105 protein-coding genes, 1 tRNA gene and 1 pseudogene (2 of these 107 only partly in view) are annotated in these 115,343 nt (G+C 50.7%); 39 read left to right on the plus strand and 68 right to left on the minus strand.

Annotation, left to right across the window (positions count from 1 at the left end; all coding sequences use genetic code 11):
* From ugpB to livK, 6 genes are all read right to left on the minus strand, one after another.
* Positions 1–967, minus strand: partial view of a sn-glycerol-3-phosphate ABC transporter substrate-binding protein UgpB gene (ugpB, locus tag AC0IWZ_RS20390; protein WP_034499520.1) — the 5' portion only. It extends 353 nt beyond the left edge of the window; the window shows 967 of its 1,320 coding nt (coding positions 1–967); its start codon is at positions 965–967; its stop codon lies off the left edge, out of view.
* A gap of 201 nt (positions 968–1,168) precedes the next feature.
* Positions 1,169–1,882, minus strand: a complete 714-nt coding sequence (livF, locus tag AC0IWZ_RS20395) for a high-affinity branched-chain amino acid ABC transporter ATP-binding protein LivF (RefSeq protein WP_034499522.1) — start codon at positions 1,880–1,882, stop codon at positions 1,169–1,171.
* Positions 1,883–1,899: 17 nt separating this feature from the next.
* A complete protein-coding gene (livG, locus tag AC0IWZ_RS20400) occupies positions 1,900–2,667 on the minus strand; it encodes a high-affinity branched-chain amino acid ABC transporter ATP-binding protein LivG (protein WP_471678596.1) in 768 nt (255 codons plus the stop codon).
* Positions 2,664–3,950 (minus strand): high-affinity branched-chain amino acid ABC transporter permease LivM, encoded by a 1,287-nt coding sequence (locus tag AC0IWZ_RS20405; RefSeq protein ID WP_115626900.1) that lies wholly within the window; start codon positions 3,948–3,950, stop codon positions 2,664–2,666. Before AC0IWZ_RS20405 ends, livG begins: the two co-directional genes overlap by 4 nt.
* On the minus strand, positions 3,947–4,873 hold the full coding sequence (gene livH / locus AC0IWZ_RS20410) for a high-affinity branched-chain amino acid ABC transporter permease LivH (protein WP_064514637.1): 927 nt from the start codon (positions 4,871–4,873) through the stop codon (positions 3,947–3,949). The genes AC0IWZ_RS20405 and livH overlap by 4 nt, the downstream gene beginning before the upstream one ends.
* 73 nt (positions 4,874–4,946) lie before the next feature.
* On the minus strand, positions 4,947–6,059 hold the full coding sequence (gene livK, locus AC0IWZ_RS20415; RefSeq protein ID WP_471678595.1) for a high-affinity branched-chain amino acid ABC transporter substrate-binding protein LivK: 1,113 nt from the start codon (positions 6,057–6,059) through the stop codon (positions 4,947–4,949).
* 415 nt (positions 6,060–6,474) lie between these two features.
* On the opposite strand from livK, the gene panM reads away from it, so the two are divergent.
* Positions 6,475–6,855, plus strand: coding sequence for an aspartate 1-decarboxylase autocleavage activator PanM (gene panM / locus AC0IWZ_RS20420; protein WP_034499531.1), 381 nt, complete (start codon positions 6,475–6,477; stop codon positions 6,853–6,855).
* A 151-nt stretch (positions 6,856–7,006) separates the two neighbouring features.
* Here panM and AC0IWZ_RS20425 read toward each other — a convergent pair whose 3' ends face one another.
* The 5 genes from AC0IWZ_RS20425 to ftsY form a co-directional block, all read right to left on the minus strand.
* On the minus strand, positions 7,007–8,110 hold the full coding sequence (locus tag AC0IWZ_RS20425) for a branched-chain amino acid ABC transporter substrate-binding protein (protein ID WP_471678594.1): 1,104 nt from the start codon (positions 8,108–8,110) through the stop codon (positions 7,007–7,009).
* Between the two features lie 222 nt (positions 8,111–8,332).
* Positions 8,333–9,187 (minus strand): RNA polymerase sigma factor RpoH, encoded by an 855-nt coding sequence (gene rpoH / locus AC0IWZ_RS20430; protein WP_034499532.1) that lies wholly within the window; start codon positions 9,185–9,187, stop codon positions 8,333–8,335.
* 257 nt (positions 9,188–9,444) lie between these two features.
* Positions 9,445–10,500 (minus strand): permease-like cell division protein FtsX, encoded by a 1,056-nt coding sequence (ftsX, locus tag AC0IWZ_RS20435; protein WP_034499630.1) that lies wholly within the window; start codon positions 10,498–10,500, stop codon positions 9,445–9,447.
* Positions 10,493–11,161 (minus strand): cell division ATP-binding protein FtsE, encoded by a 669-nt coding sequence (ftsE, locus tag AC0IWZ_RS20440; RefSeq protein ID WP_034499534.1) that lies wholly within the window; start codon positions 11,159–11,161, stop codon positions 10,493–10,495. Before ftsE ends, ftsX begins: the two co-directional genes overlap by 8 nt.
* 2 nt (positions 11,162–11,163) lie before the next feature.
* On the minus strand, positions 11,164–12,705 hold the full coding sequence (gene ftsY / locus AC0IWZ_RS20445) for a signal recognition particle-docking protein FtsY (protein ID WP_471678593.1): 1,542 nt from the start codon (positions 12,703–12,705) through the stop codon (positions 11,164–11,166).
* A gap of 160 nt (positions 12,706–12,865) precedes the next feature.
* Between ftsY and rsmD the strand changes: the two genes are divergently transcribed.
* The gene (gene rsmD / locus AC0IWZ_RS20450) at positions 12,866–13,441 is read left to right on the plus strand and encodes a 16S rRNA (guanine(966)-N(2))-methyltransferase (protein ID WP_034499538.1); all 576 of its coding nucleotides are present in this window, start codon (positions 12,866–12,868) and stop codon (positions 13,439–13,441) included.
* An 11-nt stretch (positions 13,442–13,452) separates the two neighbouring features.
* A complete protein-coding gene (locus tag AC0IWZ_RS20455; RefSeq protein ID WP_034460527.1) occupies positions 13,453–13,722 on the plus strand; it encodes a DUF1145 family protein in 270 nt (89 codons plus the stop codon).
* On the opposite strand, the gene AC0IWZ_RS20460 is transcribed toward AC0IWZ_RS20455, so the two are convergent.
* On the minus strand, positions 13,723–14,079 hold the full coding sequence (locus AC0IWZ_RS20460; RefSeq protein ID WP_471678592.1) for a DUF2500 domain-containing protein: 357 nt from the start codon (positions 14,077–14,079) through the stop codon (positions 13,723–13,725). It abuts the gene before it with no gap.
* Between the two features lie 248 nt (positions 14,080–14,327).
* Here AC0IWZ_RS20460 and AC0IWZ_RS20465 point away from each other — a divergent pair, with 248 nt between their 5' ends.
* The 4 genes from AC0IWZ_RS20465 (at position 14,328) to AC0IWZ_RS20480 (ending at position 18,172) form a co-directional block, all read left to right on the plus strand.
* A complete protein-coding gene (locus AC0IWZ_RS20465; RefSeq protein WP_034499542.1) occupies positions 14,328–14,954 on the plus strand; it encodes a lysoplasmalogenase in 627 nt (208 codons plus the stop codon).
* A gap of 142 nt (positions 14,955–15,096) precedes the next feature.
* A complete protein-coding gene (zntA, locus tag AC0IWZ_RS20470; RefSeq protein WP_471678591.1) occupies positions 15,097–17,304 on the plus strand; it encodes a Zn(II)/Cd(II)/Pb(II) translocating P-type ATPase ZntA in 2,208 nt (735 codons plus the stop codon).
* A gap of 149 nt (positions 17,305–17,453) precedes the next feature.
* On the plus strand, positions 17,454–17,765 hold the full coding sequence (locus tag AC0IWZ_RS20475; RefSeq protein ID WP_034499546.1) for a type II toxin-antitoxin system HigB family toxin: 312 nt from the start codon (positions 17,454–17,456) through the stop codon (positions 17,763–17,765).
* On the plus strand, positions 17,762–18,172 hold the full coding sequence (locus tag AC0IWZ_RS20480) for a helix-turn-helix domain-containing protein (protein WP_471678590.1): 411 nt from the start codon (positions 17,762–17,764) through the stop codon (positions 18,170–18,172). The genes AC0IWZ_RS20475 and AC0IWZ_RS20480 overlap by 4 nt, the downstream gene beginning before the upstream one ends.
* A gap of 37 nt (positions 18,173–18,209) precedes the next feature.
* Here AC0IWZ_RS20480 and AC0IWZ_RS20485 read toward each other — a convergent pair whose 3' ends face one another.
* The 4 genes from AC0IWZ_RS20485 to tusA all read right to left on the minus strand — a co-directional run bounded on the left by AC0IWZ_RS20485 (position 18,210) and on the right by tusA (position 21,478).
* Positions 18,210–19,499, minus strand: coding sequence for a TRAP transporter large permease (locus AC0IWZ_RS20485; protein ID WP_034499550.1), 1,290 nt, complete (start codon positions 19,497–19,499; stop codon positions 18,210–18,212).
* A 14-nt stretch (positions 19,500–19,513) separates the two neighbouring features.
* Positions 19,514–20,023 carry a TRAP transporter small permease gene (locus AC0IWZ_RS20490; RefSeq protein WP_115626890.1) on the minus strand — a complete coding sequence of 170 codons (510 nt, stop codon included), beginning with the start codon at positions 20,021–20,023 and terminating at the stop codon, positions 19,514–19,516.
* A 26-nt stretch (positions 20,024–20,049) separates the two neighbouring features.
* On the minus strand, positions 20,050–21,033 hold the full coding sequence (locus AC0IWZ_RS20495) for a TRAP transporter substrate-binding protein (RefSeq protein WP_471678589.1): 984 nt from the start codon (positions 21,031–21,033) through the stop codon (positions 20,050–20,052).
* A 199-nt stretch (positions 21,034–21,232) separates the two neighbouring features.
* Positions 21,233–21,478: a sulfurtransferase TusA gene (gene tusA, locus AC0IWZ_RS20500; protein ID WP_471678588.1), complete on the minus strand. Its 246-nt coding sequence runs from the start codon at positions 21,476–21,478 to the stop codon at positions 21,233–21,235.
* Positions 21,479–21,653: 175 nt separating this feature from the next.
* On the opposite strand from tusA, the gene AC0IWZ_RS20505 reads away from it, so the two are divergent.
* Together AC0IWZ_RS20505 and AC0IWZ_RS20510 are read left to right on the plus strand one after the other, a co-directional pair.
* Positions 21,654–22,319 carry a 7-cyano-7-deazaguanine/7-aminomethyl-7-deazaguanine transporter gene (locus tag AC0IWZ_RS20505; RefSeq protein ID WP_034499558.1) on the plus strand — a complete coding sequence of 222 codons (666 nt, stop codon included), beginning with the start codon at positions 21,654–21,656 and terminating at the stop codon, positions 22,317–22,319.
* Positions 22,320–22,390: 71 nt separating this feature from the next.
* On the plus strand, positions 22,391–22,948 hold the full coding sequence (locus AC0IWZ_RS20510) for a DcrB family lipoprotein (RefSeq protein ID WP_034499559.1): 558 nt from the start codon (positions 22,391–22,393) through the stop codon (positions 22,946–22,948).
* Here AC0IWZ_RS20510 and AC0IWZ_RS20515 read toward each other — a convergent pair whose 3' ends face one another.
* Complete coding sequence (locus AC0IWZ_RS20515; protein ID WP_034499561.1) at positions 22,949–24,172, minus strand: MFS transporter; 1,224 nt, start codon at positions 24,170–24,172, stop codon at positions 22,949–22,951.
* 142 nt (positions 24,173–24,314) lie between these two features.
* On the opposite strand from AC0IWZ_RS20515, the gene AC0IWZ_RS20520 reads away from it, so the two are divergent.
* Positions 24,315–25,364 carry an AI-2E family transporter gene (locus AC0IWZ_RS20520; protein ID WP_034499563.1) on the plus strand — a complete coding sequence of 350 codons (1,050 nt, stop codon included), beginning with the start codon at positions 24,315–24,317 and terminating at the stop codon, positions 25,362–25,364.
* Between the two features lie 65 nt (positions 25,365–25,429).
* Complete coding sequence (locus AC0IWZ_RS20525; RefSeq protein ID WP_471678587.1) at positions 25,430–26,815, plus strand: M24 family metallopeptidase; 1,386 nt, start codon at positions 25,430–25,432, stop codon at positions 26,813–26,815.
* 2 nt (positions 26,816–26,817) lie between these two features.
* Here AC0IWZ_RS20525 and AC0IWZ_RS20530 read toward each other — a convergent pair whose 3' ends face one another.
* Entirely contained in the window at positions 26,818–28,065 is a 1,248-nt protein-coding gene (locus tag AC0IWZ_RS20530) for an MFS transporter (RefSeq protein WP_471678586.1), read from the minus strand.
* Entirely contained in the window at positions 28,065–29,258 is a 1,194-nt protein-coding gene (locus AC0IWZ_RS20535; RefSeq protein ID WP_471678585.1) for a BaiN/RdsA family NAD(P)/FAD-dependent oxidoreductase, read from the minus strand. The genes AC0IWZ_RS20530 and AC0IWZ_RS20535 overlap by 1 nt, the downstream gene beginning before the upstream one ends.
* 229 nt (positions 29,259–29,487) lie before the next feature.
* Here AC0IWZ_RS20535 and pitA point away from each other — a divergent pair, with 229 nt between their 5' ends.
* Complete coding sequence (pitA, locus tag AC0IWZ_RS20540; protein WP_034499572.1) at positions 29,488–30,990, plus strand: inorganic phosphate transporter PitA; 1,503 nt, start codon at positions 29,488–29,490, stop codon at positions 30,988–30,990.
* Between the two features lie 71 nt (positions 30,991–31,061).
* On the opposite strand, the gene uspB is transcribed toward pitA, so the two are convergent.
* Positions 31,062–31,397 carry a universal stress protein UspB gene (gene uspB / locus AC0IWZ_RS20545; RefSeq protein WP_034499574.1) on the minus strand — a complete coding sequence of 112 codons (336 nt, stop codon included), beginning with the start codon at positions 31,395–31,397 and terminating at the stop codon, positions 31,062–31,064.
* Positions 31,398–31,762: 365 nt separating this feature from the next.
* On the opposite strand from uspB, the gene uspA reads away from it, so the two are divergent.
* A complete protein-coding gene (uspA, locus tag AC0IWZ_RS20550; RefSeq protein WP_034499576.1) occupies positions 31,763–32,200 on the plus strand; it encodes a universal stress protein UspA in 438 nt (145 codons plus the stop codon).
* Positions 32,201–32,262: 62 nt separating this feature from the next.
* Here uspA and rsmJ read toward each other — a convergent pair whose 3' ends face one another.
* Both rsmJ and prlC read right to left on the minus strand, forming a co-directional pair.
* Complete coding sequence (gene rsmJ, locus AC0IWZ_RS20555) at positions 32,263–33,021, minus strand: 16S rRNA (guanine(1516)-N(2))-methyltransferase RsmJ (protein ID WP_034499578.1); 759 nt, start codon at positions 33,019–33,021, stop codon at positions 32,263–32,265.
* An 8-nt stretch (positions 33,022–33,029) separates the two neighbouring features.
* Positions 33,030–35,072: an oligopeptidase A gene (prlC, locus tag AC0IWZ_RS20560; RefSeq protein WP_471678584.1), complete on the minus strand. Its 2,043-nt coding sequence runs from the start codon at positions 35,070–35,072 to the stop codon at positions 33,030–33,032.
* A gap of 166 nt (positions 35,073–35,238) precedes the next feature.
* Here prlC and AC0IWZ_RS20565 point away from each other — a divergent pair, with 166 nt between their 5' ends.
* Positions 35,239–36,081 carry a 23S rRNA (adenine(2030)-N(6))-methyltransferase RlmJ gene (locus AC0IWZ_RS20565; RefSeq protein ID WP_034499631.1) on the plus strand — a complete coding sequence of 281 codons (843 nt, stop codon included), beginning with the start codon at positions 35,239–35,241 and terminating at the stop codon, positions 36,079–36,081.
* An 80-nt stretch (positions 36,082–36,161) separates the two neighbouring features.
* Positions 36,162–37,517, plus strand: a complete 1,356-nt coding sequence (gene gorA, locus AC0IWZ_RS20570) for a glutathione-disulfide reductase (protein ID WP_471678583.1) — start codon at positions 36,162–36,164, stop codon at positions 37,515–37,517.
* 521 nt (positions 37,518–38,038) lie between these two features.
* Here the strand turns inward: gorA and AC0IWZ_RS20575 are convergent.
* The 9 genes and pseudogenes from AC0IWZ_RS20575 to AC0IWZ_RS20615 all read right to left on the minus strand — a co-directional run bounded on the left by AC0IWZ_RS20575 (position 38,039) and on the right by AC0IWZ_RS20615 (position 46,537).
* Entirely contained in the window at positions 38,039–38,278 is a 240-nt protein-coding gene (locus AC0IWZ_RS20575) for a hypothetical protein (protein WP_471678582.1), read from the minus strand.
* Positions 38,279–38,523: 245 nt separating this feature from the next.
* The gene (locus tag AC0IWZ_RS20580) at positions 38,524–39,141 is read right to left on the minus strand and encodes a helix-turn-helix transcriptional regulator (protein WP_471678581.1); all 618 of its coding nucleotides are present in this window, start codon (positions 39,139–39,141) and stop codon (positions 38,524–38,526) included.
* Positions 39,142–39,469: 328 nt separating this feature from the next.
* Positions 39,470–40,006, minus strand: a complete 537-nt coding sequence (locus AC0IWZ_RS20585; RefSeq protein ID WP_471678580.1) for a fimbrial protein — start codon at positions 40,004–40,006, stop codon at positions 39,470–39,472.
* A 30-nt stretch (positions 40,007–40,036) separates the two neighbouring features.
* On the minus strand, positions 40,037–40,561 hold the full coding sequence (locus AC0IWZ_RS20590; protein WP_471678579.1) for a fimbrial protein: 525 nt from the start codon (positions 40,559–40,561) through the stop codon (positions 40,037–40,039).
* Positions 40,562–40,633: 72 nt separating this feature from the next.
* Positions 40,634–41,554: a fimbrial protein gene (locus tag AC0IWZ_RS20595; protein WP_471678578.1), complete on the minus strand. Its 921-nt coding sequence runs from the start codon at positions 41,552–41,554 to the stop codon at positions 40,634–40,636.
* Between the two features lie 104 nt (positions 41,555–41,658).
* Positions 41,659–44,250 (minus strand): annotated as a pseudogene (locus AC0IWZ_RS20600) (fimbria/pilus outer membrane usher protein).
* Between the two features lie 77 nt (positions 44,251–44,327).
* On the minus strand, positions 44,328–45,014 hold the full coding sequence (locus AC0IWZ_RS20605; protein ID WP_471678577.1) for a fimbrial biogenesis chaperone: 687 nt from the start codon (positions 45,012–45,014) through the stop codon (positions 44,328–44,330).
* Between the two features lie 93 nt (positions 45,015–45,107).
* Positions 45,108–45,623, minus strand: coding sequence for a fimbrial protein (locus tag AC0IWZ_RS20610; RefSeq protein WP_261281984.1), 516 nt, complete (start codon positions 45,621–45,623; stop codon positions 45,108–45,110).
* 491 nt (positions 45,624–46,114) lie between these two features.
* Positions 46,115–46,537 carry a winged helix-turn-helix domain-containing protein gene (locus tag AC0IWZ_RS20615; protein ID WP_471678576.1) on the minus strand — a complete coding sequence of 141 codons (423 nt, stop codon included), beginning with the start codon at positions 46,535–46,537 and terminating at the stop codon, positions 46,115–46,117.
* A gap of 723 nt (positions 46,538–47,260) precedes the next feature.
* On the opposite strand from AC0IWZ_RS20615, the gene AC0IWZ_RS20620 reads away from it, so the two are divergent.
* The 3 genes from AC0IWZ_RS20620 (at position 47,261) to AC0IWZ_RS20630 (ending at position 49,469) form a co-directional block, all read left to right on the plus strand.
* Positions 47,261–48,076: a winged helix-turn-helix domain-containing protein gene (locus AC0IWZ_RS20620; RefSeq protein WP_471678575.1), complete on the plus strand. Its 816-nt coding sequence runs from the start codon at positions 47,261–47,263 to the stop codon at positions 48,074–48,076.
* 12 nt (positions 48,077–48,088) lie between these two features.
* On the plus strand, positions 48,089–48,559 hold the full coding sequence (locus AC0IWZ_RS20625) for a hypothetical protein (protein ID WP_471678574.1): 471 nt from the start codon (positions 48,089–48,091) through the stop codon (positions 48,557–48,559).
* Between the two features lie 646 nt (positions 48,560–49,205).
* Positions 49,206–49,469 (plus strand): hypothetical protein, encoded by a 264-nt coding sequence (locus AC0IWZ_RS20630; protein WP_167333350.1) that lies wholly within the window; start codon positions 49,206–49,208, stop codon positions 49,467–49,469.
* Positions 49,470–49,504: 35 nt separating this feature from the next.
* Here AC0IWZ_RS20630 and AC0IWZ_RS20635 read toward each other — a convergent pair whose 3' ends face one another.
* Positions 49,505–50,461 (minus strand): LacI family DNA-binding transcriptional regulator, encoded by a 957-nt coding sequence (locus AC0IWZ_RS20635; RefSeq protein WP_471678572.1) that lies wholly within the window; start codon positions 50,459–50,461, stop codon positions 49,505–49,507.
* Positions 50,462–50,756: 295 nt separating this feature from the next.
* Between AC0IWZ_RS20635 and AC0IWZ_RS20640 the strand changes: the two genes are divergently transcribed.
* The 4 genes from AC0IWZ_RS20640 to AC0IWZ_RS20655 all read left to right on the plus strand — a co-directional run bounded on the left by AC0IWZ_RS20640 (position 50,757) and on the right by AC0IWZ_RS20655 (position 54,310).
* The gene (locus AC0IWZ_RS20640) at positions 50,757–51,071 is read left to right on the plus strand and encodes a PTS sugar transporter subunit IIB (RefSeq protein WP_034499586.1); all 315 of its coding nucleotides are present in this window, start codon (positions 50,757–50,759) and stop codon (positions 51,069–51,071) included.
* Positions 51,072–51,084: 13 nt separating this feature from the next.
* Positions 51,085–52,410, plus strand: coding sequence for a PTS sugar transporter subunit IIC (locus AC0IWZ_RS20645; protein ID WP_034499588.1), 1,326 nt, complete (start codon positions 51,085–51,087; stop codon positions 52,408–52,410).
* Between the two features lie 31 nt (positions 52,411–52,441).
* Positions 52,442–52,744: a PTS lactose/cellobiose transporter subunit IIA gene (locus tag AC0IWZ_RS20650; RefSeq protein WP_147295614.1), complete on the plus strand. Its 303-nt coding sequence runs from the start codon at positions 52,442–52,444 to the stop codon at positions 52,742–52,744.
* Positions 52,745–52,930: 186 nt separating this feature from the next.
* Entirely contained in the window at positions 52,931–54,310 is a 1,380-nt protein-coding gene (locus AC0IWZ_RS20655) for a carbohydrate porin (RefSeq protein WP_034499592.1), read from the plus strand.
* A 65-nt stretch (positions 54,311–54,375) separates the two neighbouring features.
* Here the strand turns inward: AC0IWZ_RS20655 and AC0IWZ_RS20660 are convergent, their stop codons facing one another.
* Positions 54,376–55,992 (minus strand): STY4199 family HEPN domain-containing protein, encoded by a 1,617-nt coding sequence (locus AC0IWZ_RS20660; RefSeq protein ID WP_471678571.1) that lies wholly within the window; start codon positions 55,990–55,992, stop codon positions 54,376–54,378.
* 96 nt (positions 55,993–56,088) lie between these two features.
* Positions 56,089–57,507: an aminotransferase-like domain-containing protein gene (locus tag AC0IWZ_RS20665; protein WP_410373203.1), complete on the minus strand. Its 1,419-nt coding sequence runs from the start codon at positions 57,505–57,507 to the stop codon at positions 56,089–56,091.
* A 177-nt stretch (positions 57,508–57,684) separates the two neighbouring features.
* Between AC0IWZ_RS20665 and AC0IWZ_RS20670 the strand changes: the two genes are divergently transcribed.
* The 3 genes from AC0IWZ_RS20670 to AC0IWZ_RS20680 all read left to right on the plus strand — a co-directional run bounded on the left by AC0IWZ_RS20670 (position 57,685) and on the right by AC0IWZ_RS20680 (position 58,807).
* Entirely contained in the window at positions 57,685–57,858 is a 174-nt protein-coding gene (locus AC0IWZ_RS20670; protein WP_172892890.1) for a DUF1127 domain-containing protein, read from the plus strand.
* Positions 57,859–57,944: 86 nt separating this feature from the next.
* Positions 57,945–58,274 carry a DHCW motif cupin fold protein gene (locus AC0IWZ_RS20675; RefSeq protein WP_410373202.1) on the plus strand — a complete coding sequence of 110 codons (330 nt, stop codon included), beginning with the start codon at positions 57,945–57,947 and terminating at the stop codon, positions 58,272–58,274.
* A gap of 5 nt (positions 58,275–58,279) precedes the next feature.
* Positions 58,280–58,807, plus strand: a complete 528-nt coding sequence (locus AC0IWZ_RS20680; RefSeq protein WP_471678570.1) for a GNAT family N-acetyltransferase — start codon at positions 58,280–58,282, stop codon at positions 58,805–58,807.
* Between the two features lie 95 nt (positions 58,808–58,902).
* Here the strand turns inward: AC0IWZ_RS20680 and AC0IWZ_RS20685 are convergent, their stop codons facing one another.
* The gene (locus tag AC0IWZ_RS20685; protein WP_471678569.1) at positions 58,903–59,661 is read right to left on the minus strand and encodes an SDR family NAD(P)-dependent oxidoreductase; all 759 of its coding nucleotides are present in this window, start codon (positions 59,659–59,661) and stop codon (positions 58,903–58,905) included.
* A gap of 119 nt (positions 59,662–59,780) precedes the next feature.
* Between AC0IWZ_RS20685 and AC0IWZ_RS20690 the strand changes: the two genes are divergently transcribed.
* The 3 genes from AC0IWZ_RS20690 to AC0IWZ_RS20700 all read left to right on the plus strand — a co-directional run bounded on the left by AC0IWZ_RS20690 (position 59,781) and on the right by AC0IWZ_RS20700 (position 63,451).
* Positions 59,781–60,680 (plus strand): LysR family transcriptional regulator, encoded by a 900-nt coding sequence (locus tag AC0IWZ_RS20690; protein ID WP_471678568.1) that lies wholly within the window; start codon positions 59,781–59,783, stop codon positions 60,678–60,680.
* A 55-nt stretch (positions 60,681–60,735) separates the two neighbouring features.
* The gene (gene yhjD, locus AC0IWZ_RS20695; RefSeq protein ID WP_471678567.1) at positions 60,736–61,803 is read left to right on the plus strand and encodes an inner membrane protein YhjD; all 1,068 of its coding nucleotides are present in this window, start codon (positions 60,736–60,738) and stop codon (positions 61,801–61,803) included.
* Positions 61,804–62,125: 322 nt separating this feature from the next.
* On the plus strand, positions 62,126–63,451 hold the full coding sequence (locus AC0IWZ_RS20700) for an MFS transporter (protein ID WP_034499607.1): 1,326 nt from the start codon (positions 62,126–62,128) through the stop codon (positions 63,449–63,451).
* A 92-nt stretch (positions 63,452–63,543) separates the two neighbouring features.
* Here the strand turns inward: AC0IWZ_RS20700 and AC0IWZ_RS20705 are convergent, their stop codons facing one another.
* Entirely contained in the window at positions 63,544–65,610 is a 2,067-nt protein-coding gene (locus AC0IWZ_RS20705) for an AsmA family protein (RefSeq protein WP_471678566.1), read from the minus strand.
* Between the two features lie 65 nt (positions 65,611–65,675).
* A complete protein-coding gene (gene pdeH, locus AC0IWZ_RS20710) occupies positions 65,676–66,449 on the minus strand; it encodes a cyclic-guanylate-specific phosphodiesterase (protein ID WP_034499611.1) in 774 nt (257 codons plus the stop codon).
* 232 nt (positions 66,450–66,681) lie between these two features.
* Here pdeH and kdgK point away from each other — a divergent pair, with 232 nt between their 5' ends.
* Positions 66,682–67,614, plus strand: a complete 933-nt coding sequence (gene kdgK, locus AC0IWZ_RS20715) for a 2-dehydro-3-deoxygluconokinase (protein WP_471678565.1) — start codon at positions 66,682–66,684, stop codon at positions 67,612–67,614.
* A gap of 94 nt (positions 67,615–67,708) precedes the next feature.
* Here kdgK and AC0IWZ_RS20720 read toward each other — a convergent pair whose 3' ends face one another.
* From AC0IWZ_RS20720 to AC0IWZ_RS20790, 15 genes are all read right to left on the minus strand, one after another.
* Complete coding sequence (locus AC0IWZ_RS20720; RefSeq protein WP_034499642.1) at positions 67,709–69,193, minus strand: M16 family metallopeptidase; 1,485 nt, start codon at positions 69,191–69,193, stop codon at positions 67,709–67,711.
* 217 nt (positions 69,194–69,410) lie between these two features.
* Positions 69,411–70,697 (minus strand): dicarboxylate/amino acid:cation symporter, encoded by a 1,287-nt coding sequence (locus AC0IWZ_RS20725; RefSeq protein ID WP_115626865.1) that lies wholly within the window; start codon positions 70,695–70,697, stop codon positions 69,411–69,413.
* Between the two features lie 163 nt (positions 70,698–70,860).
* Positions 70,861–72,855, minus strand: a complete 1,995-nt coding sequence (gene hmsP, locus AC0IWZ_RS20730) for a biofilm formation regulator HmsP (RefSeq protein WP_471679109.1) — start codon at positions 72,853–72,855, stop codon at positions 70,861–70,863.
* Between the two features lie 197 nt (positions 72,856–73,052).
* Positions 73,053–73,637, minus strand: coding sequence for a hypothetical protein (locus AC0IWZ_RS20735; protein ID WP_471678564.1), 585 nt, complete (start codon positions 73,635–73,637; stop codon positions 73,053–73,055).
* A gap of 12 nt (positions 73,638–73,649) precedes the next feature.
* Positions 73,650–74,411, minus strand: a complete 762-nt coding sequence (locus tag AC0IWZ_RS20740; RefSeq protein WP_471678563.1) for a DUF2778 domain-containing protein — start codon at positions 74,409–74,411, stop codon at positions 73,650–73,652.
* A 95-nt stretch (positions 74,412–74,506) separates the two neighbouring features.
* Positions 74,507–74,986, minus strand: coding sequence for an Hcp family type VI secretion system effector (locus AC0IWZ_RS20745; protein ID WP_471678562.1), 480 nt, complete (start codon positions 74,984–74,986; stop codon positions 74,507–74,509).
* 146 nt (positions 74,987–75,132) lie between these two features.
* A complete protein-coding gene (locus AC0IWZ_RS20750; RefSeq protein ID WP_471678561.1) occupies positions 75,133–76,128 on the minus strand; it encodes a glycosyl hydrolase family 8 in 996 nt (331 codons plus the stop codon).
* A gap of 9 nt (positions 76,129–76,137) precedes the next feature.
* On the minus strand, positions 76,138–76,605 hold the full coding sequence (gene bcsD / locus AC0IWZ_RS20755; protein WP_034499658.1) for a cellulose biosynthesis protein BcsD: 468 nt from the start codon (positions 76,603–76,605) through the stop codon (positions 76,138–76,140).
* A gap of 2 nt (positions 76,606–76,607) precedes the next feature.
* Positions 76,608–80,456: a cellulose biosynthesis protein BcsC gene (locus tag AC0IWZ_RS20760; RefSeq protein WP_471678560.1), complete on the minus strand. Its 3,849-nt coding sequence runs from the start codon at positions 80,454–80,456 to the stop codon at positions 76,608–76,610.
* 12 nt (positions 80,457–80,468) lie between these two features.
* Positions 80,469–82,874, minus strand: a complete 2,406-nt coding sequence (gene bcsB, locus AC0IWZ_RS20765; RefSeq protein ID WP_471678559.1) for a cellulose biosynthesis cyclic di-GMP-binding regulatory protein BcsB — start codon at positions 82,872–82,874, stop codon at positions 80,469–80,471.
* Positions 82,871–84,991, minus strand: coding sequence for a UDP-forming cellulose synthase catalytic subunit (bcsA, locus tag AC0IWZ_RS20770; protein WP_471678558.1), 2,121 nt, complete (start codon positions 84,989–84,991; stop codon positions 82,871–82,873). Before bcsA ends, bcsB begins: the two co-directional genes overlap by 4 nt.
* A 19-nt stretch (positions 84,992–85,010) precedes the next feature.
* Complete coding sequence (gene bcsQ / locus AC0IWZ_RS20775; protein WP_034499666.1) at positions 85,011–85,814, minus strand: cellulose biosynthesis protein BcsQ; 804 nt, start codon at positions 85,812–85,814, stop codon at positions 85,011–85,013.
* Positions 85,805–86,419, minus strand: a complete 615-nt coding sequence (gene bcsO, locus AC0IWZ_RS20780) for a cellulose biosynthesis protein BcsO (protein WP_471678557.1) — start codon at positions 86,417–86,419, stop codon at positions 85,805–85,807. Before bcsO ends, bcsQ begins: the two co-directional genes overlap by 10 nt.
* Positions 86,420–86,964: 545 nt before the next feature.
* On the minus strand, positions 86,965–87,708 hold the full coding sequence (locus tag AC0IWZ_RS20785; RefSeq protein WP_471678556.1) for a Fic family protein: 744 nt from the start codon (positions 87,706–87,708) through the stop codon (positions 86,965–86,967).
* 118 nt (positions 87,709–87,826) lie between these two features.
* Complete coding sequence (locus tag AC0IWZ_RS20790) at positions 87,827–88,336, minus strand: hypothetical protein (RefSeq protein WP_471678555.1); 510 nt, start codon at positions 88,334–88,336, stop codon at positions 87,827–87,829.
* 137 nt (positions 88,337–88,473) lie between these two features.
* Here AC0IWZ_RS20790 and AC0IWZ_RS20795 point away from each other — a divergent pair, with 137 nt between their 5' ends.
* Entirely contained in the window at positions 88,474–88,665 is a 192-nt protein-coding gene (locus AC0IWZ_RS20795) for a toxin-antitoxin system HicB family antitoxin (protein WP_410373192.1), read from the plus strand.
* Between the two features lie 375 nt (positions 88,666–89,040).
* Here AC0IWZ_RS20795 and AC0IWZ_RS20800 read toward each other — a convergent pair whose 3' ends face one another.
* The 8 genes from AC0IWZ_RS20800 to eptB all read right to left on the minus strand — a co-directional run bounded on the left by AC0IWZ_RS20800 (position 89,041) and on the right by eptB (position 98,310).
* On the minus strand, positions 89,041–89,832 hold the full coding sequence (locus AC0IWZ_RS20800; RefSeq protein WP_471678554.1) for a DUF4225 domain-containing protein: 792 nt from the start codon (positions 89,830–89,832) through the stop codon (positions 89,041–89,043).
* Positions 89,833–90,083: 251 nt separating this feature from the next.
* Entirely contained in the window at positions 90,084–91,088 is a 1,005-nt protein-coding gene (gene dppF / locus AC0IWZ_RS20805) for a dipeptide ABC transporter ATP-binding subunit DppF (protein WP_471678553.1), read from the minus strand.
* Positions 91,085–92,068: a dipeptide ABC transporter ATP-binding protein gene (dppD, locus tag AC0IWZ_RS20810; protein WP_034499682.1), complete on the minus strand. Its 984-nt coding sequence runs from the start codon at positions 92,066–92,068 to the stop codon at positions 91,085–91,087. The genes dppF and dppD overlap by 4 nt, the downstream gene beginning before the upstream one ends.
* Before the next feature lie 11 nt (positions 92,069–92,079).
* Positions 92,080–92,982 (minus strand): dipeptide ABC transporter permease DppC, encoded by a 903-nt coding sequence (dppC, locus tag AC0IWZ_RS20815; protein WP_034499686.1) that lies wholly within the window; start codon positions 92,980–92,982, stop codon positions 92,080–92,082.
* A gap of 9 nt (positions 92,983–92,991) precedes the next feature.
* Entirely contained in the window at positions 92,992–94,011 is a 1,020-nt protein-coding gene (gene dppB / locus AC0IWZ_RS20820) for a dipeptide ABC transporter permease DppB (protein ID WP_034499688.1), read from the minus strand.
* Between the two features lie 166 nt (positions 94,012–94,177).
* The gene (gene dppA, locus AC0IWZ_RS20825) at positions 94,178–95,785 is read right to left on the minus strand and encodes a dipeptide ABC transporter periplasmic-binding protein DppA (RefSeq protein WP_034499701.1); all 1,608 of its coding nucleotides are present in this window, start codon (positions 95,783–95,785) and stop codon (positions 94,178–94,180) included.
* 665 nt (positions 95,786–96,450) lie between these two features.
* Positions 96,451–96,527 (minus strand) — tRNA-Pro (locus AC0IWZ_RS20830).
* Between the two features lie 100 nt (positions 96,528–96,627).
* Entirely contained in the window at positions 96,628–98,310 is a 1,683-nt protein-coding gene (gene eptB / locus AC0IWZ_RS20835; protein ID WP_471678552.1) for a kdo(2)-lipid A phosphoethanolamine 7''-transferase, read from the minus strand.
* Between the two features lie 276 nt (positions 98,311–98,586).
* Here eptB and AC0IWZ_RS20840 point away from each other — a divergent pair, with 276 nt between their 5' ends.
* The gene (locus AC0IWZ_RS20840; protein WP_034499706.1) at positions 98,587–99,171 is read left to right on the plus strand and encodes an HD domain-containing protein; all 585 of its coding nucleotides are present in this window, start codon (positions 98,587–98,589) and stop codon (positions 99,169–99,171) included.
* On the opposite strand, the gene AC0IWZ_RS20845 is transcribed toward AC0IWZ_RS20840, so the two are convergent.
* Positions 99,162–100,370 carry an L-lactate MFS transporter gene (locus AC0IWZ_RS20845; protein ID WP_471678551.1) on the minus strand — a complete coding sequence of 403 codons (1,209 nt, stop codon included), beginning with the start codon at positions 100,368–100,370 and terminating at the stop codon, positions 99,162–99,164. The genes AC0IWZ_RS20840 and AC0IWZ_RS20845 overlap by 10 nt on opposite strands.
* A gap of 238 nt (positions 100,371–100,608) precedes the next feature.
* Complete coding sequence (locus tag AC0IWZ_RS20850; protein ID WP_034499715.1) at positions 100,609–101,325, minus strand: autotransporter domain-containing protein; 717 nt, start codon at positions 101,323–101,325, stop codon at positions 100,609–100,611.
* A 140-nt stretch (positions 101,326–101,465) separates the two neighbouring features.
* Here AC0IWZ_RS20850 and tag point away from each other — a divergent pair, with 140 nt between their 5' ends.
* Together tag and AC0IWZ_RS20860 are read left to right on the plus strand one after the other, a co-directional pair.
* Entirely contained in the window at positions 101,466–102,029 is a 564-nt protein-coding gene (gene tag / locus AC0IWZ_RS20855) for a DNA-3-methyladenine glycosylase I (RefSeq protein WP_034499717.1), read from the plus strand.
* A complete protein-coding gene (locus AC0IWZ_RS20860; protein ID WP_034499719.1) occupies positions 102,026–102,466 on the plus strand; it encodes an N-acetyltransferase in 441 nt (146 codons plus the stop codon). Before tag ends, AC0IWZ_RS20860 begins: the two co-directional genes overlap by 4 nt.
* Here the strand turns inward: AC0IWZ_RS20860 and AC0IWZ_RS20865 are convergent.
* Entirely contained in the window at positions 102,435–104,765 is a 2,331-nt protein-coding gene (locus AC0IWZ_RS20865; protein ID WP_471678550.1) for a molybdopterin guanine dinucleotide-containing S/N-oxide reductase, read from the minus strand. The two genes, AC0IWZ_RS20860 and AC0IWZ_RS20865, sit on opposite strands and share 32 nt — an antisense overlap.
* A 166-nt stretch (positions 104,766–104,931) precedes the next feature.
* Here AC0IWZ_RS20865 and AC0IWZ_RS20870 point away from each other — a divergent pair, with 166 nt between their 5' ends.
* The 4 genes from AC0IWZ_RS20870 to emrD all read left to right on the plus strand — a co-directional run bounded on the left by AC0IWZ_RS20870 (position 104,932) and on the right by emrD (position 108,011).
* Positions 104,932–105,594 (plus strand): OmpA family lipoprotein, encoded by a 663-nt coding sequence (locus AC0IWZ_RS20870; protein ID WP_034499724.1) that lies wholly within the window; start codon positions 104,932–104,934, stop codon positions 105,592–105,594.
* Positions 105,595–105,754: 160 nt separating this feature from the next.
* Positions 105,755–106,057 (plus strand): hypothetical protein, encoded by a 303-nt coding sequence (locus AC0IWZ_RS20875; protein ID WP_115626839.1) that lies wholly within the window; start codon positions 105,755–105,757, stop codon positions 106,055–106,057.
* 440 nt (positions 106,058–106,497) lie between these two features.
* Entirely contained in the window at positions 106,498–106,578 is an 81-nt protein-coding gene (locus AC0IWZ_RS20880) for a hypothetical protein (protein ID WP_471680528.1), read from the plus strand.
* Between the two features lie 248 nt (positions 106,579–106,826).
* Entirely contained in the window at positions 106,827–108,011 is a 1,185-nt protein-coding gene (emrD, locus tag AC0IWZ_RS20885; protein WP_034499735.1) for a multidrug efflux MFS transporter EmrD, read from the plus strand.
* Positions 108,012–108,029: 18 nt separating this feature from the next.
* On the opposite strand, the gene AC0IWZ_RS20890 is transcribed toward emrD, so the two are convergent.
* The 4 genes from AC0IWZ_RS20890 to dsdC all read right to left on the minus strand — a co-directional run bounded on the left by AC0IWZ_RS20890 (position 108,030) and on the right by dsdC (position 111,328).
* Positions 108,030–108,752 (minus strand): amino acid ABC transporter ATP-binding protein, encoded by a 723-nt coding sequence (locus AC0IWZ_RS20890; RefSeq protein ID WP_034499910.1) that lies wholly within the window; start codon positions 108,750–108,752, stop codon positions 108,030–108,032.
* On the minus strand, positions 108,739–109,503 hold the full coding sequence (locus tag AC0IWZ_RS20895) for an amino acid ABC transporter permease (RefSeq protein WP_034499738.1): 765 nt from the start codon (positions 109,501–109,503) through the stop codon (positions 108,739–108,741). The genes AC0IWZ_RS20890 and AC0IWZ_RS20895 overlap by 14 nt, the downstream gene beginning before the upstream one ends.
* A gap of 43 nt (positions 109,504–109,546) precedes the next feature.
* Positions 109,547–110,284, minus strand: a complete 738-nt coding sequence (locus tag AC0IWZ_RS20900; protein ID WP_370511342.1) for a basic amino acid ABC transporter substrate-binding protein — start codon at positions 110,282–110,284, stop codon at positions 109,547–109,549.
* Between the two features lie 120 nt (positions 110,285–110,404).
* Positions 110,405–111,328, minus strand: coding sequence for a DNA-binding transcriptional regulator DsdC (dsdC, locus tag AC0IWZ_RS20905; RefSeq protein WP_115626835.1), 924 nt, complete (start codon positions 111,326–111,328; stop codon positions 110,405–110,407).
* A gap of 225 nt (positions 111,329–111,553) precedes the next feature.
* Here dsdC and dsdX point away from each other — a divergent pair, with 225 nt between their 5' ends.
* Together dsdX and dsdA are read left to right on the plus strand one after the other, a co-directional pair.
* Positions 111,554–112,891: a D-serine transporter DsdX gene (gene dsdX / locus AC0IWZ_RS20910; RefSeq protein WP_471678549.1), complete on the plus strand. Its 1,338-nt coding sequence runs from the start codon at positions 111,554–111,556 to the stop codon at positions 112,889–112,891.
* 18 nt (positions 112,892–112,909) lie between these two features.
* Positions 112,910–114,238: a D-serine ammonia-lyase gene (dsdA, locus tag AC0IWZ_RS20915; protein WP_471678548.1), complete on the plus strand. Its 1,329-nt coding sequence runs from the start codon at positions 112,910–112,912 to the stop codon at positions 114,236–114,238.
* A 92-nt stretch (positions 114,239–114,330) separates the two neighbouring features.
* Here the strand turns inward: dsdA and AC0IWZ_RS20920 are convergent, their stop codons facing one another.
* Positions 114,331–115,343 carry the 3' portion of a 6-phospho-alpha-glucosidase gene (locus AC0IWZ_RS20920; protein ID WP_410373186.1) on the minus strand. 310 nt of this gene lie beyond the right edge of the window, so 1,013 of the gene's 1,323 nt are visible here — the last part of the coding sequence; the start codon falls outside the window, past its right edge; it ends in the stop codon at positions 114,331–114,333.

Raw genomic sequence — 115,343 nt, forward strand, 5'->3', positions numbered from 1 at the left:
TGTAAGTTGCCGCGTCTTTACCCTGCATTACCCACAAACTTGCCCCGCCGATAATGGCGTTTTGTGGCGCATTCGGGATGGTTGCGTCATAAGGCATCATGCCCACGCCGTAGTTGAATTTGGCGTAGTGGCGGATATCTGCCAGCGAACCGGAAGAGGCGGTAGTAATGGCGCAATCGCCGTTGTAGAACTTCTCGGTGGATTCGTCTTTACGGCCGAAATAGCTGAAATCGCCTTTCTTGTTCAACTCTTGCAACAGCGCAATGTGTTTCACTTGCTCGGGTTTATTGAATTCCAGAACCGCGTCAGTGCCATCAAAGCCGTTGTTTTTAGTCGCAACGGGCAGGCCGTTCCAGGCGCTGAAGTTTTCAATTTGAATCCAGCCCTGCCAGCCGCTGGCGTAGCCGCACTTCATGCCCGCTGCTTTCAGTTTGGCGGTGTAATCAGCCAGATCCTGCCAGGTTTTTGGCGGCTGATCCGGGTTCAGACCGGCTTTTTTAAAGGCGTCTTTGTTGTAATACAGCACTGGCGTGGAGCTGTTGAAAGGCTGGGAAAGCAGATGCCCGGTTTTCGCATCGGTGTAGTACCCGGAAACCGTCGGCACAAACTGGGATTCGTCGAACTTAATGCCTGCATCGTTGAACACTTCATACACCGGCTTGATCGCTTTCGAGGCCATCATGGTCGCCGTGCCCACTTCATAAACCTGCAAAATGGCTGGCGCATTGCCCGAACGGAAAGCCGCAATCCCTGCCGCCAGGTTTTGTTCGTAGTTGCCTTTATAAACCGGAACAATTTTGTAGTCAGGATGCGTCTGGTTAAAGCGTTGAGCCAGTGAATCAACTTCTTTGCCCAGTTCGCCTTCCATCGAGTGCCAGAAAGGAATGGAAGTGGCGGCGATAGCGCTACTGCTAAATACGCATCCAAGCGCCAGGCAAATTGCTGTGTGTCGTAACGATGCAGTCATGTCTTATGTCTCGAATTATTTTGAGGTGAATAAGTTGCGCGAAAATACGCGTTTTTGTTCGCATCAAAACATGACATGCGCGAATGACAGAAAAATAACCGTGAGGTGACAGGATCGTTACGATGAAGTGAAGGAATTATGACTAGTGGAAAAATGTCATAAAAAAAGGAGCCAAAGGCTCCTCGTGTTTGAAACGATAAACTAGCCGCCGAGGTAGGCGCTACGCACCGCTTCGTTAGCCAGAAGTGCATCACCTGTGTCTTCCAGTACCACGTGGCCGTTTTCCAGCACGTAGCCACGGTCAGCGAGTTTCAGCGCCTGGTTGGCGTTCTGCTCGACGAGGAAGATGGTCATGCCTTCGCTGCGCAGTTGTTCGATGGTATCGAAAATCTGCTGAATGATGATTGGCGCGAGGCCGAGCGATGGTTCATCTAACAGCAGCAGGCGCGGTTGGCTCATTAATGCACGGCCAATCGCCAGCATTTGTTGCTCACCACCGGACATCGTACCCGCACGCTGAATACGGCGCTCCAGCAAGCGTGGGAACAGTTCGTAAACGCGTTGGATGCGTTCATGATACTGGTCGCGTTCCGCGAAGAAGCCACCCATCGCCAGGTTCTCTTCTACCGTCATGCGTGAAAACACGCGGCGGCCTTCCGGCACAATCGCCACTGCTTCACGCATGATGCGCGCGGTATGCCAGTCGGTGATGTCTTTACCATCAAAGGTAATCTTGCCGCTTGAAGCACGCGGGTCACCACACAGTGTTCCCAACAGCGTCGTTTTACCGGCGCCGTTCGCGCCAATCAGGGTAACGATTTCGCCCTGTTTGATGTGCAGACTAACCTCATGAAGCGCCTGGATTTTTCCGTAGTGGGCGCTCACATGGTCAAATGACAACATGATATTTTCCATATTAAGCCTCACCCCCATTATGCTTCACCTAAGTAGGCGCGGATTACGTCAGGGTTATTCCGGATTTGCTCCGGCGTGCCGTTCGCAAGCGGCGTCCCCTGGTTTACCACGTAAATCCTGTCAGAAATGCCCATCACCAGTTTCATATCGTGCTCGATTAACAGCACGGTAGTGTTGTGATGGTTGCGTAACTCCATGATTAACTCATCGAGTTCATGCGTTTCTTTCGGGTTAAGGCCAGCCGCGGGTTCATCAAGCATCAGAATTTCTGGCTGAGTCACCATGCAGCGTGCAATCTCAAGGCGGCGCTGGTCGCCATATGCCAGGTTACTCGCCTGACGGTTAGCCTGCTCAAGCAGACCAATACGTTCAAGCCAGGTTGCAGCGCGGTCGAGCGCTTCGTTTTGTGAACGGCGAAAAGCAGGCGTTTTCAAAAGACCTGAGAACACACCGGTTTTCAGCTGCATATGCTGAGCAACCAGCAAGTTTTCAATCACGGTCATTTCGCGGAACAGACGAACGTGCTGGAAAGTACGCACCACGCCCATACGTGCAATTTGCTGGCCCGGCAGACCTTCAAGGTGTTGATCACGCAACAGAATCGTTCCGCCTGAAGGTTTGTAGAAACCCGTCAGGCAGTTAAACACCGTGGTTTTACCGGCACCGTTCGGGCCGATTAACGAAACAATTTCTTGTGGATGCAGTTCCAGAGAAACATTATTTACGGCGAGCAGGCCGCCGAAACGCATCATCAAGCCGTTTACGGATAACAATGGCTGACTCATGCCTGCTCTCCTTTCACTTGTTCCACTTGCTCTTTTTTAAGCTTCAATTGCGGACGCGACATTGGCAGCAAGCCTTGCGGACGCCAAATCATCATCAGCACCATCAAGCCACCAAGCACCAACATGCTGTATTCGTTCAGGTCACGCATCAGTTCGCGCGACACCACCAGCAGCACGGCGGCGAGGATAACGGCAAATTGCGAGCCCATACCGCCCAGCACGACAATCGCCAGCACGAAGGCAGATTCGGCAAAGGTGAAGGATTCCGGGCTGACAAAGCCCTGGCGTGCGGCAAACAGCGTACCAGCAAAGCCTGCAAACGCGGCGCTAATAGTAAACGCGGTCAGTTTGATGCGCGTTGGGTTCAGACCCAGTGAACGGCACGCGATTTCATCTTCACGCAACGCTTCCCACGCGCGGCCCAGCGGCATACGCAGCAAGCGGTTAATCACAAACAGAGACAGCACAACCAGCAACAGCGCAACGAGGTAGAGGAAGATAATCCTGTCACCTGGGTTGTACGCGATGTTAAAGAAGTTGCTGAACGTGTCCCACCCGCCTTCACGTGCGCTGCGGCTGAATTCCAGACCAAACAGCGTAGGTTTAGGGATCTGGCTGATGCCGTTCGGGCCACCGGTAATTTCGGTGTTGTTCAGCAGCAAAATACGGACAATTTCACCAAAGCCGAGCGTCACAATCGCGAGGTAGTCGCCGCGTAAACGCAACACCGGGAAGCCCAACAGGAAACCTGCCGCCGCAGACACCAGGCCCGCAATCGGCAAGCATGTCCAGAATCCCAGACCGTAGTAGTGGTTGAGCAGAGCAAAGGTATAAGCGCCGATGGCATAAAAACCGCCGTAGCCCAGAACCAACAAGCCAGACAAACCCACAACCACGTTCAGACCAAGGCCGAGAATGATATAAATCATGGTCAGCGTGGCGATATCCACCGTACCGCGTGACACCACAAACGGCCACGCAACGGCGAGTACCAACAGTGCCGCCAGGAACAGTTTTTGTTTCGGCGTAGAACCGTCTAACGCAGGCAGCACAAACTTCGGCCCGGAGACTTTTTTCATGCCTTTCTGGAATGCAGGGCGCAGCAACTGGAAGACGAAGACAATCGCCGTACCAATCAACACCCATTCCCAGCGCACCGTTTCGGCGCTGTGAACGACAAGCTTAGTGCCATCGAGACTCAACTGAACGCCCATAAAGACGCCCGCCAGCACGAAAAATATGGCCGCCGAAAGCAGCGCAAGAACAACATGCATCGGTTTCATACTTTTTCTACCTCCGGGCGACCCAGGATACCGGTAGGCATAACCAGCAGTACCACGATGAGCAGCGCAAAGGAGACAACATCTTTATATTCGGTGCTCAGATACGCGGAAGTCAGCGCTTCTGCAACACCCAAAATCAGGCCACCAATCATCGCGCCAGGGATACTACCGATACCGCCCAGAACTGCTGCGGTGAAGGCTTTCATCCCGGCCATAAAGCCGATGTATGGGTTGATAACGCCGTAGAACTGGCCGAGCAGTACACCTGCAACCGCAGCCATGGCTGCGCCAATCACGAAGGTCAGCGAGATAACACGGTCGGTGTTAATTCCAAGCAGGCTCGCCATTTTCAAATCTTCTGCACACGCACGGCACGCACGGCCCATGCGGGAGTAGCGAATGAACAGTGTCAAAGCCAGCATCGCAAGGAACGTTACCACCCAAATCACCAACTGCATGGTGGTAATGGTTGCGGTGAAGTTGTCGCTGGCACCGACGACCCACTGGCCGTTAAACAGGCTTGGCAGCGCGATGTCGCGCGAACCTTCAGTCAGGCTGACGTAGTTTTGCAGGAAGATAGACATCCCGATAGCAGAGATCAGTGCAATCAGACGCTTAGAGTTACGCACCGGCTTGTAGGCAACGCGTTCGATGCTCCAGCCGTAGGCGCTCGCAATGACAATTGCACCAATAAAACCTGCACCAACCAGCATCCAGCCCACATCAATGCCCATCATCATCAGTGCTGCGATGATCATAAACGAGACGTAGCTGCCGATCATATACACCTCGCCATGGGCGAAGTTGATCATGCCGATAATGCCGTAAACCATGGTGTAACCGATGGCGATCAACGCGTAAGTACTGCCCAACGTGACGCCGTTAAACATCTGTTGCAGGAAGTAGAGGAACTGCTCGGACATACAATAACCTTATTTATTCCTCCCCAACGCATAGCCGCCGGGGAGGTGGGATGACCCAGAGTTGCCGCTACTATTATTTCGTCGCTACAGAAGACGAACCGTCGGCATGCCACTGGAAGACACCAAAATCAAATCCCTTCAGATCGCCTTTCTCATCCCAGTTCAGCGGCCCAATCACGGTTTTCGCACCGTTTGCTTTCAAATCTTTTACTAAATCAGCAGGTTCTGCACTTCCGGTACGCTCAAGTGCTGTCGCCAAAGACTGCACCGCGGCGTAAGTGATCCAGACATATGGGCCACTTGGGTCTTTCTTCTCAGTTTTCAGTTCATCAACGATAGCTTTGTTCGCTGGGTCCTGGTCATAGCGTTTTGGCATGGTGACTAACATGCCTTCGCCCGCATTGCCCGCAATGTTGGACAGCGATGCGTTACCCACACCCTCTGGACCCATAAACTGAGTTTTCAGACCAACGGCACGTGCCTGACGCAGGATCTGGCCCATTTCTGGGTAGTAGCCGCCGTAATAAACAAAGTCGATGTTTTCTTTTTGCAGACGCGCCACCAGCGTGGAGAAGTCTTTATCGCCCGCAGTGATGCCGTCGAAGAAGACGATATTCGCGCCACCTTTCTTCAGGCCATCTTGTACAGAACGCGCCAGACCTTCGCCGTATTGCTGCTTGTCATGAATGATAGCGATACGCTTCGGTTTTACGGTTTCCAGGATGTATTTAGACGCCGTTGGACCCTGGGAAGAATCCAGGCCCGCGGTACGCATAATCATTTTGTAACCACGGGCCGTCAGCTCTGGGTTAGTCGCACCAGGGGTGATCATCAGGATGCCTTCGTCTTCGTAAATATCAGACGCTGGCTGAGTGGAAGAGGAGCAAAGGTGGCCAATGACATAGCGCACACCGTCGTTAACGATTTTGTTGGCAACCGCTACGGCTTGTTTCGGGTCACAAGCATCGTCGTATTCAACCGCGACTAGTTTGTCGCCTTTGATGCCGCCTTTTGCGTTGATGTCTTTGATTGCCTGGCGAGCACCGTTAAATTCCATGTCGCCCCACTGCGCAACCGGGCCAGACATAGCACCAACAACGGCAACTTTGATATCAGCTGCGGTTGCCGCGTGAGACACCGCCAGCGCAATAACCCCAGCGAGTAATGTCTTCGCGTTCATTTTCATAGATCCAATTCCTGTTCGTGATTTGTGGTTTTATTTTGGGCAAAAAACAAACTGAACGTTTTTTAGCCTTTAACCATTTTTATGAGTGCCTTTAAGGGCTTAGCATTAAAATTTACAATTTTTAAGGCTAAACTCTCTATTTTTCAGGCTATTAAGCAAAGATATTATTCTGTATTTGCTTAGAGTTAAACAAAAAAAAGCAGCTTTTTCAGCATAAAATAGCGATACAAAGAGCGGAATAAATCACTAGGTTTTAGGGTTTTATACTGACCATTTTTCAATCTGCCACTTATCGAACTGGCATATGTTTGACGCAAAAATTAATCGTCTGGTATATGACAGATAAAAGAGAAAGCGTCTGGCGCAAATAAATTGGTTACACTCGGGGTTTTCCCGCTTTTTGGTTAGCTCGCTTATGAAACTCACCATCATTCGTCTGTTTGAGTGTAGTGCCCAGGATGAGATCGATCTCGCTAAGATCTGGCCGGAATATTCCAGCGCCTCGCTTACGCTTAGTGATACTCACAGAATTTACGCGGCAAAATTTAATGAGCGACTGCTCGGCGCGGTGCGCGTTACGCTTGCGGGCCGTGAAGCCGCGCTGGATTCGCTGCGGGTACGCGAGATCACCCGTCGCCGTGGCGTGGGGCAGTATCTGGTTGAAGAAGTGATTCGTGATAATCCTGACATCACCGGTTGGTGGATGGCAGATGTTGGCGTGGAAGACCGTGATGTGATGACGGCGTTTATGCAGGCGGTTGGGTTTGAAGTTCAGAGTGGTGGCTGGAAGAAGTGATAACGGGTTGGTTATCACTTCCCCATTTATCGAAGCATTTCGTGCTGCGGAAAGGCGGCAAGTGGTGAAATCCCCGGGAGCTTACATCAGTAAGTGACCGGGGTTAAGCAACGCAGCCAACGCATCAGCGGCGCGAAAGGCGACCGATAAATTATTTAGCGTCGGTCGCAGTCCCGTTCGCATGCCAGGTAAACACGCCAAACTCAAAGCCTTTCAGATCGCCCTTCTCATCCCAGCTCAACGGACCCATTACGGTATCAACCGTTGCGCCTTTCAGGTACGTCGCGATTTCAGCCGGATCTTCTGACTTGTTCAGACCTGCAGCCAGAGATTGCAGTGCTGCGTATGTGGTCCATACGAACGCGCCACTTGGATCTTGTTTCTTCGCCTTGATTGCATCTACAACCGGTTTGTTCGCAGGAACCTGGTCGTAGTTCTTCGGTTTGGTGACTAACAGGCCTTCAGCAGATTCGCCAGCAATGTTAGACAATGAAACGTTCGCTACACCTTCTGGACCCATGAACTGAGTTTTCAGGCCTGCGGCACGAGACTGACGCAGGATCTGGCCCATTTCAGGGTGGTAGCCACCGTAGTAAACGAAGTCGATATTCTCTTTCTTCAGGCGTGCCACCAGCGTGGAGAAGTCTTTCTCACCTGCGGTGATGCCGTCAAAGAACACCACGTTAGCGCCGCCTTTTTTCAGGTTTTCCTGAACCGAGCGCGCCAGGCCTTCGCCATATTGTTGTTTGTCATGAATCACCGCGATGTTTTTCGGTTTCACGTGATCAAGGATGTATTTCGCCGCCGTTGGGCCCTGATCGGAGTCCAGTCCTGTGGTACGCATTGTTAATTTGTAACCGCGCGAAGTCAGCTCAGGCGCCGTTGCCGCAGGAGTGATCATCAGTACACCTTCGTCTTCGTAGATATCAGACGCAGGTTGAGTAGAAGAAGAACACAAGTGGCCGATTACATATTTGATGCCATCGTTAACCACTTTGTTGGCGACCGCCACGGCTTGTTTCGGGTCACAAGCATCGTCATATTTGGTGATAACAAGTTTGTCGCCTTTGATGCCGCCTTTGGCATTAATATCAGCAACCGCTTGTTCTGCACCGGTAAATTCCTGGTCGCCATATTGAGCAACCGGGCCAGACATCGCCCCAACTACCGCTACTTTGATATCCTTCGCAAATGCTGCGTTGCTCATCGCAAGTGCAATACAACCAGCCAATAACGCTTTGCCCTTCATGTTCATCCTGAGAATCCCCATTCTTGTTGTGATTGGTATTTGTTGTGTTGTTTTGGCACGGTTTTATTTTTGGTTTACGAATACCGCGTGTGCCTTCGCCGCACTCAGAGTTAAAAACATACCCGAATTTGCGGCTTTTGGAATAACAATTTTTTCACAATGGGGAAGGAAAGTGACGGGCATAAAAAAACCGCCCTGGAAGGCGGTTTTTTTGTCTTGCTGAATAACTTACGCTTCGATGGCCATGCGCAGTTTTTTCATCGCGTTCTTTTCAAGCTGACGCACACGCTCGGCGGAAACGCCATAACGGTCGGCCAGTTCTTGCAGCGTGCTTTTGTTGTCTTCATCGAGCCAACGGGCACGGATAATATCCTGGCTACGTTCGTCCAGGCCTAACATGGCATCGCTGAGTTTATCAGCCGCGTGCGATTCCCAGTTGTCGTCTTCAATGCCATCGGCAAAGTTAGAAGACTTATCCTGCAAGAACAGCACCGGAGCCATTGGCGCGCTGTCTGAATCGTCGTCGTTGCCCATGTCGAACGTCATGTCCTGCGCCGCCATGCGAGATTCCATCTCACGGACATCTTTGCTGGAAACACCCAGCTCGTTGGCGACCATTTCCACTTCGTCCTGGTTGAACCAACCCAGACGTTGTTTAGTTTTACGCAGGTTAAAGAACAACTTACGTTGTGCTTTAGTGGTTGCCACTTTCACAATACGCCAGTTACGCAGAACGTATTCGTGAATTTCAGCTTTGATCCAGTGCACAGCAAAGGACACTAAGCGGACACCCACTTCCGGGTTAAAGCGGCGCACCGCCTTCATCAGGCCAATGTTGCCTTCCTGAATCAAGTCAGCCTGCGGCAAGCCATAGCCCGAGTAATTACGAGCGATATGAACAACAAAGCGCAGGTGAGACAGGATCAGCCTTTTCGCTGCTTCCAGATCGCCCTGGTAATGCAGCTTTTCAGCAAGCTCCTTCTCTTCCTCAGCCGTCAACATCGGCCAGGAGTTAGCGGCCCGAATATAAGATTCCAGGTTACCAACAGGGGCTAAAGCTAAATTTTGCATTTCTTTGGTCATTCAAACCCTCTCTTAGAGACTAACGTACAGGTTGCTACACAGTGCCACACCTGACTCCACGTCAAGCGCCAAACCGTACCACCCACAGTAAACTCAGACAGTGATGCTATCCACAAGTTCCGTGTAAAGCTGTGCATAGATTGCACACAAAATGTGACAGAGCTATGAAACATGGCAGGAGAAACGCTTACCGAGGTGGGAACGAGTCCCCTGCTGATAGGTACTTCGTAGCAGGGGACTAGTATATCAAAAAATTTTTACTCTGGGGTAAAACGACGTAAATGTTGTACTGTTGCTATCCACGCAGCCAACCAACCGCTCATGGATGAAACCAGCAACAACAGCAGGCATTCGTCGAAACCCAGGCCCGTCAGATCGAATTTTGTGCCAAATACTTGCGCCACTTCGGTCACAGCCGATGACAAACGCCACACCAGAATTTCGGTCAAAATCAGCGACAAAAACGCACCGCTAAAGCCTAATAACGCACCGCCGTACAAGAACGGGCGCAGGATGAATCCATCCGTCGCACCAATCAGTTTCTGCACATTGATGGAGTCGCGGCGGGCAAAAATGCTCAGGCGCACGCTGTTACCAATCACCAGGAATACCGCGGCAACCATCAGCACGCCAATCATCGCAGCAACACGCCCTACCAGACCAGTCAGCGAGGCGAGACGTGCAAACCAGCTGTCATCCATGCGCACTTCATCGACACCGTTAATACGAGCGACACGGTCACGCAAAGTGTTCAGGTGGTCTGTGGTCTGGAAATCGAGTTTCGGGTTCACCACGGCAACGGCAGGCAGCGGGTTTTCTTCCAGCATATCCAGCGCGCCGCCAAAGCCCGACCAGTTGCGGAATTCGCCCAGCGCTTCGTCACGCGATAAATAGTTAACTTTATCGACGCCCTCTTCTGCCTGAATCGCACCCACCACTTGCTGCGCGGCGTTGTCATCCAGCGCTTTGTCGAGGTAAACGGTAATTTGCGGCGAAGGGTAATACTGTGTGGCGGCCTGATTTACGTTTTTGTAAACCATGTAGCACACGCTTGGCAGTGTAAGAGAAATGGCGATAACCATGACCGTCAGGAAAGTGGCTAAAGGCTTGCTGCGTAAATCCTGTACAGCCCCCTGCCAGGCGTAGCGGAACTGTTCGTTCACACCGCCCTTGAGGGATTTGCTTTTCGATTGAGGCCCTTTGCCGCGTTTTTTCACCGAGCGGCCTAAATCCCCTAACTTATTCAGCGAGTTGATTTTATCCAGCTTGTTGCTGAAGCGCTTTATGTGATTGAGCGCGCTGCGTTTATTCACCTGCCAGGCCTCCATGCAAATGGCCGTCACTTAACGTCAACATGCGATAATTACGGCGGGAAATCAGCCCCATATCGTGCGTTGCCATCAGAACCGTTACGCCCACGCGGTTAAATTCCTCGAACAGACGCAAAATACCTTCCGAGAGCGCATCATCAAGGTTACCGGTCGGTTCATCTGCCAGCAATACCGCAGGCTTATTCACCACCGCACGAGCAATGCCCACGCGCTGCTGTTCACCGCCAGAGAGTTGAATCGGGAAACTCTTCGCTTTATCGAGCAGGCCAACTTTATCCAGTGCCGCAGACACGCGGCGGCGAATGTCTTCACCGCTGGCACCCGCGATGATCAGCGGGATCGCCACGTTGTCGTAAACGGTTCTGTCCATCAACAAATGGTGATCCTGGAAGATCATACCAATCTGACGGCGCAGGAACGGCACTTCGCGGCTCTTGAGGCGGCTAATATCATGGCCGCTGAACGAAATCTTTCCGGCACTTGGCCGCTCAATACCGCAGATAAGCTTAAGCAGGGTACTTTTCCCGGCTCCAGAGTGACCGGTCAGAAAAGCCATCTCGCCAGGTTGCATATGGAAGGTGACTCCCTGCAACGCTTGTCTCCCACCGAGATAGGCCTTACTAACGTGTTCAAAGCGAATCATGGTTAATCCTCTCGGGCAAAAAGTGCCTCAATAAAATCGCCCGCATTAAACGGACGCAAGTCCTCAATACGCTCGCCGACGCCAATGTAGCGAATCGGAATACCAAACTGATCGGCAACGGAGAAAATCACGCCGCCTTTGGCTGTACCATCCAGTTTGGTGAGCGTAATGCCTGTCAATCCAACGGCTTCATGGAATAATTTAGCCTGGCTAATCGCATTTTGCCCGGTGCTGGCATCGAGGGTGAGCATAACCTCATGCGGTGCATCTTCGTCCAGCTTTTTCATTACGCGAACGATTTTCTTCAGCTCTTCCATCAGGTGCGCTTTGTTCTGCAAACGCCCGGCTGTATCGGCCAGAAGGACATCTACATTGCGCGCTTTTGCCGCCTGAATCGCATCAAAAATCACGGAAGCAGAATCGGCACCGGTGTGTTGAGCGATAACCGGAATATTGTTGCGCTGGCCCCAGACCTGCAATTGTTCTACTGCCGCCGCGCGGAAGGTATCGCCCGCCGCCAGCATTACAGATTTGCCTTCTTGCTGGAACTGACGCGCCAGTTTTCCGATAGTGGTGGTTTTACCCACGCCGTTGACACCAACCATCAGAATAACGAATGGCGTTTTGCCTTCAACATTCAGCGGCTCATCGACTTTCGCCAGAATCTCGCCCATCTCTTCTTTCAGCAGACCGTACAACGCTTCCGCGTCACGCAGGTCTTTACGGCTCGCGCCTTCTGTCAGATTGGTGATGATTTTGCGCGTTGTTTCAACGCCCACATCGGCGATAAGCAACTGCTCTTCAAGTTCTTCAAACAGATCATCGTCGATTTTCTTGCCACGGAACAGACTGATAAATCCGGAACCGAGGTTCTGTTTGGTTTTAACCAGGCTGCGTTTGAGGCGTGCGAAGAAACCTTCTTTGGTTGGACGTTCTTGTTCCTGCTGGATTTCTTCTGCTGGCTGCTCTTCCGCCACTTCTTCGGCGATAACGGCAGCAACCGGGAGTTCTTCAGCAAGCTCTTCTTCCAGTATTTCTTCTACGACAACATCTTCAATAACTTCAACTTCTTGCTCAACTACCGCAACAACAGACTCTTGTTCCGGTTGCCACTCTTCTGGCTCCAGTTCAGCTTCAGCAACCACGTCTTCAGGAACCGGCAGCTCTTCGTGTTCTACAGCAACTTGCGCGGTAACTTCTGGTTCTGGAATGATTTCCGGTTCAGCCGCCACCACTTCGCTCTCAACGAGCTTTTCGGTGACTTCGACAATTTCTTCTGCGAAGACTTCTGGTTCATCGCGCTTAGCAAACGCGACAGGCTCTTCTACAGTCAGAGTCTCTGGCTGGATTTCAGGCTTAGCTTCTTCTGGTTGTGCAGTTTCTTCAAGCGATTGTGGTTGTTCAGCTTCAATAACCTGCTCAACGACTTCTTCGGCAACCGGTTGTTCTTCTGCTACTTTTTGTTCTGTTTCTTGTTCAGAAGCCTGCTCTTTCTGGCCAAAGCCTAGCCATGAAAAAAAGCCACGTTTTTTCTCTTTCGCCATTTGCGAACACACTCCTCGCTGTTAATTCATGGCACAGGCCCGATTGAGCATGCCACGGGCACTGAAAATAATTATCTAATGAATGCCTTAGTCTATCACTTTCCCCGCCTTACACACACCGTTACACTAGACGGCAAGAAATTGCATCGCAGTGAGTCTCATGAAAAAACCGCAATCTACTGGCACCGGCCAGATTCGTATTATTGGCGGCCAGTGGCGCGGCCGTAAACTGCCTGTACCAGACAGCCCAGGCTTGCGTCCTACAACGGACAGAGTTCGTGAAACCCTGTTTAACTGGCTGGCTCCCTCAATGGTCGATGCCACCGTATTAGACTGCTTTGCCGGGAGCGGTGCATTAGGGCTGGAAGCGTTATCGCGTTACGCCAGCCGCGCCACGTTGCTCGAGATGGATCGCAACGTTTCACAGCAATTGCAAAAAAATCTCGTCACGCTAAAAGCGGCTAACGCCAAGGTCGTGAACACTAACACGCTCAATTTCCTGGCGCAGCCTGGCGAGCCACACACCATTGTGTTTGTTGACCCTCCGTTCAGAAAAGGCTTGCTGGACGAGACGTTAGCGTTACTTGAGAGCAATGGCTGGCTGGCAGATGAAGCGCTGATTTACGTTGAAAGCGAAGTAGAAAACGGGATGCCTGCGCTACCGGCAAGCTGGTCACTGCACCGTGAAAAAGTCGCAGGCCAGGTCGCTTACCGTTTATTTAGCCGCGAAATTTAAGGAACAGCATCATGTTGATCAATATCGGCCGCTTGCTCATGCTCGGCGTCTGGGCATTTTTGTTACTGAATATTTTCCACCCGTTCCCGCGCCCACTTAATATCTTCGTTAACGTCGCGCTGATCTTCACCGTGTTGATGCACGGCATGCAGTTGGCGCTGCTAAAATCGACTCAGCCAAAAGGCAGCCCACCGCTCAGTCGCGCTCAACAGATTAAGATTTTCATCTTTGGCGTATTTGAACTGCTGGTCTGGCAGAAGAAACTCCGCCAGGGCAAATAATCAATGGGGGACGAACCCTACAAACCGCGTCCCCTTATACTGCAAAGTCCCCGCGTCGCCGACACTCATCGAGTGGTACTGTTCAGCCGTCACACGCATTTTCAGATCCAGCCCGCCACTTTGTGGGCGAAACCAAATCTCATAACGCATCGTATCTTCCACTGGCGTAACCTGGCGTTGCCGCGAGCGCCGATCGTTGGTGGGCGTTTCACGTTTTGTCGCCACCAGTACGCTTCGTTGCATCAGAGGTGCTGCATCATTTTCCGCATTCTGGCGGCGCTGCTGCACAAAGCGGAACGACGCTGCCACGATGATAATCGCAACAACGGCGATGAAGAAAAGGGGCATTTTACTCATGGATTTATCTCGAATTGTCAGGCACTTTTAAGAATACCCTGCCGCTCTGGACGTTGTCATCCGTCGCAATTGACCACTAGACTTAAGAAAAACGGCAGATTAACTCATATTTACCCAAAATAATTCGAGTTGCAGGAAGGCGGCGACACAGTGAATCCCCAGGAGCTTACTTGAGTAAGTGGCTGGGGTGAGCGAGGAAAGCCAACACACATGCAACTTGAAGTATGAAGGGTACAAAAGGACACGCCATGCTCTGGTCATTCATCGCAGTATTCTTCTCAGGCTGGCTGTACGTTGACGCCTCCTACCGTGGGCCAACCTGGCAACGCTGGGTGTTCAAGCCTGTCACCCTTTTGCTTTTATTACTGTTGGCCTGGCAAGCGCCAATGTTTAACGCAACGGGCTACTTGATTGTCGCCGGCCTGCTGGCAACGCTACTCGGCGATGCGCTCACATTGCTACCAACCCAGCGCATGCTGTACGCCATCGGGGCATTTTTCCTCTCACACCTGCTCTACACCCTCTATTTCGCCAGCCAGATGACATTCAGTTTCTTCTGGCCGCTCCCGTTGGTTTTGCTGGTTGTAGGAGCCTTATTGGTTGCGGTTATCTGGACGCGTCTCGAAACGTTCCGCTGGCCGATTATGACGTTTATCGGCATGACGCTGGTGATGGTGTGGCTGGCAGGTGAGCTTTACTTTTACCTGCCGACGCGCCCAAATTTCTCGGCCTTTAGCGGCGCAACGCTGCTGCTGTTAGGCAATATTGTCTGGCTGGGAAGTCATTACCGCCGCCGCTTCACCGGCGACAGCGCCATCGCCGCAGCCTGCTACTTTGCCGGGCACTTTATGATTGTCCGCGCGTTGTATATTTGAGGCTAAACAGTGTCGGATGGCGCAAGCTTATCCGACCTACAAATACCGCGAACTTAATCTGGAAAATTTCCCTCTTGACTCTGGAGTCAACTCCAGAGAGTAACATGGGTAATGAGAACATTATCATTACCCAGGAGGGCACATGCTCAACTCCCCAAAGCCACCGCAATTTGCTAAAGCAAAGCTCAGTCCGTTGCCGATAAAAACCGATGCCTGTCACGGTAACGACTGCTGTAGCGAAGCCGTACCTCCTGTGGAAACGCAAACCGTTACAGAGCCTGGCGAGCGTTATAGCTGGCTGGTCGATGGCATGGATTGCGCGGCCTGCGCTCGCAAAGTTGAAAACGCGGTGAAACAACTGGCCGATGTTCAGCGCGTCCAGGTGTTGTTCGCTACGCAAAAGCTGCTGGTCACCGCCGAGAGTGATGTGCGTCAGGATGTTGAAAAAGCGGTAAAGGCGGCAGGTTACAACCTGAGAAACAGCACCGCTCCTGCGCCAAAAACCTCTTCCTTGCGCGAAAATTTGCCGCTCATTCTGCTGATTGTGATGATGGCATTGAGCTGGGGTCTTGAGCAGTTTAACCACCCATTCGGTAATATCGCGTTTATCGCGACCACGCTGGTTGGCCTGTGGCCAATTGCCCGCCAGGCCGTGCGACTGATGCGCAGCGGCAACTGGTTTGCCATCGAAACATTGATGAGCGTAGCCGCCATTGGTGCATTGTTTATTGGTGCGACAGCCGAAGCCGCGATGGTGTTGCTGCTGTTCTTAATTGGTGAACGCCTCGAATCTTACGCCGCCAGCCGCGCACGCCGTGGGGTAAGCGCGTTGATGGCACTAAAACCCGAAGTCGCCACGCGCATTCGTAATGACGAACGCGAAACTGTCGCGGTGGGCGATTTGCGCCCTGGCGATGTGATTGAAGTCGCAGCCGGTGGGCGTTTACCCGCCGATGGCCGCCTGCTAACTCCATTTGCCAGTTTCGATGAAAGTGCGTTAACCGGAGAGTCGATTCCGGTCGAACGTCAGCAAGATGAAAAAGTCCCGGCGGGCAGCACCAGCGTCGACAGACTGGTTCAGCTCGAAGTCATTTCAGAACCGGGTGACAGCGCCATCGACCGCATCCTGCGTTTAATCGAAGAAGCGGATGAACGTCGCGCGCCAATTGAACGTTTCATTGACCGTTTCAGTCGGATTTACACGCCGATTATTATGGCGATCGCGCTGCTCGCCGCTGTTATCCCGCCGCTGTTATTCGGGCAAAGCTGGAGCGAGTGGATCTACAAAGGGCTGGCGCTGTTACTGATTGGTTGCCCATGTGCGCTGGTGATTTCTACTCCTGCGGCGATTACTTCCGGGCTTGCGGCAGCAGCACGCCGTGGCGCGTTAATTAAAGGCGGCGCAGCACTTGAGCGTCTTGGCAAAATTCAGCATATCGCGTTTGATAAAACCGGCACGCTGACCGCTGGCAAGCCACAGGTAACGGCCATTGAAGTGAATGGCGATCGTCACGAAAACGACCTCCTGGCCGTTGCTGCCGCCGTCGAACAGGGGTCATCGCACCCGCTGGCACAAGCGATAGTGCGTGAAGCACAAAATCGCGGGCTGACGCTGCCTGAAACCAGCGCGAACCGGGCGCTGGCAGGCATTGGCGTAGAAGCCACCATCAACGGCGAAACCGTACTCCTGAGCACGCCGGGAAAACTCGCAGAAAATGTTCTCAATTCGCAGTGGCAGACACGCATCACCGAGCTTGAGGCCGAGGGGCAAACGGTCATTGCCGCAGTCCAGCAAAGCAAATTAATCGGTGTTCTGGCCCTGCGCGATACTTTACGCAGCGACGCTAAAGCCGCCGTGGCAGCACTGCATGATATCGGCGTTCAGAGCGTGATGCTGACCGGCGATAACCCGCGGGCCGCGGCTGCAATCGCTCAGCAACTGGGAATGGATTACCGCGCCAGCTTATTGCCAGCCGATAAGGTCAGCGCGGTTAATGAACTCAACGACCGCTCGCCACTAGCGATGGTAGGCGACGGCATCAACGATGCTCCGGCCATGAAAGCCGCGACTATCGGTATCGCTATGGGCAGTGGCACCGACGTGGCGCTCGAAACCGCCGATGCCGCGCTGACGCACAACCGCCTGACGGAACTGGCTGGCATGATTGGCCTTGCGCGCGCCACGCATAACAACATTCGCCAGAACATTACTATCGCGCTGGGGCTGAAAGGGATTTTCCTGGTGACAACATTACTGGGCATAACCGGTTTGTGGCTGGCGGTGTTAGCCGATTCCGGAGCGACCGCATTGGTTACAGCGAATGCGTTGCGGTTGCTGAGAAGACGTTAATTTGCGTGAAAGCTCGAGCATTTGTAGTGCGCTGCTGGCAAGAAAAATGATCACGCATGACAATGGCAATTCACCGCGAGAGGTTGACTAATTGGCAACCTCTCGCCTATATTTGTTTTGTTGCCAGATAGTCAACTTCAGGAAGAAGTATGCACTTGATCTCACTCAAAGCCCTGAGCGAAGCCAGCCAACGATTTCCGCAGCATTCACAAGAACTGCTGATGCTGGCGCGGATTATTGAAAAAGGGCATTTCCCAACTCCTGAATCGCTCAGGAAAATTTACCCAACACTCGATAACTTCAAGTATCTCGACAAGCACTACGTCATTAACATCGCCCGCAATGAGTTGCGTTTGATCGCGTTAATATTTTTTGAAAGCCAGAAATTTTACGTTCGCGACATCATGACCCATGCCGATTATCTGAGGTTTACCGAAACCCATCGAGGAAAGAAAAGATGATAGCAGATGCACTGAAAGCCACCGAAGCGTTGAAAGCTGCCGTGCCGCTTCTAGCGGGGAACGCTGGCGAAAAAGAGTATTCCGAAGCATTGGAACTGATGGAATATCTGCTGCTGAACGACCCGACCAGCCCACTGCTGGATCTACTCAGCCTAAAAATTTCTCAATACGAAAACGCCTTGCCTGAAGTCATCGCCTTTCGTGAACAAATGGATGCGCTGCCACCTGGTATTGCGGTGTTGAAAACCCTGATGGATCAGCACCAATTGAATCAAAGCGATTTTCAGCAAGAGATTGGTAGTAAATCGATGGTTTCCCGCGTTTTACGCGGTGAGCGGCAACTCACTACAGAGCACATCAGAAAACTGTCTCAACGTTTCGGCATTTCTCCAGCACTCTTTATCTAACCCTCACTCGGCTTGAGTGAGGGTTATCTTAGGGCTTTTAGCTCGTCATACCCAACGCATGCGGCAGCCACAGAGAAACGGCCGGAATGTAGGTCACCATTGCCAGCACCACCAACAACACGGCGTAGAACGGTAGCATCGCTCGCACCACCACTTCGATTTTCTGTTTACTCACCGCACTTGCCACAAACAACACCGAACCGACTGGCGGCGTTATCAGGCCAATCCCGAGGTTCACCATCATGATCATACCGAAATGCACCGGGTCGATGCCCAGCGAATTAGTCACCGGCAGCAATACTGGCGTCAGGATCAGGATAATCGGTGCCATGTCCATCAACGTGCCAATCAACAACAACATGATGTTGAGGTACATCAGGATCACGTATTTGTTATCAGACAGAGAAGTGAAGAATTCCGTGATACGTGAAGGCAACTGCATGTAAGTCATTACCGCGCCAAAAGCGGCGGCAAAACCAATCAAAATCATGACGATAGAGACAGTTTTTACCGTGCGGAACATCAGTTTCGGCAATTCGTTCCACTTGTAATCGCGATAGATAAACATGGTGACGAAGAACGCCCAAACACAGGCCACCGCCGCAGATTCTGTCGCAGTAAATACCCCCGTCAGAATCCCGCCAAGAATGATAACAACTGTCATCAAACCCCACAGCGCATCGAAGAAAATTTTCGCCGCTTGTTTGAAGGGAATACGTTCGCCCTTTGGATAACCCCGTTTATGGGCAAAGCCAAGACACATGACCATTAGCGATACACCGAGTAATAATCCCGGCAGAACGCCTGCGATAAACAACGTGGCAATAGAAACCGTGCCGCCTGCCGCCAGGGAATAAATCACCGAGTTATGGCTTGGTGGGATCAAGATTGCCTGCACCGATCCGCTCGCGGTCACTGCCGCAGCGTATTCACGCGGATAACCCTTTCTCTCCATTTCCGGGATCATCACGCTGCCGATGGAAGCCGTATCTGCAACCGACGATCCGGAAATCGCACCAAAGAACGTAGAAGCGACGATATTCACCAGCGACAACCCGCCGCGAATAAAGCCCACGAAGATATACGCAAAGTTGACCAGGCGACGGGCGATCCCCCCTTCTGCCATTATCGCGCCCGCCAGAATGAAGAACGGAATCGCCAGCAGGGTAAATTTATTCACCCCACTGGTAATTTGAATCATGATCGCTTCCAGCGGTAAATCTATCCATAACGCTCCGACGATGGCGCTTAGCCCAACAGCAAAGGCTACGGGCATTCCCACCGCGAGTAGCACCGCAAGCGTTGCTAATAATATAAATGCGTCCATGTTTTCCCCTGACCTTAGCCGTGATTACCCAGCAACACTATTGGGCGGTTCTCTTGAGAGCCGAACAGTAATCGCTCAACAACAAACAGAATCATCAAAATCGCGCCCACAGGCAGCGGAAGATAGGTTTGACCGGACGTGAGAAGCGGGAATTCGGCAACAGGCTGTTCCCATAAATCCGCGCACAGATAGAAGCTGTAATAGAACATCACCAGCGAAATCAGCAGCATTAGCAAGTCGACCAGGCGTGCGCAAAACGTCTGCGCAGCCTGCGGCAGACGGTCTGTCAGCATATTCACAGCGATGTGGGAACCGGCGCGGTAACTCACCGCCGCGCCGATAAACGTGAAGGTCACCATGCAGATTATCGCCACCGGTTCCGGCCAGGATTCCCCACGGTTCAGCACATAACGCGAGAAAATCCCAATCGGAATAATGATTGTCATCACCAATAGCGACAGCCCGGCGACAATCATCGCCAGCAAATAAACTTTATCCATCAAGTCAGAGTAGCGTTGCGACATAAAGTAAACCTCCACGGCCCCAAAAGTTACTGAACGTCAGCAATGGCTTTCATCAATTCCTGATGCTTATCGCCGTACTCTTTACGTACCGGTTCAGTCGCTTTCACAAACCAGGCTTTGTCGATTTCGTGGAACTGAACACCACCAGCTTTCATTTTTTCCAGCGCTTGTGTGTTGTAGGCATTCCACAATTGGCGCTGTTCCATTTGCGCATCACGAGCCAGCTTCAGAATTTTTTGCTGTTGGTCAGGTGTCAGCTTGTCCCATTTCACTTTGGAGTAAAGCAGCATTTCTGGCGTGATGAAGTGGCCGCTCAGAGTGTAGTTTTTGGCAACCGGCATGTAGTTATGGGCAATAAAAGTTGGCGGGTTGTTTTCAGCACCGTCGATGACCCCGGTTTGCATCCCGCTATACACTTCGCTCACGCCCATCGCGACTGAGTTTGCCCCCATGTCTTTGAGTGTTGCCAGCGCAACTGGGCTGCCCTGAACGCGGATTTTCATTCCTTTAAGATCTTCGGGTTTCACTACCGGGTTTTTAGTAATCAGGTTACGCGTGCCGGAGTCCATCCAGCCGAGGAACACCAGGCGGGATTTCGGGTTGTTAGTCAGTTTGTCGCCGATTTGTTTGCCCAAATCACCGTCGATAACTTTATGCATATGGTCTTCATCGCGGAACACGTACGGCAGAGTAAAGACTTCTACATCAGGCAGGATCGCCGCAACGGGTGCCATCGAAACACGGATAATGTCGATTGCCCCCATTTGCGCCTGTTCAATCATCTGTTTTTCATCCCCTAACACACCGCTTGGGAACACTTTAATTTCTAAATCACCGTTAGTTTCTTGTTTGAGTTTTTCACCCATGTGCTGAACCGCAACTACGTTTGGATACCCTTCCGGGTGAACGTCAGCGGCTTTTATCACTTGTGCGAAAGCAGATTGCGCAAAAAAAACTGACGCGGTAGACAGACATAAACCAGCAAAAGCAGGCAGAAAGGTCTTCTTCATTGTGTCGCTCCAGCAGAGGTAGAGATGTGGGGTAAGAAATAAAACAATGTTTTAATTTGTCGTTTAAAAACTAGCCTAAGTGAAGAAAAGCGTGGGTGAAGCACTTCACAAAAAGCGACAAAAAAATGAAATTAGGGTTCAGGAGAGATGCAAAGAGGGTTCAGAAGCCCAAAGCGGGGAGCAAAGGGCTTGCGCGGTGTTACTGCCCTTTACGCAATAAGTATTGGTAAGGCAATGATTCCACTTGTTTGGCAAGCAGTTCGTGTTCCATGAAAATGCAAAATCCAGGAATATCACGCGTGGTTGCTGGGTCATCAGCAATCACCAGCAGGGTTTCGCCAGGCTGCATACTACGCACGGTTTTACGCACCATCATTACCGGTTCCGGGCAACGCAGGCCCAGGGCGTCAAGCATGTGGTCAGGATTAGAAAAAAGATCGGTCATGGGAAAGCTCGCAATTAACAAACCGCGATAGTTTACGCCGGGAAGATTCTCGCGCAAGTCACGTGAACGATTGCGCTAAAATTAACCATTGCAAAGCGGGGGTAAAGCAGTATCATCGCCCCCGCTTTAAAAAAGACCAGGGTTCCCTCACCCCTTTCACTAAAAAGGCTACAAAATGACGCAGTTCAATTCTACTCAGCGCACTAAAGCGCTGTTCTGGCTATCGCTATTCCATTTGCTGGTGATCACATCCAGCAACTATCTGGTGCAATTACCGGTTTCGGTTTTTGGGTTCCATACCACCTGGGGCGCGTTTAGCTTTCCGTTTATCTTCCTCGCAACCGATCTGACGGTACGCATTTTTGGCGCTCCGCTGGCTCGCCGCATTATTTTTGCCGTGATGCTCCCCGCGCTGGTGATTTCCTATGCCATTTCCGCGCTGTTTTATATGGGAACATGGCAAGGGTTCGATGCACTGCTGCACTTTAATCTGTTTGTCGCTCGTATCGCTGTCGCCAGCTTTATGGCCTACGCGTTGGGGCAGATACTGGATGTGCATGTGTTTAATCGCCTGCGCCAGAGCCGTTATTGGTGGCTTGCACCCACAGCATCGACCTTGTTCGGGAATATCAGCGACACGCTTTCCTTCTTCTTTATCGCTTTCTGGCGCAGCCCGGATGCCTTTATGGCGCAGCATTGGGTGGAAATCGCAGTTGTGGATTACTGCTTCAAAGTGCTTATCAGCATCGTGTTCTTCCTGCCGATGTACGGCGTAGTGCTGAATATGTTGTTGAAACGGCTGGCAGATAAGTCTGAAAACTCAGCCTTACAGCCCGGTTGACGGTGGTTGAATTATCTTGTGATAAGATGCGCAGAAGGCCGCAAAGGCTTGCTAACGTAAAGGAAGAAGTCATGGGTAACCTGGTAAAATATGTCGGTATCGGCCTGCTGGTATTGGGCCTGGCCGCTTGCGATAACAACGACAGCAAAACGGCGACAGCGAACGATGCGGCGCAGGCTAGCGCAGCCAGTCAGCCGGTCAGTCTGCTGGATGGGAAAATCAGCTTTGCACTCCCCGCCGATATGACCGATCAGAGCGGTAAATTAGGCACTCAGGCAAATAACATGCACGTTTATTCTGACGCTACCGGTCAGAAAGCAGTGATTGTGATTGTGGGTGAGAACACGCCAGACGATCTGGCCGCCCTGGCAAAACGCCTTGAAGATCAACAGCGTGCTCGTGACCCACAACTGCAAGTCGTGACCAATAAATCCGTCGAGATTAAAGGCCACACGCTGCAACAGTTAGACAGCGTTATCTCCGCCAAAGGCCAGACGGCTTACTCGTCTGTTATCCTGGGTAAAGTTGATAACCAACTGTTAACTATGCAAATTACACTGCCTGCTGATAACCAGCAAGCGGCGCAAACTGCGGCAGAAAACATCATTAATACCATCACCATCAAGTAATTACGGTTGTGATGATGAGACGGCCTCCGGTTCTTCAACCGGGGGCCGTTTTTTTAACAGCCATGCCATTAATAGCGCGATGCAAACCAGCACCGCCGCTGCCAGATAAATCACCGAGACGCCCGCGTAAACCATCACAAATCCGGCTAATGGCCCGGTGATCCCCAGCGATAAATCCATAAACACGGTGTAGGTCGCCAGCGCGCTACCCTGGTTTTGTTGCGGCACCATTTTCACAGCAACCACACCCAACGCCGGGAACACCAATGAAAAACCTGCCCCCGTCAAAAATGTGCCGACTTTTGCCATCCAAGGTTCGTGCGCAAAGCCCACTAACAGCAACCCGATAATCTCCACCGAGAAGCAAATCATCGCCACGTTCAGGCCGCCAAGCCGGTTAATACCGTTAGGGAACAGTAAGCGAGTGCCCACAAATGCGCAGCTAAAGAGGGTGAGTGCAAAGGCCGCGCCGTCCCAACCTTTGGCGTCGTAAAACAGGGTGATGAAGGTGGCGATAACGCCAAATCCTGCGGACGCCAGTGCCAGCGCCATGCCGTAGGGCCAGACTCGCCCGAGCACCGCACGAAACGGCAGTGGCTTGCCCTTGCTGGCTTTCACCGCCGGGCGAGGAATGGCCAGCAGCACCGCAATCAGCGCCACCGCCATAATGATTCCCGCCAGTAATTTCAGCCCGCCGAAGTGATAAAACAGCACCCCCAGCGGTGCGCCCATCGCCATCGCGCCATAGGTCACGATGCCATTCCAGGAGATCACCCGCCCGATGTGCAGCGAGCCGACAACTCCGACGCCCCAAAGCGTTGAACCGGTTCCTGCAAAACTTTGCCCAATCCCCAAAATCACGCGCCCAAGGCACAGTAGAACCAGACTCGCCAGCGGCCATGCACTGCCAAACGCCGCCAGCAAGTAGCTCGCACCACTGAGAAAACAGCCGCACAAACCGAATATAACGATCTTTTTCGGGCCAAGAATATCCGCGTAACGCCCCGCATGTGGGCGACTGAGCAGCGTGGCGAAATATTGCAGGCTAATCACCAGCCCCGCCCAAAACGCGCTGTATCCCATAACGTCATGCACGTAGCCCGGCAACACTGCGAGCGGCAGGCCTATCGTCATATAGCTGGCAAAATTGAACATCACGACAGAAACAATCTGTAGATTGAGTCGGAAACTACTTACTACCGGGGCGGGTGTCAGGTCAGGCATGGTTAATCACTTTTAAAACAGCGTTCCTCAGTATAACCATGTCGTGATTCACATTTCAGCAACAGACTTTCAGACTCGACCTGCGAGTGAGAAACAAACGAAGCGCTACACTAAGAAGATCCCTCGAACACAGGATCTTTTCATGGTTTCTCCAGAACCCGACAAAACCGGGCTACACATTCTCATTAAGCTTTCTGCTCTGGTGATTATTCTTGCCGGGATTCATGCGGCCGCAGACATTATCGTCCAGCTTTTATTGGCCCTGTTTTTTGCCATTGTCTTAAACCCCTTAGTCACCTGGCTAATTCGCAGGGGAGTGAACCGTCCGCTGGCTATTTCAATGGTCGTGTTTGCCATGTTGGTCGTGCTGACCATGCTGGTTGGTGTGCTGGCAGCGTCGATGAGCGAGTTTGTCGATATGCTGCCCAAGTACAATAAAATGCTGACGCAAAAAGTTTTTGAGCTCGAAAAGATGCTGCCGTTTATGCATCTGCGATTATCACCTGAGCGCATGTTGCAGCGTATGGATTCTGAGAAAGTGATGTCGTATGCCACGACACTCATGACCAGCCTTTCCGGTGCGATGGCCAGTATTTTACTGCTGGTTATGACCGTGGTGTTTATGTTGTTCGAAGTGCGCCACGTTCCCTATAAACTCCGTTTTGCCCTTTCCAATCCGAAAATTCACATCGCCAGCCTGCACCGTGCTTTAAAAGGCGTGACGCATTACCTGGCCCTCAAAACATTAATAAGCCTGTGGACCGGGCTGATTATCTGGCTTGGGCTGGAACTGATGGGCGTGCAGTTTGCGCTAATGTGGGGCGTGCTGGGGTTCTTGCTGAATTACATTCCTAACATCGGTTCGGTTATTTCTGCGATTCCACCGATGATTCAGGCATTTTTGTTCAACGGCACTTACGAAATGGTGCTGGTCGGTGCGTTATTCCTGGCGGTACACATGGTGCTGGGAAATATTGTCGAGCCACGCATGATGGGCCGCGGGCTGGGGATGTCGACGTTCGTGGTTTTCCTTTCGTTACTATTCTGGGGCTGGCTGCTCGGCCCGGTCGGCATGTTACTTTCCGTGCCGCTCACCAGCGTGTGCAAAATCTTGATGGAAACCACACAAGGTGGCGGAAAACTGGCGGTGTTACTTGGCCCAGGACGGCCCAAATCTCGATTGCCGGGATAGGCTCAGTATTCGCACGGTGGTAAGTTAAGGTTCTACCGGGGATAAGAAAACGGAGTTACAAACCCATGCCTAATATCACGCTTACCACCATCAAGCAGCCTGAAATCTATCTCAACGTCCCGAGTGTTGGGTTAAACGATCGGACGATTCAGGAGCGCTTGCGCAAAATTTTGCAGGGAATGGCGCAGCAGAATCTCGATTCGCTAGTCGTTTACGCAGACAAAGAACATGGCGGGAATTTTGAGTATCTGACCGGTTTCATTCCGCGATTTGAAGAAGGTTTGTTGGTGCTGCATAAAAATGGCGAGGCGGTGCTGGTGCTCGGCAATGAAAACCTTAAGCTGGCGCAATTCTCCAGAACGCCCGCTAAAGTGGTTCATGCTCCGTGGTTTTCACTGCCAAACCAGCCGATGGACACCGCACTTTCGCTCAGTGACTTGCTAAAGCAAGCCGGACTGGATGGACAACAGCGCGTCGGGATCGCGGGCTGGAAGCTGTTCACCGGCAACCACGACAACAACTCGTCACTGTTCGACATCCCGACTTTTATTTTCCATGCCCTTCAGGCTGCGCTCACTCCAGAATGCGAGCTGCTTAATGCCACCGGGCTGTTTATCTCGCCGCGCAATGGCGCACGCATTATTAATAATGCCAACGAAATCGCCCATTACGAATACGGCGCAAATCTGGCATCAACGGCGGCACTAACCGCCCTAAACGCAATTGACCTGGGTAAAACAGAAAAATCGATTGCCGCACTGCTTGCCGCTGAAGGGCAGGCAAACAACGTCGTAACCATAGCCGCGACGGGCGATCGCTTCGAAAACGCCAATTTGTATCCTTCCGATAAGCACATCCAACAAGGCGATAAATTCTCGTTAACCGTCAGCTATAAAGGCGGTTTAACCAGCCGCGCGGCTTACGTTGTGAGTAGTGCCGATGAGCTTCATCCCGACGTTAAAGATTATCTGGATGTGGTCGCCATTCCGTATTATCGCGCGGTAGTGAGCTGGCTTGAGAAGATGCATGTTGGCGTAAAAGGCCATGAAGTTTACGAACTGATTGAGCGGGTTTTACCAAAAGACGAATACCACTGGCACCTGAATCCTGGCCATTTGGTCGCCGATGAAGAGTGGCTGTGTTCGCCAATTTACCCGGCGTCAGATATTCCATTATCCAGCGGTATGCTGCTGCAAATCGACATTATTCCGTCGCGCAAAGGCTATGCCGGAGCCAGTATCGAAGACACTGTAGCACTGGCCGACAAGGCGCTTCGTGAGCAAATTAAAACCGATTATCCTGAGCTTTGGCAGCGTATTAGCGCACGCCGGGAATACATCAGCAATGTGCTTAATATTCAATTGCATGAAGATGTATTGCCGCTATCCAACACCGTTGGATATCTGCGCCCTTACCTGCTAAATAAAGATTTGGCATTAGCCTGTCAGTAAGATTAAACCTGATGTCGCCTGACTTGAGCGGCATTATCGAGCCGCCTGATGGACGGCGTGAAGCTGGCGGCGATAGTTGCCAGCAGAACCGCGGCTGCGCAAGCCAGTAAGACTTTTTCATTGCCGTAGTGCATCGCCAGCGGGCCTGCGGCAAGTTCACCCACCGGAATCGCCACAAATGAACCTAACGCGTCGTATGCGTAAACCCGCGCCAGTTTTTCCGGCGGGATATGCGTTTGCAACGATTGCGCCCACGCCACACCAAACAAACCGAAGCCCACGCCAGCGATAAAAAATACCATCATCAGGATAGGTGTCGATGGTAGCAAAGCCAGAACGACAATCGGCCCTGCGCAAAATGCCGTCAGAATTGTGCCAATAAGTAAATCGCGACGAGGCCGCCAGCGAAGCGCAATAACTGAGCCAACAATCAAGCCAGCGCTTTGTGCCGCGATGGCCATTCCCCAACCCGCGCGGCCAAATGTCTCATCAGCGACGACCGGGCCAAGTATCATCATCACGCCGCTGAAAGCCGCATTCACAATGGTAAACTGCACCACTATCGCCCAAACCCACGAGCGAGAAATAAACTCGGTCCAGCCGTCTTTTAAATCCTGCAATATGTTGGATTGCGAGCCTTGCGGTTGTGTCGAATGGATGCGGATCATCAGATAAAGTGGTGCTGATGCAGCAAATCCTAATGCATCTACTGCCAGCCCCCAGCCCGGTCCCATCACGCTGATCAACACGCCACCCAGCGACGCGCCAAGCACCGTTCCGCCGTAAATTCCCAACTGAATAAAGGCGTTGGCTTCTCGCAATGAATGTACCGGAACGGTTTGCGGAACCATTGATTGTGATGCCGGTAGCGACGCTCCCGCCGCTGCGCCATTTATCGCGCCGAGCACCGCCAATAGCGCGATGGTAGCCGATCCATCCAACACCAGGCAGGCGACAACAGCCTGAGAAACAGCGGCAATCACCGATGAGTACAACAGGACTTTGCTTCGTGCGTAGCGATCGGCGAGCACTCCGCCAATGAGCAAAAAGGCAACGTTAAAAACGGAACGTGAGGCAATCACAATACCTAAATCAGCAGCCGTTCCGCCCATATCGAGCACAGCAAAAGCCAGAGCAATGGGTGCAATACCGTTGCCCAGTACCGTTAAAAGACGCGCGAAAAATAGATTTCTGAACGAAGCGTAATGAAATGCTCGTTTTGAAGGTAGCGCTGCCGATTCCCTGCTCATTAATTTACAACCAAATCCTGCGCGCACGCCCAGGCAGATGCCCAGGCCCACTGGAAATTATACCCGCCTAACCAACCACTTACGTCCATCACTTCACCGATAAAATACAGCCCCGGCACATTACGCGCTTCCATGGTGCGGGAGCTAAGTTCGTTGGTATCCACGCCGCCAAGGGTGACTTCAGCGGTGCGATAACCTTCGGTGCCGTTAGGCTGCACACGCCAGTTTTGTAAGATTTCAAGCACTTCACTTTGTTGACGGGTATTGAGCTGTTTAAGTGTGACATCCGGTATTTGCTCAAGCTGTTGCAGGCACTCCACCAGGCGTTTTGGCAGTACCATCGCCAGCGTGTTTTTCAGGCTTTGATTTGGATGAGCGTTGCGCTGCTCGTTAAGCAATTCATCCAGATCGGTATCAGGAAGTAAGTTAACGCTCACAAACTCGCCAGGCTGCCAGTAACTCGACAGTTGCAACACCGCAGGGCCAGACAGACCACGATGCGTAAACAATAAACTTTCACGGAAGCTCACGCCGTTTTCAGCCGTAATGACGGACGGAACCGAGACGCCTGAAAGTACCTGTAGCTGTTCGAGTAACGGTTTGTGCAGCGTAAACGGCACAAGGCCTGCACGAGTTGGCAACACTTTTAGCCCAAACTGTTCAGCGATTTTATAGCCAAAAGGTGTAGCCCCCAGGCCCGGCATGGAAAGCCCGCCCGTAGCGATGACTAATTTTGCTGCCTGAACGCTGTCGCCATTTAATTGAATGGTGTAGCCGTTTTCATCACGTTCGATGCCTAACACTTCGCTACGCAGGCGCATGGTCACTTGCCCTTTATCACATTCGACCACCAGCATATCGACTATCTGTTGAGCTGATTCATCACAAAAAAGTTGGCCGAGCGTTTTCTCATGCCACGCGATACCGTGCTTACCGACCATGTCGATAAAATCCCACTGGGTGTAGCGTGCGAGCGCAGATTTGCAAAAATGAGGGTTTTGGCTGAGATAAGCTGCAGGTTCGATATAAAGGTTAGTAAAGTTGCAGCGACCTCCGCCCGACATCAGAATCTTACGGCCTGGTTTTTTACCGTTATCGATGAGTAGCACTTTGCTTCCCGCCTGCCCAGCCATCGCTGCACAGAACATTCCTGCGGCTCCCGCACCAATAATTACGGCATCAAACTTTTCCACGACCTACTCCCGACTATGCTTAATGCAAGGAATTGTAAAGATAGCGGGCTGGTCGCACCAGCTAAATGCGTCTTAACAATTGCAGGTGATTGAAAATAAATATGTAAATCTTTTCATTGTTTGACCTAGGAAGGACAAACATCAAGAAAAGTCCATATTTCTGTTGGCGCATTACGGAGTTGTCTTACATAATGCGCCGCGTTCATGTCCTCAAAATGGCGTAACGTCTATGGAATTTCTGTTTAATGGCCTGGATCTACATACCGGGCTTTTGTTATTACTTGCTCTGGCATTTGTTCTCTTCTACGAAGCGATCAACGGCTTCCATGACACTGCAAACGCAGTGGCAACCGTTATCTATACACGTGCAATGCGATCGCAACTCGCGGTGGCAATGGCGGCGTTATTTAACTTCCTCGGCGTTCTGCTCGGCGGATTGAGCGTGGCGTATGCGATTGTGCATATGTTGCCAACCGATCTGCTGTTGAACGTAGGGTCCGCTCATGGCCTCGCCATGGTGTTCTCTATGTTGCTGGCCGCTATTATCTGGAACCTCGGCACCTGGTATTTTGGTCTGCCAGCATCCAGCTCCCATACGCTAATCGGTGCCATCATTGGTATTGGTTTGACGAATGCATTAATGAACGGAACCTCCGTTGTTGATGCGCTGAATATCCCGAAAGTGATTGGGATTTTCATGTCGTTGATCCTCTCTCCAATTGTGGGTCTGGTGATTGCGGGCGGGTTAATCTTTTTGCTACGTCGCTACTGGAGCGGCACCAAAAAGCGCCGCCGTATCCACCTGACACCTGCCGAGCGTGAAAAACAAGACGGCAAGAAAAAGCCACCATTCTGGACGCGTATCGCCCTGATTATCTCCGCTATTGGCGTGAGCTTCTCTCATGGCGCAAACGACGGGCAGAAAGGTATCGGCTTAATCATGCTGGTATTGATTGGCGTTGCGCCTGCAGGCTTCGTGGTGAACATGAATGCTTCCGGTTACGACATTGCTCGTACTCGCGATGCCATTACGCACCTTGAGCAGTATTACGCGCAGCACGGCGATGCGATTAAGCACGTTGTCGATCTGAACCCAGCTATTCCAACCCCTGAAGAAGTGAAGGGTCAGGATAAGCCTGCTGAATTCCATTGTGACGCCAGCCGCGCCATGATTGCAGTGCAGCGTGCGAAAGAACTACTGGGCAATATCGACAGCTACGACAAGTTGAGCATCGAGCAGCGTAGCCATATGCGCCGCCTGCTGCTGTGCATCTCTGATACTTCAGAGAAAGTCGCTAAACTGCCGGAAACCAAACCGGACGATAAGCGCTTCCTGAAAGAGCTGAAAACTGACTTGTTGTATACCATCGAGTACGCACCAATCTGGATTATCATGGCGGTCGCTCTGGCGCTTGGCCTCGGTACTATGATTGGCTGGCGTCGTGTGGCAACAACTATCGGTGAGAAGATTGGTAAGAAAGGCATGACGTATGCGCAGGGTATGTCCGCGCAGATGACAGCCGCCGTCTCCATCGGTATTGCGAGCTACACCGGTATGCCGGTTTCTACCACTCACGTGCTTTCTTCTTCCGTAGCGGGGACGATGGTGGTTGATGGCGGCGGTTTGCAGCGTAAAACGGTAACCAACATCCTGATGGCCTGGGTGTTTACTCTGCCGGTGTCGATTCTGCTTTCTGGTTCTCTTTACTGGATTTCACTGCACTTCATTTAAGAGCGGTGTAGTCACCAGAAAGCAAAAAGCGGGTCAGTTTACTGGCCCGCTTTTTTTATGTGCTCAAACTGTCAGTGCCAAATCATCAAACCGATAAGACTAATCACCACAAGTCCGCACAGCGCGCTGGTCAAAATAAATTGGCGGCGCAGACGTTCACAGCGGCGGATAAACTCATCGTCGTGATGGTCAAGATAACGTTGAGCATAGATGTAGCCCACTAAGCGAATCTGTTTGCTTGGCTGGCCGTGTGAGGTAAAAAAACCGCCTCCATCGACATATTGGTACAGCAGCGGATCGCAACCGCGAAGTACCACCAGCAGTGCACGCAAAGATGAGTAATAGCGCGCCATATTCACGACACAAACTACACAAAGCGCCCAAAAAAGTGCGACGGTGCTGATCATCATAATACCCCTCCCGGTGAAGCCCCAGAACATCACTCCAGGGCAACCGCTCACCCCGAAAACCAGAAAGACCGTTCAGCGAGCCCAAAAAGCCGATCCGGCTCACATTACTATTCCGGAACGGCTCATTTAATAGTGTAGGAGATCCGCTAATTTTTTTGCCACATCATTAATCTTTATCAAAGCGATTAAGGCTATTTGGGGCTTCAATGTATACAGCGGTGGCACATTGACGATTTCTATCATTCGCTATAGGGTAGAAATATCATCTACAATTTAGGTCTTTAGACGCGGATGGCACAGATGCAGCGCATCGTGTTATCCGACCAGGCTGGTCATCGACAACTTATGGAAGGAGTAAAATTATGTCTTACAAACACATTCTAATCGCGGTAGATCTCTCCCCGGAGAGCAAAGTACTGGTGGAAAAAGCGGTTTCTATGGCTCGCCCATACAACGCGAAGGTTTCCCTGATTCATGTCGATGTAAATTACTCCGATCTCTATACCGGATTGATCGATGTAAATCTTGGCGATATGCAGAAACGCATTTCTGAAGAAACTCATAACGCATTGAGCGAGCTGTCAACTGGCGCAGGTTATCCAATCACTGAAACCCTGAGCGGTAGCGGCGATCTGGGCCAGGTTCTGGTAGATGCCATTAAGAAGTACGATATGGACTTAGTGGTCTGCGGGCACCACCAGGATTTCTGGAGCAAACTGATGTCTTCTGCACGTCAGCTGATCAACACCGTTCACGTTGATATGCTGATTGTTCCACTGCGCGACGAAGACGAAGATTAAGTTTAGAACGTTTAAGCCCTCACCCTAACCCTCCCCAGGAGAGGGTCGGGGTGAGGGGTGTTCTATTCCACGATTGCCGTTCCCGAATAAATATCAAACCGGTGGCCTTTGGTGACCACAGCGTTATGCGTTTCCACGCCACCGAGCGGCGGCGCGTAGTCCGGGCGTTTCACCACCACACGTTTTGTCGCCAGCTTTTGCGCAGGCAACAGCAAACCATCTGCATCTTCGTCTGGCCCCACTAGCGACTGAAACACACGCATCTCTTTCTTCACCAGCGCGCTTTTCTGCTTATGCGGGAACATCGGATCGAGATAGACCACTTCCGGGCGCGGCGTAATATCGCTCAACGCCGTCAGACTTGAAGCGTGAATCAGCTGCAAACGTTCCTGCAACCAGCCGCCAATTTCCGCATCCTGGTAACCACGGCGTAAACCGTCGTCGAGCAACGCCGCCACTACCGGATTACGCTCCAGCATTCGCACGCGGCAGCCTACAGACGCCAGCACGAACGCATCGCGCCCAAGCCCTGCTGTCGCATCGACAACATCTGGCAGATAGCCGCTTTTGATGCCAACCGCTTTTGCCACCGCTTCGCCACGCCCACCGCCAAATTTGCGGCGATGCGCCATCGCTCCAGAGACAAAATCAACAAAAATACCGCCGAGTTTTGGCTCGTCGCGCTTACGTAATTCGAGATGGTCAGGCGTCAAAACCAGCGCCATCAGGGAATCTGCATCGTGCACAAGACCCCAGCGCTCGCTCAAAAGTGATAAGGCGCCGGAGTCGGCGCCTGCTTCAGTTAATAAACAGATTTTCACAGAATGAATTAGCCCTTGATGCCGTAATGAGCCAGCATCGCATCGAGCTGCGGTTCACGGCCACGGAAGCGTTTGAACAGCTCCATTGGCTCTTCTGAACCGCCACGAGTCAGGATGTTATCAAGGAATGATTGCCCGGTTTCGCGGTTGAAAATGCCTTCTTCTTCAAAACGTGAGAACGCATCTGCCGCCAGCACATCCGCCCACAGGTAGCTGTAATAACCCGCCGCATAACCGCCAGCAAAGATATGGCTGAAGGCGTGTGGGAAACGACCCCATTTTGGCGATGGCACAACCGCAACCAGCTTCTTGATTTCAGCCAGAGTTTCCAGCACTTTCGCGCCCTGCTCCGGGTTGAATTCAGCGTGCAGACGGAAGTCGAACAGGCCGAACTCCAACTGGCGCAGAATAAACAGCGCTGCCTGGTAGTTCTTCGCCGCCAGCATTTTATCCAGTAGCTCTTTTGGCAGCGGTTCGCCAGTTTCGTAATGGCCGGAGATAAACGCCAGCGCGTCAGGCTCCCAGCACCAGTTTTCCATAAACTGGCTTGGCAACTCGACCGCATCCCACGGCACACCGTTAATACCAGAAACACCCGCCGTTTCGACTTTAGTCAGCATGTGGTGCAAACCGTGTCCGAACTCATGGAACAGCGTGATCACTTCGTCATGAGTAAACAGCGCGGGTTTGCCATTGACCGGGCGGTTGAAGTTACAGGTCAGGTAGGCGACAGGTTTTTGCAGCGAGCCATCGGCTTTACGCATCTGGCCTACGCAATCATCCATCCACGCCCCGCCGCGTTTGTTTTCGCGGGCATACAGGTCGAGATAGAAGCTGCCACGCAACTCATTTTTCTCGTCATATAGCTCGAAGAAACGCACATCGGAATGCCACACGTCGATGTCTTTGCGTTCTTTCGCGGTGATACCGTAAATGCGTTTCACCACTTCAAACAGGCCGTTTACCGCGCGATCTTCCGGGAAATATGGGCGCAGTTGTTCGTCGCTGATGCTGTACAGATGCTGTTTCTGTTTTTCGCTGTAATAGGTGATGTCCCACGGTTCCAGCTCGGTGACGTTAAATTCTTTTTGCGTGAACGCGCGCAGTTGCGCCAGTTCAGCCTCGCCCTGTGGACGCGCACGTTTAGCGAGATCGGTTAAGAACTCGAGCACCTGCTGCGGGTTTTCTGCCATTTTAGTGGCGAGAGATTTTTCCGCGTAGTCGCCAAAGCCCAGCAGCTCAGCCAATTCATGACGCAGCGCCAGAATTTCTTCCATCACTGGCGTGTTGTCCCACTTGCCTGCATTCGGGCCTTGATCGGATGCGCGAGTCGCATAGGCGCGATACATTTCTTCGCGCAGTCCACGGTTGTCGCAGTAAGTGAGCACTGGCAAATAGCTTGGGATATCCAGCGTCAGCAGCCAGCCATCTTGCTCTTTGGCTTCGGCCTGAGCGCGTGCTGCCGCCAGTGCACTTTCCGGCATACCAGAAAGTTGCGCTTCGTCAGTAATCAGTTTCGTCCAGCCTTGGGTCGCATCCAGCACGTTGTTGCTGTAGGTCGAACCCAGTTCAGACAAGCGCGCAGCGATTTCGCCATAGCGCTTTTGTTTTTCTGGCGGCAAACCGATGCCAGAAAGCTCGAAATCACGCAGTGCGTTATCAACAGCTTTTTTCTCAGCCACGCTCAGATCGGCATAAAACGCGCCATCGCGCAGGTTGCGATACGCCTGATAAAGCCCTTCGTGCTGCCCAACCCAGGTGCTGTACTCAGACAGCAGCGGCAGCGTTTGTTCGTAAGCCTCACGCAGTTCCGCGCTGTTTTGTACCGAATTCAAATGACTGACCGGCGAGAAGATGCGGCCCAGGCGGTCGTCTACTTCTGCCAGCGGCTGGCAAAGATTATCCCAGTTATAAGGCGCGCCTTGCGCTACCACGCTTTCGACTTTCGCACGGCAATCATCCAGCGCTTGCTGCACGGCTGGCACGATATGTTCAGGTTTAAGAGCGGAAAACGGCGGCAGATCGAAAGGGGTCAGCAATGGATTAGTCATAAGCGCGGTTCCTGATATCGGAGAAGTGGAGCGCGTAATGCGCTACAAAAGCAATCTTCTTAACATGAGGCTTAGTTTAGCTAATTTCAATGCCAGGCGGTGAGCATAAGGCTGTATACTGTGCAGAATAGTTGTTCTTCTTTTGTCTTTGGAAACCCTGCAAGCCATGCTCAGTTATCGCCACAGCTTTCACGCCGGCAACCACGCCGACGTACTGAAACACACCGTTCAAAGTCTGATCATCGAATCCTTAAAAGAGAAGGAAAAACCTTTTCTGTACCTGGATACTCATGCAGGCGCAGGCCGATACAAACTGAGCAGCGAGCACGCAGAGCGCACCGGTGAATATCTGGAAGGGATCGCTCGCATCTGGCAACACGATGATTTACCTGCCGAACTTGAAGCCTATATTGGTGCGGTGAAAGCCTATAACCACAGCGGCCAGCTTCGTTATTACCCAGGTTCCCCGCTGATTGCCCGCCAGCTTTTGCGCGAGCAAGACAGCCTGCAACTGACCGAACTGCACCCGTCAGATTTCCCGCTGCTGCGTTCTGAATTCCAGAAAGACAATCGCGCTCGCGTTGAACGTGCAGACGGTTACACCCAGCTTAAATCCAAACTGCCGCCAGCTTCGCGTCGTGGTCTGATTCTTATCGACCCACCGTATGAGATTAAAACTGACTACCAGGCCGTTGTGACAGGCATCAACGATGGCTATAAGCGTTTTGCGACAGGGACTTACGCCCTGTGGTATCCCGTGGTTATGCGTCAGCAAATCAAACGCATGCTGCGCGAGCTGGAAGAAACAGGCATTCGCCGCATTCTTCAAATCGAACTGGCCGTACTGCCTGATAGCGACCGCCGTGGCATGACTGCCTCCGGCATGATTGTTATCAACCCACCGTGGAAACTGGAGCAGCAAATGGCTAATGTACTGCCGTGGCTGCATAAAACCCTGGTGCCATCAGGCAACGGTTCGACCACATTGAGCTGGGTTGTGCCTGAGTAACGGCTATTGCAGCTATCGGTGGAACCATTTTCTCGGCGCGCTACAATCGCGAATATTTTTCGACTCATTAGGGAAACATCATGACCAAACATTATGACTACCTCGCCATTGGCGGCGGCAGCGGCGGTATTGCCTCCATTAACCGTGCGGCGATGTATGGAAAGAAATGCGCACTGATTGAGGCGAAAGAGCTGGGCGGTACCTGCGTAAACGTGGGTTGCGTACCGAAAAAAGTAATGTGGCACGCGGCGCAAATCGCCGAAGCTATCCACAACTACGGCCCGGATTACGGTTTCGACACCACGGTGAATAAATTCGACTGGGACAAACTGATCGCCAGCCGCACCGCATATATCGACCGCATCCACACTTCTTATGACAACGTGCTGGGTAAAAACAACGTTGATGTAATTCGCGGCTTTGCGAAATTTGTCGACGCACACACGGTCGAAGTGAACGGCGAAACCATCACCGCAGACCACATCCTGATTGCCACCGGTGGCCGCCCAAGTCGTCCGTCTATTCCAGGTGCTGAGTACGGTATTGATTCCGATGGCTTCTTCGCGCTTCCTGCGTTGCCAAAACGCATCGCGGTTGTTGGTGCAGGTTATATCGCGGTTGAAATCGCAGGCGTGGTCAACGCGCTGGGTTCTGAGACACATCTGTTTGTGCGCCAACACGCACCACTGCGTACTTTTGACCCGTTAATCGTCGAAACGCTGCTGGAAGTCATTAATACCGAAGGTCCAACGCTGCACACGCAAGCGGTGCCGAAAGCGGTTGTTAAAAATGCCGATGGTAGTTTGACGCTGCAACTGGAAGATGGCCGCTCTGAAACCGTAGATTGCCTGATTTGGGCGATTGGTCGCGAGCCGGAAACCGACAACTTCAACCTGGCAGCAACCGGTGTCAAAACCAATGCCAAAGGCTATATCGAAGTCGATAAATTCCAGAACACCAGCGTTGCGGGCATTTATGCCGTGGGCGATAACACCGGAGCCGTCGAACTGACACCAGTCGCCGTTGCGGCCGGTCGTCGCCTGTCAGAACGCCTGTTTAATAACAAGCCGGACGAGCATTTAGATTACAGCAACGTTCCTACCGTCGTATTCAGCCACCCGCCAATCGGCACGGTTGGTTTAACCGAACCGCAAGCGCGTGAGCAATACGGCGACGACAACGTGAAAGTGTACAAATCGTCCTTCACTGCGATGTATACCGCCGTGACTTCGCACCGCCAGCCATGCCGCATGAAGCTGGTTTGCGCTGGCCCGGATGAGAAAATCGTTGGTATTCACGGCATCGGTTACGGCATGGATGAAATGCTGCAAGGCTTTGCAGTGGCACTGAAAATGGGTGCGACTAAGAAAGACTTTGATAATACAGTGGCCATTCACCCGACCGGTTCGGAAGAATTCGTTACCATGAGGGGTTAGTGTAGGAAAGTCATCTCCACACCTTTAAAAATCTGGAAAACTGGCTTATTGAAGCCAGTTTTTTTATGGCTATTATTTGTGTTTCATATTCTTGTTAATCTTCAACTAACTATCTTGAGATAGTTGAATTCTTTTATATCCGATCCAAAAACTAAACAGATGAGAATAAAAATCCATCAATCACCTGTGGATATAGCGAACACATTTTTTGCTGCTTTATATGGTAAGAAATATCTAAATCTGGAATGCTCAGCTTCGCTGAAATCCATTTTTAGATCTTCCCCGAAACTTTATTTATTCTATTTTTTGTATAAGATTTGGAGATACTTACAATATGATCTATAACTGGACGGGTAAATGCTGGGCTTATGTAGCCGTTGTGATTGTTCTGTTTTCCAGGACTCCGCACTGAGAGCGAAAGTGCTTTTCCTGTCTGGGAAGCGAGAAGCCATGTGTTGATGTGTGATGCGACCGGTCTGTCGCAACATCGCGCTTGCTGGGTCATCGGTATTGACCGTATATCAGTACCGATAATAAGCCCTTATCGCCGCACAGGGTAACGACTTCCACAATAACTGATCGCGAAGGCCCGTCAGGAAATAGATATCTTCCACGTGAGTGAGTTCCATTTCTAATTTTATCGCAATTTGCTCAGCTGTCATACCACAGGCCTTCATGCTAAGTACCATTCTGGAACGCTTTTCACTGTAGCGTGTAGATGTACGACGTTTTTCAAACTGTGGCATATTTACCTTTTTCATATGACATCACCTTTACTAAGAGTTATTAACACGCAGGTAGATACGGTCCCGCGGTAGAATACTAAGCATTTGGAAAGAGCAGTCGACGTCCTTAAGCGTAAGGGAGTGACGATTACAATGCAGAGAAAGTATCGTAGTATTTAATTTTCCATTTTCGTTTTTTTAAATTAAATCTTTCTATGAGAAAATTAAAATTTGGCACATAGACCTTCACATTTAGAAATGTTATTTATTATTTGTACTTTCTATAAATATATTTGTTGGTTCTTTTCCTTAAGACTCTTCAAAAAAAATAATAATTCACAATCATTCCTGAGATTAAACTTGCTCATTATCAGCCGTTTATGCGCACTGGCTGTTTTTATGCTAATATTTAATTTCTGCGATATTTTAAGAATGTCCTCTCCATGTAGCAAAGCTTTCGCAATTAAAATCTGTTGCGGTGTCAATCTCAGATATTTGCATTGCGCGCATTTATTGCAATGAGGACTTTTAGGCATAGCTTTGGTTTCCTGCCATGCTTTACTAATTGTTTCTCTAGCACTAGACAATGACTCGGACCGTGAGATAAAGATAATATCCTTGATGCAAAGTGGTAATTTTTTATGATGAGGTTTTTTTTCGGCATCGTAAATGCCAATAATAAGGCCTGGCTTTGTGCGATATTTTAGTTCTGACTGGCAAATAAATTGCGCACCTGCAGAAAACTCTTTTACGATTATATCCGCTTCTATCGCATTTATTCTTGTTAAAGTTTGGAATTCGATAGAGGAACTCGCTTCATTGCGTAATAACTTTTCAATAAATAACTCAAATCCATTTCTATAAAGTGTGTTTGAGTCCTCAATGGCAATGTTTAACATAATTAATCCTGTGGGATGTTATAATTCTATATTTGTTAATGGTATTTATTTGCAATTCCATTCCTCTGCAAGAGGTAAATATAGTATTTTGAAAATATAATTTTATAAATAAATAGAAGCGTTAAGGTTTATTTATACAGATATGTTCACTTGGTAGAGCAGGTAACAATTAAAATTTTTTTACTCAGCGAGCGTCATCAGGCCAGAACCTACAATTTCTGCTGCTATCATCATAATTTTCCAGTTCTTGTATGCAGACGAGTACCCTTGGATATACTGCCAAACCCTCGCTGTGGAACCTTTACCACAGCGTAGGTTTAGTCTGTAACTATTGATAGGTGAAGTTAACTAGCACATTACTTGATACCAGTCCCGCGCCAACGTTGCCGGCAGGCGTATACAAGCGGGCCGCCAACGGGAAGGTTGCGGTGTTAGTCGCGCCATCAACATTGACCGTCATGGTGTTGCCGTTTGACAACACCGCGCTGTGGTCGGCATCTTTTGCCATCTGCACCGCCATATTGGCAGCGGCGCTCGCAGCCGGTTCAGTATTCGCGAACAATGAACCACCTGGGCCCGCCGGTGTACCGGAAAACGTAATGGTACTTTGGCTGGTTCCAGCCGGGCAGTTGGTCAGGCTGAGACTGAAGCTTTTCCAGTCGCCGGCATCGCCGGCATTCTGGAACCGGGTTCTTCCCAGCGTGCCAAGATTGACCTCCTGTCCTCCTGCGAGGACCGGGTTAACGGTACAGGATGCGGCAGTAATCTTACCAACGATGGTGACGTCAGCAGCCTCCACCTTCGTGCCCGGCAGGACAGCGAGGGCGGGAAGCAGCATGTTGAGAAGAAAAAGACGTTTTAACATGGATAGCTCTCCTGCCAGGTAATGGCATAATCAGTTATAGGTGAAGTTCATCAACACGACGGTGTTGATATCGCCTACGGTGGCGCTGCCTGGAGTACTGTAAGGGCGAGCCTGCAGATCAAATGTTGCATTCTTGCTGCCATCCACGTTTACCGTCATGGTGCTGTTTTTACCCTTATCGGCTACAGTGCCGGAGCGGTTCTGTACCTGAACCGCGACGTTGGTGGCATAGCCGGTACCGGTTGTGTTCGCATACTTGGCCGCATCGCGACTGTCTGCTGTACCATCAAACGTAGCAGTGACCGTGGAGGTGCCAGCCGGACAGTTACTCAGCGCCACGTCGAAAGCCTTCCAGGTGCCAAACGAGTTGGCCGGGTTCAGCGTAGCCGCGGTAACATCAGGCATCGTGACCGTGTAAGCGCCATTGTTATTAATGGTACAAGCCGCCGCAGTGACTTTGCCATTGATGGTAATAGTTGTATCGGCGGCATGAGCAGCAAGAGAAGTAGTACTAATAACCAGAGCAGCAATCAGTCCTTTGGTAAACATACGCATTTTAAAACTCCTTTAAATAATATTTAGGTATGGCTCGCTCCTGCCAAAATTGCAGGAGCATTGGTGAACAAATTAGTTATACATAATGGTTGCATAAGCAATAGCACTGACTGCGCCAGCATCGGCATTGTTAGTCAATGCATAATATCTGGCCGTCATAGGTACCGAAACGCTACCATTAATCGTTCCCAAGTTAAGATAAGTACCCGCCGCCGTTGGTATAGGCGTATTATCTTTCAAGATTTGCACCCCAACACTGTTGGCATTTGTGCTGCCACTGAGGTTACTGAATACCGCATTGTTGGCATCGGCAATATCACCACTAAAGGACAGCGAAATATTAGAAGCCGAAGTACAATTCAACGGAATACTAAACGCGTTATCCTTGCTGGTATTACCCACGCTCGTTAATTGAGACGTATTGGTATCATCCAGATTAACGGCAATCGCCGACTGAGTTACAGTACAGGCCGGTGTAACCGGCGCGAGAAAAATGGGACCATCGAGATAAAATTCAATAACAGGAACATTATTAACGGTCTCTCTCCCAAAAACTAGTGGACCAAATGTCCCACTTCCTATCGGCCCTGTTTTTACAAATTCAAGATAAATGGTCCCCCCCATATAAGTCCCTGGCAGACCTGGATCGTAAGCATATACACTTGCAGGCCAAGTTTTCGTTAATTCTTGCCCTGGCCAACCGGCAGCAACACGCGCTCGATATGCTACACCAGGTATAGATGTTGGATACAAGTTACCATTAGGAACGCCAACCCCCCCAATCCACCAATAGTTGTTCCCATTATGATAAGTACCAGCAGGACAAGTTGCGCTTCCGAAAGGAAAACTGACCGATACTGCACCGACGACGCTACCGATAGCCACAGTGGGGTTAATATTAAGGGTGCTCGGGGGTGAAATTTTTTCAACCGAAGGACATCCAACAGACCAAGCAATTGATGGGTTAAAAAAAGATACCATGCCAATTACCATTAACAGTATCCAGGATGTTTTACATATTTTCATTTTAATAATTCCCTCAGTACATGAAATGCACACTATTGCTTTAGTTTTACTAAAAAAGTTAAAACTCAGCTTTATCGGCACAATCCACGAACATTAACAATACCATTCGTTTTATTAGGTATGCTGTAATCCACTCGGCACTGCTCATCCAGCGAATTTCCCCATTTTACCTGGAGAACTCCGCTATCACTCAGCCCAGTTAAATATACTTGGCCACCATCACCCACAATAAATCCTTGAGATTCTTTATTATCCGCGACCGTCACGGTGGCACCAAACGGCACCGGCTGACCACCCGCACGCAGCAATGTCATCAAGACTCTATGGCCCACGCTGGTCTGGTAAGTGGCTCTCACTACCGCCCCACGGGTTGGAACAACGGTCTGGGTGGTGATGGCCACTTCCGTATCGTCACCAAAAGTTTGGGTATTGAGTGTGACATCATTTTTACGGTACGGGCTGGTGTAAGGCACCACCGCATAACCGCGGAAATCGGTCTTCACGCCTGTCTGGCCCTGCACACTGATGTCTTTTGCCCCCGGAGCGGCAACCAGCACCACGGTTTCACCTAACGGTTGGCCGAGAGTCACACCGTTCTCATGGGCAACAATCCCGCCCTGCAGGCCATAGTTCAGGCGCTGACTGTTGTTGTCGTAGGAGTAACCGCCGTTGACTTCACCGTAAGTAGCACGCCAGTCAGCATTGGCACTGCCGCTGTTGCCCTGGCCCTGTGAGCCGTAGCCCTGCTGTACGCTCCAGCTCAGGTTGTTTTCCTCCAGGGTGGTCCCGCCAACGCTGACGCTGTTGGTGGTATTGCCATTCTTGCTGGTATTAGCCATATAGTTGGCATAGGTCGGGTGTTTATCCCCAAACAGTTTGCTCAGCGGCACAGTCAGATTGAGGGCAAACAGCTGGTCCTTGTCATAGATACGCCCGTTGCCACTGGAACTGCTCCCGTAGTTCACCGTGGAGTTGATGTTATAGGTGTAACTCAGCCCGTAACTGATGCCGTTCCATGAGTTGTTGTAACTGGCGCCATAGGACTCCATACGCCGGTCGGTGTTCCAGTAGTCTTCGCGTGCAGCCGTCAGGCCAAGGTTACCGCCGCCTTCCCACAAGTTCTGTGACAGGGTGAGTTCAGCGCGGTTACGCCGACGTTCCTGTAACGTATAACTGTTACCATCGGTATAGGTGTCCAGCACTTCCTGCATGCCCCAGTAACCGTCGGTCGCATAACGGTAACCCGCAACGGCAAAGTTGGTGCCGGTCTGCACGAAGTTTTTGCTGTAACGCACTCGCCAGGACTGGCCGCTCTCTTTCTGCCGGTCTTTCTGCTTAGACCAGGCCTGGGTAACATCGGTGGACAGGGCACCGAAATCCCCCAAGTTCTTGCCGATACCCAGCGCCAACGATTGATACTTGCTACTGAACTGGCCTCCGCCGTAAGTGGTGAAGCCTGCTGGTAAACCGTAAATCACGGTACCTTCGCTCAGCGGCGTTTTGTCCACGCTATTGTCATAGGAGCGGTATAAGCCGGTGGTGACGGCATACTTCAAGCGCCCTTCACGCTGCAAGACTGGCAGGGAAGCGTAAGGGATCACCAGTTGCTGCTCGCTGCCGTCAGATTCTTTGATCGTCACGTACAGATCGCCCGCACCGCCGGTGGGGTACATATCGGTAATTTCAAAACTGCCCGGTGAAACATAACTCTGGTAAATCACATAGCCGTTCTGGCGAATGGTAACCTGCGCATTGGTACGGGCAATGCCGCGCACCACTGGCGCATAGCCGCGCAGACTCTCAGGCAGCATATCGTCGTCAGAGGCCAGTTGAGCACCACGGAACGGAATGCTGTCAAATACATCAGCCGGAGTAGAACTATCACCGGCAGTTAGCTGGCTTTTCAGTGCGATAATATCGCGCTGAGCGTAGGTATAGACCGTATCCCAATGATCTTCGGTTTTGCCATTGACGCCGCCGTTGTCAGACCGGCTCCAGGTGGTGTAGTTACGCAGACGCCACGGGCCGATATTGATACCGGGGCGCAGGTTAACGTATTGGCTGTTGCTATCGTCGCCCTGGCCACCCTTGGCGTAGTTGTTAGCACCGGTCATGCTGTAATTCAGCAATGCTGCCGGGATACCCTGATCCCAGAACTTCGGGTCAACCCACCCACGTGCCGAGTTGCTGACAGCCGTTTGTGGCAAGCTCAGCAACAGTTGCTGGCGTTCAAAACGAAAATCACTATTCGCCTAGGCGATCGCTGCCAAATTCGCGCAAGCACTACCTGGCGCACCAAGCTCCGGGTATTTATTAACTAACACCCCCCAATTCGCTAAATCATCGACCGGGATGCAGGGTTGCAGTACATCGCTGCCCTGGGCGTTCTTAGTCATACGAAATTCAACGTCACGCGTTTCAACCTTCTCGTTGTTGAGGAACACATCAACACGATAGGTGCCCGGCATCTGGCCCCCCTTGTTCTCAAAGGAAGACAGGTCAACAGTCTTCTGCCCTGGCGCACCCAGCTCCAACAGAGCGGGGTCAAAGTAATCTCGCGCCTGCGCAGTCATCATTGTCCCGGTAAGCAGCGCCACCTGAGCCGCCACAAAACAGGCAACACGGCTTAACCGCGGCCATACGCGAGTTTTATTATTGTTCATCCTTAAGCACTCCATTTTCCACGTAAGGCTTTGATTTATCTGTATCCTTAATATTCATGCTCATCATGAATATGCTGCTAATGCCCTGTTGTATGCTCAGCACCGGTACCGCCGTAGTCACTGATAAGCTTCCAACTCACAGGTCCACTCACGTTAGCGGGTGCATTAAAGGTGGCTTGGCTCATGGGCAGTACGTAAGTAATGTCTTTGATTTCACGTCCTCCCACTTTGACCTGCTGGAAATTCATCACGAATGGGGTTGGGTTGTTAACGGTAAGGCGAGTACCACTCTGTGACCAGGTCAGTTTGTTGGTCACGCTTTCTGGTGTGTCTTTCAATCCTTTCGGACGATAAAGCAGCTTGATACGGGTTTTGACCGCAATCTGTAGGGTGTTAGTACCTTCCTTTTTACTACCCGCCGGGATGGATTTGATGTTTAACCAGTAAAGAGACTCGCGATCTTCTGGCAAACTACCGCCGGTACGAACAATACGTAACAGGTTTTGCTGATTCCCTTCCAGACGGAACAATGGCGGGGTCACAATAAAGGGGGCTTTCTCAGCGCCACCATTTTGTGTCTCCGTCCATGACTGGATGAGATAAGGATTGGTGTCAGAGTTAGTGACGTTCAGTGAAGCCTCCTTCTTTTCGCCGTTGTAAATCAAACGGGTGCCGCCGACGGTTACGCCGCCAACATCAGCCGCCTGCGCCAGCGTACCGCTCAGTAATAAAGGAAGGCAGAGGGCTTTAAACCAGGTATTCATAACAATGCAATACTCCAAAGAAGGCGGGCCAACTAAAGTCGACCCGTAGAAATGCCTTCCCAACACGGGATAAGGGTGAGAAGGCAGTCCTGATTAGTTGTAAACGATAGTGAAGTTGCTGACAGCGTTAGCCGGGCCTGCAGTCACTGTTGCAGCTGTTGCATAGTAACGAGCTACGAAGTCGAGGTTATTGTCACCAACGCTCAACGGATAAGCTGAAGAAGCTGTGTGCAATGGCACGACAACGTTTTTGTTATCCGTCAACTGAATGCCTACGTTAGTTGCCACACCAGGGATCTGAGACAGGGCAAGAATGCTGTTAACATTGCTGTCTGCAAGACCGTCAAACTTCACTTTTGCGGAAGTCATAACAGCCGGGCAGTCTTTCAGTGCGATGGTGAACTTAGTTGGTGCTGCAGTAGAGCCTGCTGCGGTGAATGCCTTGCTGGACACGGTGCCCATAGTCACTGTCAGCGGGTTAGTTATGTTGTTGACTACAGTACATGCGTCATCAGTGATGGCACCAATAAAGTTGACTTGACCGTCAGCAGCAAATGCAGCGGAAGACAGAGAAGCAATGATAGACGCAGCGATAACTAATTTTTTCATGGAAATAATCCTTTCGTTTAATGATAAATTACATATTATTCAGTAAGGCGATCCGTTCGCCATTATTGAATGGGGTGGTGCAGTTATTTCAAAAATAGAGTCTTCATATTCTGTTTCTGAATAATGCGTTATAACGTAAAACCGAACGTGCGTTGAGATGATGTTATCCCAGTTTTTTAAGACGTTAATCTTATAAGCACCCGCAGTCTTTTCAGACGAATTTAACCGTCTGGCAATAAGGTATACATCCTTTTGCTGTGCAAAAAGATCCATAACTATTGTTTTCATGTTTTAGCGTGATATCAATTAAAAAATATCACTTACTTACCTGTTCTTTTTTGGACGAGTTAATTACAAATTTTTTGTTCTGCTCTGGATGCGTAGCAGGATAATGTCATTATCATATAATATGTTAAACTCATTGGTACTGATATGATTAGCATGAATGTTGCATAGTCAGTATTGCCATAATATTCGTAAAAAAATCATCTTTAGTGATGAAAAATATTGTGCTGATGTTCTATTTTAGGTGGCATCTTCTTTTCACTGTATAACACAGTGATCATGTTCTCTCTGACGTAATAACCTTTAGATTCAACTCGCAGGATAAAATCATCCGGAATACCTACATAACTTAATTTTGTTTTTAATGCTTGCATGACTTGCCATAAGCGCTGATTTGATGAGCTTAAGCCATGCCTATCCCATACGTTAAACAGGATATCTGAATTATAAATAATGGTTCCGTTGGCATTTTCCAACAAAAAAATAAATAGACGAAACATGGTGTCTCTAAGAGAGACCATTTTCCTCTGGCTTATCCGCGGAACAGCACTCACGTTGATCAATGTTTTGTTGGTCACATCAAAGTGAACATCAGATCCGATGTAGTAGCCAAAAATCGTTTTTTGCATTTTTAGTCTCTTTCATCATCATGCTTATAGGCTAAAACAAGGTGCATATTTACTCTTCACTGATGACGACTATTCTTACGTGCCTTAGAAAAATTGGCAAATCAGTCAGAGAAATCGCATTTCATCAACATGATGTGTCGATTTGTTTCTTAAAGTAGTTTTTTTTGCTGGCATGTAACAATTTATTGGTTTTTTTATTCAACTTACGAACAAAAAAACCAACAAATTGACTAAAGTAGCTATAAAAAAACACTCAACATTTTCATGGGTATTGCATGCACTTGTCAGCATGTCCCTCTGATAAGCAGGGTTGCTTATGTATGTCATGATATTGTGATACATCCTATCCCCAGTCTCGTATGTATTGCCTATTGTTTAGGTTACGTACCAGGCTGATGAGGCAAAGATTAATGCGAATAGATTCATCAGTGAATCTAAATAGTTGTATTTAGGTGCTAAATCCAATGGTAAGCGAATCAGAGGCGGGATAATGAAGGGAGTTGGCCCCATCCGGGTTTCTGTAGTTAACCTGATTTAGATTAAAATTGTTATTTTACAACTGATTATTTATATTTTTTTGTGTATAGAGCACGCACTGGAAGGACTCTGTCTTTGATAAATTTCTCATAGAAGTGTCCTCTATTCTTACTAAGAAGATCTATTTTAGATTTTTAACTCATTGAAAAAAATGAGGATATAACGTCTGTGCCGTGAGGATTAATCATGTCAAAACGCTATGTTTTAAATGCCTGTATTGAGTTTTATCCGGAGAAATGCCAATTATCCGCATGCGAAAACAAGAGTCTGACAGTGAAACTCCATGCTCCAGTCAGCCGTTGCCTTGAATTACTGGTTGAACGGCGTTACGAGATGGTACCCCAAAAGGATTTTTACCCTTATGTTTGGGGAAGTGAAGGTAAACAAGTGCCTGTAAGTACGCTTTATCAAAACATTGCTTTGCTGCGTAAGGCTCTGAAAACTTTTCACGAAGAAGGTAGCCAGATTATCAACACGGTGCCAAAGCAGGGATTTTCGCTGCACCCCAATGTGACGGTACAAGAATTAGTGGGGGGCCAGGAGATAACCGAATCGATCACTGTCCAAACAACAGATCAATCCTTAGTGACTCAGGGAGGCCTATTTAATGAGAGGCTTTCTTCTTTACCACCTGTTGCAGTAGAGAAAGAAACGATTGTAAGGAGGCGGTTTCACCACTTTTTACTTCCTGCGGGTATTTTTGCTCTTTCTGGTTTACTTGCCTACCAACTTACACAATGGGATTTATCCTCCCCTGAACTTGATCTTTCTCAATATAGCAAAAGAGGTGAGATTGCTGAGTGTCAGATATACACGAATAGCCCTGATACTGAGATGAACAACGCCAGCATACTCATTAATAACAATCGGATCGACTGTAGTAAAAAGGCCTACCTCTATATAACCGGCTTTCAATACAGTGAGCATCAATCCATGTTGTTATGCACTCGAGCGCTGGATGATTCGAGTTCCCCAAAGTGCCTGGCATATAATTTTTATTGAATGGGTGAAGGTATGAAAAAATCCTATTGGTTTACTGCAATGGCGATTACCCTGGTACTTTTAGTTCTCATAAATACTTACGTCTATCAACAACATTACCAAAAGAAACATTTCAACTGTCACGGCGACGTGTCAGTAAGTAATAGCAACTACACGCTAAACGCGCGGTTGATGTTAAATTTTTCGAACAACATTGGTCAGGCTTTAGTGGAGGGTAAGCTGATAGATCGTGCGGGCATCAGCTATTTTGTTCATCGGGCCAGTTCTTTTTATGTCAAGCAGGATAGTGACGATATATACCTCACCGCCTTTTCAGTTACTGAGTTGCCTGGTAATACGGCTGACATATCTATGCTAAAGGGGCTGATCTTGCCAAATCTATTGACAAAAAATATCAGCGTTCACTTAAATCTCTTTTCCATAACGAGTAAAAATCACTTGTTTACTAATGATAAATATGTGTTGCTTTATTGTGAAAAATAGTAGGTTAGGTTAGCTATCATTATTTAAACGTCACCAGGAAGTGATGTGATGGATACCCTCCTCAAGTAACCAGCGCCATACTTTTACTGACTGCATTATTCCGGGAATAAAATTACATGAATATGAATGGAAACCTTTTCAGCTTCGCATTTCTGAAGCCGGCCCGCTTATTGCCGTTGTTTTTATCAGGGAAATTGATCTTACACAGTTCTCCAACGGCAGAGATTTATCAGCCTGGAGTGGCCTGGCAGTGATGCGCTGCGTGCAAAGACATGATGACAGCCTTGAATTGCGGCGCTTGTTGATTCGAGCTTACTAACAAGAAGAAGAGTAAATTGTCGAATGCAAAACTCTGGAAAACCATCCCCCCGTGCAAGCCTTACCATGAGGTAATGAATTAAAAGTGAATTAAAAAAGGCTGCGAAATTTAGATTTCGCAGCCTTTTTATTTATTTCGGACATTTTAATAAAGCTCGAATAATCAAAAACACTAACTCATTAATTTTCATACACCTGCGCTATAAAAACTTTCCAGATGAAACTTTAATTATATTTTAACTGATTTGGTTACATTCAGATGCAACTGCCACATCTATACTCTTCAGATTGTATTCATTTGAAATTTTATATTTGCAGAGTGCCTCATATGAAAAGTAAATCGTCGATAATCATGGGTGTTATGGCGGGCATTTTTATGTTCTCCACGCTTTCCATCAACAATGCTTACGCCACAGAACAAGGCCAGCAACGCCGCCAGGCAAGGGATGTTCGCCAGGATACCCGTCAGGACTCGCGTCATGACAAGCGTGAATGCGTGGTCAACGATAGCAAAAGCAACAGTGATTGCCGCCAGGATAAGCGCCAAAGCAAGCAAAATGGCCGTGAAGAAGCCCGAGATATTAAATACTAATAACTAAGCCATACCCTTGCCGGGTATGGCTTTTTTTATTTCCGGCTCGCCATGTCAGGAATAATCAAATCACCACGCAGTACGTTCGAACCCAAAGCACTTTGGGTTTTCTCGGTCAACCATGTCACGATTCTTGCCGCCATCGCATCCATTGAATATTCAATGGCGGGAATGGTTGGAATCCCCGGCAGATGCAGTGAACCCGCCAGGCTAAACACCATAATGTCTTTCGGAACAGATTTATTAAACGCCTGCAATTGCGGAATGATGTGCTGTGCTTCCTGCTCATCAGCAACTAATAACGCGTTGAAATTCAATGTTGTGCTGTTATTGAGCAGCACCTGGAGCGCGACAGATGAAGACGTTGAATCCATAAATATCAGGTTGCGGTTAAAGGGCAGGAAATTGTTTTCCAGCGCGCGCTTATAACCCAACAGAATTTGATCAACCGACCCGCAGGAATCAGGGTTGATGACCGCAATCTGCCTTCTTCCCTGCTTAATCAAATAATTACAGGCCGTTTCAGCAGCAAAAGCGTGATCAAAATTAATGCTGTTACTGGAATCAACATCCACGCAATCGACAAGAATGACATTCTCCTGGTCGATATTGAGCGGGAAACGTGCGCCGATAATCAGCACGTCATCACACAGCCCACAGGTCAGCTCATCAAGAGCATGTATGACCTCCGCTTTACTATTCGCAAAACGCAGCAGCAGGTGTTTTTGATGTTGGCTAAGATGTTTCTCCAGCGCGTAAAGATAACCCGTGGTCTGGTTGATATTTTCCTGCGCGCAAATCACGCCAATGCAGCCGGTAGACTGGCTGAGTAGTGATTGCGCAATCATATTTGGACGGTAACGCAGCTCCTCCGCCGCTTTCAGCACGGCCAGGCGACTTGCTTCCTTCACTCCGCGAGATCCACTCAACACCCGTGATACTGTGGCTTTAGAAACCCCAGCTAAACGCGATACATCATTGATTGTAGACATCATTTTCCTTTATCAGGCTGTGGTTCATGCCTGTTTGTCCTGAATACAACTTCGGCTCAGATGGTAGCCAATTTCAGTATAGTCGTTTCCATTTTTGATGGAAACCGATTTTCCACATGATGTCCAAACGATACATTCACCAAACAATTTTGTGATGACGATCCAATAAGTAATGCCGATAAAGACGGGATCTTGATGGGTGTCACAGATCTGTTTGCTATGGATGGAAAACGGTTTCCATAAAGTATCAAATCATTTCCGCAATACTTTATTTACATTTTGAGGATGAGTGTTAATGGTCAAGATTATGTTGTGTTGTTCCGCCGGAATGTCCACCAGCCTGCTGGTTAAAAAGATGCTGACAGTGGCTGAAGAACGAGGAATGCCTGTAGAAATAGAGGCTTACGGCGTGGCTGAGTTTGATGTGCAGTTCCCGCGTTATCAAGTGGTGCTGCTCGGGCCACAGGTAAAATATATGTTAAGTACGCTTTCAGAAAAAACCGCCTCTCACGGTATTCCGGTTCAGGCCATCGACATGATGGATTACGGCATGCAGCGTGGCGATAAAGTGCTGGATTATGCTCTGTCGCTTATCGAAGCGGCTCACTAAAAGGGTTATTCATATGAGTTCGCTATATCAATCCATGGTGACGGTGATTGAGCAATCCATCACTCCGTTGGCGGGTCGTCTGGGGCAACAAAAGTACGTGATCGCGATTCGTGATGGGTTCACCGCAGCCCTGCCGTTCATGATTATTGGCTCTTTTATGCTGGTGTTTATATTCCCGCCGTTCTCCGCTGATACCACTATCGGTTTTGCTCGTGCATGGCTGGATTTCTCTCAGACTTACCGTGAACAGCTGATGCTGCCGTTTAACCTGAGCATGGGCGTGATGACGTTTTTCATCTCAGTAGGCATTGGCGCAAGTCTCGGGCGACAGTTTAATCTCGACCCGGTGATGTCCGGCCTGCTGGCCTTTATGGCATTTTTGCTGGTTGCAGCACCGTATGCCGACGGCAAAATTTCGACTCAATATCTTTCAGGCCAGGGCATTTTCACCGCGCTGATTACGTCGATTTACTCCACGCGTATTTATGCCTGGCTTAAAGAAAACAAAATCACCATTCGCCTGCCAAAAGAAGTGCCAACTGGCGTTGCACGTTCGTTTGAAATTTTGATTCCGGTGGTCGTCATTATCGGCACGCTGCATCCGCTGAACTTATTCATCGAAGCGCAAACCGGCATGATTATGCCGCAAGCGATTATGCACCTGCTGGCACCGCTGGTTTCCGCATCCGATTCCTTACCCGCCATTTTATTGTCCGTGTTGCTGTGCCAGATTTTTTGGTTCTCTGGTATCCACGGCTCGCTGATTGTCACCGGCATCATGAACCCGTTCTGGATGACAAACCTGGCAGCAAACCAGGCAGCGCTGGCTGCGGGAACCGCATTGCCACATATTTATCTGCAAGGTTTCTGGGATCACTATCTGCTCATTGGCGGCGTCGGTTCCACATTGCCACTCGCCTTCTTATTGCTGCGCAGCAAAGTGACGCACCTGCGTACCATCGGGAAAATGGGCATCGTTCCAAGCTTCTTTAATATCAACGAACCGATTCTTTTCGGTGCGCCAATTATCATGAACCCATTGCTGTTTATTCCGTTTATTTGCGTCCCAATGGTCAACGCCGTGTTGGCTTACACCGCAACTAAACTGGGCTGGCTGGCACAAGTCGTCTCCCTGACTCCATGGACAACTCCGGCACCGATTGGCGCATCGTGGGCGACAAACTGGGCCTTTAGTCCGGTCGTGATGTGTGTGATTTGCATGGTCGTTTCTACCATAATTTATCTGCCATTCCTGCGCGCTTACGAGCGTTCATTGCAGAAAACTGCAGCAGAAAATGAAGCACGTTCACCTCTGACAGAAACGGCTATCAGCAATTAATAACCGCCGTCTAAACACTCTGGAATTAATGATGATTGAATTAGAAGAAGCCGTAATGGAAATAATTATGAATGCCGGGCAGTCGCGCAGTTTGTGTTTTGAAGCGCTGCATTCTGCACGACAAGGAAATATCGAAGAAGCCAAACTGTTATTACTGGAAGCCGATGGTTACGCGCGCGAAGCTCATAAAATGCAAACCAAATTGATTGAGCAAGATGCAGGCGAAGCCAAACAGCCTATGACGCTAATTATGGTGCATGCTCAGGATCACCTGATGACATCAATGTTAGCGCGCGAGCTTTCAAACGAAATCATTCATTTATATCAGCGCTAAGTATTACGTAAAAAACAATAATATTACCTCTGGCAGGGAGAGATCATTACGTAAATAATTTTAATTAAGTCCAATCCGATGAAAGTATAAATAAAGATAAATATGTTTGGTTAATAGAGTTTTCTCTATTAACCCTGAACAGGATATTTATTGTCTGAAAAAATAAATTACTAAATTGAGATTATAATGAAATTAATTAAACAGCTTCCATTAACAATGGCGGTTATCGCCGCGCTTTGCCCAATTTCTGTACTCGCACAAGAACCAATGACTCAAGAACAAATTGATCAAATCGTGGCGAAAGCGGTGGATAAAGCCCTGGCCGACCGCGATGCGAAAATAGAAGCCGCACGACTTAATAGAACCGATACCCTGGTTACGCCTCAGGTTCCCACCACGCCAGATATGTCTGTTCCGTTGGGGCTTAAATTCACCGGTTATGCCCGCTACGGGGCGCATTTCCAGGCGGGAGATCAAAAATACATTGGCGTTGATGGTTCCTACAACGGCTCCTCCGCAATTGGTCGTTTAGGTAACGAAGGCAACGGCGGCGAATTTCAGCTCACCAAAATCATTAAAGCCGATAACGGGGCCATCTGGGATATTGGCGTGATGATTGACCACTGGGGCGATGAAGTTAACCTGAAAAAAGCCTATGCGGGTGTCACTAATCTTTTTGAAGCACAGCCAAATGCCTATTTCTGGGCGGGTCGTGACTTCCATCAGCGCCCACAACAAGGCATCAACGACTACTTCTGGATGAACCACGATGGTCAAGGTGCAGGCGTGAAAAGCCTCGATCTCGGCTTTGCACAACTGGATATCGCGGCGGTTGCCGCCGTCGATCAGTGTGACCCTGAAATGATTGAAGACGGTGATAACCCGTCGCGCATCTCGTGTACTGGCGGCTCCGGCACCGGTGATAAAGGCAACTACGCGGCGACATCAAAACTGCACGGCATCAAATTTGGCCCAATTGATTTCGAGCTGTACGCCAACTATGGTTTTGATTCCAAAGCCATCGACAGCGACGAACGCTCCAAAGCCTGGCAGGCCGCCGTGGTGTTAAGCCACACCGGCGACAATGGGGTGAACAAAATTATCACCCGTTATTCTGACCATTCAGACAACAGCGTTTATAACAAAACCAATGGCCTGCACACCGTTTATGCCAGCTTCGAGGGGAACTATAAGTTCACTCAACAAGCGCAGATTGAATATCTGCTCGCCTTCCACGATTACGACAATGATGATCTGACCCAGGATAACCGCCGCAACTATGGCGCTATTGTTCGTCCGATGTATTTCTGGAACGACATACATTCCACCTGGCTTGAAGCGGGTTATCAGCGCGTAGATTACGAAAACGACGGTGATAACAAAGGCTGGAAACTGACCCTCTCACAGAACATTTCCATCGCGATGGGACCAGAGTTCCGACCAATGCTGCGTTTCTATGTCACTGGCGGTCAGGTCGATAACAACCACACCACGCGTATCGCGGGCGAGCCAAATACCCAGCTTGATTCGTTCAACGTCGGCGCGATGTGGGAAGCCTGGTGGTAATCAGGATAAGGGCTTTGTAAGTCGTTGTAGGGCGGATAAGCGTTAGCGCCATCCGCCATTTTCACTCACCGCATCGCATTATAAATGGCCTGCTGAATATCAACTGCACGTTTTTCCTCGGCAATGCCCTGCTCGTCTTTACGCTGTTGTTGCGCATTCAGTCGCAGTTTCGCTCTGTCCAAATCCTCTTTCTGCCGCTTGACGGTTCCAGGTGAAGTACAAAAAGTTTGCAGGAATTGTTTGCGCAGTGAAGTCAGATTTTGCCCGTCGTTCATCGCCTGGCTAAGGGTTCTCACCATGCGCCGACACGGGCGTTCCTCGTCCATCTGCGAGCGGTATTGCAGCAAAGTATTAAGCGCGTCGCGGTAATCTCCCGCCAGCGCAGATTCGGTGAAATACACTTTCCAGTTCATGCCACCTAACATAAACAGGCGCACCACGGTGGCATCTCCGCGCTCAATGGCCGAGCGCAAATTCCCCTCTTCCCAAGTGATGCCAATATTCGCCAGCTTCTCACGCGCGCTTTCCGTTTCCGGAAGCGAATCAAGTGCTGTGATTTTCGCCGGAGTGCTTTTCGCCTCGGCAGGCTTATTGGTGACATCGCTCAGATAATACATACCGAAAATAGCCGCGCTAAGGGCCGTAACACCGGCCACGCACCACAGAACCATGCGCAAGGTTTCGCCAGTGTCCTGTTTGCTTTTGGCTTTGTGTGAGTCGGGGCGTTCGATGGCATCACGCACTTCTTCGCTATCGCGGCCCATGGCCTGATATTTTTTGCGCGCCTGGGCGAGATAATCCTGCAATGCGGCATCCTCTACCGCCAGCAACGCCGCCGGGTTCACTTTCGCTCGCCCTTCATCAAACGCCCGCTGAATAGCCGCCGTGCTTTCCTGGTGATAACTCTCAAGCAAAGCGAGCTGTACCGAGGTTAATGTCTTTTGCGCCACCAGATCGTTGCGAATTTCGCGTACATCATCGAGAAAAGTTTGCAGCGTTTTGCGTGGTTCAATGAGCAAACTCAGGTGTGCGGAGTCCTGAAACAATCCGGCGTAATGGTTGGCGTACTCTTTTTTATCAACCACCATTAATGCCAACTCACTAAAACGCATTCCGCTGAGAATATCGCCCCGATCGCCATTCTTCAGCCAACGGCGCACGCAATCTGCGCCAAATTGCGATTTGAGTTTATGCACCAGATTCGCCTGGCTCGGATAGCTTTGATTGACCAGGCCTTTGAGCATCAACTCCAGCGCGCACATCTGGCGTGCCGCTTTCTGCTGCCGGGCGTCGTCGTTACTTTCAATTTCACTCAAATACCCGAGCAGCGGCTGCTTTGCCCGTACATGCTCGAGATAACTGACAAAACGTAACGCCGCGATGAGCTGATTGTGACTGACTTCCTGGCCGCTTTCATACTCCGGCACCAGTTGCTGCAAATGGCGCAGCAACAGCGTGAAATGCGAGATTTCGGCGTCATTAAGATTTAAGCGTTTTGCCACCGCCATCCAGCTTCCAAGCACCTGTCTGGCTTGTTCGAGCTGTTGAAAAAACCATTGGGGATCTTTCCCTTCGGCGGCTTTGATTGTAAGAAGTGGCAGGATTTGCAATGACGCCTGGCGAATCACACTCAGGCAAGTCTCGAACTTTTCCCGCATCAGCAACTGTGCAGCGCTGGTCATGATTTTCCTTTTTGAATAAGGCGCGAGTCACGACGCCATTGCACAGAATGTTAGCGTAGCCGGAGTGGAAGCAATGGCGATAAAAGACCAGGGAAATTAACCATTTTCAAAAATATCGCTGATCACCTCGCCCAATTTTCGCAGCGCGGTTTCGGTCGCATCATTGAATGGCAGCGCGTAGTTCAGGCGCATACAGTTGCGATATTTCCCGGAAGCGGAAAGCAGTGACCCCACCGCAATCCGAATATTGTGCTCACGCAGTGTTTCAATAATCGGCACGATATCAATGTGTTCCGGTAGCTCTATCCACATCAGGAAACCGCCTTGCGGACGAGAAACACAAATACCGCACGGGAAATAGTGGCGCACCCAGCAGGTGAAAATGTCGAGATTACGTTGATAGTGTTGGCGCATACGCCGCAGATGGCGATGGTAATGGCCGTTACGCACAAATTCAGCGACCGCCATTTGCGTAAAGGTCGTAGTGCTGCCGGTCACGATATATTTCATATGCATCGCGCGGTCAAAATAGCGCCCCGGCACAATCCAGCCCACCCGCAAACCCGGCGCTAACGTTTTGGAAAATGAACTGCACAACAACACGCGTCCATCGACATCGAGCGATTTTATTGTCATCGGCCGCGGATATTCATACGCCAGCTCGCCGTAAACATCATCTTCAATGATGGCGATATCAAAGCGTTGCGCCAGGTTCAGCACCGCTTTTTTACGCGCATCGGGCATGATAAACCCGAGCGGATTGTTGCACGTAGGAACCAAAATCACCGCTTTGATTGGCCACTGTTCCAGCGCCAGTTCAAGGGCTTCAACACTAATCCCCGTTTCAGAATCCGTTGGTATTTCAATCACTTTAATGCCAAATGCACGCAGCATTTGCATGGTGCCGTGGAAACAAGGCGACTCAACTGCCACAATATCTCCCGCCTCGCACACCGCACGAATCGCAATCGACAGGGCTTCATGGCAACCGGTGGTGACAACAATGTCATCCGGCGTGACGACACAACCGCTATCGAGCATCAGACGTGCAATTTGTTCGCGCAGCACGCGCTTACCGTTAATACAGTCATAGCCCAAAACTTCGGCTTCCTGATATTGCACAATACGGCCCATTTCACGCCACAACGGTTTAATCGTTGAATGGGTCACGTCCGGGAATCCACTGCCAAACGCGATGCTGCCGCCATCTTCCCTGCCGGTGAGCTGTTCAAGCACCGCATCCCACTGAGTAATTTCTACCGGACGCTGCGTAGGACGAGTCAACGCAGGCACAGGCGGCAATGATTTGCGCGGCGTAACAAAATAGCCGGAGCGCGGTTGCGGAGAAATAAGCTGGCGGTCTTCAAGAATATGATAAGCCTGCTGTACAGTGCTGATACTGACGCCGTGTTCGCTACTCAGGTTGCGCACCGATGGCAAGCGTTCCCCACTGCGATACAACCCTTGTTCGATGCGTTCTGCCAGCAAAGTGGCAAGATGTTGGTAGCGCGTCATGCTGTATCCTCTCAATTCACCATACAGACGGAAAAACCAGTACAGAATGGCGGAGAATCCCCCACTCAGATCTTGTTTTAGCGCGTCTGTATGTTAAATAAAAGTTATATTTGCGTCTGCCTACGATCTGTATGGCGGCGCATGATTGTTCCCATCGACACGATGAGGAGCAACACCATGGGCTTTGAAGAAAACAGACCACGCCGGCCTTTTTATGGCTTTGTGATGATTTACCAATATTTCCGCCAAAGAAGGTTACTGCGCCAGACAGAGCGCACTTTAAAGGGGCTGAGCAAAGAACAATTAAAAGATATTGGGCTGACGACGGATGACATATCACACTGGAAATAACTCTCAATAACGGCGCGTAAATATGGCGCCGTTATTTTTTTGCTGATATCAATTAGAGGACACCTGCAAAAATAATAAGGAAAACCATGCGCATTACTGACCTGCCTTTTAATACGACCGACTGGACTACACTCACCCCCACCGAACATCCGGGCATCACCGGGAAAGCGTTGTGGCGCACACAACAGTTTGGGGAAATCCGGGTGCGCATGGTGGAGTACACCGCCGGATATCTTGCGGATCACTGGTGCCATAAAGGCCATGTCTTATTTTGCCTGGCGGGAGAGTTACAGACTGAGCTGGAAGATGGGCGCTTGTTTACCTTAAAACCCGGCATGAGTTATCAGGTGGCGGATAACGCCGAACCACATCGTTCATCAACGGCTATCGGCGCAACGCTGTTTATCGTGGACTAAAAACCATGTTTCCACTCGTGACTTCCAGACTCAATTTAACGCAAATTACCGAACAAGAATGGCCATTATTCTTGCGCTTGCAGCAAGACCCCGACGTCATGCGTTATGTTTCAGATAATCGACAGGAAGCTGAGATTCGCCAAATTTTTAATGCTCGCCTGGTGCGCTGGGAAATTCACAGCCGCCACTGGCTTTGCCTTGTTATGCGCGATAAACACAGCGGCGTGCCGATGGGTTTCACCGGTTTTGTGCGTAGCGATGACGAGATGGCGGAAGTGGGTTTTATTCTTGATCCCGTGTTTCACGGGCAGGGCTACGGATTTGAATCGCTTCATGCGGTATGCAAATTTGCGTTCGAAAAGTGCCGGATGCGCAGGCTGACCGCGACAGTTACCGTCGGGAATATCGGTTCTAAAAAGACGTTGGAAAAGGTGGGCTTTAAACAGGAAGGCATTCTAAGAGAAAACTATTTTCTGGGCGATGCCTGGCAAGACGACTGGATTTTCGGTTTGCTGCGCAAAGAATTTAAATAAAACACGGTGGATGACGCTGGCGCTTATCCACCCTACGACGACGGTCTTGTAGGCCGGATAAGCGCAGCGTCATCCGGCATCAAACCTGGATATCCTTATAAGAACATGCCACCAGAAACTTCAATGCGCTGCGCGTTCATCCAGCCGCTCTCATCGCTGAGAAGTACAGCAATGGCATTGCCGATATCATCCGGCTGCCCCACGCGCCCCAGCGCAGTTTGCGCCGCAATAGCATTGGCAACCTGTTCGTTGTCGCGCACCACACCACCGCCGAAATCAGTCGCGATGGCACCCGGCGCAATAATGTTTACCGAAATCCCACGCGCTCCGAGCTCTTTGGCCTGGTATTTAGTCAGCACTTCCATTGCGCCTTTCATCGCGGCATAAGCCGCTTTGCCCGGCAACGCAAAACGTGTCAGCCCGGTAGAAACGTTGAGGATTCGCCCGCCGTTTTTAATCAGTGGCAACAGGTGTTGGGTCAGGAAGAATGGCCCCTTCAAATGGATGTTCATTAAATCATCAAATTGTTCTTCTGTTGTTTTTTCGAACAGCGCATCAAGGCCAGTTCCTGCGTTGTTCAATAAATAATCAAAAGAATCGCGTTGCCATACGTCGTGCAGTTGTTGCTTCACTTCCTGAGCAAACGCAGCAAAACCCGCGCTATCGGCGACATTCAATTGAATTGCCACGGCTTTCACGCCAATTAGCTCAATTTCACGAACCACATCCCGCGCTTCTTGCTGCTTGCTGTTGTAAGTCAGAATAATGTTCACGCCACGCGCAGCCAGTTTCAATGCTGCGTTTTTACCTAATCCACGGCTGCCGCCGGTCACTAATGCGATTGTTTGACTCATGATTTGCCCCTTTGATGGCTGTCAGGTGATTGAGGTGAAGCTTATTAGCTGCTACAAGATCAATAAAGAGTGCTGGTTGCGCATCACTGTTTCACTCACAACAACAATGTGGAAATAAAGTGGATAAAATACACGCAATGCAACTGTTCATCAGAGTGGCAGAACTGGAGAGTTTCTCCCGCGCCGCCGATACTCTGGGCCTTCCTAAAGGTAGCGTATCGCGCCAAATTCAGGCGCTAGAAGGCATTCTAGGAACAAGGTTATTACATCGAACGACGCGACGAGTGCAGCTGACACAAGACGGCATGGTGTATTACGAGCGCTGTCGTGACTTGCTGGCGAATATCGACGAGCTGGACGGGCTTTTTTTGCAGGATCCCAAAAGTGTCAGCGGCCGATTACGCGTGGATATGCCCGTTGGCGTGGCTAAAAACCTCGTTATCCCGAGGCTCCCGGCATTTTTGCAGCAATACCCTGGCATTGAACTTGAACTCAGCAGCAGCGATCGCATGGTTGATGTGGTGCGCGAAGGGTTCGACTGCGTGGTGCGCGTCGGGCAGCTCAAAGACTCAGGCCTGGTGGCGCGGCCACTCGGGAAACTCACCTTAATTAACTGCGCCAGCCCGGATTATCTGGCGCGTTTCGGTTATCCGGAAAGCCTTGATGATTTAGCCTCGCACGCCGTCGTGCATTACGCGCTCAATCTCGGCAGCCGCCCGCAGGGGTTTGAAGTATGGCAGGACAAAAATACCCGCTGGATAAAAACGGGTGGCGTGATAACGGTGAACAGCACGGAGACATATCAGGCTGCGTGCCTGGCCGGGCTGGGGATTATTCAGGTGCCACGCATCGGTGTAAAAGACCTGCTTAAGAGTAAAAAACTGGTGGAGATCCTGCCGCAATATCGCGCCGAACCGATGCCCGTTTCGCTGCTTTATCCGCATCGTCGTAACCTTTCGCGTCGCGTTCATTTGTTTATGGAGTGGCTGACGGGATTGGTTAAAGGGTATGTCGATTAGCACCAGGCTATAATTTCGTGAAGAGCTTGTTTTATCTAAAGGAAAAAATAACCTGATGACTACATCGGATAATAGCGAGAAACGCCCAACTGAATCGCTCGATTATGAGCCTGTCGCCAAATTTCAGACGCAACCTAAATCCGAACCTGCCGCGCCTGAGAACCCCGATGAATCGGAGCCGTTGGTCAATATCAAGACAAAAAATGAGACGGTTAATCATACGATTGCCGGTGTCAATAAAGCCGCGAAACGCCCGATGGTCGCACATCTTTTACGTGCCACCGAGCGGTTTAATGACCGCATGGGCAATCAGTTTGGCGCAGCCATCACCTATTTTTCATTCCTGTCTCTGATTCCGATTTTGATGGTAGCGTTCGCCGCCGCCGGTTATATCCTCGCCTCACACCCCACACTGCTCGAAGAGATTTTCGAAAAAATCCTCACCAACGTTAGCGAGCCAACACTTGCCGCCACGCTGAAGAACACCATCAATACTGCGGTGCAACAGCGTACAACCGTTGGCCTGGTCGGCCTGCTGATTGCGCTCTATTCCGGTATTAATTGGATGGGCAATTTGCGTGAAGCTGTGCGTGCTCAGTCGCGGGATAAGTGGGAAAGGAATCCACAAGATCAGGAGAAATTTTGGGTAAAGTATCTGCGTGATTTAGTGTCGCTAATAGGTTTATTGGTCGCGCTGATTGTGACGCTTTCTATCACGTCAGTTGCCGGTTCAGCCCAGGCATTCCTGATCACTCTTTTGCATCTGGACGGTATCGAATGGTTAAAACCGGTTTGGCATTTAGTCGGGTTAGCAATCTCCATTGTTGCTAACTACCTGCTGTTCTTCTGGATTTTCTGGCGTCTTCCGCGCCACCGCCCACGCAAGAAAGCACTGATTCGTGGCACATTGATTGCGGCAATTGGTTTTGAGGTTATCAAAATCATCATGACTTACAGCCTGCCAAAACTGGTCAGTTCACCGTCTGGTGCTGCATTTGGTTCCGTTTTAGGTTTGATGGCGTTCTTCTACTTCTTCGCCCGTCTGACGCTGTTTTGTGCCGCGTGGATAGCCACCGCACAATACAAAGATGACCCGAGAATGCCGGGTAAAACACATAGTTGATCCCCCTCTCCCTCAGGGAGAGGGCTGGGGTGAGGATGGTATGTTTCAATGGCTCGCCCTCATCCCAACCTTCTCCCCCAGGAGAAGGAGAAAGCAACGGCCCAGCACATAAATCCAGCCTGTAACTTTTATTTAACCTAAAAGCAGTTTTATTCACTGAATTTTTAAATATGAGAAGCACGACGTAGACACTTCTCTTCTGGACTAGAAATTATCCTCTTATTGCTCGTTAATCGCACAGCGCGATGAACAAGCGTGCGTTGAAATGCCCTATTTGCTGTGCGTAATATGGCCCTTCGTTCGCTATAAATAAGAAAAATCTATGCAAGCCACCATCGCAAATTCAATCAATACCGAAACAGACGCAACGCCTGTCAACTCACGCGGAAAAGTCGTCGTAGCCTCGCTCGTCGGCACCGCTATCGAATTCTTCGATTTCTATATTTATGCCACTGCAGCGGTTATCGTTTTCCCGCATATCTTCTTCCCGCAGGGCGACCCGACAGCAGCCACGCTACAGTCGCTGGCTACCTTCGCCATTGCCTTTGTGGCTCGCCCGATTGGCTCCGCGTTATTTGGCCACTTTGGCGACCGCGTAGGCCGCAAAGTGACACTGGTGGCATCACTTCTGACGATGGGTGTTTCCACCGTCGTTATCGGCCTGCTGCCGAGCTACGAAAGTATTGGCGTTCTGGCTCCCATGCTGCTCGCATTAGCTCGCTTCGGACAAGGTTTGGGTCTGGGCGGTGAATGGGGTGGCGCGGCATTGCTGGCAACCGAGAACGCACCACCGCGCAAACGTGCGCTGTATGGTTCGTTCCCACAGTTGGGCGCACCCATCGGTTTCTTCTTTGCCAACGGTACCTTCCTGCTGCTTTCCTGGTTGCTGACCGACGAACAGTTCATGAGTTGGGGCTGGCGCGTACCGTTTATTCTCTCGGCAGTGCTGGTGATTATCGGCCTGTATGTGCGTGTTTCGCTGCATGAAACCCCGGTTTTCGCCAAAATTGCCAAAGCCGGTAAACAGGTGAAAGTGCCGATGGGTACGCTGCTGACTAAACACCTGAAAGCGACGATTATCGGCACATTTATCATGCTGGCGACATACACGCTGTTCTACATCATGACCGTTTACTCCATGACGTTCAGCACCGCCGCTGTACCAGTTGGCCTCGGTTTCTCGCGCAACGATGTGCTGTGGATGCTGATGATGGCGGTGATCGGGTTTGGTGTGATGGTGCCTATTGCCGGTTATCTGGCGGATAAGTTTGGCCGCCGTAAATGCATGATTGTGATCACCAGCCTGATGATTGTCTTTGCTCTGGCCGTGTTCCAGCCGCTGTTAGGCTCTGGTAATCCAACTCTGGTGATGGCATTCCTGCTGATTGGTCTGAGCCTGATGGGCTTAACGTTCGGCCCGATGGGGGCATTGCTGCCAGAGCTGTTCCCAACCGAAGTGCGTTATACCGGGGCGTCGTTCTCCTATAACGTGGCCTCGATTCTGGGCGCGTCTGTGGCACCGTATATCGCCACCTGGTTGCAGGCGAATTACGGTTTGTTCTATGTCGGTTTGTATCTGGCGGCGATGTCAGCGATTACGCTGGTTGCGCTGTTAGTGTCGAAAGAGACGCGTCATTTGTCGCTGTAGTTTATTTCCCCTCACCCCGGCCCTCTCCCTCAGGAGAGGGAGAAAACCGAACGATCCCCCTCTCCTGAGGGGAGAGGGTTAGGGTGAGGGTGTTACTTCTTCATCTGCCCCAAAATACGGCTGCACTGATTGTCGCTGCCCTCGGAAGGTGAGATTAGCGCCAACAGTGCGGCGGCTGGCGTGACAAGCGTCGCCAGAGCTGCCGCAACCGCACCGCGCGCAATCAACGGCCCGGCTTTCACACCGGCATCCGGGTTCTTGAACGTACCGCGCACATACAGCGGCGATCGCAGCGTAATGATACGAATCCCCTTGCTCTCTGGATCGATGGTTAAATCGAGCCGCTCACTTTTAAAGTTCGTCGTCCCGGTAACGTTAATCAGCGAATTTTCAGTATCAAAGGCAAAGATACGCGGAGTCGCCACGCCATTACGTAAATCAAGGTTTGCCGCCGCACAGTTAATCCGCACTTCGTCATCACCAAAGATTTGCCCGACGATGTAATTCCCGACGTTTAAACCGACGATTTCCATCAGGTTGCGGCTGATTAGCCCGTCGTTCATCAGCAGTTTCAGGTTGCCATCGCTGCTGCCCAAAAGTTCGGCAATGGAGTTTCCGCGCCCGCGCAACTCCGTATCGCCGTTTAGCTCACCGAGCGTTTTCTGCATCGACTCCACTTTTGGCATCAGTTGCTTGAGCTGCAAACGCCGCGCCTGAATATCCGCTCGCCCCTGCATCGGCTTTTTGTCACCTTCGAGATGGATATTGGCGCTGATGGTGCCGTTCGCCATACCGAATTTCAGCGGCTGGAGCCGCAGGTCAGCATTTTTCAAAATCACATGTGTGGATAAATTACTCAGTGGCAGCGTGCCACTGTGTTCGATACGTCCGCCTTTAAAGCGCACGTCGGCATCCATCACGTCCCATTTATCGGTTTCAAAGCGGTCATACGGCAAAACTTTGTCGGCGGGCTGATTCGTTTTCTCGCCCTTAGCCTGCTCAGACTGTTTGCTCTGTTGCGCGCCTTTGCCCGAGTCCACGCCAATTAGCGGGCCTAAATCCGCCAGACGAAGCTGTTTAGACTCGAGATCGCCTTCCAGTTTCGGGCGCGGTTTGCCTTGCGAATAGGTGAGCGAGCCGTGAATGTCGCTGTCGCCAATGCGCCCGTTAAAGTTCTGGTAGCGGAATACCGAGCCTTTTTCGGTGTCGATTTTTGCCAGCAGGTGTCCATCCGTTTCAAACGGCGGCGTGTCCGGCAACAGCACGCCGGTTAAATCATAAAGATTGCCCAGTGAATCGCCGGAAAATTTAAGCTGTAAATCGACGCCGCCCATTTTCATCGGATCGTTTATGGTGCCAATGAACGCCACACGGGAATTGCCGGAATGCACATCTGCCTGCACCGGGAAGGCGGTTTCGCCTTCGCTGCGCAGCGCTAACATTCCGCCAATTTTGCCGCTGCCTTCGAGCGGCGCGCCGTTATAACGGCCTTTCATTTTCAGGCCAAAGACATAATCTGCGGCTTTTGCCGCATCTTTGCCCGTGGGTTTCTTACCATCGACTTCGCTAAACGGCAAGGGTTTGCCCAGCGGGTCGACAAGGATTTCAATATCCGCTTTCGTGACTTTGTCGTTAACCGCGATGCGGCCTTTATCGAACAGAATATTGTCCACTTTGAATGACCAGGCCGACGGCGGCTGGTTGGGATCTTTATTTCCGTCTGAGGCTAAATTAAACGTCCAGTTATTGTTCTTTTCTGAAAGGCGAATAATTCGCGCATCGGGCTGCACGAGCTTAATCCATGGGATATAGACGGTTTTGGTGAGTAACGCGAGCGGGGCCAGTGTCGCGTCAACGCGCGGCAGATGCACCATGGTTACTTCAGGGATTTCAGGTGGGTTGCCGAGAATAATATCTTCGGCATGAACGTGCGGCCAGGGCACCCAACTGCGCCAGCCCGTTTCTTCTTTGTTTCGTTCCCAAACCACGCCTAAATCGCCACGAATAGCGAACGGGCGGTTAAGTTCTGTCGAGACTTTTTGGTTGATGGTCGGTTTGAGCCGATTCCAGTCAAACGTCGCAATCACAATGATTGCCACCACAACCAACAACAATAAAACCCCGACGACACCGCTAACAATTTTTCCAGTTTTAGTCATGCCTTTCACCCTTTCCTGATGTGGCTCGCTTTAACTAAAGATAGTTGAGCGGGGCCAAAACGGCATCAGGAGAGGCGAGTTAGCACATTTTCCAACTGTTCAAAGGGGATGGGGCGAGAAAGAAAATAGCCTTGCGCGGCAAATGCGGGTGATTCTTGTACGTCACGCCATTCCGCCTCCGTCTCCACACCTTCAACAATGACGCCTTTGCAGTAGCGGTTCATCAGTTGCAGCAACATGGTGAATAAATTGCGGCCTTCGTCGCTAGTGCGCAGCATGATGAACAAATCACGGGCAACTTTGATGTAGTCATAACGCATTTCGCTGAGTGCCGAGAAGTTGGCAACGCCTGTACCAAAATCATCAAGCCAGAGCGGGCCAAACTCGTGCATTCCGGCGAGCGTCACGGCTTGCGGTTGGGTGATGTGTTCAACCAGTTCAAAACGCACCCATGGCATTTTATTGATGAGCGCCAGAATGGGCTGATGTAGCTTCATCGCCAGCAGCGTCGGGCCATCCACATTGACCGAGGCCAGAATGTCATAACCGAGGAAAATAGATTCCCATTCGGCCAGCAGATTCAGTTGCTCTTCGATAACCATCAAGCGTGAGCGGCTGGATATGGACGTGAAGTAGCGATCCGGTGGAATACGAATTTCTGGTTCGTCCGGGTGAGTGACCACCGTCAGCAGCTCTATCGCCATTAAATGACCGTCGATTTTATAGATCGGCTGGAAAGTATACTGCCGCTGGCATTGCAGCCAGAACCGCCGTTCCTGCAAACTTTCGACACTCGCTTCAAGCGTATTAAGCCGGTGAGTGATCTGCTTAAACTTCATCATGTACGTCCTGTTTACCTTGATAACTCGGATGGCTCATCGTCAAGTTATCGGCGTGGCGCATGAGAACTTTATGTTCGCTTTCAGTACAACCGCAATGAAGGAGAGTTGCTTCACATCCCTCATAAACTGCCTTAGCTCAAAGTTTTCCGAAACATCGTTTTAAATTGTTTGACTCGTTTTTAGCCGCCCATCAAACTAGCGGTAATTTCATTAATTCAGGTCTACTGCTATGCCAACGCGCAAAATCGCCGTCATCGGTGAATGTATGATTGAACTGTCGCAAAAAGGTGCGGAAGTTAGCCGCGGCTTTGGTGGCGATACCCTTAACACTTCCGTTTATATCGCTCGTCAGGTTAATGCTGACGATCTTGAAGTCCATTACGTTACGGCTCTGGGTGAAGATAACTTCAGCCAACAAATGCTCGACGCGTGGCAGCAAGAAAATGTTCACACCGAACTGACACAGCGCCTGGAGCACCGTCTGCCGGGCCTGTATTACATCGAAACCGACTCAACCGGCGAGCGTACTTTCTATTACTGGCGCAACGAAGCCGCAGCCCGTTTCTGGCTGGAGAGCGACCAGGCGCAGGCGATTTGTTCCGAACTGGCGCAGTTCGACTACTTGTATCTGAGCGGCATTAGCCTGGCGATTCTGAACGCGGCAAGCCGTGAAAAACTGATGGCGCTGCTGACTCAGTGCCGCGCTAATGGCTGCAAAGTTATCTTCGATAACAACTACCGTCCGCGCCTGTGGGCGAGCCGTGAAGAGACGCAACAGGTTTATCAGCAGATGCTGGCCTGCACCGACATCGCCTTCCTGACGCTGGATGACGAAGATTTGCTGTGGGGCGAGAAGCCGGTTGAAGAAGTCATTCACCGTACTCAAGCGGCTGGCGTGCGTGAAGTGGTTATTAAACGTGGCGCGGATTCTTGCCTGGTGGCGATTCAGGGCGAATCAACCTTAGAAGTGCCAGCGGTTAAATTACCGAAAGAAAAAGTCATTGATACCACTGCGGCGGGTGATTCTTTCAGCGCGGGTTATCTGGCGGTGCGTTTGACGGGCGGCAGTGCAGAAGAAGCGGCGAAACGCGGGCATTTGACTGCGAGCACCGTGATTCAGTATCGCGGCGCGATCATTCCTAAAGACGCGATGCCGAAGTAATAACACCCCTCACCCCGGCCCTCTCCCTCTTAGGAGAGGGAGAAAACCGAGCAATTCCCTCTCCTGTGGGAGAGGGTTAGGGTGAGGGCAAATGTTATTGCGCTGGCGGAATATCCGACACGTCCTGCTTAGGTTCATCCGTTAACGGAAGCGCCTTAGACGGAACCATCACTTTATCCCACGTCGCTTGCAGATCCTTCATGTTGTACTCAGGTTCACCTTTCGGTTGCAGCAACACTAACGCCATTTCTTGCGACAATTGCTGGCGCAAATCCTGATTCAACCCGCTCAGAGTCAAGCTGTTGAGGAAGTCCTGGCGCAGCTTCTGGTACTGTTCCGGCGCAATATCTACCACCTGGTTTTGCAACGAACGCAAACGCTGGCCAATTAGCACATCGGTATCAGTCCGCGCGTACGTGGCGAACAGCCCAGCCAGCTCGGCCTTTTTCCGGGTAATCAAAGCATCGAACTCTTCTTGCGACAGCCCTTTATCACGCACGCTCACCAACTCTTTCCCAACCGTCGCCAGATTCGCGTCCAGTTTGGTATTTGGCGATTCCAGGTTGATGCCGCATTGCGCACGCTGATACAGCACGCGGCAATCGAAGCTGAGATTTAAATCCTGGATATTCTGCTTGCTGAGATTTTGCTGCACATGCCAGAACAGCGCCTCACGCGCGAGATCGGCACGCCAGTAACGCAGCAGCGCGGAAGATTCACGAATCGGCGTCCAGGCGTTATCCCACGTCAGCGAAAGCCGGTCCTGACGCACGCTGTCAGTCATTAAACTGACGGGAGTCCGTTTCAGCGGAGAAAGTGTCGCGACCGGTGCAGGCGTTTCACGTTTACCGGTTAAGGTGCCAAACGTTTTATTGATTTGATCGGCAACGCTGCGGCTGTCGACGTTACCCACCACAATCAGCGTCATCGCATCTGGGGTGTACCATTTCTGGTAGAACGCTTTCAGCTGCTCGCTATCGACAGGCTGCTTGAGATCTTCTGCTGGGTCATGGCCCAGCAGCGTGGAGCCTTGCAGACGATAGCGCCACCAGTTGTCTTTGGTGTCCATCGGCCAGGTGGCGACCATATCCTGAGTTTGCAGCCCAACGTTTACCGTTTCTGGGGTAATCGCCATTTTGCCGCTGCTGTCGGAAAGATAAGTCAGGGCTTCTTTGAGTAAATCATTGCGGTTATTTGGCAGGCTGAGATTAAACAGCGTGTAGTCATAGGAGACAATAACCGGTGGCAGTGGACGCTTCGGGTCCACACTTTGCTGCCATAAAGAACGCGCCTGTAAAGGCTGCAAGCTGCCGCTTTGGGTCAGCGCCAGACGTGGTAAAAAGTGGCTGTAGCCGCTCTGCTGGTTGGTCTCTGTCAATGAGCCAGTATTCACCATCAGACGAATTTCAATGCGATCGCTCGGGCGCTGAGGTGTGGCCAGGACTTGCCATTGAAAACCATTGGCAAGCGTACCTTGCTGCCAGGCTGGATCGGGCTGAAGTGCTTCTGCCTGCACATTACTGGCGGCGGCGACCAACAGCAATCCGCCAGCTAAGAGTCGAATTTTGGTGCCCTGCATGTTAACCCCTGGAAAACAATCCTGATTAAAAAGTGTAATGGCGACATAGCATTACGCAATATAGCCACCACAGGCGACGTATCACCACTCCGTTTGACCGCAACTTCGCGAAAACGTCACTTTAAAAATGAAAAAAACGCCAAAGAAAATGGCACAAGGGTCAATTATGCGCAGTAGCCCACAGCAAGGGCAAGTCGCTGTGGGCAATTGGAAGGGATTAAGAAGAGACTTCGCTCACTTTTTTCGCGGAATGTGGATTATTCAGGGTTTCGGTCAGCTGTTTTTCATCCAACTGCTTCACCCATTTCGCCACAACGACAGTCGCCACGCCGTTACCGACCAGGTTGGTCAGCGCACGTGCTTCAGACATAAAGCGGTCGATACCGAGAATCAGCGCAAGCCCTGCAACCGGTAAATGCCCCACCGCCGAGATAGTCGCTGCCAACACGATGAAGCCGCTTCCGGTTACGCCCGCCGCCCCTTTAGAGGAGAGCAGCAACACCACCAGCAACGTGATTTGATGGAAGATATCCATATGGCTGTTGGTGGCCTGCGCGATAAACACCGCCGCCATCGTCAGGTAAATGGAGGTGCCATCGAGGTTGAACGAATAACCCGTCGGGATCACCAGTCCGACCACCGATTTGCGGCAGCCCAACTTTTCCATTTTATCGAGCATTCTTGGCAGTGCGGACTCAGAAGAAGAAGTGCCCAGCACAATCAGCAGTTCTTCTTTGATGTAGCGAATGAATTTGAAGATGCTGAAACCCGTCACCTTCGCGATAGAACCCAGCACCAGCACGACAAACAAAATACAGGTGATGTAGAAGCAGATGATTAACTGGCCGAGCTGAACCAGCGAGCCGACACCGTACTTGCCGATGGTAAACGCCATGGCACCGAAAGCACCAATTGGCGCGAGGCGCATGATCATATTGATGATGCCGAAAATGACCTGCGAGAAGCTTTCAATGACGTTGAAAATCAACTGGCCTTTGTGGCCCAGGCGGTGCAGTGCAAAACCAAACAGAACCGCGAACAGCAGCACTTGCAGAATGTTGCCGCTGGCAAATGCGCCAATCACGCTGCCCGGAATCACATCGAGCAAGAATGCGACCACGCCCTGTTGTTGCGCCTGTTCGGCATATATCGCCACCGCTTTAGCATCAAGCGTTGCCGGGTCAACGTTCATCCCCGCACCAGGCTGAACGACGTTAACCACAATCAGGCCGATGATAAGCGCAATGGTGCTGACAACTTCAAAGTAAAGCAGTGCCACCGCACCGGTGCGGCCCACGGCTTTCATGCTTTCCATGCCCGCGATGCCCGTCACAACTGTGCAGAAGATAACCGGGGCGATAATCATTTTAATCAGTTTAACGAACGCATCGCCGAGGGGTTTCATCTGCGCGCCTAACTCTGGGTAATAATGTCCCAGCAAGATACCGATAGCGATTGCCGTCAGAACCTGAAAGTAGAGGCTTTTGAAAAGAGAGAGTTTCATAGGGTGTCCTTGAGAGGTGAAGATTCCGCAAACCTTTCGATCTGCGGCACCAAAAATAACACCCACAAAAACACCCAAAAGTGATACAGCGCTAATTTGTAAACAAAATTGTTAAATTATTGAACTGACTCGCGCCAGCTTAATAACATTTGCAACAAATGATTTACTGCTGAGTGGTCGATAAATATCGCGCATCAAATTCTTTAAGTGTCAGCGCTCTGGAGAATAAATATCCCTGCGCCAGCGTCACGCCTTCGCTTAATAACCAGTCGCATTGCGCCTGGTTCTCAATCCCTTCAGCCACCAGTTTCAGGCCCAGCGTTTTCGCCATACCGATAATCACACCCGCCATTGCGTTGTCGTCGGGCAGGCCGTCAACAAAGCTCTTGTCGAGCTTCAGGACATCGACCGGCAGCGCTTTCAGATGATGCAAATGGCGCAGGCTTGCGTAACCCATGCCAAAATCATCCAGCGCAATTCTGACCCCGGCTTTACGCAGCGGGCGCAAAACACTGATCGCTTTTTTCGGGTCATCAATACGATGGCTTTCAGTGACTTCAAGGATCAACATGCCTGGCTGAATGCGGTAACGCACCAGTAACTCCAGTAGCGACGACCCCATTTCTTCATGCAGCAATTGGTGCGCCGAGATGTTCACACACAGCGGCATGGTGATGCCCTGACTTTGCCAACCCGCCAGCACGCGGCAAGACTCTTCAAGCACCCAGTTGCCAATCGTGAACATCAACCCGCAATCTTCAATACGCGCAATCAAACCCTCTGGCAGCGCCCAGCACCCATCCGGCTGCTGCATGCGCAGTAAAACTTCTGCACTCACCACTTCGCGGGTACGCATATTGACCTGGGGTTGGAGCCAAATCGCAAATTGCTGGTTGTCTAATGCGGTCAGTAAATCGTGCTCCTGCGTCAAATGGCGCTGCGCGATTTCCATCTGTTCCGGGTCAAAGAATTGAATCTGATTTTTACCGTGGCGACGCGCTGAAAATGCGGCCGATACCGCACGACGATACAGCTGTTCTGCCGTCAAACCACCGAGATACATCGCAATTCCGATGCTCGCCGTCGGTTTAAGAGAGATTGACTGAATCGGTAATTTTTCGTTAAGCACCGCGAGAATTTGCTTTGCCAGCGCCATAGCAGCCCAGGCATCTTGCACACCATGCGCGATAATCCCGAAGTCGTTGCCGCTAAGTTGCGCCAGCACCATATTTGGTGGTAGCACGCTTTTGATTTTTTCGACCAGCGTCAGCAACAGCATTTCTCGTTGCTCTTCGTTGAGCACGCCCGCGGCATCCTGCAAGGTTTCGCTGGCAATCACAATCAGCGCACTTTTTTTATCATCCGCCGTAAGCTGTTCGAGCAACGCCAGCAACAGCGCTTTATTGGGCAGCTCTGAAACCACATGACGCGTGCTCATGGCGCTCATTTCATCATGCAAACGCAGCGTCATCTGCTGGTTACGGTTATAGCTGCGCACCAGCATGCCGATTTCATCATCGTGATGCAGCGCGGGTAATTTGAGTTGATGGCTCGCCGCATCGTGCGGGCTAAGGTTGTCTATCTCACGGGCAATATTTCGTATCGGATGCACGATCAAACGGTTAATAGACCAGCTAATAGCAACCGACAAAATCAGCGCCAACAAGAGATAAGTCGTCAGCAATGTTGAAATGGTGCTGATGATGAATTTGTACATCCGCCAGGAATCCGCTTGCAGCACAAGGTAAGCCAGCGGCTGCGGATTTGCCGGGCGCTCCAGGGAATACAACGGCAACGAAATTTGAACCGGCAGCTCAAACAGGCGAGCAATCCACATCGGAATTGGGCGCTCAGGCGCAAAGCTCTGGCGTAATGCCTGGAACTGGTTCGGCAATACCACGTCTGCCCGGCTGATAATGCCGGACGGTTGAATTTGATTCAGGATGGATTCAGCCTGTGGAATATCCGCTTTCAGGATCGCAGCAGACAGCGGAATACGCACCGAATGGGCGATTTTCTCCATCTGGCTGGCTGTATCGTAGCGGCTTTGCTGTACAAAGTGGAAAAGCTGAACCACGATAAAAATGAAAATAAACAGCACGGAAACGGCTGACACCATTGCCATCTGTTTAATCGTTAACGAACGACTGACTCGCAAACTCACTCTCCGCAATGACTGTGCTCTGATAGACATATTGTTGTGCAGGCTGAGTATACTGCATTGTGGTGGGTTTTAGATGTTGTGGCGGCCGAATAGGGGAATTCTGTAAGCAAGATTCTCTGGTGAGTAAGAGGCATGGGGAAACCTCATCCTTCATCGTAACGACAATCGTTGAAAACCCTGACAACACGTTTCTATTCCTGCTCATTTTCAGGTGAAGGATCTCCAGAAAGGGTTTCCCTCAGGGTCTTTGAAATGGCATGACAAATAGAAAGAGGTAAAATGGTATGCACAAATATTAAGAAATCAGCGAATAGAGGATTAAAATCATATGCTCCACCACTATACCAACCGTATTCCTTCTTCATGGTATGATATAAATCATCAAACATAAGGTCCAGAGGTAATAAACACATAAGGATCATAAGTGCTAAAGACATTATACTGACGCTAATAATATAAACAAATGTGTAATAACACGACCGCACAAACAAACGCTTAATTTTAGATTCTTTCTTTTCATTAGCATTAAGAAACTTATTCGCTATATTATTTATAATAATATAAAAAACTGGCGTGAACAAAAAACCATATAAAAAATAACATGCAACACCGAGTTGGAAAAAATCGCAGACCCTATCGAATATATCAGCTTGTTGTTTCCATTTAGTGCACACCCATAGAGTCAAGTCACTAAAATAAAAAACTGTAGAAAGAACACTCAGCATAGAAGTCGTCAAGCCAAAAAACAAAAAAGGAGGTTTTATAATAATTTTCATCAAGACTACGCTCTATTTTATAATGGTAATGGAAACACCCGTTCTTAGATCTGACTCAGATTTATTATGTTGTTCTCTAAATGTCCGAAAATCATCTGCAGCCTGCCCATAGCAGGCATTCTCTCGTAACAATGGATTGCTCACTTTGCCTCCTTGCAATAAATTATTATAATCATCAAGACCTAAAGACTCTGTGAAAAAATTATGTGGATCGGGTAAATTTCCATTTTTATAGTCATCATGGATAGTCGGATTATTTATGACATGAATGTCACCATAAACTTCTAACTTTTGACCAACTGCAAACACTTTAGTTTTCTTCTGGTGTAACAGTGCTCTTCTGACAAATAAAAAATCAGGTACACTATAAAAAGTAATACACCCCTCAGATACTCCACTTCCATCAGCATTTAATGGATGCAGGCAAAAAGCACTTCTTATTTTATTATAAACAGGGAGTTCATTACTCATTGTTTTGTCACTGAATAAACCAAACCAGTCTTGATGATAGGGCGTTTCACCACTTATAAATGTATTTTTCCACAAATCAATAAATGTCGCTCTTGCCCTATTCTTCAAAATCCCTACTGGCCGATCAACGATCCAGTATTTACCCGGAGGGATAGCAGCCCCGCTTTTAAATGAACATTCTGGGATATTAGTATAAGGTTCCTGACCGCTTAATACATCGAACTGGCCTAGCCGACCACAATTGAGTTTTAGTCTCTTACTCTTCACATCTCTTTTTGCATAGTCCATTACAAAATGTAGCATTGCATCCTCTCAATGATGACAACTTACCTTGCCGTGAAATTGCATTTATAAAAATAACTTATGACTACAATTTGAAATATTCATTTTAATGATATTTAATAGACTCGATCACTCCACAAACTATATGCACTGGTTCCTGCGGTGCAATGTTCCCATGTTATGGTTTCATAGGAAAGTGATATTACCTCATTCGGTTGTCCGTTAGGGTCACTTAAATTATTGGGTAGTGTCATATGAATATCGGTCATTCGGGCTTGAGTTAGCTTTATTTTGTAGAACAGTTCATTAATACCAAATTTATTTATCATATAGACGTCGAAATCGCATGTCAAAATCTCGTTCTCAGAAATAGCCTTGCCAAGTAAAGGTGAAGATTTATCAATAGGTTTGGTGATTATAACCGGGTGGTGACAGGCATTTTGATCGCGGGAAATGGCGTGAGTTAATTCATAAATAAGAATCTGATCCAGATGGGAAATTTGTGCTTTATTTCCCACAGAGTCCAGCGACATACAACCCGCAGAGATCTTTCCTTGCTTTTGTCCGATAAGTGTTAAATATGTTAAATTCGCCATGAGTAATATCCTTTATTAATAATGAACAGGCATAAAGGATTTACACACAAAGAGAAGAGCATAACAATTCTGATTTCGGATCGAATATCAATCTTAAGCCCCGCACCCACGAATATAGCGGTGAAGGGCTGACACCAACCATCAACTCACTTCGTCGACAACCCCACCAGCATCTTCAAACTCGCAGAATAATAATCTTCTTGCGCGGTGATTTGCGGTTGCGCGGCACTTGCGGGTTGCAGCACTAAATCGCGTACCGCCAGCAAGCCACCGTCCATCATATAAGGCGCCGGATCACCGGTGGTGACATTCACCCAGGCTGGGGTTTTATCACGCGCGAAACGCCCCCACCAGGTTTTATAAACCTGTAATTGCGGGCTATTGTGGTTAAACCAGTACACATAAAGCGGGACGCGAATCGCGTCGTAGCTAAAACGAGCTGGCCACTGTTTTGCCGGGACGGTTCGCCCATCGGAATATAAAGAAACCCAGTCAGAGGGAAGCTGCGGATTGCCAAACTGCATTTTCCCGAGCAGCTTCTGCCCGTCGTTGATCAAATCTCGCCACACCATTAAATGACTACGATTAGCAAAATCCTGCCACGCCGGGAAGATGAAATAGGAAGGGTTGAGGTTTACGTAACTGTTGAGATTAAAGCCCTTGGCTCCGGGCAGCATCACCTGGTAGCCCGCAAAACGAATCACATTATGGGCAACCAACGCCTTGGTGATGGCATCAGATTCATTGAGATAATCTTTGTCGCTCCACTTTTCCCCGGCTTTTAGCAGCGCCCATGCAATAAACGTATCGCCATCGGTGGCGTTATTTTTATCGGTAATAGGTTGTGCTTCAACAGGGTTATAGCGCCAGTAGAACAAACCATTTTCCGGGTTTTTCAGGGTCGTACGCGTCCAGCCCCATATCTTATCGAAACTGTCACGGTCATCGTTTAGCACCGCCATCATCATGGCGAAACCCTGGCCTTCGGTGTGACTGACGCTTTTATTGCCGGTATCGACGATGCGACCGTCCGGCATTAAAAATCGCGATTTATAGCTATCCCATGCGCCATCAGCCAGCGCGTAATGGCTGAAGATCAAAGCGAATATTGCCACTATCAGCGTTTTGTATCGCTGCCACATCGAAGCACCTCATCGACTAATTTGATATCTGAAGTGTACCACTGTTGTCGACGGTGAAGACTCACGCCACAGCGATACGTGCGGTTTACCGCCCTGATCGCGAATCCAACGGGCGTACACGCCTTCCAGAACCGCGCTAAAAGCGTTGTTCCAGGAAGCCTGCTGCGCTTCTTCGCCAGGGACAGGTAAAGCCATATGGCGAATAAGCATCGCCGTTTCGCTGGCCTCAATATCAATATAGCCCCAGTTGAAAATGGCGAGCCTGCCATTTATCTGTGTTTCGAGTTCGCCCACAGTTCTTGCGACAGGTAATGGGAAACGCCCGGCTAAGGTGTCGCCCATTTGCACCAGAAACTGGCGGCTTTCCTCTTCACCCGCATTCGCCACCATGCTTTCAATCATGATGTGGAGCAGAGAGAACCAGCCCGGTTGCGTTTGCTGACTCTGAAAGTATTTCAAAAGCTGCGCGTCATTCATGCTTAATTATTCCCCAGCAGGTAACGGAAGTAGAGTTGCGCGGTACTTTCGTTGTAATCACCAAAGGTGTCATATCCAACCTGGCCACCAATCGTCATGTCTTTATTCACTTTGTAATCGGCTGCGGCGCGAAGGTTGTAGCCCATGCCGTTTTCGCTGCTGCCGCTGTACCACGCCTCTTTAGCAAAGCCGTTAGCCACGTAGTTTTCCAGCTGCGACTGCATTGCTGAATCGGTCGGGAAGTACGGGCTTTCGTCCTGGCTATACGACTGGTAGCCCAGCGACGCGCCGACAGACATCGTCCAGTTATCAAACTTCTGCGAATAATCCACCGGGAAGGAGACGCTGATGTAATCCTGCGGGCTGAAATAGCCGCCTTGCCCGTAACTGAAGAAGCTGAGGTTTTTCGAGTAATCCATGTAAGTCATACTGATACCGGTTTTCAGTTCGCGGTCATCAGCATGGTACGGGCGAATATAAACGCCTGCGTTACCCGTGAAGTTGTCGTTACTCGGGACATTTTCGCCACGGTAGTTATACAGGCCAACACCGGCATAAAAACCGGCGTCACCATCGTCGTAGCTCAACTGCGCGCTACCGCCGTTTTTGGTGACTTGCCCCCACTTCTTACCGCTGTATTTGTCTTCGACACCCACATAAGAAAGCAGGCTATCGACCACCGCCCGGCGTTCGCCGGTCAAAATTAATTTCAGGTAATCAGTCAGCTGCGGCGACCATTGCACGCCACCGACCACGGTATTCAAATCCTGACTCAGCGGCGTAGAACCGATATCCAGCTTGTACTGCTCGCCAGTTAACGCCATGCCCACTTCAACACCCGCCGCACTTTGCGAACCCTGAGACGGCACGATTATCTTGTCGATATTTGGCAGCTCTGGCGGTGTGGTGGTGGAAGCGTTATACAACTCCTCGCCCACTTGCCCCTGAATCAGAGCACCCGTACCAAAGCGGCGGCTGGACTCGTTTGACGAACTCCCGGCGTTCAGGCTGATGGGTGTCACGTTCAAATCTAATCGCGAGTCGCCAAACGGAACGGTTGACCACTGTAACGGTGCTTTAATTTCAGTGAGTTTGCTCAGGCCACTTTCGCCATCACGCCCACGCACCGACACCGCTCCACGCGCCCAGGTAGAAGTTTTCTCGGTGAGCTGTTCCATCATGTTATCAACCTGGCGCAACGTGCCCGCCTGTGCCGTTTCAACCGGCAAGTCGGTACGCGTCGTGCCCACAGGCGCGGTTTGCGGATTACGCGCCAGCTGTGCGACCTGCCACGGCATCGCTTCGCCATACAGCGAGTTAGATGCGGTAGCTTGCGGAGCAACGGACGTTTTCGGGGTGAACGGATTATCTGCCAACGCCAGGCCGCCCAGCGTTGGCGCCGTACCGCTTTCAACCCCTTGCAGGCCCACCAATTTGCCACGGGCGGTGCGTAAATAGCTCATCGCCTGTTGGTGATTGCCGTCGGCTTCCGCCACGCGTGCCAGCAGCAGCAGGCGATCCGGGGATTCGTCATTACGTAAACCCGCAGCCAACTGCTTCGCTTTATCGACATCTTTATTCGCCAGCGCGACGTCAATTGCTCCCGTACGCGCATCTTGTTGCGGCGTGTCGCGCGTCATCAAATAGTCGTAAACCAGACCCGCTTCTTTGTTCATTTTGCCGGACTGATACAAACGCGCCATGGCAAACATCAGGTCGGTGTTTTGCGGATCGTTTTGCATCGCACGAATCAGTTTGTCGTACGCCGCCGCATAGTTGCCCTGCGTGCGTAGCTGATCGGCTTCGTTGATGACATAACCGTTGCGAATACTCGCCAGTTGCGTCGGCGTGCTGCGCGACTGCAATTCCGGGCTGGCCAGAAATGCCTGCGCTTCACGCCCGAGGCCCGCCTGGTTTAGCACCGCAATCTGGTCGCCATAATCACCGGCATTGCCCTGCACGCCACGGCTCATATTGCCGCGCACAATTGCCACGGCGGTGGTGACATCGCCAGATTGTGCCAGCATCTTCGCCAGTTTACCGGCATCAGCCGGGCTTTGTGGCGGACGCGTAGCCAGTGCTTTTAAGGTATTCGCCGCAGCAACCGTATCGCCCTGCGCCAGATAGCGTTCGGCGACCGACATTTGCAGGTTGTAGTTCACCCGTGACGCAAGCGAGCGCATATCGCTGTTCTGGCTGGAGGCCGGAATGCGCGAAAGCAGCGTCTGTGCTTGCTGCCAGGCGTTGTTTTCGCTGGCAAACAACGCACCGGCATACAGTTCGGTATTGCTGGCATTTGGACGGAACGACGGCGACATCACATTGCTCGCCTCCGCACTATTCCCCTGTTTCTGTAGCTGACGCGCTAAGTCGAGGCGCAGCCACGGGTCAGATGGATAACGCGAAACACCCTGCTGCAAAATCGCAATGGCCTGTTGTGGATTGCCATTTGCGACGGCCTGTTGTGCCTGGCGACGCACCGGATCGGCTGGGTTGCCGCCAGAAACTCGCGGCTGCAATTTTGCCTGCAAACTGGCAGGCAACGTTTGTAACATCGCCTGCGCTTCGGCGGTTTTATTCTGCTCGCGCAACACGTAATAGAGGTTTTCACGAGCCGGGCCGTTATTGGGCTGATCGGTCAGCACACTGCGCAGCGTCTGCTCGGCAGCGGCGTAATCTTTATTGTGGCGTTGAACATCGGCGCGGAATAATTTCGCTGATGTCCCGCGCTCACCGCTTTGTTGCGCCAGCGGCGCGCTGAGTGCCAGCGCCTGGCTGATATTGCCTTGTTTAAACGCGGCCTGTGCGCTCGCCAGTTGCCCGTAAAACTCGGCGTCATCGGCCTGCTGTTTGCGCTCGCCGGACTGTTCACCGCCGAGGTTCGCCGCACGATTTAAATATTCTGCGGCAGCGGTGTAATCGCCTTTACGTTGCGCGATATAACCCATGCCCGCCAGCGCATCGGCGTCTTGCGGGTTGGATTGCAGCACTTGTTCGAACTGGCTTTTCGCCGCATCGGTATTCCCGCTGTTAAGCGCGGTAAAGCCTTCGCCTTTGGCCGCACCGCCGATGTTTTTACGGTAGTGATCTTGCACCGCCGTATCTTTCGGGTGGCGTTGCAGGAAGGTTTGATAATACGGCTCGTCGCTCGCCGTTGGGCCAAGCCACAGCAACGCCTGGCGCAGCGCTTTGTCCGCATCCTGGCTGCCACTGGCCATATTTTGCAGGATGTCCATGCCTTCACGTCGCGTCCCTTCCTGATAAGTCAGCACTTTACCCAGCGCGATGCGCCCGCCGTTATCCTGCGGGTTTTGGGCGGTGAACTGGCGTAGACCTGCCACCGCCTGCGGATAGAGCGATTTATCGCCCGCCATCGTCAGATAATATTCCGGCGCAAGGCTTGGCGGCGGTTGGTCGCCGTTAAACAAATTACGCCAGGTCGCAAGGGCTGCGGGAACGTTGCCGCTGCGTGCTTGCTGGCGAGCCAAATCCAACTGCCCGCGAGGGATTTGCTGAATTTGTTTCGCGTTATCTAACGCCTGCAAATTGTTGTCTTGTGGCGAAACGGACGCCAGGCGTTCGCGCCACTGTGTGGCACCTTTGATATCTCCGGCCTGCTGCGACCACAACGCCATCAGGTACATCGCCTGGGTGTTGTTGGCGTCAACCATCAACACCTTTTGCAGCGCTTCTTTCGCCAGCTCGTCGTGTGACTTTTCATGCCAGTAGTTAGCCTGGTCAAACAACGCTTTTAACGCCGGATTATTATCCGCAGCCTGTGCGCTAAACGTCAGGCCGCCAAAGAAGCACAGAGTTAACAGGTGCCGGGCAGTTTTATTTTTATAAGTCATTGAGCACCACCTTTACTTACCATCATCCTGAGGATTAAGACGTTTACGTGCGCGTTTTTTCAGTAAGGCATACAAGCTCAGGCCGATTACCGTAGCGAACAACAAACCTAAAATGGCCAGGAAGGCGGAGTGCTGGTTGGCGTACCAGACCACCATCATGTACCACGGCATTTGGCCGCTCGGGAACTGCTGGCCGACACGGAAGCTGCGGACACCGTTTTCATCGGTAATGATCGCCGCATCGCCACGAATGCTGGCGTTGATTCTGGCCGAGCTGAGATCCGTCTGAAGCCGTGAGAGTTGTTCGTCGGTACTGCCAATCGCCATCACCACTACGCGATCGGGGTTCCACTGCGAGCGGAAACTCACAAACCCGCGCCACGCTTCGTTAGATGAGAAATAACGGTCAGCGGCGATACCCGTCGAACCCCAGTCGCCTTCTATCCAGCTTTGAATTTTTTGCCAGATTGAACGTTCACGAACGCCAAACGAATGCTCATTGCTGGTAAACGGCGATTGCGCCAGTAACGTGCGGTTGAACGCATTCTGATTGATGGTCGAAACCGCCAGCACATGGCTTTCTTCAAGGCGTTGCAGGTTTGCGCCGCCGGTCGGCAGGCCAAACATCACCGCGTTGTTGTTAAGCGATGCCCCGGTCGCATTTCCCGAACGAGCCGCCATATTCAGCAAGGTGCTGATTTCAGTCTCGCCTGGGTTTTCAGGCAGCAGCAGAACGGTATGTGAGTAATCCGCAAAGCGGGAGAACGGGAACGAAGCACCAACGAAATAGGAGAGGTTTGGCAGCAGCGAGAAGTGGCGCGTTTTGCTCAAATCAATCCAGGAATCATCGTCGATACGGCTCTTAATGTTGTTATTAAGCAGCACGCTACACGGCGCGGTTTCTTTGGTCTGGATGTTGAAGTACAGCGACAATTGGTTGTCGCCGTAAATCAGATACGGTTGCAGCGCGAGGTTGTAATTTTCCTGACGTGCATCGCCGCCCACTTTGCGCCACAACGTTTCCAGCGCACCCTGCTTGTTCACCGGCAGGTTGTTGAGGAACGTGCCGTTGAACGTCATGGAAAGGTATGAGCGCTCCTCGTCTATCCAGTTTTCCGTTGGGAAGCGATAACCGATTTTCATCGGGATCGTGTCGCCATCCCACAAGAACAAATCCGGTGCGGCGCGGAAGGCAACGCTTAATGGCTCATGCCAGATCCCCGTTGCGGTCAGGCTTTGGTCTTTGCGCATCAGTTCAGTTAAACGCACCGGGCGTTCGGTGGAAATCCAGCGCGGCGCGTCATACGCTTTGCTCACCGGAATCACCTGGTTTTCAACGGCGGCGCTGGCGGTTTGCCCGTCAAATTTACCGTGAGTTAAACGCCACGCCGCCGCGCGAAGTTGCTGATCTGAATTCCCTACCACCAACAGCAGTTTATAAACCGGGTTGCCAGGGTTATCGATGATTTGCAGCATCGGTTTTTGCGTTGCGGGTAACGTCAGGCCGCCAATCTGGTCGCCCGGTTTACCAAACAAAATGCCGTTTTTCTCGGGCAGTTTGTCGTGCAGCGCGTTAAAGGAAATCCCACGGTAATCCGCTTCGATCCCCAACCAGGACGCCACCAGAGCCGCAGCACTCACCTGCTCAGGCAGCGTTTTGGCCGGGAAGGCAAACGCCACAGAAGCCGGAGTCATCTGCATCGCGTCAAAGAACGGGCGCGGGAAATGGCTAAGATCCGCACCGATATTCAACTGCTGGCCTTCGAGATCCAGACGCGTGGTCGGCATGATCGTGACCTGGTATTTATCAGACAGGTCACGCAGGCACAGTAACGCATCGCCATCGTTGATTTTAAAGCTGATATTGTTGCTCGACACCACCATTGCCGCAGGAATGTCCAGCTGGTAATTCGAGACATCGCTGTCCGCAGAACCTAGCGGCACCATCCCCAATGGCTGACCGTTCATCATCAGCTGCAACGTGGTGTTGCGTGCCGCCATCGCCGGAGACACTTTCAGATTCAGCAGCAATTGCGCGTTGGTGATGACCTGATCTGCGGGCAACGTAAAGTCGATCCCCGCCTGCAACTGGCCGCCACTGAGCATGACGCCGCGCGGCTGGCCCATTTGCGCCACGGTAATACTGCTGACGTTGCCCGGCGTGAAGACTGATGGCGACGACGGTGCCGTCACAGCCGGAGTCGGCTCCGTCACAGGAACAGAATCTTGCATCGGTGGCGTTTGGGGCACAGGTACAGAATCGGGTGTCGCTTCTGGCGTAGTAGATGTGGCGTCCGGTGCCGGTAAATCCAGCGGAATTTGTGACTCTACCGTCGCGGTGTCTTCGGCCATAACGGGCGAGCTTAAAACACATAACGCGAGCAATAACTGGCAAACTTTAACGGTCATCCGTTTCATGTCACGTTGTCCTCACTGGCACTTTCCATACGCTTCGCTTCTTCCTGGCGCAGACGGCGGTTTTCGCGACGTGATTTCCAGGTCAGCCAGAACAAGTCAAACACACAACGGATGATGATAAGCAGGGAACGGAACGGGTTATCCTGCGGTTTCGGTGGGTGAATCCAGGCATCAGCACGAGCCAGAACCACGCGCACCAGCTCACGGCGACGGTCGAGTGGGATCTCTTCAAATTGCAGGCGAATCGCTTGTTCGTCGTTGGCAATTACTTGCACCGGAATACTGATTGAGCCGGACTTCAGTTGCAGCTCAATTTCTTCAATTTCATCGGTGAGATGGCGATCGTCCGGCACCGCAATTCGGCAGCCGCCCATCGACAAATCGAGCGTATTACTGCGCGATGAAATCCCGCTGGCGTAGTGGATCACCACCGGAATATCGACATCAATACGAATGGTTTTACGGGTCTGACGCGTTTCACGGGCGACGGCAATCGCCGCCAGCAGGAACACCAGGCTGTATAAACCCCAGCCCACGTTGAGCGCGATAACGTTCGGATCCACGTCGAAATAGTCATGCGCACAGGCACGCACTATCCCGGCGATCACCGCGACGGCCAGTAAAACCGCGACAATCATATGCGGGCGCACGACGCTGAAATCGAAATATCCGACGTTCAACAGCGCGCCTTTATCGGTCACGTTGAATTTGCCGCGTTTCGGGAACAGCATTGTGACAGCCGTCGGCAGAACCAGGTGGAATGCCATCACCATGTCGTAAATCTCACCCCAGAAACTGTAGCGATAGCGCCCGTTCATGCGTGAGTTGAGGTAAATGCTCAATATCAGATGCGGAAGCGCGTAAGCAAAAATCAGACTCGCCGAGGAGTGGATGATGTTCAGGTTGAACAGCAAATAGGCCAGCGGTGCAGTCACAAACGCCACGCGCGGCAAGGCGAACTGGAAATAGAGCATCGCGTTGAGATAACACAGGCGCTGCTGCCATTTCAGGCCACGGCCAAATAACGGGTTATCGAGGCGGAATATTTGCGTCATGCCGCGCGCCCAGCGGGTTCGCTGAATCACGTGCAGCACCAGGCGCTCCGTCGCCAGGCCCGCCGCCAGCGGGATATCCAGGAACGCGGATTTCCAGCCAAGGCGCTGCATTTTCAACGCGGTATGCGCATCTTCTGTGACGGTTTCTACTGCAAAACCACCGATTTCTTCGAGTGCGCTACGGCGAATCACAGCGCAGGAGCCACAGAAGAATGTCGCGTTCCAGTTGTCATTACCCTGCTGAATCGGGCCGTAGAACAACGCGCCTTCGTTGGGAATGTTTTTCCCGCCGGATAAGTTACGCTCGAACGGATCGGGCGAGTAGAAATAGTGCGGAGTCTGCAACAGCGCCAGTTTCGGGTCTTGCAGGAACGCACCGACGGTCGCTTGCAGGAAAATACGCGTGGCGACGTGGTCGCAGTCAAACACGCAGATCAGCTCACCTTTGGTGAGTTTCATGGCGTGGTTGAGGTTCCCGGCTTTAGCATGCGAGTTATCGTTACGCGTGATGTAACCCACGCCCGCATCTGCGGCAAACACCGCAAACTCGCGTCGTTTACCATCATCGAGCAGGTAGATTTTAATCTTGTCGCGCGGGTAATCGATACATTGCGCAGCCAGCACGGTATCGCGCACCACTTCGAGGCTTTCGTTATAACTGGGGACGTAAACGTCCACCGTCGGCCAGGTCGAAGTATCATCCGGCAGCGGCACAATTCCCCGTTTTAATGGGAAAGCGGTTTGCAGATAACTCAGTAATAAAACGACCCAGATATAAAGTTCAGCTAAAAATAACCCTATTCCCAGAATGGCTTCTATTTCAGAATTAAAGTGCAGGGTTTGTGTCGCACGGAAATAAATATAACGCGTCGACATCAAAACCGAGACCAGCATCATGATTATCGAGACGCTGTGCTTTTTGCTGAAGCCTAATAAAAACAGAATCGCAAGGCTAATAAAGCCAAAGATATACTGCTTCTGGCTGTCCATAGGCGTAATGATGATCAGGACTGCTATTGGAGCTAATACCAATAGCAGTAAATAAAACAGGACCTTTTTCATAGGACATCCTGGATAAATGTCAGAAATTTGACGTTCTCAAGGCGGTGTGAACCGCACCATCACCAATTTTTATGCCGAGAATAGCTGCAACTCGTTTACTGATCAGTTCAATATCAAAAGCCGCAGCAGAAGCAGGGCTGAAATCGAATATTGATTGCTGAGAAGCATTTGCTTCAGCCACACTTTCATCACGGTTAATAACACCAAGCAGACGATCGCCAAGATGCTGCTGCATAAATGCGGTGACGTCGCGGCTTATATGACGGCGGTTATCGCTCTGGTTGAGAACAAAATAATATCCCGCTTTATTATTTAACGGCTCGCCAATCAAACGATGGTTTTCAATATGTGGCAACAGCGAAAGCGAGGCGGTGTCCGCCAGCATCGTCACCAGATGCAAATCAGCCAGGCGCGATACGGCCTTCAGCGCCGGGTTCGGCCCAGGTGGGAAATCGGCGATAATCACCAAGCCGGGATAGTTAAGCAATGTGCTTAATCCGCGCATCAGGAAGTGGCTGTCGGTTGCCAGAAGATGCTCAAACTCAAGACGCTGATCTTCCGTGACATCGCCATACGGCAACACAAACATATTGCTGCCAGCGGTTAAAACTGACTGGCTCCAGTCCGCAGATTCAATCGCTTTTGTGACATAACCCCGTCCATCAGACAACGGCACGCCAAAGTGCAGGCGCAGCGCATTTTGCACATCAAAATCAATGGCTAAAACCTTGCTACCCGCACGCGCGAGCGCATACGCCAGATTGGCAGTAACCGTGGTTTTCCCTACTCCGCCTTTTGGCGAGCAAACACACACTAGCGGCATGACGCAATCATCTCCAGCAACGGTTGCAGCGGTAAGTCTTTGGCGGGATGACTCCGCGCCGTATTCCCTTTGGCTGCGAACAGTTTGTCAAAACGCACGGGTTCGGTTGTTACCGGTGCAGGGGCCTGCGGCGGGGATACCACGGCAGGTTTCACGGTTTCTTTTACGGGTTCTGGAATAGAGTGCGGAATCGGCTCGACAGCAGCTTCTGGCGCGGCGGTGACCGGTGCAAGTTGTTCAAACAGAGTTGCGGTGGTGTGCTGCGTTTGCTCAGGTTGAAAAGCCGCAGTTTTAGTGTCGGGCAGTGCACTTTGCAGGCTATCCAGAATAGACCCTTGCGCCGCCGTACTCGAGATGGGTTGAGCGACTAACGGCCTGAAATGGCTGGCATCAAACTCATCCGCCTTCACCGCCTGTGGCGCTGGCACCGCAATGCTTCCGGCATGAGACAACACGGAGTCGTCATCTCCAGTATTCATTAACTGCTTGATGATGGCCCAATTGCTGGTATCTGAGTGTTTGTTTTGCGCCGACATATCCTTGAATTCGATAGCGCCTGTGCGGGTCTTATCCTTGAATCGCTGTAAATCATCATAATTTTTCATTGCGACACTCATGATTTATAAGACGTTTCGATGAGATAGTTATGCAAAGCTTATACCAATACTATTAAAAAGGTTTTTTGGATAATGATCATGGGCTATTGACTTCATAAATCATTATTAATTGCGGTGAGTTATCATCACTATTTTTATTATTGTTTTTGCAGGTAAAACAATGGCATTCCAAGCCAATATATAGGCAGCAGCGGCCTTTTCTCCATCTTTTTTTCTTATCAATACGCATCTAAGCATGAAGATGATTAGATTTGTAATTAAGCGCTATTTAATACTAACCATTAAAAGGTAGCAGCTTTTGTTTGTGAATTCACACACATAAATAGAATTGGGCCAAGTTGAATATTTCGCGTGGAAAATTAACATTAAATTTGAGGTTTATATTTCCCTGGGGTTTGTGTGGCAAATAGCACACTGGAAAAGTAAAAAGTTGTTTTGGTATTTAGGTGGTGAATATATTGGGGTGCAAGGAAGGGTTTTATTCCTAATGTCGCGACCGCCAAACACCCAGGTCGCGACTAAATTTAAAACGATCAGGTACGACGACAACTATTGAGGAATACCAACATTTCCGTCGCGTCTTTACTGACATAGAAGCTCACCATTTTGTCGTTAAACTCTTGAGCTCTCGCGGCTGGAACGCTTATCGGATCATATCCATGCTTCATTAACCAGCCGTTCATCATATGGCGACTGGTGCGTTTGTTACCGTCAAAAAAGAACTGCTGTAATGCACCGAAAAGAAACATCGTTAATGCTCCTTCAAATGGCGGCAATGTCTTTATAAATTGCACACCTTCAGAATAGATACGGTTTAATTCAGGAGCACCCGTTAACGTCGGCAATGGGCGGTGCTCGCCTTGCTCACCTAAAGCAACGTAAGGAGAATAACTCGTCTCTTCGCCTTCGCCGCGAAACACTCCCCATTCAAGAGCTTCATTACGAGCAACTATGCTATGCAAAAGAGTGATTGTTGGCTTATCCAGGTCGAAGCGTTCTGCCTTAACTAATTCCACCAACTTTTTACTGCTGTCGGCAAGATTCGTGACCTGCTCGGCATCGGATAACTTATGTCCTCCGACGGTCACACCGTCCAGAAGTGTTTGCACTTCAACAAACGTGAACGGGTTATTTTCCAGCTTTGCAGCGTCCCACACGAATGAGGTTAACTGTTGCAGATAAATAGCCAATGCCCGACGTATAGTACCCGGATTAACCTGCGGTAATACGCTGGAATCCCAGCTAAACCCAAGCGGAGTGGAATTTTGTGTGCTCAAGGGGAACTCCTGTGTGTCTCTTGGCTTGTAATCTACATCAGCGGGGCTGGGGATACAAAAATGTAGCATGGGAGTGTGAAGAAGGCGGATGACGCAAGATTATCCGCCCTACGAAATCTTAATGGATCCCCGGCACCGCCTCGCCGCTCATCATCACCAGTCCAGAATCCGTCCGAACAAAGCGCGGAGTTTTGAGGTCTTCAATCAACACGTTAACCAACTCGAACAATAAACCCGTTACCTGCTGCTTTTGTTCAGCGGATTGCTGGCGCTGTAATAAAAGCATCGTTAATGCCGCGCAATATTGGCGAATTGTTTCCGAATCCGTAGAAAGTGGGCAACGATAATTATCATCGGTAGCGACATCCACTGTCAGGCGTTTAATTAAATGTGTCGGAAGCGGGGCGTTAAGCGTGACTTTCAACATTTCCAGCGCCGCAAGCAGTCGTCCACAAAGCGCCATACATTCGGTGTTGTTGTCGTTTTCGATCAATGCGTCGATATGGAACTGGCAGTTATCAAGAATCTCGAATAGATCCAAGTGATTGCCGAGCGGGGCTTTTAACAATGTGGTGATGGCAGGCTCGATTTCAGGGCGAGCGAATGTGTTACTATCGGCGTTAGCCATAGCGTTACTCCTAATCAGTGAACGTTTGTGGTCAGCCCTCGTCTGGTACTCCAATACCTGGCGGGGGCGTTTTTTTTCAAATGACTTCATGATAAGGTGTCACCTGACAACAAACAAACTAACCCTGAGGTGGCCTCTTGTCAATCTTAAAACGGGATAAAAAATCTACAATTGGCGGACAAGCCCCGCAATTCAAAATGCGCATTGCTCCCGCGTTACGTGAACAGTTAGATGTCGAAGCCGCAGAACAAGGCATGAGTCTGGCGAACTGGTTTAAGAATCTGGCGCGCGAAGAACTCAAGAAGAAAGGGATTGAGCCGAAAGGTTGAAAAAGTCTTTTTTCAAACAAATAACGCTTTCCATAAGTGTTGGCGGTGGTTCCAAAATGAACGATCACCTTCTTTTGCCAAAGTACTTTTTGTAAGCAATGCCAAATGCCAATGAATAGAGAAAACAAATAAATAAAGGTATTAAAGAAAGCACAATATTACTACGGCCATGAATCACAATATCGGTGTAAGGTACCACACCATACCTTCCAATATAAACCTGAAAGTGTCCTATTCCTGCCAATAAAAAACCAGAGAGATAATTAAGCGTGACGTTTTCAGAGTATAAAAAATGGCATGCTATATGATAGTAAATTGGTATGCCCAGTAAGCAAATAAAAAAATAAACACTAAATGATAGTATATGATCCATTTCTAATATGACCTATATTGTGCCGTTGCAGTATTTATATCACCCGCAAACTCAGCTGCAATGTCAAGAACGGACATTGAACTCATTCCCTGCTGTTTTAAGCCAGTGAGTAAGTCAGCATTGATGTATCTGAACAGCCTTGCGTCATCCTCTCCAAGCTTATAACTAAGAAGAGCATTCAGTGACATTCCTATATCCGTAAATGTATAGATGAGATCAGCGTTTTTTTTGCTTATACCAAATGCCTCACCTATTCCCTGGTAGACAAACCTTACTGGACCAGTATAGCTTTCCCGATACAATAAATAATAGCCACTCTCCACAACATTATTGACTCCGTGAGCGACTAACAAGGCTCCCGCAGCAGCGCCCACGCCAGTACTGATCATCGCGGCACCAGCGACAAACTGGAGGCCACCGGCTATAAACCCGATGCTTGCAATAACTAAATCAAAAGTGGCATCATTTTCATTGTTAGTTTGAGAGGGTCTTACAATTATCGCTTGCTTAACTTCTCCCTTACTAATTTCATTATCTTGTTTTTTTAATGAACCAATTTCATTGCTGAGTAAATAAATAGCGTCATCGACTGAAATGTCTCCGGTGCTTAATCTACTTCTTATACTTTCCTGCAATATTATTATTTCTTGTTCAAAGTGATACTTTGCCGAACTCAACCCGATAAACTTCCTGGCTACATCACGAGATAATGAATCAAGCTCACATTCTTTATTTATTAGCGTTTGTAGCTTATCAGAGTCGTGCTCATCGTAAAGGTGGTATAAGTCATCCATAAATACACTTTCCATTCTCTCACAAAGAAAAGTAATTTTAGCATCATTAGCTTTATGCAACAGGAGGCATTTGATGCTATTTAATTACCTTAATTAAATGAATTAATATTGGAATCATGCTTTGAATGAATGTATATAATTAAGATTATTACAGAATGTAATTCGAGCGGAGGGTGAATTTTTTAGGCAGCATTTGGAGTTAATATGGAATAGCGCCGCACTCCAAAGATGATAGAGTGCGGCGTTTTGAATTACCGAATTTCCCCGTTCTCATCCTGATCAACAGCGAAACACGCCACCAGTTGGCCGCCGTACTCTTTAAGCTGCGGTTGCAACTGCGTGCACGGCCCGAAACGGCGACGGCAGCGGGCGTTGAACGCGCAGCCCGGAGGTGGGTTCAGCGGGCTTGGCAGCTCGCCGGTGAGTTTGATGCGCTCGCGGCGATCGTCCGGGTTCAGGCGTGGTGTGGCAGATAACAGCGCCTGCGTGTACGGGTGACGCGGGTTTGAGAAGATCTGATCTTTCGTCCCTTTCTCTACACAGCGCCCCAGATACATCACCATCACTTCGTCGGCAATGTGTTCCACCACCGACAAATCGTGGGAGATAAACACATACGACAGCCCCATTTCCTGCTGCAAATCCATCATCAAGTTCAGAACCTGCGCACGCACGGAAACGTCGAGTGCGGATACCGGTTCATCGGCGATTACCACGTCCGGGTCGAGCATCAAGCCACGAGCGATAGCAATACGCTGGCGCTGGCCGCCGGAGAACATATGCGGGTAGCGATCGTAATGCTCGGTTTTCAGGCCAACTTTCGCCATCATCGCCAGCGCTTTTTCACGGCGCTCGGCTTTGCTCAGGCTGGTGTTGATTTGCAGCGGCTCTTCAAGAATTTGCCCCACTTTTTTACGCGGATTCAGGGAGCCGTACGGGTTCTGGAACACGATCTGGATTTTCTGGCGACGCAGCTTTTCGGCGGTTTCGTCAGGCTTGAGCAGATCCTGGCCCTGATAGTAAAGCTCACCGCCGGTCGGGATTTCAATCATCGTCAGCAGGCGGCCCAGCGTGGATTTACCACAGCCAGATTCACCCACTACCGCCAGCGTTTTGCCACGTTCGAGTTCAAACGATACGCCGTCCAGCGCTTTCACCAGGCGTTCCTGACCGAAAATGCCTTTCTTCACCGGATAGTGTTTTTTCAGATCGATGGCCTGCAACAGAGGTTGCGCAGCGGCCTTTTCGGTACTCATAGCGTTGGCCTCCCGGCATCATCGAGTGGATAGTGGCATTTGGACTGACGCCCGTTATCCACCATGTTCAGTTCTGGTTCTTCCGTGCGGCATTTGTCGGTCGCATACGGACAGCGTGGATTGAGCAGGCAGCCGTTCGGGCGGTCGTATTTGCCCGGAACCACACCCGGCAGCGACGCCAGGCGTGCTTTATCCTGCGCAAACTCAGGCAACGCACGCAGCAGCGCCTGGGTGTACGGGTGGCGCGGCGCACGGAAGATATCGTGCGAAGCCCCCGTTTCCACTACCTGGCCTGCGTACATCACGATGATTTTGTGCGCCGCTTCAGCCACCAGCGCGAGGTCATGGGTGATAAGAATCAGCGCCATGTTCTCTTTTTGCTGAAGTTCCAGTAACAGCTCAATGATTTGCGCCTGGATGGTCACGTCCAACGCGGTAGTCGGTTCGTCGGCAATCAATAGCTTAGGACGACAGGCAATCGCCATTGCGATCATCACGCGCTGGCTCATACCGCCGGAAAGCTGGTGCGGGTAAACGTCCAGACGCGAAGACGCATCGGGAATGCCCACCAGGTTCAGCAGGTCGACAGCACGCTGACGACGGGTACTTTTGTTGCCGCCCTGGTGCACTTTGATGGCTTCCATAATCTGGAAACCAACGGTGTAGCAAGGGTTGAGGCTGGTCATCGGGTCCTGGAAGATCATCGCCACTTCGGCGCCGACCAGGTTACGACGCTCTTTCTCAGAAATCTTTTGCAGATCCTGGCCGTTAAATTCCAGTTTTTCCGCCATCACGCGGCCTGGGTAATCAATCAGCCCCATAATCGCCAGCGAGCTGACGGATTTACCGGAACCAGATTCACCCACAATACCGACCACTTCGCCCTGATTTACGCTGTAACTCACGCGGTCTACGGCACGGAACGGTGTCTTTTCGTCGCCGAAATGCACCGATAATTTATTTACATTCAATAACGCCATTACGTAGCCCTTTACTGCTTGAGTTTAGGATCGAGCGCGTCACGCAGCCCGTCACCCATCAGGTTAAATGCCAGCACCGTCAGCAGGATGGCGACACCAGGGAAGGTGACCACCCACCAGGCACTTTGGGCGAACTGCAACACATCGGAGAGCATGGTGCCCCATTCCGGTGTTGGCGGTTGTGCACCCATGCCGAGGAAGCCGAGAGCGGCCATATCGAGAATGGCGTTAGAGAAGCCAAGAGAAGCCTGCACGATAAGCGGTGCGAGACAGTTTGGCAGAATGTTGATGAACATCTGGCGCATCGGGCTTGCCCCCGCCACGCGAGAGGCCGTCACATAATCACGATGCACTTCCACCAGCACCGCACCGCGCGTCAGTCGCACATAGTGCGGAAGTGCTACGAAGGTAAGCGCCAACGAAGCGTTGACTATCGACGGGCCAAAAATGGCCACCAGTACCAGCGCTAACAGCAGGCTTGGCAGGGCCAGCATGATATCGACAACGCGCATGATGATGTTGTCGATAAGGCCGCCGAAGTAGCCCGCAACCAGGCCGAGAATCACGCCCATGACCAGCGACAGCACCACCACCAGGCAGCCGACCAGCAGCGACAAACGTGCGCCATACATCAGGCGAGCCATGATGTCGCGGCCAACGTCATCAGTGCCGAGGATAAACTGCCAGCTTCCGCCTTCTTGCCACACTGGCGGGTTCAGCAGTGAATCACGGAACTGTTCTGCCGGGCCGTGCGGCGCGAGAACGTTAGCGAAAATAGCGATCAAAATCATGGCGGTGACATACACCAGGCCGACGACCGCCCCTTTGTTACGTTTAAAGTAGTGCCAGAATTCCTGGAATGGCGTCATTGGAACTGGCGCCGCTACCATTTTGTTTTCAGTTACTTGCGTCATGATGGCCCCTTATTTCTTATGGCGTATACGCGGGTTCACCACGCCGTACAGTAAGTCGACGATCAGGTTCACGAGGATAATCATCGTCGCGACCAACAATACGCCGCCCTGTACTACCGGGTAGTCACGACGTTGCAATGCATCAATCAACCAGCGGCCAAGGCCCGGCCAGGAGAAGATGGTTTCCGTCAGAATCGCACCCGCCAGCAACGTACCGACCTGCAGGCCGATAACGGTGACGACAGGCAACATGGCGTTGCGCAGAGCATGAACCACGATAACGCGCATGCGGGTCAAACCTTTAGCGCGAGCGGTACGGATGTAATCTTCGCCGAGCACTTCGAGCATGGACGAGCGGGTCATACGCACGATAACCGCCAACGGAATCGTGCCGAGCACCACGGCTGGCAGCACCATGTGCGCCATCGCATCAATGAAGTCGCCCGGCTCGCCCCATATCGCAGTGTCTATCAGCATGAAGCCGGTGAGCGGCAAGGTGTCGTCGAGGAATACCGTATCGCTGACACGCCCTGAGACGGGGGTGAGGTTCCAGTAGACGGAAACCAGCATGATTAACATCATACCCCACCAGAAAATAGGCATGGAGTAGCCGGTCAGCGCGAGGCCTACCGCAGTGTGGTCGAACACAGAACCGCGTTTAACCGCAGCCAAAACGCCAACCGGAATGCCCACGGCAACGGCGAACATCATCGCGCAAACGCCAAGTTCCATGGTCGCTTTAAAGCGCGGCACGAACTCGTCCCAGACCGGGAGACGACTTTTTAACGAAATGCCCAGGTCGCCGTGCATCACACCCCAAATGTAATGGAGGTATTGCTGCCACAATGGCTTGTCGAGGCCAAGTTCGGCCAACAACTGAGCATGACGTTCAGGAGAGATACCGCGCTCGCCCACCATAATCATCACCGGGTCACCGGGAATCATGTGTACGAAAGCGAAGGTAAGAAGGGTAATACCGATAAACGTGGGGATGACTAATCCCAGACGTCGGAGGATGAACTGCAACATAACCCGTATTCTCTGTAGTGACCAAGAGCCTGGTGACTCTTCGTCTGTATTGCTCACATATCAAAAGACACCGCCCTCACCCTGGCCCTCTCCCTGAGGGAGAGGGGATTTTACGCCTTCTCCTGGGGGAGAAGGTCGGGATGAGGGCGGGCTTAAAGTCAGAAAATTATTCTACTGACACGTTCTCGAAGTGGTGTTTGCCCAATGGGTCAACCACGTAACCTTTCACTTCTTTGCGTACTGGCTCGTATACCGTGGAGTGAGCAACGATCAGCGCCGGAGCCTGGTCATGCATCACTACCTGAGCTTGTTTGTACAGCTCGATACGTTTGTTGTGATCGTCAGTCGCACGCGCAGGTTGAATCAGGTCTTCAAACGGCTTGTAGCACCAGCGAGAGTAGTTAGAACCGTCTTTCGCCGCAGCACAGCTGAACAGGGTAGCGAAGAAGTTGTCCGGATCCCCATTGTCGCCAGTCCAGCCCATCATGACCGCCTGGTGCTCGCCCGCTTTGGCGCGCTTCAGATACTCGCCCCACTCGTAGGTGACGATTTTGGCGGTCACGCCGACTTTCGCCCAGTCAGCCTGAATCATCTCAGCCATGCGGCGAGCGTTCGGGTTGTACGGACGTTGTACTGGCATTGCCCACAGGTCAACGGTGAAGCCGTCAGCGTGGCCGGATTCTTTCAGCAGCGCTTTTGCTTTCTCAGGATCGTAGGTGTAATCCTTCACGTCATCGTTGTAGCCCCACATGGTTGGTGGGATTAGGTTTTTAGCCGCAGTGCCTGCGCCCTGATAAACCGCTTTGATAATCGCTTCTTTGTTCACCGCGTAAGTCAGCGCCTGACGCACTTTCACGTCATCAAACGGTTTCTTCTCGGTGTTGAAGGACAAGTAACCCACGTTCAGGCCAGCCTGTTCCATCAAGTTGATGTTCTTGTCTTGCTTCATGCGAGCGATGTCAGCCGGGTTTGGATACGGCATAACCTGGCACTCGTTTTTCTGCAATTTAGCGTAACGCACGGACGCATCAGGGGTGATGGAGAAGACCAGGCGGTCGATCTGCGGCTTGGTGCCCCAGTAACCCGGGAACGCTTTGTAGAGAATGCGGGAGTCTTTCTGGTATTGCAGCAGCTGGAACGGACCGGTACCGATTGGGTTCAGGTCAGTTTTTTCCGGCGTACCGGCTTTCATCATATTGTCTGCATATTCTTTGGACAGAATAGAGGCGAAGTCCATCGCGAGGTCTGCCAGGAATGGTGCTTCTGGACGCGCCAGTACGAACTGAACGGTTTTATCGTCCACTTTCTTAATTTCGGTGATCAGGTCAGGCAAGCCCATGCCTTCAAAGTATTCGTAGCTGCCGCCAGAAACTTTGTGGTACGGGTTGTTTGCATTTTTCTGACGATCGAACGAGAACACGACGTCATCAGCATTCAGATCGCGTGTTGGTTTGAAATCTTTATTATCCTGCCACTTCACGCCCTGACGCAGGTGGAAGGTATACGTTTTACCGTCTTCGCTCACTTCCCACTTTTCAGCCAGGCCTGGAATGATTTCAGTGGTGCCCGTTTTGAATTCAACAAGACGGTTATAGATTGGCACTGAGCTGGCATCGTACGTGGTACCAGAGGTGAACAGCTGCGGGTTAAAACCTTCTGGGGAACCTTCTGAGCAATAAACCAGTGTTTTTGCCTGAACGCTTGCTGCTACGGTCAGTGCCACCAGGCTCAGACCAAACTTCAGCATCCCTGACTTCTTCAAGGAAAGACTCATTCTTCTGCTCCATTGTGAGATGTGTTGTTTTTTCCGTTAGACCTTTGTTATTTGTGTGCGGTCCGTTCGGTGTGCCCGGAGGCGGAAGTGAGGCCAGGGATTCCTTTCGTCAGACTAGCTGTGTGATAGTGCGGACTGTCCATAAATTGCCCCTCACGCCCTACAATCTGTCAATAGATGAGTTAAACGTCAATATAGGTAACGGGGATTTACAACCGAGGTGAGAATTGGCGAACAAAGTTTAAAAAAAGCCTGCCGTACCATTTCCAGCAGGGAAATTTATGCTACGGGGTTGTTACCAGAATATTACACTGCTTAATTTGCAACCGATAGCGGTAATCGGTTGCGCGATTTTTGAAAAATTTCTTGTCATATGCTGATTATCTGAACGATTCATTTTGTGATCTAAGTCTCTCACAGCGAATCATGCTGGTCTGAAACATAAGCAACGGGGTATTAGTCCGCTATTTTCCATAACAAAATACGATGGAATGTGTCACAAAATAATATAAAGGCAGGCGTTGCGCGATGAAGCGGATATTTTGGCAAGATTACGGTATTCGACATCAACTAATTTGCCGGATGACGCTGGCGCTTATCCGGCCTACACGTTCATAAACTCAAGATGCAAAAAGGCCAACCCGAAGGTTGGCCTTTTCTAAATTTGGTCGGCGAGAGAGGATTCGAACCTCCGACCCACTGGTCCCAAACCAGTTGCGCTACCAAGCTGCGCTACTCGCCGAATGCGGAGCGCATAGTACTGCGCACCGTTTTAGCCGTCAATCCCTGAAAGTAAAAATCACGTCCGTTTGTTTTAAAATCCAGCATTTGTAGCGAAATGGTTACTTCGCGGCCGTCTTTGGCACATGGCACCAGTTGTTATTCTGGTTAATACCGCCATCTGGTGAGGTATAGCCCAGGCAACCCATAATGGTGTCATACAGTTCCACGTGGCGATGCGGCACTTTCATTTTTGCCTGTTCTTGCATGTGGGCAAACTCGCGCGCGCGGTCTGGGTTTTCCAGGTATTTATCAGACGCCCAAACTAACAGCGGCACACGGAACTGCTCCGGCGGTGCCATTTTACGCGGCGTACCGTGCAGATGTTTGTGCTCATCAATGGACTCACCGTGGTCAGCGGCATAGAAAATAATTGCCCGCTTGTCGCGCAACTGGTCAATCACACGTTCAAGCACGGAGTCGGTATACAGCACCGTATTATCGTAGGCGTTAATCAACTGCTCTTTGCTGCACTCGTTAGCAATGCTGACACACTCTGGCGTCCACTTCGCATAGCTACGCGGATAACGTTGCACATACGAGAAGTGCGAGCCTTTGGTATGCAGGATAATCAAATGCTTGCCTTTGGGATGCTGATCAACGGAAAGCTTCATCTCCTCCATCAGCAGCATGTCATCGACTTGTTTGCCACTGTTACGCGGCTCGGCAGCAATTTGCTCACGGTATGAGAAGTTATCTGCCATCGTGTTGCCGTAAAACCACACTTCACTTTGCATCGCAAAAAGGTTTGATGAGAAGCCCAACTGTTTGAGCACGGCAAAAACGTTTTGCTCTTTTAAGGTACGCTGCGGGTTATCTTCCGCCCCACCTTCACGCACAAACATGCAGCGCAGCGAAAGCTTTGTGGCGGTATCACAAGATTCGCCTCTGAATGCGACCAGGTTTTTCTCTTTAGCCAATTTCGGCGTTGTATCTCGCCCGTAGCCTAAAATCCCCATGTGATCCCAGCGAGTGGTTTCGCCAATCACAAACACCACGTAGGTATCATCCAGCTCTTTTGGCGCAACATAAGTGAACTGTTTTACCGGGTTCATTAAAGAGCGATTATCGGTGGACTCATCGGCTTGCGCCCAGGCATACAACCCTAACGCTGAAACCCAGTTAGAGGGTAAATAGGAGTTGGCCACCACACCGCCATAGCTTGGCATATCTACGGTCGTGCGCCTTTCTGAGTTCTTTTGTTGTTTGCCCAGTAAATTGAGCGGCGCCCACACCATTAGCCCGGCGAGCAGCACAATGGCGACATTTTTAAAGCGCTGGCCAGGGGTTTTGAGCTGCTTAAGAAGCGTATCGCGTGCGGCGTTAGTCCAGATAAGTACCAACGGCACGGCGCTTATCAGAATGAGCCATAATACGAACTGATAGCCGACAATCTCTTTCGAAAGGTCGATATCGGTAGTCATCACCGAGGCAATAATCCCGTAGCCGATGACCACATTGAGTAACGTCATGTAGTAGCTTGCGGCGACAGAACACAGCACCACTAACGTCGATAATATGCGCCAGGCGGTGCGCCCAAACAGAGATAGCATGCGGAATAAAAAGAAAGTGACCAATACACAAGCCACGACTTCCGCCACCATATAAACGCCTGACAGGCCACTAAAGTTCTGAACGAATCCCTCAAAACGGTGGTAAAAAACTGAAAGGTTCAAAAACAGTCCGATGTATACCGCTAACAGAAAACTGAGCTTCTGCTGCGACATCGTTTTAACGTAGTTCATGCAGGGTGTCCGAAAATAAAGCGCAAAAAGAAAAAGTTATAAGCATCACTCAGACTACACATTACCTGGAAAATTCTGAGCAATAAAAAATAGTGTCTGAATCAGGACGATTCTTAGCCGATTTAGCGCGGATTAGTAGAACATAGGGAAGGTCAAAAGTATCGGCAAAAAGCGTGATCTGGCCCGTTGTTTACACAACTTGAAGCCGAACGGCTGAATACGCCGCAACGATGTTATAAGCATATTAAATAATGTTGTTAATGCTGAGGGAAAAACATGCAATCGTTGGAAGAACGCGCCCGTCGGTATGCAACAAAGGCACATGCGGCTTGCGATCAGCGCCGCAAATATACGCTTGAACCATATATTGTCCATCCAGCCGCCGTGGTTGAGCTGGTCAGGGGAGTTTGCCCTGTTGAAGAGGTTCTCGCTGCCGCCTGGCTACACGATACGGTGGAAGACACCGGCACCACGATAATTGATATTGAAGAGCACTTTGGCCCCGACGTCGCGGCGCTTGTCGCCATGGTCACCAACCCGGAACAACTCCCCGGCACCAACCGCATGAATCGCAAGCGCGCCCATTTCCTGCACACCGCAAATGCAAGCGGTGAAGCGCAAACCATTAAGCTCGCTGACATCATTGATAATACCCGTGAGATTTTGCGCTACGACCCGCATTTTGCGCGTGTCTATTTAATCGAGAAACGGATTCAGTTGGCGGGATTACAACGGGGAAATGAGTTCCTGAGAGGTCAGGCCGAGAACATTATTGAGCAGGGTATTTCACAATTAATGATGCCGCCGTATAACGTCCCGGCGGCATGGTTTGCGGCATTAATGACTCGCTATCAAGCGTGAGCGTGGACTTTCTGCAAAACTTCTCGCGCTGGCTGGCGGATGGTAGTGGAAATCGCCAGAGACAAAATCAGCAGGGCGAAGATGACGCAGAAGGTCACATAGAAACCGCCGAAGATAGACGCGATAATCGAACCGCAAATGCTGCCGATACCGAAGCCTAAGTAAATCACACCGTAGTTTTTAGTCAGGTTATTCAGACCAAAGAACTCACTTACCAGTGAAGGGTAAACGGTGATGGTGCCGCCGAAGTTAAATGCCACACAAGCAATCGCTGCAAAGAAAGTCGCTTCGGTAAGTGGGGCGAACAACAGCGCTGCCATACCCACTAAAGAAATAACCTGGCCGATGGTGATAACACGGATACGGGCAATTTTGTCGGACAGAATACCCAGCACCAGGCGGCCGCTCAGGTTAGCAATCGCGATAACCGTCACCGCATTCGCTGCAGACTCAGCGTTTAAATGCACCATGCCTTGCGCAATATCTTTCGCCACACCAATCACATACAGGCCACTCATGCAGGCGGTCAGGAACATTACTGCCAGCATCCAGTACTGCGGTTTACGCATAGATTCTGCCAGGGTGTAGTCCTTTTCAGCTACACCGTTTGCGGATTTCACTTCCTGCAATGGCGCATCTTTCATCAGCATGGAACCCAGCAGAATCATCACCATCGCCAGACCACCCCAAATCATGAAGGTACTTTCCAGGCCGACGGTTGCCAGCAAATGGCTGTCGATATATTTGAAGCCCAGGCTGCCGAGACCGTAAGAACCAATGGCAAATGCAGAAATCAGACCTTTACGTTCCGGAAACCATTTCACGCAGTTGGAAAGGGTCAGCAGATAACCCGCGCCATCGGCCAGGCCGACCAGCACACCCGCGCTGAGCCACAGCATCAACAAGTTATTGGAGTGAGCGGTAAGGAAGAAACCGACACCCAGCAACACACCCGCCGCCATGGTGACTTTGCGTACACCAAAGCGTTCCTGCAATTTGCCCGCAACAGAGGAGGAAATCGCCAGACCCAGGCTTAATAAACCGAAGGAGAACGCGACCTGGCTGATTGGCTCATCCAGTTTTTGCGAAAGCGCGCTGTTAAACAGGCTCCAGGTATAAACGGAACCCAGGGCAAACTGGGTAATGATGGTGCCGATCAGAGTTAACCAGCGAGTACGGTTGTAAGAGGCATTATTCATGGCAGATGTCCGCAAAATTTAAGAGAAATCTTCTGCTGCCAAGAGTAACGAAGTGCATTTTATTCCAGGAGAAAAAGGCATGAGTTGCACTCAAGCCGGAATGAAATGCATCTGAGAGGGTATGAATGACCTGGACGGGGATTGAACAAGCCGTTTTGTTAGTGATTACTATCAACCTGACGCCCGTAAACATTGAGCATTAGATGTTAAATATACAGGTTCAAGGTTAAATTAATGATCAGAAACGGGCACTCACACCCACATTATAAATATAGGCTTCGCCGGTGGCTAAACCTTCCGCTTGTGACATAGAAGCAAACGCTGCCATATTTTTACCAATCGGCATATCCGCCCCCACGGTCACATCCATCCAGCTCGCATCCTGTCCGTTTGCAACGTTAGATCGCATCCCGGACTGCGCTTTCCACTGATTTTCACCATATTGGTGGTTGTAACTGAGCTGTGCCCACGGGCGCAGATAACCCACCGATGAATCTACCCGCCAGCCCACAGTAGAAACGCTGGCATGCCAGAGTTGATCGGTAAATTGCGCGGCAACGGCGGAGTCGCCATATTCGTTATAAATCCCGGTAGACGAGCCATCCCAACGATATTTTGCCGTCGGCCCGGTAGTTATTTTTCCAGGCAAAGAGATATTCCAGCCGATACCCAAATGTGAGCTATCAGCGTTAACACTGTCGTTACCAGAAACGAGCATTAGCCCCTCCTGGTTTTGGGAGGTAAATGAAGAATTAATCCTTTCTGCGAGAATATCGTTATAACTTGGTTGGTGATTACTGTCCCAGGTATAACGATCCTGCGCTTCGCCTGAAGTTTCTTCGGCGACATACTCTTGTTGCCAGGCAAATACATTCGTAGCATAGGGCAGGCAACACAAAACCAGCACCGTGGAGAAAGTGACACGGCGACCACTGCGTTTAAAGTTTTTATTCATTAAAGCGACTCCAGGAAAGAGCCAAATCCGGCGATATTTTTTTGTGTTTTTGGCGGGCTTGCGGATAGCCCTGAATTAACTATTGTCTCTTTATCTGGCACGTCAAGTTGGCACGAGAAATTTCATCAAAGGAGATACATATGTTGCGTTGTGGATGGGTATCCCAGGACCCGCTCTATATTGCGTACCACGATAAGGAATGGGGCGTGCCGGTGACTGACGGTCAACATCTTTTCGAGATGATTTGCCTTGAAGGGCAACAGGCCGGTTTATCCTGGATTACCGTGTTGAAAAAGCGTGAAAACTACCGTCGGTGCTTTAAGAATTTCGACCCGCAGGCCGTGGCATTACTGCAACCGGAAGATGTCGATGTATTAGTACAAGACGCGGGAATTATTCGCCATCGAGGGAAAATTGAAGCCATCATCAATAACGCAAAAGCGTACCTTGCGATGGAAGCCAACGGCGAGAAATTCCCGGAGTTCGTCTGGTCATTTGTCGATAATCAGACGCAAGTGACGAAAGCCGCAACGCTGGGTGAAATTCCAGCCATGACCCCCGCTTCCGACGCGCTGTCAAAAGCGCTGAAAAAACGCGGTTTCAAATTTGTCGGCTCGACGATTTGCTACTCGTTTATGCAGGCTTGCGGATTGGTTAACGATCATGTCACCACGTGCTTCTGCCATCCTGATAATCTCAAATGATTCGCCGCTTACAGCCAGATGAAATGGATGAACTGATTGAAATCTGGCTTGCCAGCACTATTCAGGCTCATCCCTTTATCAGCGAAAACTACTGGCACGAAAGTGAGTCCATCGTGCGCAACGTATATATCCCGCAATCTGAAACCTGGGTTTATCAGCATCAGGACAAAATGGTGGGATTTATTAGCGTGCTGGATTCGCTGTTTATCGGCGCGCTGTTTGTCAGCGAACCTTTTATTGGCAAGGGAATGGGTCAGTCGTTGATGGAACACGTCAAAGAGATTTACCCCTCACTGAGCCTCGAGGTTTACCAGAAGAATCAGCGGGCGGTGCATTTTTACCATCGCCAGGGCTTTCGCATTGAAGAAAGCGCCTGGCAAAATGAAACGCGCCACCCGACGTGGATTATGAGCTGGCAGGAGGAGAAAACGCAGTAACCTCCGGCACCGGGCCGAGATATTTTTCGGCCCATACCAGCGAGGAGTTCGCCGCACAGCCATTTGCCAGCCGCGACGTCGGAATATCCAACGTCAGCACGTTAACCGCTCCGTTCTTACATAGCTTCCGGTCATCTAAATCCGGCCAGGCACCTTCGTGTATACAGACGACGCCAGGTTTAATGCCGTCCGTCACCAGCGCCCCCACCAACACCTGCCCTCGGGCATTCCAGACCCGCACCAAATCGCCATCAGCAATACCACGCGCCGCGGCATCTTGCGGATGCAGCGTTAACGGCTCACGCCCGGCGATGGCGTATTTGTCACGCAACGCTGCGTAGTTAAGCTGGCTATGCAGACGGTGCGCCGGGTGAGAAGAAAGCAGTTGAAGCTGGCCTGCTTCAGCATTGCCTTGCCATTCGTCCGGAGCAAGCCAGGTCGGATGCGGCGGGCAATCGGCGTAACCAAAACTGGCGATTCGTTCAGAATAAATTTCGATTTTCCCGCTCGGCGTTTTTAATGGATGCGCCTGCGGATCGCGCGTGAAATCAGCAAAACGAATAAAACCGGCATTCTTTTCACTTTCCGGCATTTCTATCAGCTGGTTACTTTCCCAGAACGTTTTAAAGTCCGGTAATTCCACCTGCTGCGCCGCACCGCGTTTGCGGGCGATTTCATAGCACTCTTCCAGCCATTGCAGCTCGGTTTTACTTTCAGTGAAACGCGCCTCGCCGCCCTCTTCCCACAATGCGCTAAGTGCCGCAAAAACGTCGAAATCATTACGCGCTTCACCCTGCGGGGCAACGACCTGCTTCATCGGCACCAGATGCTGATTGCTGTAATCGCCGGTCATCGTTAAATCATTGCGTTCAAACGATGTGGTGATCGGTAGAACAATATCGGCGTGCTTTGCCGCCGCCGTCCAGAAGCATTCGGAAATCACCACCAGTTCCGGTTTCTGCCAGGCTTTTATCAGGCGGTTTGTATCCTGGTGATGGGTGAAATTACCGCCGCCAGCCCACCACAACATGCGGATATCCGGGAAGATTTTCTGTTGCCCGTTGTGCTGATACTCACCACCGGGGTTTTCCAGCGCTTCTACTATTCGCGCCACCGGGATTTTTTCTACGGCATCGGCTCCATTTGCCACGGTCCCCTGCAAAGACCCTAACACCGCCGCGCGCCGCGTTGGATTGCCGCCATTCGCAAAATGATAGGACAGGCCAAAACCGCCGCCAGGCGTGCCAATCTGCCCAAGCATCGCCGCGAGCGTCACCAGCATCCAGTGTTTTTGCTCACCGTATTGCTGGCGCTGCATGCCCCAGCCGGACATCAGCATGGTGCGGTTTTCGCTAAACAACTGCGCCAGATATTCGATAGTTTTCGCAGGCACGCCGCAAATTTCTGCCGCCCAGCTTGCTGTTTTCGGTTGGCCGTCTGATTCGCCCATCAGATAAGCAGCGAATTTGTCGTAGCCATGCGTGCAACGCGCCAGGAATTGTGTATCGTGCCAGCCGTGTCTCACCAGCGTATGCGCGATACCCAGCATCAGCGCCACATCAGTCCCCATATTCGGGGCAATCCATTGCGCATTTTCGCCAAAGAAATCCACCGTTTCCGAGCGCATCGGGTCAATGGCGATCACCGTTTTGCCGCTGTTTTTCAGTTGCTCGAAAAACTTCACGCCTTGTTCGTCACTGGCGTTCCACGCAATCTTCAACGTGTTGAGCGGATTAGCGCTCCAGAGCACCACCACGTCGCTATGTTCAAGCACTAACGGCCAACTGGTTTGCTGCTGATAAACTTCATTGGAGCCAACCACATATGGCATGATTACCTGCGCAGCGCCCGTTGAATAGTCCCCCAGATGCCCGGTGTAGCCACCTGCAAGACTCATATAGCGCTGCAATAGCGTCGCCGCTTTATGGAACACGCCATTGGATCGCCAGCCGTAAGAACCCGCAAAAATAGACGCTGCGCCATAAGTGGCACGAATACGTTGGTGCTGCTGGTGAATCAGGTGCAGCGCCTCATCCCAGCTAATCCGCACATATTCATCGTCGCCACGCACACCTTGTGGGGCATCAGGCGAGGCAAGAAAACCTTTTCGCGCCATGGGAAATTGCACACGGGCTTTGCTGTGGACCTGATCCGGAACGGCGCTTTGCAATGAGTTTTCGTGGCCGGTTTCCAGTGCGCCGATGGATGCGAGCACGCGCTCTCCGTCAGTTTCGACGAGCATCGGCCCCCAATGGGCGGCGGTCAGGATTTTCTTGTTTGATGAGAGTGTATTAGCCAATTCAGGCTCCCCTTGTTGCAGGTAGTGGGCAGGTGGCGGCCTGATGGCCACTCAATATTTAGTTTACAAATTCAGACGACTCTATAGAAATTTCTACACATTCACACTGCATAATCAACCGCCGCCGATCATGCGGTTGAGTTATTAAATTCACAAAGGAAATGAGATGAAAAAACGCGTCATGATGATTGCCGCCATTGTTTGCGGCACGTTAGCAGTTTCTGGTTGTACGACCAACCCTTACACCGGCGAACGTGAAGCAGGGAAATCAGGTATTGGAGCAGGCATCGGCTCGCTGGTTGGGGCAGGCGTAGGCGTACTTTCCTCATCCAAGAAAGATCGCGGCAAAGGCGCACTGATTGGTGCCGCTGCGGGTGCAGCTTTAGGTGGTGGCGTGGGTTACTACATGGATGTGCAGGAAGCTAAACTTCGCGACAAAATGCAAGGAACAGGCGTAAGTGTGACGCGTAATGGCGACAACATCGTGCTGAACATGCCAAATAATGTGACCTTTGATAGCAGCAGCGCGACGCTGAAACCAGCTGGTGCAAATACTTTAACCGGCGTGGCAATGGTACTGAAAGAATATCCAAAAACTGCGGTTAACGTTGTGGGTTACACCGACAGCACCGGCAGCCAGGAGCTGAATATGAAGCTCTCACAGCAACGTGCAGATGGCGTGGGTAGCGCGCTTATCACGCAAGGCGTGGCCGCAAACCGTGTGCGTACCACAGGGGCTGGCCCGGCAAATCCAATCGCCAGTAACAGCACAGCTGAAGGCAAAGCGCAGAACCGCCGCGTAGAAATTACGCTTAGCCCGCTGTCTTAATCGAAACATCCCCCTCTCACTCCGGCTTTTGCCGGGGTGAACCCCGCTCGACTCTCCGTGATACGCTACGCAATATCTGTCATTCCGGTTACACACTGATACCTTGATAGGTAATAATGATGAATCCACCTCGTTGTTCTGTGCTGGTTCAGGAAGAGATATGGCTTATAAATACGCTTTGATATTGCTTATCCCGCTCGCCATTATTGGTTGCTCATCGACTGATACATCAGGCTATGACGGGCATAAAACCCTTAGCCCGACCGAGACCAACGAGGCATTAATCATGCGCTCGCAATATCCGGATCACTATTATGGCCGTGAGAATTTAACGACGGAGCAGCGCAGAGAGATAAGCGAACAAATGCGCGCTGACAGACTCGAAGCCCGCGGGCGACGTGATAACAGCACCGACAGCGGCGATGGCTTCGGGCAGTCCGTTCCGCAAGGGTTTTATAACTAAGTAAATTTCATATCTTATAAAAACAAAAAACCCCGCTGGTGAGGCGAGGTCTTTTGTTTTTACTGCTAGTGCTTTTACTGCTTCGCACATCTAGTAACTTCAACCTCCAAAATATACGACGAAACCTTCGGCGGTGCAAATACTTGCTGCTATTGTGAGCAATCAATAAAAACGTCACTTGCGAAGCTGTTCGCATTTTCACCTCTTTACTGTTTATTTATACAGTAAAATAGATATACTGAATGTGTTGAATGTGATGTGCTCTGAGGCCGCAAACCGCCGCGCAATTCAAGTCCTGGCTGAAACGGGTGGTGCCGTCAGTGCCTTAACCTCAGAGGAGCGCATCTAGTAACCTCAACAAATTCAGTTGGCTACAGGCAGCGGAAAGGCTCGTCGGCTGAAAGTGCTCCTGACTACAGGAGAAAAAGCGTATGGGCTTGATGGGACTGGCTATTTTGTTTCTGAAACTCATGGTTGCGTTACTGCAACTGCTTGAGGTCGCCATGAAATACTTTAAGTAATTCCTGGCCTTCAAGTCGCACCAAAGGGAGGCGGGAAACCGCCTCCCTTTTATAAATTTCCGCAGCCGTTTCGCTGGCAACAAAAATTGCCGTTGAGGCTTTACAGGCTGCCATTTTATCTCTGGTTCAAAAGGTGTCAGTCCATAGGGTTTCATGGTCTTTGTGTGGTAGATTCCTCTCGATTTTTTGGCGCAGTCAGTTTTATAAACTGACAATTAGCATCTACACCCCAAATAACACCTGAGAAAATGAAAAAGTTAGCCAATATTCACCTTCTGATGATGTTGATCCTGTTGGTTGCTGTCGGACAAATGACGCAAACCATTTATATCCCCTCAATTCCCGATATGGCTCGCGATTTTGGCGTGCGCAGCGGCGCAATCCAGCAGGTGATGGCGGCTTATTTGCTGACCTATGGCTTATCACAACTTGTCTATGGGCCAATTTCAGACCGTATTGGCCGACGCCCGGTCATTCTTACCGGCATGAGCATTTTCATCCTCGCCACCCTGTGGGCGCTGTTTACAACAAATTTAACCGCGTTAGTGATTGCCAGTGCGCTGCAGGGAATGGGGACGGGCGTTGCGGGCGTGATGGCGCGGACCATGCCACGTGACCTTTACGAAGGTGCATCGCTTCGCTCGGCTAACAGTTTGTTGAATATGGGGATTCTGGTTAGCCCACTCATGGCTCCGGTGATTGGCGGAATGCTTGACTCCGTGTGGGGGTGGCGCGCTTGCTACGGTTTCCTGCTGGTGCTGTGCATGATTGTGGCGTTCTGCATGCTGCGCTGGCTGCCGGAAACGCGCCCAGTTCAGGAAAAACCGCAACGGCTGATGGCGAGCTATAAAACGCTGCTCGGCAGCGGTTCATTTAATTGTTATTTGCTGATGCTGGTCGGTGGTCTTGCCGGTGTTGCGGTATTTGAAGCCTGCTCTGGCGTGTTGATGGGCGGTGTTTTGGGGCTTAACGGCTTGGTGGTGAGTATTCTGTTCATTCTGCCGATTCCTGCTGCCTTTTTTGGCTCCTGGTATGCCGGGCGGCAAAACGCGCGTTTTTCATCGCTGATGTGGCAGGCGGTTTTAAGCTGCCTGTTTGCTGGCATCCTGATGTGGATCCCAGGCTGGCTGGGCGTGATGAATATCTGGACGCTGTTGGTGCCAGCCGCGCTGTTCTTCTTCGGCGCAGGGATGTTATTCCCGCTGGCGACCAGCGGTGCAATGGAGCCATTTCCGTTCCTGGCAGGCACCGCGGGGGCGCTTGTGGGCGGGCTGCAAAATATTGGATCAGGCGCAATGGCGTGGTTTTCAGCGTTGCTGCCACAAACCGGGCAATTCAGCCTCGGCATGTTAATGACCGCAATGGGCGTGATGATTCTGTTCTGCTGGTTGCCGCTGGCGCATCGTTTTCAGCAGCATGGGGAAACGGTGTAAGTTTCCCCATGCCCGAAATTAAAGCACCTTACTCAAGAACTCTTTGGTGCGCGGGTTGGTCGGGTTGCTGAACAGTTGCGACGGCGGCCCCTGCTCCTGAATCACGCCCTGATCGATAAACACCACGCGGTCGGCAACCTCACGGGCAAAGCCCATTTCGTGGGTGACGATAACCATCGTCATCCCTTCCAGCGCCAGCTGTTTCATGACCGCCAGCACTTCGCCCACCAGTTCAGGGTCGAGTGCTGAAGTTGGCTCATCAAACAAAATGATCGACGGCTCCATTGCCAGTGCACGCGCAATCGCCACACGCTGCTGTTGCCCACCGGAAAGGCTCGACGGCCAGGCGTCAATCTTGTCTATCAATCCAACCTTTTGTAGCAGCTTTTCGGCACGTGACACGGCTTCGGCTTTCGACAAACCTTTAAGCGAGATCGGCGCCATTGTCAGGTTTTCCAGCACCGTCATATGCGGGAACAGATTAAAACGCTGGAATACCATGCCGACGCCAGAACGCAGCGTATTCAGGTTGGTTTTCGGGTCATGAACCGCGTAACCGTTGACCACGACTTCACCGCCGTCTGGTTTTTCCAGCGCGTTCAGACAACGCAGGAAAGTACTTTTCCCGGAACCGGACGGACCAATGACGCACACCACTTCTTGCGGCGCGATATCACATGAAATGCCGCGCAGCACATGGGTTTTGCCAAACTGTTTCTGCAAGTCTTTAACGTGAATCACTTTTGCCAAACCTCTTTTCCATGTGTTGCACCATCAGCGAAAGCAGGAACGTCAGCACCCAATAAACTAATGAAATTGTCAGGTACGGTTCCCAATAAGTCGCATAAGCGCCAGAAACAGTACGCGCTGCATAAGCCAGATCGGCCAGACCAATCGCTGAAGCCAGTGAAGAATCTTTCACGATGGCGATAGCATTATTGCCCAACGGCGGCAGGATGCGGCGGAACGCCTGCGGCAAAATCACTTTGCGCATCGTTTTTCCCCAGCCCATTCCCAGCGCACGTGACGCTTCCATCTGACCTTTGTCGATTGACTGAATACCGGCGCGGAAAATTTCCGAAACGTAAGCTCCCGCGTTCAGCGTAATCGCCACCACGCACGAAAGAAACGCGCCGTATTCCGAGCGCAGCATGCGGGCGAAATCCACCGACATCAGTCCGCTGGTCACTAACATGCCGTCACGTGGGTTGATAAACAGCGGCACCAGCGCGAAGTGCACCACCATGATTTGCACAAACAATGGCGTGCCACGGAAAGCGCTCACATAAACGCGCACTGGCCACTGCACGGCGTAACGCAGCACGTGTTTCCACGGGCCATCTTCGGCGTGCGCCATGCGGCCTAGCCCAAGCAACAAGCCCCAGGTGGTGCCTAAAATAACGCAGATGATGGTGCACTTGATGGTCATGATCGCGCCTTGCATAAATAACGGCGCGTATTCTGAGATTATCTCCCAGCGAAATCCGGTCATACCTGTCCTTGTTGGGGCCGAAACGGCCCCAAGTCATACGAAATTATTCAGCGGGGAGGGTTGGAACGTTGCTATCAAACCACGTGGAATAGATTTTTGCGTAAGTCCCATCGGCAACGATTTTCTTCAGGCCGGAGTTAATTTTGCCCAACAGCTCCTGGTTATCTTTTGCGACCGCGATACCGAAATACTGGCGTTCAAATTTGTCGTCTTTAACGGCTTTCAGCGCTTTTTCCGGGTGAGATTTGATGTAGTACTTCACCACGCCAACGTCACCAACAGCCGCGTCGATACCGTCTTCAGCCAGCTCTTGCAGCATCAATGGCGTGTTATCAAAACGTTTGATGTCGGTGCTGTTTTTACCCAGCGTGTCGGAAACCACGGTGTCACCCGCACTGGAGTTCACCACGCCAACTTTCTTACCTTTGAGCGCGTTAACAGAATCCACTTTCGAGTCATTCGGCACCACGATGGATTGCTCTGCCGGGAAGTAAGGCGCGGAGAAATCGACCATCGCTTTACGCTTGTCGGTGATGGTGATGCCGGAAATAATAATGTCGCGATCGCCAGAATTCAGGGTGGCGAAAATACCTTCCCACGGCGTGTTAACCAGTTTGATATCAAAGCCTTCCGCTTTCGCGATGGCCTTGATGATGTCGATATCGAAGCCTTCCAGCTGCTTCTGACTGTTTTCAAATTCAAATGGACGGTAAGTGCCGCCAGAGCCGACCACATAAGTCTGCTGCGCGGCGTAGGCGGAAGTGAGAACGGTGGAAACCATGCACCCGGCTAAAAGAACTGACTTGGCAAACATCCTTAACATGTGACGCTCCTGATGAATTATTTATGCATTTAATTTGCATAAAAATACATAATTTGACGGAGCGCGGCAACAACAAAATCAAACTTGTGACTGCATCCACTGAATAAACGCTTCAATTTTAGGCCACTGCCGCCCAGGAAGTGTGGTGGCGTAGTAATGCTGATGGCATTTCAGGGTCATGTCTCCAAATGGGGCCACCAGCTCGCCCTTGTCGATACGTTTTTGCACCAGCCTTTTTCGCCCCATTGCCACGCCCACCTGGTTCACAGCGGCGATCACCGCTAAATCTGAGCGGTCAAAACCAATGCCAGAAGAAGGTGGTAAATCAACGGAAAAATGTTGCGCCCAACTGTGCCATTCGTCAGTGCCGGAGTCATTGCTCCATGCCTGGCGGTCATGCAACAACGTGCAATTTCGCAGGTGCGCAGGCTTATTGTGCAATTCAAAACGTTGTGCATATTCTGGGCTGCACACGGGCAAAATGGCTTCGTCCATCAGGAAATGGTGGGATAACTGCGAAGAGGGTGCGTCGTCAAAGTAGAGTGCCAGGTCAACACCAGCGCGCTGCAAATTCACGTTGTCGTTGCCGGTCAGAATAGTCAGGGAAATCGAAGGATAGCGCCGGGTAAAATCCCCCAGCAGCGGAACCAGCCAGCACTGAGCAATGGAAGGGCGCGAATAAATCGTCAGCAGGCCCGAAAGCTCCTGGTTTTTGATATCCAGAATCTCCTGGTTTAGCGTATCGAGCGATGATTTCAACGCCCAGAAAACACGTTTCCCTTCATGAGTCAGTTCAACTTTGCGGTGCGAACGCACAAACAGCTGAATCCCTAACTCCTGCTCAAGCTGGTTTATACGGTGACTGACCGCACTGGAACTTAACGAAAGTTCTTCAGCCGCCAGTGCGAATGACTGGTGTCGGGCAGCCACTTCAAAAGTATAGAGTTTTGATAGCTGCCAGCCGTTAAGCAGACGGTTTCTGACTTCACGTAACGGATCCATAGTGCTCTCTGCATGAATTATTTATCGCCGTATTGTAAAAAGATCCGCCATAAAACTCATTTTAAGATGTGAAAAATCGAACCAAAATCAAATTACCCCCCTATTTTCGACCTGAATCACTCTTTTGCCTCAATTCAGCTCATGTGAAATGCCATTTATATCGTTTGTCAGCCTGGCGCAATTTTTATCCAATAGCGGCAGATAAATCGCAGAACGAGGTGAGGTATGGAATCTCAGATTTGGGTTGTGGGCACGCTACTGAGTAGCATCATTTTAATTGTTTTAACCATCGTAAAACTGAAGTTTCACCCTTTCCTCGCTTTGCTGCTGGCCAGTTTCTTTGTCGGCACCATGATGGGCATGAGCCCGCTGGATATGGTGAATGCTATTGAAAGCGGCATCGGCAGCACTCTCGGGTTCCTCGCGGCAGTGATTGGCCTGGGTACGATTCTGGGCAAAATGATGGAAGTGTCAGGCGGCGCGGAACGCATTGGCCTCGCGCTCCAGCGCTGCCGATGGTTATCGGCTGACGTGATCATGGTGTTGGTCGGGCTGATTTGCGGCATCACGTTATTTGTAGAAGTGGGTGTGGTGCTCCTGATTCCACTGGCGTTTTCTATCGCCAAAAAGACCAATACCTCTTTGCTAAAACTGGCTATTCCATTGTGCACAGCGTTAATGGCAGTGCATTGCGTGGTTCCACCACATCCGGCAGCCATGTTTGTCACCAACAAATTGGGCGCGGATGTCGGCACGGTGATTGTGTACGGTTTGCTGGTCGGTTTAACCGCATCGTTAGTCGGCGGGCCGCTGTTCCTGAAAATCGTCGGCAATCGCCTGCCGTTTAAAGCGGTGCCCGCTGAATTTTCCGACCTGAAAGTTCGTAACGAAGAAACACTCCCTTCGTTGGGCGCAACGCTGTTTACGATATTGCTGCCGATTGGCCTGATGCTGGTAAAAACCATCGCCGAGCTGAATATGGCAAAAAGCGGTACGTTGTATACGCTGCTGGAGTTTATCGGCAACCCGATTACCGCCATGTTTATTGCGGTGTTTGTCGCCTATTACGTGCTTGGGATACGCCAGCATATCGGGATGAGCAAACTCCTGACGCATACCGAAAATGGCTTTGCTTCTATCGCCAATATTTTGCTGATTATCGGTGCGGGTGGTGCGTTTAACGCGATTCTGAAAACCAGTGGCCTGGCTGATTCACTGGCGGTATTGCTGTCGAATTTGCATATGCACCCGATTTTGCTGGCCTGGCTGGTCGCGCTAATTCTGCATGCGGCTGTCGGCTCGGCAACGGTCGCCATGATGGGAGCTACCGCGATTGTCGCCCCGATGCTGCCGCTTTATCCCAACGTTAGCCCGGAGATTATCACCATTGCTATCGGTGCCGGCGCGATTGGTTGCACCATCGTGACTGATTCGCTGTTCTGGCTGGTGAAACAGTATTGCGGCGCGACACTCAACGAAACATTCAAATACTATACAACGGCGACTTTTATCGCCTCTGTGTTGGCACTGGGCGCAACGTTCCTGCTTTCCTTTATCATTTAAGCGCAAAGAGATTGTCTTATGAAAAACGCTGAAATAAACACATTGATTCAACAGTTTCCCCTGGTTCGCGATTTAGTTGCGCTGCAAGAAACACGCTGGTTTAACCCGCAAACCACCACGCTTGCCGAAGGCTTGCCGCATGTCGGCCTGACGGCTGAAGATGTTCAGGATGCACACGCCCGTCTGACGCGTTTCGCACCTTATCTGGCGCAGGCGTTTCCAGAAACAGCCGCCACCAACGGGATTATCGAATCAGAATTGGTGGCGATTCCGGCGATGCAAAAGCGCCTGGAGAAAGAGTTTAAGCAGGTGATTGGCGGCCAGATGTGGCTCAAAAAAGACAGTCATCTGCCGATTTCAGGTTCGATCAAAGCGCGTGGCGGGATTTATGAAGTTCTGACTCACGCCGAAAAACTGGCGATTGCAGCCGGGTTGCTGACCACCGAAGACGATTACAGCAAGCTATTGACGGCTGAATTTAAAGAATTTTTCAGCAAATACAGCATTGCCGTGGGTTCAACCGGCAACCTGGGGTTATCCATCGGAATAATGAGCGCGCGCATTGGTTTTAACGTCACCGTGCATATGTCTGCCGACGCCCGCGCCTGGAAGAAAGCCAAATTGCGCAGCCACGGCGTGACGGTTGTGGAGTACGAAGAAGATTACGGTGTCGCCGTTGAACAAGGTCGTAAAGCCGCTGAATCCGACCCGAATTGTTTCTTTATCGACGACGAAAACTCGCGCACATTATTCCTCGGCTATTCTGTTGCCGGGCAGCGCCTGAAAGACCAGTTCGCGCAGATCGGACGCGTTGCGAATGAACAGCATCCGCTGTTTGTTTATCTGCCATGCGGTGTAGGCGGCGGCCCTGGCGGTGTAGCATTTGGTCTGAAAATGGCGTTCGGCGATCACGTTCACTGCATTTTCGCCGAGCCGACTCACTCGCCATGCATGCTGCTGGGCGTTTACACCGGCCTGCATGACACAATTTCCGTGCAGGATTTAGGCATTGATAATGTTACTGCCGCAGATGGCCTGGCGGTGGGGCGTGCATCCGGTTTTGTCGGGCGTGCGATGCAGCGCTTGCTCGACGGTTTCTATACTCTTGAAGATCAGACGATGTATACGCTGCTCGGCTGGCTTGCAGATGAAGAGAATATTCGCCTTGAGCCTTCAGCATTAGCAGGAATGCCTGGCCCGCTGCACATCAGTGCGGATACGGCTTACCATCAGATGCACGGTTTCACCGCTGAACAGCTACAAAACGCCACGCATATCGTTTGGGCGACGGGCGGTGGCATGGTGCCAGAAGCGGAGATGGCGCAGTATCTGGCAAAAGCGAAGTAATCCGTTTACGGCAAAGTTGTCGGATGTCGCTAACGCTAATCCGATCTACGAAAAAATCTGGAGTAAGGGGGACCCCTTACTCCAGTCCACCGTTACTTCAGTTCAGGCCAGTACTCTTTGTTTGCCTCAATCAAATCATCAAGAATGGCTTTGGCAACCGATGCACTTGGCACGGTTTTCGACAGCGTAATCGCCTGCCATAACTTCACGTAAGAGCCTTCTTCCCAGGCTTCGACCACCAGTTTTTCTACCGCCACCTGCTGGCTCATCAACCCTTTCTGGAATTGCGGAATGTTGCCGACAACCAGCGGTTCCGGCCCGCTTTTACCGACCAGACATGGAATTTCGACCATCGCTTCCGGGTCAAAGTTATTAATCGCGCCGTTGTTCGGCACAATCAAAAGCATGCGTTCTTGTGTGTTAAAGGCAATTGCCGCCGCCAGATCGACGATGTACGACGCATGTTCGTCAATCTCAAGTTCCCCAGCCGATGATTTCCCGGCCTGAATGATGGCATTACAGGAACCAAACACATGTTTTTCGCGGTGTTCCATCACTTCGTTGGCGCGAGTGTGTTCCGGGTTGGAGTGCTCAACGACATAATCCGGGAACAGATAATATTTCAGATAAGTATTCGGGAAGGTGCTCGGGTCTAAAGCCCATACGTCTTTTGCTTTAGAGAATGTGTCATTCCAGCTTGCTTCAGTCCCATGCTCATCTGATGGTGGAACATAACCAAATTTAGCCACATGTTCGCGGATCTTCGGCATCAAATCATTGCCATTTTTATCCTCGATTGATGTCCACCAGCCAAAGTGGTTGAGGCCGTAATAACGTACGCGCATCTCTTTACGATCTTTCAGGCCAGCGATTTGCGCCATGCGGCTTTCAATGCCGATTGGCATATCGCAAATGTTGAGAATCTTCGCGTTCGGACGCAGTTTACGCGTGGCTTCAGCCACAATCGCCGCCGGGTTGGAATAGTTAAGCATCCAGGCGTTTGGCGAATATTTTTCCATGAAATCAACCAGCTCTAATACCCCGCCGATGGAGCGCATGCCGTAGGCAATCCCGCCTGGACCGCAGGTTTCCTGACCCAGTACAC

The organism is Buttiauxella sp. AC142 (assembly GCF_979253435.1).

What these genes read in the sequence shown, in the direction of transcription:
- livF (WP_034499522.1), bottom strand. Translation starts at nt 1,882, where the DNA reads ATGGAAAATATCATGTTGTCATTTGACCATGTGAGCGCCCACTACGGA.
- livG (WP_471678596.1), bottom strand. Translation starts at nt 2,667, where the DNA reads ATGAGTCAGCCATTGTTATCCGTAAACGGCTTGATGATGCGTTTCGGC.
- AC0IWZ_RS20405 (WP_115626900.1), bottom strand. Translation starts at nt 3,950, where the DNA reads ATGAAACCGATGCATGTTGTTCTTGCGCTGCTTTCGGCGGCCATATTT.
- livH (WP_064514637.1), bottom strand. Translation starts at nt 4,873, where the DNA reads ATGTCCGAGCAGTTCCTCTACTTCCTGCAACAGATGTTTAACGGCGTC.
- livK (WP_471678595.1), bottom strand. Translation starts at nt 6,059, where the DNA reads ATGAAAATGAACGCGAAGACATTACTCGCTGGGGTTATTGCGCTGGCG.
- panM (WP_034499531.1), top strand. Translation starts at nt 6,475, where the DNA reads ATGAAACTCACCATCATTCGTCTGTTTGAGTGTAGTGCCCAGGATGAG.
- AC0IWZ_RS20425 (WP_471678594.1), bottom strand. Translation starts at nt 8,110, where the DNA reads ATGAACATGAAGGGCAAAGCGTTATTGGCTGGTTGTATTGCACTTGCG.
- rpoH (WP_034499532.1), bottom strand. Translation starts at nt 9,187, where the DNA reads ATGACCAAAGAAATGCAAAATTTAGCTTTAGCCCCTGTTGGTAACCTG.
- ftsE (WP_034499534.1), bottom strand. Translation starts at nt 11,161, where the DNA reads ATGATTCGCTTTGAACACGTTAGTAAGGCCTATCTCGGTGGGAGACAA.
- ftsY (WP_471678593.1), bottom strand. Translation starts at nt 12,705, where the DNA reads ATGGCGAAAGAGAAAAAACGTGGCTTTTTTTCATGGCTAGGCTTTGGC.
- rsmD (WP_034499538.1), top strand. Translation starts at nt 12,866, where the DNA reads ATGAAAAAACCGCAATCTACTGGCACCGGCCAGATTCGTATTATTGGC.
- AC0IWZ_RS20455 (WP_034460527.1), top strand. Translation starts at nt 13,453, where the DNA reads ATGTTGATCAATATCGGCCGCTTGCTCATGCTCGGCGTCTGGGCATTT.
- AC0IWZ_RS20460 (WP_471678592.1), bottom strand. Translation starts at nt 14,079, where the DNA reads ATGAGTAAAATGCCCCTTTTCTTCATCGCCGTTGTTGCGATTATCATC.
- AC0IWZ_RS20465 (WP_034499542.1), top strand. Translation starts at nt 14,328, where the DNA reads ATGCTCTGGTCATTCATCGCAGTATTCTTCTCAGGCTGGCTGTACGTT.
- zntA (WP_471678591.1), top strand. Translation starts at nt 15,097, where the DNA reads ATGCTCAACTCCCCAAAGCCACCGCAATTTGCTAAAGCAAAGCTCAGT.
- AC0IWZ_RS20475 (WP_034499546.1), top strand. Translation starts at nt 17,454, where the DNA reads ATGCACTTGATCTCACTCAAAGCCCTGAGCGAAGCCAGCCAACGATTT.
- AC0IWZ_RS20480 (WP_471678590.1), top strand. Translation starts at nt 17,762, where the DNA reads ATGATAGCAGATGCACTGAAAGCCACCGAAGCGTTGAAAGCTGCCGTG.
- AC0IWZ_RS20485 (WP_034499550.1), bottom strand. Translation starts at nt 19,499, where the DNA reads ATGGACGCATTTATATTATTAGCAACGCTTGCGGTGCTACTCGCGGTG.
- AC0IWZ_RS20490 (WP_115626890.1), bottom strand. Translation starts at nt 20,023, where the DNA reads ATGTCGCAACGCTACTCTGACTTGATGGATAAAGTTTATTTGCTGGCG.
- AC0IWZ_RS20495 (WP_471678589.1), bottom strand. Translation starts at nt 21,033, where the DNA reads ATGAAGAAGACCTTTCTGCCTGCTTTTGCTGGTTTATGTCTGTCTACC.
- tusA (WP_471678588.1), bottom strand. Translation starts at nt 21,478, where the DNA reads ATGACCGATCTTTTTTCTAATCCTGACCACATGCTTGACGCCCTGGGC.
- AC0IWZ_RS20505 (WP_034499558.1), top strand. Translation starts at nt 21,654, where the DNA reads ATGACGCAGTTCAATTCTACTCAGCGCACTAAAGCGCTGTTCTGGCTA.
- AC0IWZ_RS20510 (WP_034499559.1), top strand. Translation starts at nt 22,391, where the DNA reads ATGGGTAACCTGGTAAAATATGTCGGTATCGGCCTGCTGGTATTGGGC.
- AC0IWZ_RS20515 (WP_034499561.1), bottom strand. Translation starts at nt 24,172, where the DNA reads ATGCCTGACCTGACACCCGCCCCGGTAGTAAGTAGTTTCCGACTCAAT.
- AC0IWZ_RS20520 (WP_034499563.1), top strand. Translation starts at nt 24,315, where the DNA reads ATGGTTTCTCCAGAACCCGACAAAACCGGGCTACACATTCTCATTAAG.
- AC0IWZ_RS20525 (WP_471678587.1), top strand. Translation starts at nt 25,430, where the DNA reads ATGCCTAATATCACGCTTACCACCATCAAGCAGCCTGAAATCTATCTC.
- AC0IWZ_RS20530 (WP_471678586.1), bottom strand. Translation starts at nt 28,065, where the DNA reads ATGAGCAGGGAATCGGCAGCGCTACCTTCAAAACGAGCATTTCATTAC.
- pitA (WP_034499572.1), top strand. Translation starts at nt 29,488, where the DNA reads ATGGAATTTCTGTTTAATGGCCTGGATCTACATACCGGGCTTTTGTTA.
- uspB (WP_034499574.1), bottom strand. Translation starts at nt 31,397, where the DNA reads ATGATCAGCACCGTCGCACTTTTTTGGGCGCTTTGTGTAGTTTGTGTC.
- uspA (WP_034499576.1), top strand. Translation starts at nt 31,763, where the DNA reads ATGTCTTACAAACACATTCTAATCGCGGTAGATCTCTCCCCGGAGAGC.
- prlC (WP_471678584.1), bottom strand. Translation starts at nt 35,072, where the DNA reads ATGACTAATCCATTGCTGACCCCTTTCGATCTGCCGCCGTTTTCCGCT.
- AC0IWZ_RS20565 (WP_034499631.1), top strand. Translation starts at nt 35,239, where the DNA reads ATGCTCAGTTATCGCCACAGCTTTCACGCCGGCAACCACGCCGACGTA.
- gorA (WP_471678583.1), top strand. Translation starts at nt 36,162, where the DNA reads ATGACCAAACATTATGACTACCTCGCCATTGGCGGCGGCAGCGGCGGT.
- AC0IWZ_RS20575 (WP_471678582.1), bottom strand. Translation starts at nt 38,278, where the DNA reads ATGAAAAAGGTAAATATGCCACAGTTTGAAAAACGTCGTACATCTACA.
- AC0IWZ_RS20580 (WP_471678581.1), bottom strand. Translation starts at nt 39,141, where the DNA reads ATGTTAAACATTGCCATTGAGGACTCAAACACACTTTATAGAAATGGA.
- AC0IWZ_RS20585 (WP_471678580.1), bottom strand. Translation starts at nt 40,006, where the DNA reads ATGTTAAAACGTCTTTTTCTTCTCAACATGCTGCTTCCCGCCCTCGCT.
- AC0IWZ_RS20590 (WP_471678579.1), bottom strand. Translation starts at nt 40,561, where the DNA reads ATGCGTATGTTTACCAAAGGACTGATTGCTGCTCTGGTTATTAGTACT.
- AC0IWZ_RS20595 (WP_471678578.1), bottom strand. Translation starts at nt 41,554, where the DNA reads ATGGTAATTGGCATGGTATCTTTTTTTAACCCATCAATTGCTTGGTCT.
- AC0IWZ_RS20605 (WP_471678577.1), bottom strand. Translation starts at nt 45,014, where the DNA reads ATGAATACCTGGTTTAAAGCCCTCTGCCTTCCTTTATTACTGAGCGGT.
- AC0IWZ_RS20610 (WP_261281984.1), bottom strand. Translation starts at nt 45,623, where the DNA reads ATGAAAAAATTAGTTATCGCTGCGTCTATCATTGCTTCTCTGTCTTCC.
- AC0IWZ_RS20615 (WP_471678576.1), bottom strand. Translation starts at nt 46,537, where the DNA reads ATGCAAAAAACGATTTTTGGCTACTACATCGGATCTGATGTTCACTTT.
- AC0IWZ_RS20620 (WP_471678575.1), top strand. Translation starts at nt 47,261, where the DNA reads ATGTCAAAACGCTATGTTTTAAATGCCTGTATTGAGTTTTATCCGGAG.
- AC0IWZ_RS20625 (WP_471678574.1), top strand. Translation starts at nt 48,089, where the DNA reads ATGAAAAAATCCTATTGGTTTACTGCAATGGCGATTACCCTGGTACTT.
- AC0IWZ_RS20630 (WP_167333350.1), top strand. Translation starts at nt 49,206, where the DNA reads ATGAAAAGTAAATCGTCGATAATCATGGGTGTTATGGCGGGCATTTTT.
- AC0IWZ_RS20635 (WP_471678572.1), bottom strand. Translation starts at nt 50,461, where the DNA reads ATGTCTACAATCAATGATGTATCGCGTTTAGCTGGGGTTTCTAAAGCC.
- AC0IWZ_RS20640 (WP_034499586.1), top strand. Translation starts at nt 50,757, where the DNA reads ATGGTCAAGATTATGTTGTGTTGTTCCGCCGGAATGTCCACCAGCCTG.
- AC0IWZ_RS20645 (WP_034499588.1), top strand. Translation starts at nt 51,085, where the DNA reads ATGAGTTCGCTATATCAATCCATGGTGACGGTGATTGAGCAATCCATC.
- AC0IWZ_RS20650 (WP_147295614.1), top strand. Translation starts at nt 52,442, where the DNA reads ATGATTGAATTAGAAGAAGCCGTAATGGAAATAATTATGAATGCCGGG.
- AC0IWZ_RS20655 (WP_034499592.1), top strand. Translation starts at nt 52,931, where the DNA reads ATGAAATTAATTAAACAGCTTCCATTAACAATGGCGGTTATCGCCGCG.
- AC0IWZ_RS20660 (WP_471678571.1), bottom strand. Translation starts at nt 55,992, where the DNA reads ATGACCAGCGCTGCACAGTTGCTGATGCGGGAAAAGTTCGAGACTTGC.
- AC0IWZ_RS20665 (WP_410373203.1), bottom strand. Translation starts at nt 57,507, where the DNA reads ATGACGCGCTACCAACATCTTGCCACTTTGCTGGCAGAACGCATCGAA.
- AC0IWZ_RS20670 (WP_172892890.1), top strand. Translation starts at nt 57,685, where the DNA reads ATGGGCTTTGAAGAAAACAGACCACGCCGGCCTTTTTATGGCTTTGTG.
- AC0IWZ_RS20675 (WP_410373202.1), top strand. Translation starts at nt 57,945, where the DNA reads ATGCGCATTACTGACCTGCCTTTTAATACGACCGACTGGACTACACTC.
- AC0IWZ_RS20680 (WP_471678570.1), top strand. Translation starts at nt 58,280, where the DNA reads ATGTTTCCACTCGTGACTTCCAGACTCAATTTAACGCAAATTACCGAA.
- AC0IWZ_RS20685 (WP_471678569.1), bottom strand. Translation starts at nt 59,661, where the DNA reads ATGAGTCAAACAATCGCATTAGTGACCGGCGGCAGCCGTGGATTAGGT.
- yhjD (WP_471678567.1), top strand. Translation starts at nt 60,736, where the DNA reads ATGACTACATCGGATAATAGCGAGAAACGCCCAACTGAATCGCTCGAT.
- AC0IWZ_RS20700 (WP_034499607.1), top strand. Translation starts at nt 62,126, where the DNA reads ATGCAAGCCACCATCGCAAATTCAATCAATACCGAAACAGACGCAACG.
- AC0IWZ_RS20705 (WP_471678566.1), bottom strand. Translation starts at nt 65,610, where the DNA reads ATGACTAAAACTGGAAAAATTGTTAGCGGTGTCGTCGGGGTTTTATTG.
- pdeH (WP_034499611.1), bottom strand. Translation starts at nt 66,449, where the DNA reads ATGAAGTTTAAGCAGATCACTCACCGGCTTAATACGCTTGAAGCGAGT.
- kdgK (WP_471678565.1), top strand. Translation starts at nt 66,682, where the DNA reads ATGCCAACGCGCAAAATCGCCGTCATCGGTGAATGTATGATTGAACTG.
- AC0IWZ_RS20720 (WP_034499642.1), bottom strand. Translation starts at nt 69,193, where the DNA reads ATGCAGGGCACCAAAATTCGACTCTTAGCTGGCGGATTGCTGTTGGTC.
- AC0IWZ_RS20725 (WP_115626865.1), bottom strand. Translation starts at nt 70,697, where the DNA reads ATGAAACTCTCTCTTTTCAAAAGCCTCTACTTTCAGGTTCTGACGGCA.
- AC0IWZ_RS20735 (WP_471678564.1), bottom strand. Translation starts at nt 73,637, where the DNA reads ATGAAAATTATTATAAAACCTCCTTTTTTGTTTTTTGGCTTGACGACT.
- AC0IWZ_RS20740 (WP_471678563.1), bottom strand. Translation starts at nt 74,411, where the DNA reads ATGCTACATTTTGTAATGGACTATGCAAAAAGAGATGTGAAGAGTAAG.
- AC0IWZ_RS20745 (WP_471678562.1), bottom strand. Translation starts at nt 74,986, where the DNA reads ATGGCGAATTTAACATATTTAACACTTATCGGACAAAAGCAAGGAAAG.
- AC0IWZ_RS20750 (WP_471678561.1), bottom strand. Translation starts at nt 76,128, where the DNA reads ATGTGGCAGCGATACAAAACGCTGATAGTGGCAATATTCGCTTTGATC.
- bcsD (WP_034499658.1), bottom strand. Translation starts at nt 76,605, where the DNA reads ATGAATGACGCGCAGCTTTTGAAATACTTTCAGAGTCAGCAAACGCAA.
- AC0IWZ_RS20760 (WP_471678560.1), bottom strand. Translation starts at nt 80,456, where the DNA reads ATGACTTATAAAAATAAAACTGCCCGGCACCTGTTAACTCTGTGCTTC.
- bcsB (WP_471678559.1), bottom strand. Translation starts at nt 82,874, where the DNA reads ATGAAACGGATGACCGTTAAAGTTTGCCAGTTATTGCTCGCGTTATGT.
- bcsA (WP_471678558.1), bottom strand. Translation starts at nt 84,991, where the DNA reads ATGAAAAAGGTCCTGTTTTATTTACTGCTATTGGTATTAGCTCCAATA.
- bcsQ (WP_034499666.1), bottom strand. Translation starts at nt 85,814, where the DNA reads ATGCCGCTAGTGTGTGTTTGCTCGCCAAAAGGCGGAGTAGGGAAAACC.
- bcsO (WP_471678557.1), bottom strand. Translation starts at nt 86,419, where the DNA reads ATGAAAAATTATGATGATTTACAGCGATTCAAGGATAAGACCCGCACA.
- AC0IWZ_RS20790 (WP_471678555.1), bottom strand. Translation starts at nt 88,336, where the DNA reads ATGGCTAACGCCGATAGTAACACATTCGCTCGCCCTGAAATCGAGCCT.
- AC0IWZ_RS20800 (WP_471678554.1), bottom strand. Translation starts at nt 89,832, where the DNA reads ATGGATGACTTATACCACCTTTACGATGAGCACGACTCTGATAAGCTA.
- dppF (WP_471678553.1), bottom strand. Translation starts at nt 91,088, where the DNA reads ATGAGTACCGAAAAGGCCGCTGCGCAACCTCTGTTGCAGGCCATCGAT.
- dppD (WP_034499682.1), bottom strand. Translation starts at nt 92,068, where the DNA reads ATGGCGTTATTGAATGTAAATAAATTATCGGTGCATTTCGGCGACGAA.
- dppC (WP_034499686.1), bottom strand. Translation starts at nt 92,982, where the DNA reads ATGACGCAAGTAACTGAAAACAAAATGGTAGCGGCGCCAGTTCCAATG.
- dppB (WP_034499688.1), bottom strand. Translation starts at nt 94,011, where the DNA reads ATGTTGCAGTTCATCCTCCGACGTCTGGGATTAGTCATCCCCACGTTT.
- dppA (WP_034499701.1), bottom strand. Translation starts at nt 95,785, where the DNA reads ATGAGTCTTTCCTTGAAGAAGTCAGGGATGCTGAAGTTTGGTCTGAGC.
- eptB (WP_471678552.1), bottom strand. Translation starts at nt 98,310, where the DNA reads ATGAACTACGTTAAAACGATGTCGCAGCAGAAGCTCAGTTTTCTGTTA.
- AC0IWZ_RS20840 (WP_034499706.1), top strand. Translation starts at nt 98,587, where the DNA reads ATGCAATCGTTGGAAGAACGCGCCCGTCGGTATGCAACAAAGGCACAT.
- AC0IWZ_RS20845 (WP_471678551.1), bottom strand. Translation starts at nt 100,370, where the DNA reads ATGAATAATGCCTCTTACAACCGTACTCGCTGGTTAACTCTGATCGGC.
- AC0IWZ_RS20850 (WP_034499715.1), bottom strand. Translation starts at nt 101,325, where the DNA reads ATGAATAAAAACTTTAAACGCAGTGGTCGCCGTGTCACTTTCTCCACG.
- tag (WP_034499717.1), top strand. Translation starts at nt 101,466, where the DNA reads ATGTTGCGTTGTGGATGGGTATCCCAGGACCCGCTCTATATTGCGTAC.
- AC0IWZ_RS20860 (WP_034499719.1), top strand. Translation starts at nt 102,026, where the DNA reads ATGATTCGCCGCTTACAGCCAGATGAAATGGATGAACTGATTGAAATC.
- AC0IWZ_RS20870 (WP_034499724.1), top strand. Translation starts at nt 104,932, where the DNA reads ATGAAAAAACGCGTCATGATGATTGCCGCCATTGTTTGCGGCACGTTA.
- AC0IWZ_RS20875 (WP_115626839.1), top strand. Translation starts at nt 105,755, where the DNA reads ATGGCTTATAAATACGCTTTGATATTGCTTATCCCGCTCGCCATTATT.
- AC0IWZ_RS20880 (WP_471680528.1), top strand. Translation starts at nt 106,498, where the DNA reads ATGGGACTGGCTATTTTGTTTCTGAAACTCATGGTTGCGTTACTGCAA.
- emrD (WP_034499735.1), top strand. Translation starts at nt 106,827, where the DNA reads ATGAAAAAGTTAGCCAATATTCACCTTCTGATGATGTTGATCCTGTTG.
- AC0IWZ_RS20895 (WP_034499738.1), bottom strand. Translation starts at nt 109,503, where the DNA reads ATGACCGGATTTCGCTGGGAGATAATCTCAGAATACGCGCCGTTATTT.
- AC0IWZ_RS20900 (WP_370511342.1), bottom strand. Translation starts at nt 110,284, where the DNA reads ATGGTTTCCACCGTTCTCACTTCCGCCTACGCCGCGCAGCAGACTTAT.
- dsdC (WP_115626835.1), bottom strand. Translation starts at nt 111,328, where the DNA reads ATGGATCCGTTACGTGAAGTCAGAAACCGTCTGCTTAACGGCTGGCAG.
- dsdX (WP_471678549.1), top strand. Translation starts at nt 111,554, where the DNA reads ATGGAATCTCAGATTTGGGTTGTGGGCACGCTACTGAGTAGCATCATT.
- dsdA (WP_471678548.1), top strand. Translation starts at nt 112,910, where the DNA reads ATGAAAAACGCTGAAATAAACACATTGATTCAACAGTTTCCCCTGGTT.